The 115,343-nt window shown below is 30.4% G+C and carries 100 protein-coding genes, 9 tRNA genes and 2 rRNA genes (2 of these 111 running past the window's edge); 63 read left to right on the top strand and 48 right to left on the bottom strand.

Annotated elements, in window-relative coordinates:
- From gyrA to HLA87_RS01005, 12 genes are all read left to right on the top strand, one after another.
- A protein-coding gene (gene gyrA / locus HLA87_RS01060; RefSeq protein WP_171111077.1) for a DNA gyrase subunit A crosses the window boundary here: on the top strand, positions 1-672 show its end. It extends 2,106 nt beyond the left edge of the window; 672 of the gene's 2,778 nt are visible here — the last part of the coding sequence; its start codon lies off the left edge, out of view; the stop codon is at positions 670-672.
- An 18-nt stretch (positions 673-690) separates the two neighbouring features.
- The gene (locus tag HLA87_RS01055; protein ID WP_171111074.1) at positions 691-2,244 is read left to right on the top strand and encodes an MAG5620 family putative phospho-sugar mutase; all 1,554 of its coding nucleotides are present in this window, start codon (positions 691-693) and stop codon (positions 2,242-2,244) included.
- A 183-nt stretch (positions 2,245-2,427) separates the two neighbouring features.
- On the top strand, positions 2,428-3,024 hold the full coding sequence (rpsD, locus tag HLA87_RS01050) for a 30S ribosomal protein S4 (protein ID WP_171111072.1): 597 nt from the start codon (positions 2,428-2,430) through the stop codon (positions 3,022-3,024).
- 23 nt (positions 3,025-3,047) lie between these two features.
- Complete coding sequence (gene rpmE / locus HLA87_RS01045) at positions 3,048-3,260, top strand: 50S ribosomal protein L31 (protein WP_171111070.1); 213 nt, start codon at positions 3,048-3,050, stop codon at positions 3,258-3,260.
- Positions 3,261-3,447: 187 nt separating this feature from the next.
- Positions 3,448-4,455, top strand: coding sequence for a heat-inducible transcriptional repressor HrcA (gene hrcA / locus HLA87_RS01040; protein ID WP_171111068.1), 1,008 nt, complete (start codon positions 3,448-3,450; stop codon positions 4,453-4,455).
- A 2-nt stretch (positions 4,456-4,457) separates the two neighbouring features.
- On the top strand, positions 4,458-5,297 hold the full coding sequence (locus HLA87_RS01035; RefSeq protein ID WP_171111066.1) for a nucleotide exchange factor GrpE: 840 nt from the start codon (positions 4,458-4,460) through the stop codon (positions 5,295-5,297).
- 59 nt (positions 5,298-5,356) lie between these two features.
- Complete coding sequence (locus HLA87_RS01030) at positions 5,357-5,788, top strand: large conductance mechanosensitive channel protein MscL (RefSeq protein ID WP_171111064.1); 432 nt, start codon at positions 5,357-5,359, stop codon at positions 5,786-5,788.
- Positions 5,789-5,885: 97 nt separating this feature from the next.
- Complete coding sequence (locus HLA87_RS01025) at positions 5,886-6,134, top strand: hypothetical protein (protein WP_171111062.1); 249 nt, start codon at positions 5,886-5,888, stop codon at positions 6,132-6,134.
- 142 nt (positions 6,135-6,276) lie between these two features.
- Complete coding sequence (gene rplU, locus HLA87_RS01020; protein WP_171111059.1) at positions 6,277-6,576, top strand: 50S ribosomal protein L21; 300 nt, start codon at positions 6,277-6,279, stop codon at positions 6,574-6,576.
- Positions 6,577-6,582: 6 nt separating this feature from the next.
- Positions 6,583-6,858 carry a 50S ribosomal protein L27 gene (gene rpmA, locus HLA87_RS01015; protein WP_171111057.1) on the top strand — a complete coding sequence of 92 codons (276 nt, stop codon included), beginning with the start codon at positions 6,583-6,585 and terminating at the stop codon, positions 6,856-6,858.
- Positions 6,859-6,983: 125 nt separating this feature from the next.
- Entirely contained in the window at positions 6,984-7,715 is a 732-nt protein-coding gene (locus HLA87_RS01010) for a DNA-processing protein DprA (protein WP_171111055.1), read from the top strand.
- Between the two features lie 176 nt (positions 7,716-7,891).
- Positions 7,892-9,082 (top strand): YitT family protein, encoded by a 1,191-nt coding sequence (locus tag HLA87_RS01005; protein ID WP_171111053.1) that lies wholly within the window; start codon positions 7,892-7,894, stop codon positions 9,080-9,082.
- A gap of 58 nt (positions 9,083-9,140) precedes the next feature.
- Here the strand turns inward: HLA87_RS01005 and HLA87_RS01000 are convergent, their stop codons facing one another.
- From HLA87_RS01000 to HLA87_RS00980, 5 genes are read right to left on the bottom strand one after another with little or no spacing between them, the layout of a single operon-like run.
- Positions 9,141-12,116, bottom strand: coding sequence for an AAA family ATPase (locus HLA87_RS01000; protein WP_171111050.1), 2,976 nt, complete (start codon positions 12,114-12,116; stop codon positions 9,141-9,143).
- A gap of 27 nt (positions 12,117-12,143) precedes the next feature.
- Entirely contained in the window at positions 12,144-12,836 is a 693-nt protein-coding gene (rnc, locus tag HLA87_RS00995) for a ribonuclease III (RefSeq protein ID WP_171111048.1), read from the bottom strand.
- Entirely contained in the window at positions 12,829-13,851 is a 1,023-nt protein-coding gene (plsX, locus tag HLA87_RS00990; protein WP_171111047.1) for a phosphate acyltransferase PlsX, read from the bottom strand. The genes rnc and plsX overlap by 8 nt, the downstream gene beginning before the upstream one ends.
- Before the next feature lie 2 nt (positions 13,852-13,853).
- Positions 13,854-15,473, bottom strand: a complete 1,620-nt coding sequence (locus HLA87_RS00985; protein WP_171111045.1) for a DAK2 domain-containing protein — start codon at positions 15,471-15,473, stop codon at positions 13,854-13,856.
- A complete protein-coding gene (locus HLA87_RS00980; protein ID WP_171111043.1) occupies positions 15,466-15,753 on the bottom strand; it encodes a hypothetical protein in 288 nt (95 codons plus the stop codon). The genes HLA87_RS00985 and HLA87_RS00980 overlap by 8 nt, the downstream gene beginning before the upstream one ends.
- 105 nt (positions 15,754-15,858) lie before the next feature.
- Here HLA87_RS00980 and recO point away from each other — a divergent pair, with 105 nt between their 5' ends.
- The 5 genes from recO to msrB all read left to right on the top strand — a co-directional run bounded on the left by recO (position 15,859) and on the right by msrB (position 20,894).
- Entirely contained in the window at positions 15,859-16,551 is a 693-nt protein-coding gene (gene recO / locus HLA87_RS00975; protein ID WP_171111041.1) for a DNA repair protein RecO, read from the top strand.
- 169 nt (positions 16,552-16,720) lie between these two features.
- Positions 16,721-17,689 (top strand): bifunctional oligoribonuclease/PAP phosphatase NrnA, encoded by a 969-nt coding sequence (gene nrnA, locus HLA87_RS00970; RefSeq protein ID WP_171111039.1) that lies wholly within the window; start codon positions 16,721-16,723, stop codon positions 17,687-17,689.
- 5 nt (positions 17,690-17,694) lie between these two features.
- Positions 17,695-18,672: a bifunctional oligoribonuclease/PAP phosphatase NrnA gene (gene nrnA / locus HLA87_RS00965; protein ID WP_171111037.1), complete on the top strand. Its 978-nt coding sequence runs from the start codon at positions 17,695-17,697 to the stop codon at positions 18,670-18,672.
- Between the two features lie 8 nt (positions 18,673-18,680).
- Complete coding sequence (locus HLA87_RS00960) at positions 18,681-19,871, top strand: phosphopentomutase (protein WP_171111035.1); 1,191 nt, start codon at positions 18,681-18,683, stop codon at positions 19,869-19,871.
- Between the two features lie 93 nt (positions 19,872-19,964).
- Positions 19,965-20,894 carry a peptide-methionine (R)-S-oxide reductase MsrB gene (gene msrB / locus HLA87_RS00955; RefSeq protein ID WP_171111033.1) on the top strand — a complete coding sequence of 310 codons (930 nt, stop codon included), beginning with the start codon at positions 19,965-19,967 and terminating at the stop codon, positions 20,892-20,894.
- 18 nt (positions 20,895-20,912) lie between these two features.
- Here msrB and HLA87_RS00950 read toward each other — a convergent pair whose 3' ends face one another.
- The gene (locus HLA87_RS00950; protein WP_171111031.1) at positions 20,913-22,610 is read right to left on the bottom strand and encodes an APC family permease; all 1,698 of its coding nucleotides are present in this window, start codon (positions 22,608-22,610) and stop codon (positions 20,913-20,915) included.
- 193 nt (positions 22,611-22,803) lie between these two features.
- Here HLA87_RS00950 and hisS point away from each other — a divergent pair, with 193 nt between their 5' ends.
- On the top strand, positions 22,804-24,114 hold the full coding sequence (hisS, locus tag HLA87_RS00945; RefSeq protein WP_171111028.1) for a histidine--tRNA ligase: 1,311 nt from the start codon (positions 22,804-22,806) through the stop codon (positions 24,112-24,114).
- Positions 24,115-24,131: 17 nt separating this feature from the next.
- Positions 24,132-28,823, top strand: coding sequence for an AAA domain-containing protein (locus HLA87_RS00940; RefSeq protein ID WP_171111026.1), 4,692 nt, complete (start codon positions 24,132-24,134; stop codon positions 28,821-28,823).
- Between the two features lie 666 nt (positions 28,824-29,489).
- On the opposite strand, the gene obgE is transcribed toward HLA87_RS00940, so the two are convergent.
- Positions 29,490-30,758: a GTPase ObgE gene (gene obgE / locus HLA87_RS00935; RefSeq protein ID WP_171111024.1), complete on the bottom strand. Its 1,269-nt coding sequence runs from the start codon at positions 30,756-30,758 to the stop codon at positions 29,490-29,492.
- Positions 30,759-30,793: 35 nt separating this feature from the next.
- Positions 30,794-31,603, bottom strand: coding sequence for an HAD-IIB family hydrolase (locus HLA87_RS00930; RefSeq protein WP_171111022.1), 810 nt, complete (start codon positions 31,601-31,603; stop codon positions 30,794-30,796).
- A 284-nt stretch (positions 31,604-31,887) separates the two neighbouring features.
- Between HLA87_RS00930 and deoD the strand changes: the two genes are divergently transcribed.
- The 3 genes from deoD to deoC are packed head-to-tail and all read left to right on the top strand — an operon-like array spanning position 31,888 to position 34,575.
- Positions 31,888-32,598, top strand: coding sequence for a purine-nucleoside phosphorylase (deoD, locus tag HLA87_RS00925; protein ID WP_171111020.1), 711 nt, complete (start codon positions 31,888-31,890; stop codon positions 32,596-32,598).
- Position 32,599: 1 nt separating this feature from the next.
- Positions 32,600-33,898 carry a pyrimidine-nucleoside phosphorylase gene (locus HLA87_RS00920; RefSeq protein WP_171111018.1) on the top strand — a complete coding sequence of 433 codons (1,299 nt, stop codon included), beginning with the start codon at positions 32,600-32,602 and terminating at the stop codon, positions 33,896-33,898.
- Between the two features lie 14 nt (positions 33,899-33,912).
- On the top strand, positions 33,913-34,575 hold the full coding sequence (deoC, locus tag HLA87_RS00915; RefSeq protein WP_171111016.1) for a deoxyribose-phosphate aldolase: 663 nt from the start codon (positions 33,913-33,915) through the stop codon (positions 34,573-34,575).
- A 103-nt stretch (positions 34,576-34,678) separates the two neighbouring features.
- Here the strand turns inward: deoC and glyA are convergent, their stop codons facing one another.
- The 6 genes from glyA to HLA87_RS00885 all read right to left on the bottom strand — a co-directional run bounded on the left by glyA (position 34,679) and on the right by HLA87_RS00885 (position 42,709).
- Complete coding sequence (gene glyA, locus HLA87_RS00910) at positions 34,679-35,932, bottom strand: serine hydroxymethyltransferase (RefSeq protein WP_171111014.1); 1,254 nt, start codon at positions 35,930-35,932, stop codon at positions 34,679-34,681.
- Between the two features lie 9 nt (positions 35,933-35,941).
- Positions 35,942-38,119 carry a phenylalanine--tRNA ligase subunit beta gene (locus HLA87_RS00905; RefSeq protein WP_171111012.1) on the bottom strand — a complete coding sequence of 726 codons (2,178 nt, stop codon included), beginning with the start codon at positions 38,117-38,119 and terminating at the stop codon, positions 35,942-35,944.
- The gene (locus HLA87_RS00900) at positions 38,091-38,795 is read right to left on the bottom strand and encodes a uracil-DNA glycosylase (RefSeq protein ID WP_237022749.1); all 705 of its coding nucleotides are present in this window, start codon (positions 38,793-38,795) and stop codon (positions 38,091-38,093) included. Before HLA87_RS00900 ends, HLA87_RS00905 begins: the two co-directional genes overlap by 29 nt.
- The gene (gene pheS / locus HLA87_RS00895; RefSeq protein ID WP_171111010.1) at positions 38,782-39,738 is read right to left on the bottom strand and encodes a phenylalanine--tRNA ligase subunit alpha; all 957 of its coding nucleotides are present in this window, start codon (positions 39,736-39,738) and stop codon (positions 38,782-38,784) included. The genes HLA87_RS00900 and pheS overlap by 14 nt, the downstream gene beginning before the upstream one ends.
- Positions 39,728-40,951, bottom strand: a complete 1,224-nt coding sequence (locus HLA87_RS00890) for a replication-associated recombination protein A (protein ID WP_171111008.1) — start codon at positions 40,949-40,951, stop codon at positions 39,728-39,730. Before HLA87_RS00890 ends, pheS begins: the two co-directional genes overlap by 11 nt.
- 84 nt (positions 40,952-41,035) lie before the next feature.
- Positions 41,036-42,709 carry a glycosyltransferase gene (locus HLA87_RS00885; RefSeq protein WP_171111006.1) on the bottom strand — a complete coding sequence of 558 codons (1,674 nt, stop codon included), beginning with the start codon at positions 42,707-42,709 and terminating at the stop codon, positions 41,036-41,038.
- A gap of 194 nt (positions 42,710-42,903) precedes the next feature.
- Here HLA87_RS00885 and HLA87_RS00880 point away from each other — a divergent pair, with 194 nt between their 5' ends.
- Entirely contained in the window at positions 42,904-44,490 is a 1,587-nt protein-coding gene (locus HLA87_RS00880; protein WP_171111003.1) for a hypothetical protein, read from the top strand.
- A 33-nt stretch (positions 44,491-44,523) separates the two neighbouring features.
- On the opposite strand, the gene dnaK is transcribed toward HLA87_RS00880, so the two are convergent.
- The 5 genes from dnaK to HLA87_RS00860 all read right to left on the bottom strand — a co-directional run bounded on the left by dnaK (position 44,524) and on the right by HLA87_RS00860 (position 49,620).
- Complete coding sequence (dnaK, locus tag HLA87_RS00875; RefSeq protein ID WP_171111001.1) at positions 44,524-46,293, bottom strand: molecular chaperone DnaK; 1,770 nt, start codon at positions 46,291-46,293, stop codon at positions 44,524-44,526.
- 83 nt (positions 46,294-46,376) lie between these two features.
- Positions 46,377-47,759: an MAG0480 family ComEC-like protein gene (locus tag HLA87_RS03665; RefSeq protein WP_373422498.1), complete on the bottom strand. Its 1,383-nt coding sequence runs from the start codon at positions 47,757-47,759 to the stop codon at positions 46,377-46,379.
- On the bottom strand, positions 47,684-48,181 hold the full coding sequence (locus tag HLA87_RS00865) for an MAG0490 family ComEA-like DNA-binding protein (protein WP_171110997.1): 498 nt from the start codon (positions 48,179-48,181) through the stop codon (positions 47,684-47,686). Before HLA87_RS00865 ends, HLA87_RS03665 begins: the two co-directional genes overlap by 76 nt.
- Positions 48,182-48,275: 94 nt before the next feature.
- Positions 48,276-48,407, bottom strand: coding sequence for a hypothetical protein (locus HLA87_RS03635; protein WP_272869875.1), 132 nt, complete (start codon positions 48,405-48,407; stop codon positions 48,276-48,278).
- Positions 48,376-49,620, bottom strand: coding sequence for an endonuclease (locus HLA87_RS00860; protein WP_171110995.1), 1,245 nt, complete (start codon positions 49,618-49,620; stop codon positions 48,376-48,378). The genes HLA87_RS03635 and HLA87_RS00860 overlap by 32 nt, the downstream gene beginning before the upstream one ends.
- Here HLA87_RS00860 and HLA87_RS00855 point away from each other — a divergent pair.
- Positions 49,604-49,888, top strand: a complete 285-nt coding sequence (locus tag HLA87_RS00855) for a hypothetical protein (protein WP_171110993.1) — start codon at positions 49,604-49,606, stop codon at positions 49,886-49,888. The genes HLA87_RS00860 and HLA87_RS00855 overlap by 17 nt on opposite strands.
- Positions 49,889-50,091: 203 nt before the next feature.
- On the opposite strand, the gene HLA87_RS03550 is transcribed toward HLA87_RS00855, so the two are convergent.
- Positions 50,092-50,580 (bottom strand): endonuclease, encoded by a 489-nt coding sequence (locus HLA87_RS03550; RefSeq protein WP_237022758.1) that lies wholly within the window; start codon positions 50,578-50,580, stop codon positions 50,092-50,094.
- Positions 50,577-51,518: an endonuclease gene (locus tag HLA87_RS00845; RefSeq protein WP_171110989.1), complete on the bottom strand. Its 942-nt coding sequence runs from the start codon at positions 51,516-51,518 to the stop codon at positions 50,577-50,579. Before HLA87_RS00845 ends, HLA87_RS03550 begins: the two co-directional genes overlap by 4 nt.
- A gap of 460 nt (positions 51,519-51,978) precedes the next feature.
- Between HLA87_RS00845 and tpx the strand changes: the two genes are divergently transcribed.
- From tpx to HLA87_RS00825, 4 genes are all read left to right on the top strand, one after another.
- Entirely contained in the window at positions 51,979-52,464 is a 486-nt protein-coding gene (gene tpx, locus HLA87_RS00840; protein ID WP_171110986.1) for a thiol peroxidase, read from the top strand.
- 408 nt (positions 52,465-52,872) lie between these two features.
- Positions 52,873-54,385 (top strand): 16S ribosomal RNA (locus tag HLA87_RS00835).
- A 325-nt stretch (positions 54,386-54,710) separates the two neighbouring features.
- Positions 54,711-57,593: ribosomal RNA gene (locus tag HLA87_RS00830) — 23S ribosomal RNA — on the top strand.
- Together the 16S and 23S rRNA genes form the textbook arrangement of a ribosomal RNA operon.
- Positions 57,594-58,126: 533 nt before the next feature.
- Positions 58,127-59,179, top strand: coding sequence for a zinc-dependent alcohol dehydrogenase family protein (locus HLA87_RS00825; RefSeq protein WP_272869874.1), 1,053 nt, complete (start codon positions 58,127-58,129; stop codon positions 59,177-59,179).
- 214 nt (positions 59,180-59,393) lie between these two features.
- Here the strand turns inward: HLA87_RS00825 and HLA87_RS00820 are convergent, their stop codons facing one another.
- On the bottom strand, positions 59,394-59,744 hold the full coding sequence (locus tag HLA87_RS00820) for a MazG nucleotide pyrophosphohydrolase domain-containing protein (protein WP_171110984.1): 351 nt from the start codon (positions 59,742-59,744) through the stop codon (positions 59,394-59,396).
- Positions 59,745-59,855: 111 nt separating this feature from the next.
- On the opposite strand from HLA87_RS00820, the gene HLA87_RS00815 reads away from it, so the two are divergent.
- The 27 genes from HLA87_RS00815 to HLA87_RS00685 all read left to right on the top strand — a co-directional run bounded on the left by HLA87_RS00815 (position 59,856) and on the right by HLA87_RS00685 (position 82,151).
- Positions 59,856-59,929, top strand: a tRNA-Gly gene (locus HLA87_RS00815).
- Positions 59,930-60,001: 72 nt separating this feature from the next.
- Positions 60,002-61,339, top strand: a complete 1,338-nt coding sequence (gene mnmE, locus HLA87_RS00810; protein WP_171110982.1) for a tRNA uridine-5-carboxymethylaminomethyl(34) synthesis GTPase MnmE — start codon at positions 60,002-60,004, stop codon at positions 61,337-61,339.
- An 8-nt stretch (positions 61,340-61,347) separates the two neighbouring features.
- Positions 61,348-62,115 carry a TatD family hydrolase gene (locus HLA87_RS00805; protein WP_171110980.1) on the top strand — a complete coding sequence of 256 codons (768 nt, stop codon included), beginning with the start codon at positions 61,348-61,350 and terminating at the stop codon, positions 62,113-62,115.
- Positions 62,102-62,881, top strand: a complete 780-nt coding sequence (gene rsmA, locus HLA87_RS00800) for a 16S rRNA (adenine(1518)-N(6)/adenine(1519)-N(6))-dimethyltransferase RsmA (protein ID WP_171110979.1) — start codon at positions 62,102-62,104, stop codon at positions 62,879-62,881. The genes HLA87_RS00805 and rsmA overlap by 14 nt, the downstream gene beginning before the upstream one ends.
- The gene (locus tag HLA87_RS00795) at positions 62,882-63,262 is read left to right on the top strand and encodes a hypothetical protein (protein WP_171110977.1); all 381 of its coding nucleotides are present in this window, start codon (positions 62,882-62,884) and stop codon (positions 63,260-63,262) included.
- 41 nt (positions 63,263-63,303) lie between these two features.
- Positions 63,304-64,296: an NAD(P)H-dependent glycerol-3-phosphate dehydrogenase gene (locus tag HLA87_RS00790; protein WP_171110975.1), complete on the top strand. Its 993-nt coding sequence runs from the start codon at positions 63,304-63,306 to the stop codon at positions 64,294-64,296.
- 237 nt (positions 64,297-64,533) lie between these two features.
- The gene (locus HLA87_RS00785; RefSeq protein WP_171110973.1) at positions 64,534-65,427 is read left to right on the top strand and encodes an MAG4940 family membrane protein; all 894 of its coding nucleotides are present in this window, start codon (positions 64,534-64,536) and stop codon (positions 65,425-65,427) included.
- Between the two features lie 8 nt (positions 65,428-65,435).
- Positions 65,436-67,574 carry an MSC_0775 family lipoprotein gene (locus tag HLA87_RS00780; RefSeq protein ID WP_171110971.1) on the top strand — a complete coding sequence of 713 codons (2,139 nt, stop codon included), beginning with the start codon at positions 65,436-65,438 and terminating at the stop codon, positions 67,572-67,574.
- Positions 67,575-67,718: 144 nt separating this feature from the next.
- Positions 67,719-67,793, top strand: a tRNA-Cys gene (locus tag HLA87_RS00775).
- A 6-nt stretch (positions 67,794-67,799) separates the two neighbouring features.
- A tRNA-Arg gene (locus tag HLA87_RS00770) sits at positions 67,800-67,876 on the top strand.
- 149 nt (positions 67,877-68,025) lie between these two features.
- Positions 68,026-68,099 (top strand) — tRNA-Gly (locus HLA87_RS00765).
- 126 nt (positions 68,100-68,225) lie between these two features.
- Positions 68,226-68,300 (top strand) — tRNA-Asn (locus tag HLA87_RS00760).
- A gap of 4 nt (positions 68,301-68,304) precedes the next feature.
- Positions 68,305-68,380: transfer RNA gene (locus tag HLA87_RS00755), tRNA-Glu, on the top strand.
- A gap of 3 nt (positions 68,381-68,383) precedes the next feature.
- Positions 68,384-68,459 (top strand) — tRNA-Val (locus HLA87_RS00750).
- A 94-nt stretch (positions 68,460-68,553) separates the two neighbouring features.
- Positions 68,554-68,994, top strand: coding sequence for a carboxymuconolactone decarboxylase family protein (locus tag HLA87_RS00745; RefSeq protein ID WP_171110969.1), 441 nt, complete (start codon positions 68,554-68,556; stop codon positions 68,992-68,994).
- A gap of 134 nt (positions 68,995-69,128) precedes the next feature.
- Positions 69,129-69,204 (top strand) — tRNA-Thr (locus HLA87_RS00740).
- 4 nt (positions 69,205-69,208) lie between these two features.
- A tRNA-Leu gene (locus HLA87_RS00735) sits at positions 69,209-69,293 on the top strand.
- 339 nt (positions 69,294-69,632) lie between these two features.
- Complete coding sequence (ruvA, locus tag HLA87_RS00730) at positions 69,633-70,244, top strand: Holliday junction branch migration protein RuvA (RefSeq protein WP_171110968.1); 612 nt, start codon at positions 69,633-69,635, stop codon at positions 70,242-70,244.
- The gene (gene ruvB / locus HLA87_RS00725) at positions 70,216-71,172 is read left to right on the top strand and encodes a Holliday junction branch migration DNA helicase RuvB (RefSeq protein ID WP_171110966.1); all 957 of its coding nucleotides are present in this window, start codon (positions 70,216-70,218) and stop codon (positions 71,170-71,172) included. The genes ruvA and ruvB overlap by 29 nt, the downstream gene beginning before the upstream one ends.
- Positions 71,173-71,315: 143 nt before the next feature.
- The gene (gene secDF, locus HLA87_RS00720) at positions 71,316-73,943 is read left to right on the top strand and encodes a protein translocase subunit SecDF (protein ID WP_171110964.1); all 2,628 of its coding nucleotides are present in this window, start codon (positions 71,316-71,318) and stop codon (positions 73,941-73,943) included.
- A gap of 40 nt (positions 73,944-73,983) precedes the next feature.
- Entirely contained in the window at positions 73,984-74,838 is an 855-nt protein-coding gene (gene truB, locus HLA87_RS00715; RefSeq protein ID WP_171110961.1) for a tRNA pseudouridine(55) synthase TruB, read from the top strand.
- 2 nt (positions 74,839-74,840) lie between these two features.
- Complete coding sequence (locus tag HLA87_RS00710; protein ID WP_171110959.1) at positions 74,841-75,683, top strand: YcsE-related riboflavin metabolism phosphatase; 843 nt, start codon at positions 74,841-74,843, stop codon at positions 75,681-75,683.
- Between the two features lie 14 nt (positions 75,684-75,697).
- On the top strand, positions 75,698-76,564 hold the full coding sequence (locus HLA87_RS00705; RefSeq protein WP_171110958.1) for an FAD synthase: 867 nt from the start codon (positions 75,698-75,700) through the stop codon (positions 76,562-76,564).
- A gap of 111 nt (positions 76,565-76,675) precedes the next feature.
- On the top strand, positions 76,676-76,942 hold the full coding sequence (rpsO, locus tag HLA87_RS00700) for a 30S ribosomal protein S15 (protein WP_171110956.1): 267 nt from the start codon (positions 76,676-76,678) through the stop codon (positions 76,940-76,942).
- Positions 76,943-77,010: 68 nt separating this feature from the next.
- Positions 77,011-78,636, top strand: a complete 1,626-nt coding sequence (argS, locus tag HLA87_RS00695; RefSeq protein WP_171110954.1) for an arginine--tRNA ligase — start codon at positions 77,011-77,013, stop codon at positions 78,634-78,636.
- A gap of 484 nt (positions 78,637-79,120) precedes the next feature.
- Positions 79,121-79,270 (top strand): hypothetical protein, encoded by a 150-nt coding sequence (locus tag HLA87_RS00690; RefSeq protein ID WP_171110952.1) that lies wholly within the window; start codon positions 79,121-79,123, stop codon positions 79,268-79,270.
- 1,516 nt (positions 79,271-80,786) lie between these two features.
- Positions 80,787-82,151, top strand: a complete 1,365-nt coding sequence (locus HLA87_RS00685; RefSeq protein WP_171110950.1) for an FAD-dependent oxidoreductase — start codon at positions 80,787-80,789, stop codon at positions 82,149-82,151.
- A gap of 360 nt (positions 82,152-82,511) precedes the next feature.
- Here HLA87_RS00685 and HLA87_RS03660 read toward each other — a convergent pair whose 3' ends face one another.
- From HLA87_RS03660 to HLA87_RS00605, 16 genes are all read right to left on the bottom strand, one after another.
- Positions 82,512-82,676 carry a DpnII family type II restriction endonuclease gene (locus tag HLA87_RS03660; RefSeq protein WP_373422610.1) on the bottom strand — a complete coding sequence of 55 codons (165 nt, stop codon included), beginning with the start codon at positions 82,674-82,676 and terminating at the stop codon, positions 82,512-82,514.
- A gap of 148 nt (positions 82,677-82,824) precedes the next feature.
- A complete protein-coding gene (locus HLA87_RS00675; RefSeq protein ID WP_171110945.1) occupies positions 82,825-83,043 on the bottom strand; it encodes a DpnII family type II restriction endonuclease in 219 nt (72 codons plus the stop codon).
- Positions 83,044-83,251: 208 nt separating this feature from the next.
- Complete coding sequence (locus HLA87_RS03655) at positions 83,252-83,497, bottom strand: DNA adenine methylase (protein WP_171110943.1); 246 nt, start codon at positions 83,495-83,497, stop codon at positions 83,252-83,254.
- Positions 83,475-83,813: a DNA adenine methylase gene (locus tag HLA87_RS03650; RefSeq protein ID WP_419538406.1), complete on the bottom strand. Its 339-nt coding sequence runs from the start codon at positions 83,811-83,813 to the stop codon at positions 83,475-83,477. Before HLA87_RS03650 ends, HLA87_RS03655 begins: the two co-directional genes overlap by 23 nt.
- 335 nt (positions 83,814-84,148) lie before the next feature.
- Positions 84,149-84,685 carry a hypoxanthine phosphoribosyltransferase gene (gene hpt / locus HLA87_RS00660; RefSeq protein ID WP_171110941.1) on the bottom strand — a complete coding sequence of 179 codons (537 nt, stop codon included), beginning with the start codon at positions 84,683-84,685 and terminating at the stop codon, positions 84,149-84,151.
- A gap of 17 nt (positions 84,686-84,702) precedes the next feature.
- The gene (locus tag HLA87_RS00655) at positions 84,703-85,374 is read right to left on the bottom strand and encodes a deoxynucleoside kinase (protein ID WP_171110939.1); all 672 of its coding nucleotides are present in this window, start codon (positions 85,372-85,374) and stop codon (positions 84,703-84,705) included.
- The gene (locus HLA87_RS00650) at positions 85,374-86,045 is read right to left on the bottom strand and encodes a deoxynucleoside kinase (protein WP_171110938.1); all 672 of its coding nucleotides are present in this window, start codon (positions 86,043-86,045) and stop codon (positions 85,374-85,376) included. Before HLA87_RS00650 ends, HLA87_RS00655 begins: the two co-directional genes overlap by 1 nt.
- A 49-nt stretch (positions 86,046-86,094) precedes the next feature.
- Positions 86,095-86,583 (bottom strand): transcription elongation factor GreA, encoded by a 489-nt coding sequence (gene greA / locus HLA87_RS00645; RefSeq protein ID WP_171110936.1) that lies wholly within the window; start codon positions 86,581-86,583, stop codon positions 86,095-86,097.
- Positions 86,584-86,643: 60 nt separating this feature from the next.
- Positions 86,644-87,348 (bottom strand): BC85_0335 family putative methyltransferase, encoded by a 705-nt coding sequence (locus HLA87_RS00640; protein WP_171110934.1) that lies wholly within the window; start codon positions 87,346-87,348, stop codon positions 86,644-86,646.
- A complete protein-coding gene (gene ruvX / locus HLA87_RS00635) occupies positions 87,348-87,776 on the bottom strand; it encodes a Holliday junction resolvase RuvX (RefSeq protein ID WP_171110932.1) in 429 nt (142 codons plus the stop codon). The genes HLA87_RS00640 and ruvX overlap by 1 nt, the downstream gene beginning before the upstream one ends.
- The gene (alaS, locus tag HLA87_RS00630; RefSeq protein ID WP_171110930.1) at positions 87,769-90,387 is read right to left on the bottom strand and encodes an alanine--tRNA ligase; all 2,619 of its coding nucleotides are present in this window, start codon (positions 90,385-90,387) and stop codon (positions 87,769-87,771) included. The genes ruvX and alaS overlap by 8 nt, the downstream gene beginning before the upstream one ends.
- An 8-nt stretch (positions 90,388-90,395) precedes the next feature.
- Positions 90,396-91,517, bottom strand: coding sequence for a tRNA 2-thiouridine(34) synthase MnmA (mnmA, locus tag HLA87_RS00625; protein ID WP_171110928.1), 1,122 nt, complete (start codon positions 91,515-91,517; stop codon positions 90,396-90,398).
- Between the two features lie 46 nt (positions 91,518-91,563).
- On the bottom strand, positions 91,564-91,866 hold the full coding sequence (locus HLA87_RS00620) for an MMB_0454 family protein (RefSeq protein ID WP_171110926.1): 303 nt from the start codon (positions 91,864-91,866) through the stop codon (positions 91,564-91,566).
- Entirely contained in the window at positions 91,866-92,429 is a 564-nt protein-coding gene (gene efp, locus HLA87_RS00615; RefSeq protein ID WP_171110924.1) for an elongation factor P, read from the bottom strand. The genes HLA87_RS00620 and efp overlap by 1 nt, the downstream gene beginning before the upstream one ends.
- 181 nt (positions 92,430-92,610) lie before the next feature.
- Positions 92,611-93,351, bottom strand: a complete 741-nt coding sequence (gene plsY, locus HLA87_RS00610; RefSeq protein ID WP_171110922.1) for a glycerol-3-phosphate 1-O-acyltransferase PlsY — start codon at positions 93,349-93,351, stop codon at positions 92,611-92,613.
- The gene (locus HLA87_RS00605; RefSeq protein ID WP_171110920.1) at positions 93,351-94,367 is read right to left on the bottom strand and encodes a nicotinate phosphoribosyltransferase; all 1,017 of its coding nucleotides are present in this window, start codon (positions 94,365-94,367) and stop codon (positions 93,351-93,353) included. Before HLA87_RS00605 ends, plsY begins: the two co-directional genes overlap by 1 nt.
- A gap of 233 nt (positions 94,368-94,600) precedes the next feature.
- On the opposite strand from HLA87_RS00605, the gene HLA87_RS00600 reads away from it, so the two are divergent.
- Entirely contained in the window at positions 94,601-95,419 is an 819-nt protein-coding gene (locus HLA87_RS00600) for an HAD hydrolase family protein (protein ID WP_171110918.1), read from the top strand.
- A 51-nt stretch (positions 95,420-95,470) separates the two neighbouring features.
- On the opposite strand, the gene HLA87_RS00595 is transcribed toward HLA87_RS00600, so the two are convergent.
- From HLA87_RS00595 to lepA, 3 genes are all read right to left on the bottom strand, one after another.
- Positions 95,471-96,139, bottom strand: a complete 669-nt coding sequence (locus tag HLA87_RS00595) for a LemA family protein (RefSeq protein ID WP_171110915.1) — start codon at positions 96,137-96,139, stop codon at positions 95,471-95,473.
- A 32-nt stretch (positions 96,140-96,171) separates the two neighbouring features.
- Positions 96,172-97,989, bottom strand: a complete 1,818-nt coding sequence (locus HLA87_RS00590; protein ID WP_171110913.1) for an MAG1210 family protein — start codon at positions 97,987-97,989, stop codon at positions 96,172-96,174.
- 87 nt (positions 97,990-98,076) lie between these two features.
- A complete protein-coding gene (gene lepA, locus HLA87_RS00585; protein ID WP_171110912.1) occupies positions 98,077-99,870 on the bottom strand; it encodes a translation elongation factor 4 in 1,794 nt (597 codons plus the stop codon).
- 81 nt (positions 99,871-99,951) lie between these two features.
- Here lepA and HLA87_RS00580 point away from each other — a divergent pair, with 81 nt between their 5' ends.
- Together HLA87_RS00580 and HLA87_RS00575 are read left to right on the top strand one after the other, a co-directional pair.
- Positions 99,952-100,680 (top strand): phosphotransferase, encoded by a 729-nt coding sequence (locus HLA87_RS00580; RefSeq protein WP_171110909.1) that lies wholly within the window; start codon positions 99,952-99,954, stop codon positions 100,678-100,680.
- A gap of 13 nt (positions 100,681-100,693) precedes the next feature.
- A complete protein-coding gene (locus HLA87_RS00575; protein WP_171110907.1) occupies positions 100,694-101,284 on the top strand; it encodes a hypothetical protein in 591 nt (196 codons plus the stop codon).
- Positions 101,285-101,808: 524 nt separating this feature from the next.
- Here HLA87_RS00575 and HLA87_RS00570 read toward each other — a convergent pair.
- From HLA87_RS00570 to HLA87_RS00555, 4 genes are read right to left on the bottom strand one after another with little or no spacing between them, the layout of a single operon-like run.
- Entirely contained in the window at positions 101,809-102,546 is a 738-nt protein-coding gene (locus HLA87_RS00570) for a hypothetical protein (RefSeq protein ID WP_171110905.1), read from the bottom strand.
- Positions 102,509-103,591, bottom strand: a complete 1,083-nt coding sequence (locus HLA87_RS00565) for a hypothetical protein (RefSeq protein ID WP_171110902.1) — start codon at positions 103,589-103,591, stop codon at positions 102,509-102,511. The genes HLA87_RS00570 and HLA87_RS00565 overlap by 38 nt, the downstream gene beginning before the upstream one ends.
- Before the next feature lie 14 nt (positions 103,592-103,605).
- Positions 103,606-104,262 (bottom strand): hypothetical protein, encoded by a 657-nt coding sequence (locus HLA87_RS00560; protein WP_171110901.1) that lies wholly within the window; start codon positions 104,260-104,262, stop codon positions 103,606-103,608.
- Positions 104,263-104,321: 59 nt separating this feature from the next.
- The gene (locus tag HLA87_RS00555; RefSeq protein ID WP_171110900.1) at positions 104,322-104,543 is read right to left on the bottom strand and encodes a hypothetical protein; all 222 of its coding nucleotides are present in this window, start codon (positions 104,541-104,543) and stop codon (positions 104,322-104,324) included.
- 302 nt (positions 104,544-104,845) lie between these two features.
- On the opposite strand from HLA87_RS00555, the gene HLA87_RS00550 reads away from it, so the two are divergent.
- From HLA87_RS00550 to HLA87_RS00540, 3 genes are all read left to right on the top strand, one after another.
- Positions 104,846-108,589 carry a DEAD/DEAH box helicase gene (locus HLA87_RS00550; RefSeq protein ID WP_171110899.1) on the top strand — a complete coding sequence of 1,248 codons (3,744 nt, stop codon included), beginning with the start codon at positions 104,846-104,848 and terminating at the stop codon, positions 108,587-108,589.
- Positions 108,590-108,779: 190 nt separating this feature from the next.
- Positions 108,780-109,418 (top strand): ABC transporter ATP-binding protein, encoded by a 639-nt coding sequence (locus HLA87_RS00545; protein WP_171110898.1) that lies wholly within the window; start codon positions 108,780-108,782, stop codon positions 109,416-109,418.
- A complete protein-coding gene (locus tag HLA87_RS00540) occupies positions 109,411-110,205 on the top strand; it encodes an ABC transporter permease (RefSeq protein WP_171110897.1) in 795 nt (264 codons plus the stop codon). Before HLA87_RS00545 ends, HLA87_RS00540 begins: the two co-directional genes overlap by 8 nt.
- A gap of 18 nt (positions 110,206-110,223) precedes the next feature.
- Here the strand turns inward: HLA87_RS00540 and HLA87_RS00535 are convergent, their stop codons facing one another.
- From HLA87_RS00535 to HLA87_RS00525, 3 genes are read right to left on the bottom strand one after another with little or no spacing between them, the layout of a single operon-like run.
- Entirely contained in the window at positions 110,224-111,510 is a 1,287-nt protein-coding gene (locus HLA87_RS00535; RefSeq protein WP_171110896.1) for a glucose-6-phosphate isomerase, read from the bottom strand.
- An 11-nt stretch (positions 111,511-111,521) separates the two neighbouring features.
- On the bottom strand, positions 111,522-112,763 hold the full coding sequence (locus tag HLA87_RS00530; RefSeq protein ID WP_171110894.1) for a glucose-6-phosphate isomerase: 1,242 nt from the start codon (positions 112,761-112,763) through the stop codon (positions 111,522-111,524).
- A 2-nt stretch (positions 112,764-112,765) separates the two neighbouring features.
- Positions 112,766-113,119, bottom strand: a complete 354-nt coding sequence (locus HLA87_RS00525) for an RNA-binding protein (RefSeq protein ID WP_171110892.1) — start codon at positions 113,117-113,119, stop codon at positions 112,766-112,768.
- A 255-nt stretch (positions 113,120-113,374) separates the two neighbouring features.
- On the opposite strand from HLA87_RS00525, the gene HLA87_RS00520 reads away from it, so the two are divergent.
- On the top strand, positions 113,375-114,220 hold the full coding sequence (locus tag HLA87_RS00520) for a hypothetical protein (RefSeq protein WP_171110890.1): 846 nt from the start codon (positions 113,375-113,377) through the stop codon (positions 114,218-114,220).
- A gap of 70 nt (positions 114,221-114,290) precedes the next feature.
- Positions 114,291-115,343, top strand: the 5' portion of a protein-coding gene (locus HLA87_RS00515) for a glycine--tRNA ligase (protein ID WP_171110888.1). Its footprint extends 306 nt past the window's final position; only the first 1,053 of its 1,359 coding nucleotides appear in the window; the start codon lies at positions 114,291-114,293; the stop codon falls past the right edge of the window.

Genomic DNA, 115,343 nt, shown 5'->3' with positions numbered 1-115,343 from the left:
ACTATTTATGCTAGTGGCAAATATGCATTTAGTTTGCGTGATGGTGATGAATTAGTAAGAGCAATGATAGTTAAAGAAGATTCGTTAATTATGTTAGCTAATAATAACGATAGAATAGTTAAATTTCAATCTAAAGATTTTAGACCATTGTCTAGAACAGCATATGGTGTTAAAGGTATTAATTTAGAAGAAAATCAAGAGGTTGTTTCCGCTTCGAGTGATTTAGAAGGTGAATTAGTATTAACTATTGGGGCTGAAGGGTTTGGTAAATTAACTCACCATGATCAATTCAGACTTGTAAAACGTGGAGGGAAAGGTGTTAAAGGCATCAATTCTAAATTGGCTGGTAATATTGTATTTTCACGTTTTGTAAACCCTCAGGATGAATTGCTAATAATAACGTCAAGTGGCTTAACAATTAGAGTGCCAATTGAACAAATAAACATTAGCGGTCGTGCAAGTAAAGGTGTCAAACTTATTAATCTTAAAAACAAAGAAAATATACAAGCAGTAGAAGTAATTAAGGTTGACGATAAAATTGATGAGCAAGTATCACTTAAAAAGGCTGAATTCATTAAAAAAGTTCTTGAACAAACGCCTGAAAACGGAATAGATGATACTGATGGTTCAGAAATTGATGATGAAAGAGACGACGCTGAAGAAATCGAATAATTTTAAAGGGGGACAAAGATGACTGACAAAAATGTTTTAAAGAAAGACAAATTATTACATATTAATAACAATTATGTTTTTTTGAATAAAACAGAAAAAGATCCAGTACGTCTTTGTTCTTTTTTATTACTTGCTCAAGCCATCCACGAAAACATCAAACCCAAATCTAAGATTTTAATATCTTTAGAAGGTGAAACTAGAAATAAATATCTTACTAAAGTAGCGAAATTTTTACAAAGTCATGGACACATTATTTATGAATATGATAAGCACAGTTCTGCACCTATGATACTTGATGAATATGCAATGAAGGTTAATCCACTTGATTATTTACTAAAATTGACAATTAATACACAATTTAAGTACTTACAGGTAAATATTAAAGATTCAAAATTTAATGATTTAGCTCCTGAAATACAATCAGAAATTTATGAAATGTATGTTAATAATCATGAATTTAATTATGACTGAGACATAAAACCTTTTATAAAATTAAATTTTGACAAATATGTAAGTGAATTGTGCTCGAAGAATGAAATTTTGAAACCTTTCGCTAATGTCAAACAGCGATATAAATCACTAAGTTTATTAACTCATAAAAATTCAACTTCATTGGTCTTAATGAAAAATTTATTGCAAAATTATGCCAATAATTTTAAAACAAAAAAAAGAAGTCATGGACTAAAATGGGTTAAAGTAGTTTCTAAACTATTTAGAAAATCGATGATAAAAAGAAAGATTTCTAATATTTTTCATTTTGGCGATTCTTCCAAAATAAACGTTGGGTTGTTATTAAATAATAGATTCCATTTTGCAGACACTAATACACTTGCGCTAATTTATTTAGACTTTTATTTGGAAGAATATAAACGAGCAAAAAAAGATATTTCAGACTTTAAAGTTATCATTCCTTATAGCTCAACTTATGCAGTGAAAGATCTATTGAAACAATATGGTGTCGGTTGAACATATTTTGACCATTCCAATTATAAAACTGTACTTAATGAAAAAAATTACGTATTTGCGTATACTGAAAATAACTTTATTGCAAATCCAAAATATTCTTCTGAATTTAACAATTATTATTTCTTCATTTGTTTAATTTGAATGCTTAATTCCTATACAAATAGAAACAATCTTTTAAGCTTTAAATATAATAAATTAGTAGAGAGTTTCGGAAGTATTAAAACTATTAAAAAACGTTATAAATTAGAATTTGAAGAAACTAAAAAGATAACTAATTTCATTTCGACTACAATAACCAGTGACAAAAAAAACAAATCTAAACTATCATTCAGTTTTGAAGCGATAGACAAATGAGATCATAATAAATACTTTTTTATTAAATTAATAACATCGAAAAAACACGAAGTAATTTTCTATTATGATTTTGAATCAAAAAAATTGTGTGTTGATATTATTATGTGTATGGTTTACAGATATCAAGACAATTATTCTTTTTTAGAACAATGCTCAATTGCAATGAAAATTAATTCAATATTGCATAAGTTTAAAAAATTTCTTAAAAAATTACGAAAAACTACAAAAAATAATAATGAAAATATCGAGTAATAATTTTGATTATTTAATCTTTTATATATAATAGAAAAGCATATTACAGCTGGCAATCATAACTAAATGTTATAAAGCTTCAGTGGAGTTGAAAGTAGGGATGCTGAAAACCGAAATCATTAAAGTTTTATTAATTAGTTAGAGATTACCCCTTTTGATGTTTTATGCAGAAAGAGGAAAGACATGAGATATACAGGTCCAGTTTTCAAAAAAGCACGTCGTTACGGCTTTTCAATTCTTGAAACAGGAAAAGAGTTCTCAAAAGGTAAAAAGAGAACTTATGCACCAGGTCAACACGGTAACAAACGTGTAAAATTATCAGACTATGGTCTACACCTATACGAAAAACAAAAAGTTAAATTCGTATACGGCATGAGTGAAAAACAATTAAGAAAATTCTTTGAAAGAGCTGCGAAGATTAAAGGTGTTTTAGGTACAAACTTAATTCAACTTCTTGAAGTTCGTTTAGATAACTTAGTTTACCGTGCAGGCTTTGCAAACACAAGAAGACAAGCAAGACAATTAGTCGCACACAACCACTTTACAGTAGATGGCAAAAAAGCAAACATTCCATCAATGACTATTAAAGTAGGACAAGTTATTGCTTTAAAAGAAAAATCACAAAAAAATTCACAAATTGTTGCAAACTTAGCTGAAAAAACAACAGCTGCTTGAATTACTTTAAAAGATTTTGAAGCAACTTTAGATCGTTTGCCTGAAAGAACAGAAGTATTACCTGAAATTAAAGAAAACCTAGTTGTTGAGTTCTACTCAAAATAATTAACTAAGTTAAAGGAAGAATTATGAAAAAAGATATTCACCCACAATACAATGTTGTTAAAACAACATGTTCAACATGTAATACAGAATTTGAATTCGGTACAACAAAAACATCAATTTCAGTAGACGTTTGTTCAGGTTGCCACGTAGTTTATACTGGCGACAGAGCAAAAACAAAAGCAACCGGTATGATTGACAAATTTAATCAACGTCTTGCAAAATCAGCTAAAAAATAATCACTCATCAATAACATCGAGCAATCGATGTTTTTTATTTAATTTTATAAATAGTATTTTGATTAAACAACTGCTTTATTATGATTATTATATTTTTACGTATAATATCGAAAAATCTGTAAATAAGTAATTTTAAATAATTTAGCAGTCGAATGCTAAATTTGCTAAAAAATGTTATAATTTTTATATGAATAATTTAGAACTAACAAACGATAAACAAAAAATTCTTAAATGTGTTGTTGACTTATATATTGAGACAGGGCAACCTGTTGGATCTTCAACATTAGTAACTCGATTTAACTTGTCCTTTTCAAGCGCAAAAGTTAGATATGTTATGAACGATTTAGAAAAAATGGGATATCTTGAAAAAACACATACTTCCTCTGGGCGCATACCATCTATACAAGGCTATAAATACTACGCAAAGCATTTAATTACACAAGATTCAAAATCTTTAAGAGAAAAGATAAAAGACATTTTTGCCAAAAGAAGAACTGGCGTCGATGAAACAGTTAAAGAAGCATGCAAGGTAATTTCAGATACAGTTGGTATAACGTTAGTTACAAGTGAAACCAATGAATCATCTACTCTAAAAAGTATCCAATTGGTACCTTTAACTGAGAATCAAGCTACAATAGTTTTAGTTACTTCTTTTGGTGAAGTTACTCATAGAACTATAACACTTGATTTAAATAGTACGGACATGCACGATTTAAGGATTGCAATCAGAATTTTTAAAGAGCGTTTAATAGATGTCCCTATATTAAAACTTCGTGAAACGGCAGATAGTTTAGCACCAATTTTGGCTAGCCAAATAAAGAACTACGAATCTATTCTAGAAAGTTTAGTTAATAATGTATTTGACTTTGAATTACAAAATAAAAATGTTGTTTATGGAAAAGACAAAATAATTTTAGCTGATGAAATATCTAGACAAGATTTAACTAAAATACTGTATTTAATCGAAAACCAATCTATTTGAGAAACGATAGAAAGAGAAATTGATGATGACGATAAATTAAAAATAGCTGTTAGGGATGACCATTGTTCAATAATAACGAAAAAACTTGAAACAGACGGCAAAATTAAGGAAATTAGTTTAGTTGGTTCTAACCGAATGGACTATCATAGAAGTTTAACAGCAATTAAATTGTTGGAAGATTTGATTATAGATAGTGATAAAGATAAGGAGTAATTATGAGAGATAAAGATTTAAAATCAGGAACAATAATCAAAACAAATATTAAAGTATTTGAAGGTAAAAAATTTATTAAAAAATTATCAAGACGTAATTTTCTAATTAAATTAGGCGAAAATTCAATAAGTTCACAAATAGACGATTTAATTATGAATACTGGGTGAGCACCTCACTATAAAATAATTGTGACTTTTGATGAGAATGCAAAGGCCGATTATGCAAAAAAAACACTTTCTTTTGAAATTGAAAACCTATCATTCGAATCTAGCATTAAATTTAAAAAAGATAAAGAAAGAGAACAAAAAACAAAAGAACTAGAAAATGTTAAAAAGGAATTGGCGGATTCAAAACTAGAATTCAAATTGCTTGCAGATAAGTTTTTTGCGTTAGAAGAAATAAACAATACACTGAAGGACAAAATTAGAGAATTAAATAATAAAATAAACGAAAATAAAAGAATTACAGTACCTGAGGAAGAAATAAAAAGAATCAAGGAATACGCACTTCAAAAATTTTTCGAGGATTTCACTAATCCGTTCGCCACTCTTAAACTTGCTGTTGAGTCAGGATTAAATAGTGCAGATAATAGCGTAAAAACATATGTCAGCGGTTTCAAAATGGTTCTTGGTATGCTCGAATCTGTTTTCAGTTCTCACGGACTTAAAACATTATTGCCAAAAGTAGGAGATATTTTTGACCCAAACACTCAAAAACCTATTGATTTTGTAATTGATCCCGACGCTGAACCTAACACAATTAAAAGAGTTGACTGTGAAGCATATTTATTAAATGACCGTGTTATTAAGTATGCTTTAGTTGTTGTCAGTAAAAAAGAATAATTAAACAAGTAACGCTTGTTTTTTTATTATTTTAAATACACAATGTGTATAATAATAATATGTTCAAAAAAGCAAGCAAAGATGCGTGAGCAGTTGTTAAAAAAAGTAATATGTTCATGCTGGCTATTGGGCTATTGATAGGAGCATCATTTAACGAAGTTGTCAAATCACTTGCTAATGATGTCATTCTTCCCCCTATAGCAAAACTTACTGGAGCTGAAACTCTGGAAAAATGAAAAGTTGGAGACGTTTTAATTGGTAAATTTTTGGCTGCTTTATTTGCTTTTATTATTGTTACATTAGTCATTTACTTATTATTAATGATTGTGTTTTTAATTAAGGCAGCAGTTGATTTCAAAAAAATACTAAAAATAAAAGAACAACCTCAACCAATTCCAGAACCAACTACAGAACAATTAATTTTAGCTGAACTAAAGAAATTGAATGAAAATTTAGATCAAGCAAAAACAAAGAAAGAGGATAAAAAATAGCTCAGGCTATTTTTTGTTATTTTTTAATAAAAATGTCATTTTTTTCCTTGATTTAGTTTTTCGTTTAATTATGAGATATATAAAAACAGGAGGTGAAATGAAGTATCAATTTAAAAAAATTCCCATTGAACAACAAGTAAATATTTATGGGGGCAGTGTATTGGCTGTTGTTACAGCTGTCGCGCCGATAGTATTTGCTGGGATTAGTACAATAGCAAATGTGGTTAAGATGTTTATGACATCATCTGGGGAAACTAAAGTCGGAAATAATTCAATTAAATGAAATGACAATAATCAAAAACCAGAATCAATAACTCAATTTAAAACTATTTATTTAAGTTACTAACTTATCCGGCAAAAAATGCTTTTATTTTAGTGTTTTTGTACTATAATGACATTGTTACTTTTTGTAACCATTCTGAACGGGTTTTCAAGTATATTTATTATCACCCTTAAGATGAGCCACAAAAAACAGGAGATTAATAGACATGTTAGCTATTATTGAAACTGGAGGCAAACAAATTTTAGTCAAAGAAGGACAAACAATTTTCATCGAAAAAATTGAAGGTGAAGAAGGTTCAGTCGTAAAATTTGACAAGGTTTTACTAGTTGGTGAAAAAATTGGTAAACCATATCTTGAAAAAGCATATGTTGAAGGAGTAATCCAAAAACAAGGCAAAAGCAAAAAAATCATCGTATACCGTCACAATGCTAAATCTACACACAAAAGAAAACTAGGACACCGTCAACCATATACACGTGTCGAAGTTAAAAAGATTGTAGGGTAATAGAAAATGGCAAAGACAAAAGCTGGTGGATCTACTAAAAACGGTCGTGATAGTCGCGGCCAAAGATTAGGTATCAAGCTAGGTGATGGTCAATTCTGTACAGCAGGATCAATTATTTTCCGTCAAAGAGGAACAAAAATTTTCCCTGGTACTAATGCAGGTATTGGTAAAGATGACACAATTTATGCTTTAATTACAGGATACGTAAAATTTGAAAAACGTAGAAATCGTACATATGCCTCAGTATATGAAACAAGAGTTGTTACATCTAAAAACAACTAAATATAAAAAAACTGGTTTTCCAGTTTTTTTATATAAATTTAATTGAATTTTTATACAAATTATGATAATTTTTTTCTTTTTTATTCATTTTGTAACTTCACGTTTTATAAAATGTGGAGGTTAAAATGAATGAATTATTAGTTTATCTTTCATATGTAAATAAAGGAAATAATTATGAAATTTTTAAAGACTTAGTCAAAAAGAGAAAAGTAGGCGAGAGCCATATAAAACAAGTCCTTAACATTTTAGAAAAAAACAATATTAAATATATAACCGTTTTTGACGAGGAATATCCGGAAGAATTAAAACTTTTAAAGTACTCACCATATGTACTTTATTACAAAGGTGATTTAAGTTTGCTGAAGCTAAAAAAAATCGCATTAACAGCAGATTTAGATAATGATAGAGTCGAATCTTTTATAAATAATTCTTTGAATAAATTCATGTCCGAGTTTGTGTTAGTCACTAGCGATTTTACTAAAATTGACCGAAAAATAGTGCAGTTATATCAGTCAAGTAATAAAGGAGTTATACACGTATTGGTCAGCGGTCATGATTTTATAGATATTAATGCAGAATTAAATAATTCTTTATATATTTCTCAATATCCGCCTTATGTAAATCCAAAATATATTAGATTTAAAGAAAGAAATATATTGATTGCCTCAATTAGCAAATTTTTGGTAATCTATGGTGCAAAACAAGGTTCTGGGATAATTAATCTGGCAAATAATTTTGTAGATTTCAATAAAGAGGTTTATTGTTATCCGGGTTTGAACATTGATGAAGCAACAAATTTTTTAATAAAAAACGGCGCAAATTTAATAACCCACGTAGCTGATGTGATTGATTATTAAATTAAATTTAAAAATCCTAAAAATTTAAATCTGGTAAAAAATGTGTTTATTGCTGCAACGAAAGCAAGTAAAAACTTCATTTTGACTTAATAATTAACGTTAAAAATCATTTTTTAGTATTTAAAATTTAATTTACAAATAAATATAAAAGTTTTATTTTTAATTATAATATTCATATGAACGATCAAGGAAAAATTACTAAAAAATCTGAACCATTAGCGGTCAGAAAAGTTAATCAAAAAATTAAAGAATATAAAATGGGGGCTCACGCCTATAACCTTGAAAATCCTCACGAAAAAGACGTTAAACAGAAAAGAGTGCAACAATATTTCATTAGAACTTGCTTCATGTTTTTAGCTGCATTCATGTTTAACTTTGGGGCAGTTGTGTTTCTTCAACGTTCTGAAACCATTCCGTCAGGACTATCGGGTGTACCAATGCTGATTTCGTTGATTTTTCATCAAACGAAACCATTTTTCGGTCTGATGTATTTAGCGTGCAATATTCCATTATTTTTCTTTCTGTGAAAAAAGACGAAGTTATCATTTAACTTACACACATTAGAATTTATGATTTTTCAAACATTAATTAACTTTGTGTTAACGGCCGGTACTAAAGATAATACTGTTGCTGATTGGTTCCACAATGTGTTTAATGTGGCACCAGGGTGAGAAAGAACTGTAAAAATTGATGGAGTGCAATACGAAAACCCAGTAACATGACCAATTTTAGCAAACGGGTTAATAGGTTCCTTATTTGTTGGTATCGCGATTTCCTTGGCTTGGAGATCTGGCGGCTCTACTGGCGGAACTGACATTATTGCTTACTTCTTTTCAACCAAGAAACAAAAAAGTGTAGGTGGGATTTTAACAATTGTTTCACTAGCGACATCTATTACATTTTTAATTATATTTGCATTTGCACAACCGCACAATGAGTCAATTGTCATTATTTATAAAAAAATAGGAGACAATCACTACGTTACCTATGTAAGCTCAGGAAAACGCGTAATTGTCGGTATGAGGGAAATTACTTCATTTGCTTATATCGCCGCCGTTAATGGCTTAATCTCTGTACTTTACCCTAAATACAAAAAGGTGAATGTTGAAATATCTTGTGTCAAATCATTTGATAAAGTTATGCAGTATTTTAACGATATTAACTACTGACATTCTTATTCAATTTACACTACAACAAGTGGATATTCGGGCGAAAAGGTGTACAAAATTAATACGACTATGTTGTTGCTGGAAACTAAAAATATTATTCAAGACTTAAGAGTTATTGATCCTAAAATATGAATAAGCATTAAACCGATATTAAAAATCCATGGCAACTTTAATACGCGCTTCGTTGATGATAATTAAAAGGCTAATTAGCCTTTTTTATTTAAAAAAATGCGCTTCAAGCGCATTTTGGTATTTATTATTCACCATCTGGAATATCTAGTTCAATTTGTTCATCATCAACAAGTTTTTTAGCCTCTGCCAACTCTAGGCTGAAGAATGTTGTAATTCCACGGTTTTGCATAGTTGCACCAAATAGAGAGTCAACTCTCGACATTGTTCCGTGACGGTGGGTAATAACTATAAATTGTGTTTTTTCTTTTAACTCTTGTAGATATTCTGCGTATCTTACAACATTGGCTTCATCAAGTGCTGCTTCAACTTCGTCTAATATACACAATGGAAGTGGGCGAGCTTTTAGAATTCCGAATAGCAATGATATTGCAATTAGAGATTTTTCTCCACCAGAAAATAATTTAAGGTTCGCAATATTTTTTCCTGGGGGTTGAGCCTTAATTTCTATACCTGATTCTAATATATCATTAGGGTCAGTTCAATATAACTCGGCACGGCCACCACCAAGCATAGTGGCAAATACTTCATTGAATGGTCCATTAACATCGTTAACAATATTTACTAATCTAGTAGTAATAACTTTATCAATGTCCGCGATAGCGTTTTCAAGAGTTTGTTTAGCTTCTGAAAGTTCTCTTTCTCCTTCAGCTAACTTATTGTATCTTGCTTCTTCTTCAATTAATGTTTCAAGTGATTCGATATTGACTGAACCTAATTTATCAATTTCTTCTCTTAAAGTTCAAACAAAGTCTTCTGCATCTTCTTGATTCATTACTAAATTATATTGTTCTGAAGCGGCTTCAAATGTCATTTTATATTGACTTGCTAGACGCTCTCTTGATTGATCTAATAGCATCTTTGATTTGTCTTTTTGAGTCAGTTTTTGAGCAAATGATTGAATTAATTTATTAAGAGTTGAACTATAGTCATTTTTAACAATATTTAGTTGGTCTAAATCAATGGTTAAACTTCTAATTCTATTTTCTTTTGCATTTAATTCAGAAAGTAATGTCACTTTACGTGTGTTTAAAAGTTCTACATCAGCCTTAGAATTTGCTAATGAAGATTCTTTTTCTTCACTTAATTCAACTATTCGGGCGTTTAAATTTGATAATTTTAGATTTAACTCATCTAAAGTGAATTGTTCATTAATTTTTTTGCTTTTTAAGGTTGAAATTTCATTTTGTAATGATGTCGCTAAATCAAAGGCTTGTTTTCTTTTGTTTTTAACTTCATTTAATTTAGTGATGGCTAGTTGTATTTGAGCATTCAATCCAGGAATAAGTTTTTTTAGTTCTTCAATTTTTTCTTCGAAGCCTAATAAACTTTGTGTTTGAACTTTTGCCCCGCCAACAATAACACCCCCGGCTCTTATTGTATCGCCTTCCAATGTTACTATCATATAACGACGTTCAAGTATGTTTGAAATTTTATTAGCTTGTTCAATGTCAGATGCTACGATTACATTACCAAGTAAGAATTTTTTAAGTATTTCGTACTCAGGAGCAGAATATACCAATTCAGAGGCTACAGCGACGAAACCAGGATGGCCTTGAACAGCAAGTAAATGATCATCTCTAACAGATTTTGGTTGAATTGATGAAAGAGGGATAAAAGTTGCCCGTCCACCATCGTTTTGTTTTAAAAAGTTAACAGCTTTAACTGCAGTTTCTGATTTATCGACAACTAAATGTTGGGCTGCACTACTCAAAATGACATCAATAGCACGCAAGTATTCGTTATCAACTTTAATCAAATCTGCAACAGTACCTTTTAAAGGTTTTCCGAAGTATGCTTTATTTTCCAAAATAGTTTTGGTTCCTTTATAAAGCATCGTATTGCCTTCCCGTTGTTGTTCTAAAACGTGAAGATGAGTTCTTACCTTAACTAAGTCACTGTCTTTTTTATTTTTTTGAATGTTTAATAATCCAACTTCTTCATCAAGTTTTGCAATTTCCACGTTGTTTTCTTGATATCTTAAATTCAACACTTCCATTTGTCTTTCGATATTTTTAATATTTCCAGTGTGTTGAGCTGCTAGTTTTTGAAAAGCTTTAATTCTCTCTTCAACACTTACTTCAATTTCGCCTTGAGCAATTAATCTTTCACGAGCAGTTTCTTTCGCCAAAACTAAATCAATGTTACGAAGTCTTTCTTCAACTTCTTTTAATTCTTTGCTTAATTGATCAGCAATTTTTTGTTCTTCAATTCTAAATCCAGTATTTTGGGAAATTTTGGCTTCGGCTTCCTTGATTCTTTCTTCGAGGTCAATTTTGGTTTCGGAAACACCTTCAAGCTCTTGAGTTAAGCTTTCGTATGTTGACCCATAAGTTTTAATATTATGCACTAATAAACCTACTTCAACTTCTTTTAGCTCTTCGGTTTTAGTGATATAAATTTTTGCTTTCTCAGCTTGTTTTCTCAAGGGTATTAATTTTCTTTCGATTTCGGCAATAACTAATGTTATTTGGTCTAAACCTTCTTGAGTTTTTGCTAGTTTGCTTAAAGCTTCTTTTTTCTTAAATTTGTACTTTGAAACTCCGGCAGCTTCTTCAAAAATTGCTTTACGTTGTTCTGGTGTTGATTGGGCAATATCTGAAACAGTACCTTGAGAAATAATGGCTAAGGAAGATTTTCCTATTCCAGATTCCATAGCTATTTCTAGTATGTCTTTTTGACGGCATTCTTCACCATTTAAATAATATTTATTTGTGCCGTTACCTCTTTCAAGAACACGAGATATTGTAAATATTTCATGTGGGATTGAGTTTTGTCCGTCTTTATTATCAAATGTTAATGTAACTTCCGCACGATCCAGTGGCTTCGCGGTTTGAGAACCTTGGAAGATAACATCATCCATTTTATCTCCCCGTAATTCTTTAGCACTTCTTTCCCCAAGAACTCATCTTATTGCGTCATTAATATTAGATTTACCAGAACCATTAGGTCCAACGATTCCGGCTACTCCTCCATCGAATCTTAAAGATATTGGGTCAGCAAACGATTTAAACCCGTGTGCTTCAACTTTTATTAATTTCATTTTTCCTCCGTTTTGAATAATTCGAGGTTATTCATCAGTGTTAGCAAGTTTTGTTAATGCGTTTTTAGCAGCTTGCTCTTCTGCTTCTAATTTATTTTTCCCCTCACCTTCGCCATAAATGTTGTTATCATGTATAGCTTTTGAGTGAAAAGTGTTTGAATCATTTTGAGTTGTATTGTAAATCACTGAATTTCTCGAAAATGATTGGATGTATTCTTGGAATAATGTTTTTGAGTCTTTAAGATTAGACTCATCTATTTTTGTTTTAAATAATGTTTGCTGTAAAAAACTATTTACTTTTTGCAGACCTTGGTCTAAAAATAAGGCGCCTATAAACGATTCAAAGATATCAGCTCCAACTTTTACTGATTTTAGAATTTCTTCGTGCATTAATCCCGGTCCGGTTAGAAGAAATTGTTTAAGGTTTAATTTTTCGCTTAAATTATTTAGACTTTTAGTTGATACTAATTTAGTTCTCATTAGCGATAAATTTCCAGGGTTACTATTTTCATATTCTCTATACAAATATATTGAAGATAAGAACTGTAGAATAGAATCTCCTAAAAATTCCATACTTTGATAATCTTCGAGTTGTTTGTTTTTAATGGTTTTTGCATAGCTTGGGTGGGTAAAAGCAACAGCATAATATGACATTTTTTTAGGTAAAATTGAATATCTATTCAAAAATGCAAAAAATTCTTCAGTAGCTTTTTTATTCATTTAAATCCTTTACAGATTCTTTCACCTTGCTTAAAATATTGTTTTCTAATGCAATTTTAATTTGGTTTAATGCCCCAGTGTATGCTTTATCATCACTACCACCATGTGATTTTATTGCAACACCATTTACTCCAATAACTCAAGCAGCGCCAACATTTCTGTAGTCTAATGTTTCTGCAACGTCATTAAATGCGTTTTTTGCTAGTAAGTAGCCTAATTTTCTTATTGGTGAAGCCAATATTTTGCTTTTTAATAAAGATTTAAAACTTAAAATTGCTCCCTCAAGACTTTTTAAAACTAAATTACCACCATACCCGTCAATAACTGCGACATCACAAACTGCATTTAGAATTTCACGCGGTTCTCTAAAACCGATGTAATTTATTGCTTTTGATTCTTTTAACATCGAATGTGCTTGACGTATGATTTCTAAACCTTTATTATCCTCGGTACCAATATTTATCAAACTAACACGAGGTGTTTTAATTTGCAACATAATTTTTGCGAAAACGTTTGCAATGTTAGCCCATTCAACTAAATATTCAGGTTTAGTATCTATATTGGCGCCAACATCTAACATTAAGAATTTTCTTCCTGTTATTGTGGGCATTATTGGCATAAACGCCGCTCTTGACACGTTTTCTAATCTTTTTAGCTTAAATGTATTTAGAGCTAGATACAAACCACTATTACCTGAACTTAAAACAGCATCAGCCTTGTTTTCTCTAACTAATTCAATAGCTGTATTCATTGAGGTTTCTTCATGAAGCGAAGCCCTGATATTTTCAGGATTTAAAGCAATTTTGTCGTTGTTAATTATTGAGATATTTCGGGGTTTTTCTTTGATATCAGGGACGTGAATGCTTAAAATTTCGTTTTCAGGCCCAACTAAAATAATTTCAAAATTTGGGTTTTGTAAAGCAAATTGATAAGATGCGACAACTGCGGCTTTTATTCCATTATCATTGCCGTTTATATCAAATGCTATTGTATATTTTTTACTTTTATCAGCCATATTTATTCAAATCCTATGATGAAGTGGTAATTTGGTTGTGCTCCATTTACAACTTCAACCTCTACATCGTAACGACTTTCGATAAAGTTTTGAATTTCGTTTGCATCCATTTCTGAGATATCATTCCCGTAATAAATAGTTATTAATTCATGATCTGGTTTAATTGTTTTCTTTAGTAAATCTTTAGTTGCCTCAATGTATGAAGGCTGACATGTAACAATTTTATGGTCTGTTAAACCGATAAAATGGCCTTCTTTAATCTTCACATTGTTAAGTTTTGTTGTTCTTGTGGCTTGTGTTATTTCGCCCGTTTGAACTGTTTTAATAGCTTCCGATAATAAATCTAAGTTTTCTTCTGCGCTTGACTCGTGATTGAAGTTCAGCATAGCACTTATTCCTTGAAGTTGACTCTTTGATTGAATAATATAAACGTTTTTATTATTAATAATTTTTCCGGCTTGTTCAGCAGCTAGAAAGATATTTGAGTTGTTAGGTAAAACGAAAACGTTTTTAGCATTAACTGAATTAATTGCGTCAACAATATCTTGTGCTGATGGGTTTTGTGTTTGACCGCTTTCAACAATTGCATCACAACCCAATTCTTTCATTCTCGAAATAATGCCGTTACCCAGGTTACATGAAATAATCGCGCATTCTTTTTCGTCTTCGTCGTTTGAACTAATAATTACATTTTTGTTTCTTGCTTGTTCAGCTTGTAAACTCATATTTTCTGATTTGATTTTGATGAATTCTCCATATTTTTGACCAAAATTCAATAATTCGCCTGGTTTTAATGTGTGTCCATGAACCTTTACAATTTCGTTGTCTTGTACAACAACTAAACTTGTAGCAATTTTACCAACAGATTTTTCGAATTGAGATTTTTTGAATTCGCTTACTTCATTTAATTCAATAATAAACTCTGTGCAATAACCGAATTCTCCTTCATATACTTCACCACTTTGAATAAATGAATCTGTTGATGAATTATTTTCTACTATTTGGATTGGTTGACCTTTTAAGAAAGAGTTCATCCCTACGATTATTGAGTAAAACCCTTCCCCGCCAGAGTCAGTTACGCCGACCTCGCGCAGAATTTTTAATTTATTTGGTGTGTTATCACAAGATTTTCTTGCAAATTTTTCAGCTAATTCAAAAAATACCTCGAATGTTGTTTTCTTGTCTACAATTTTTTCTAGTTCTTCAGTTGTTTCTCTTATTACGGTTAGGATTGTACCTTCAATTGGTTTTAACACTGAACCATATGCTTTTTCGGTAGCTTTTTTAAATCCATTTAGTAGCCCTTCAATGTCAACGCTTGTTTTTCCTTCAAACGCGATTGAGAAACCTTTGAAAATTTGACTTAAAATAACTCCCGAGTTTCCACGAGCACCAAATAGCATACTTTTACTGAATTTTTGAGAGACCAATCCCAAATCACTTGAATCTCGATTAATACCGTCAATTGCTGACTTAACTGTCGATGACATATTTGTTCCTGTGTCGCCATCTGGGACTGGGAAGACATTCAAAGCATCGATTTTATTTTTATTATTTATCAAGTTATTTGCACCTGATAAACACAGATCATAGAAAATTTTACCGTCTAATTTATTAATCATTATTTAGACCTCCTATAAAAATATTAAGTTTTCCTAATTTTTGGTTATTCTTTCTAAGAGCAAATCTTAGCAAAGAATTTATTGATGACACAATATTTTTGCAATTACTATTTTTAATTAATGTTATAGTTGCGGTAAAATCCCATGTCGTATCATATTGATTTATTATGACGCATTCAGGACATTGATTCGTCTCATCTTGCTTACATTGAATACTATAGACACCTGGTGTGGATTCCAAAATATCTATAAAAATCTTGCTGACTTCTGATTTATTCACATCGCCTCCGTTTTATTAAATTAATATCTTAGTTTTAGATTTGAGCCTTAATTTTAAAACTAAGTTTTTATATTATATAATTAATTTAAAGAATTGGAGAAAATTATGGCCGAAACAATCGAAAAAGTAATTGTAATTAATATTTCGGATTCTCCAACAGGTTCATCGGATGGGCTTGTTGATTTTTTCGGACCCAGTGGCCCCATCAGACTATTGGCAAAAGGGATTAATAAACCCGAATCAAAAAATAGAGCTAATTTATTATTGGGCTCGTGTGTAGAAATTGAATATTTTAAAGCGAGACAAAAAGGATCAATCGGAAGGTTAAAGAAATCGACAACATTATACTCGTTGGATTACTCAAACAATTTAAACCTAGTTTTTTTAACTAGATGTTTAAAAATCTTTAAATCACTAAAGTCAAAATCTTTACCAGTTTATAATGCATATTTTCAAATTATCCATCGATTAGGTGAAGGGTTAAATAAAAGGCTATTGCTATTTATTCTTGCACAATCGCTGAGTTATTTTGGTATTGCTCCAATAACATCTAAGTGTTGTGCATGCTCAGGTTCTTATGATTTATGTGATTTTAGCTATTATGAAGGTGGTTTTTTATGTTCGAAACACAGCACGAGTCAAAGATGAAACAAAGAATTAAAATCAATTTATTATTTATTTAGCGACTTGGATAAATTTTTATCTATGTCAAACGATGCGATAACAAATTATCTATATGCAGAATTATTAGATCATTTGGAACATAATGGTATTAACATTGAGTTTTTAAGAAATTAATTTTAACCAATACACACATTTTTCAGTTAAAAAAGGAAATCATAAACCTTAATTACTGAATTTATTTTGTGTTAATGTTTCCTTATTTAATATTTTATCTATTATCTAATAATTGATTAAAAGGTATAATGTAAAATACTTAATAAATACAAAAATAGAGGAGATATTTATGAAAATAGGATCAAGTTTGGTTGCTATTGAAGCAATCAAAAAATACAAGAATATTGTCATTTTTCATCATGTTCGTCCCGATGGAGACTGTTTAGGTTCTCAACACGGATTAGCACAAATGATTAAAGATAATTTTCCTGAAAAAAATGTTTTTACACCCGGTGATAATAACGATACTTACAATTTTATGAATTATCAATTTGACACTGTGGAAAACATCGATTTCAATGATTCGTTAGCAATTGTTGTTGATGCATCAAGTTCAGATCGTATTCAAAACGGTGATTTATTATTAACTGATAAATTTACTGCCAAATTAAGAATTGATCATCACCCAAACGGTAGTGATGTTGAATACGATTATCTTTTCGTTGATGAGCACTATGTTGCTGCGGCGGAACAAGTTGCACAAATTGCTTTTGACGCAGGTTGAAAAGTTAGCGAAAAAGCTGCTAAACACACATTTTTAGGAATAGTTACCGATTCTGGAAGATTCATGTATGCAGACACATCACCTAGAACATATAGATTGGCCGCATTCCTACAAGAACAAGGCGGAATTGACCCTTCTCAATTGCACAGAGAATTAGGAAAAAGAACAGTAAAGGATATTAAATATTCTGGTTACATTCTTTCTAATTTTAAAAAGCAAGGAAGAGTACTTTATTTTCTAGCAACTAAAGCCGTTCAAGAAGAATTTGGTTTTAATGACCTTAAAGCGGCAGTTTCAGTAAATGAATTAGCAAATATAGAAGATAACGCATGTTGAGCATTTTTTGTCGAACAAGCAGACGGTTCAGTTCGTTGTAGATTGCGGTCAAATGGACCGTTAGTTAATGAGGTTGCTAATAAATATGAAGGTGGCGGACACGCCAATGCTGCTGGATGTACAATAAAATCATTTGACGAAGTTGACCAAGTGGTTCGTGAATTAAATGATGCAATTACAAGATGGGAGGCTAAATAGTGAAAATGGAAAATACAGGCACATGACAAGATGCCGCTAAAAAATTAGAACAATATGACTCAATCGTAATTTTTCACCACATTCGTCCTGACGGAGACTGTTTAGGAAGTCAATTTGGTCTTAGAGAATTATTAAGGGAAAATTACCCAAATAAAAAAGTTTATGCTATCGGAAATTCAAGCGGTTTATTTAGTAACTTTTTAGATTTAGATTTCGACGAAATACCATCAGATGAAATTTTGAAAAAATCGCTTGGTGTCGTTGTTGACGCAAACCAAAAAGAAAGAATTTTTAATCGTGAAGTTTTAGATAAAAATTTATTTGCTGAAACATTAAGAATTGACCATCATCCAAATGAAGATGATTTAGATAAAGTTACTGTTTGATTAGAAGAAAACAGAATTGCAGCTGCTGAAATGATTGCTGAATTAGCATTTCAAATGAAATGAAAAATTACAGAAAAAGCCGCAAATTTTGTGTTTCTTGGAATAGTTACTGATTCTGGTAGATTCCAGTTCTCAGATACTTCTGCAAGAACTCACGAATTAGTTGCGCACTTATATAAAAATAATTTAAACGCAGAAAAAATATTCCTTGGACTTGCACAAACAAGTTTAGAAGACTTAAAAGTTCAATCAACTTTAATGTCATCACTAAAAACAAAAGGTCAAGTTGCATATATTCAGGTTGATTACAAAACGACAGCAAATCTAGGTAAAAAACCTAACGATATGGCTCGTCCAAATATGATTGGTAATATTAAGGGATACCCAATTTGAGTTTCGTTTAACGAAGAAGAAAACGGTATGATTCGTTGTGAATACCGTTCGAACGGACCAATCGTTAGAAACGTTGCTTTAAAATGAGGCGGCGGAGGACACGACCGCGCTTCAGGTTCGATGATTTCAACTTTTGATGACGTTGAAAAAGTTATCGATGACTGTAATGAAGAAGTATTACGTTGACAAAAAGAAAATAAATAGGAGTTATCATGGCAAAATTTAATCGTATTTTTATGATCGTTACAGACGGTTTGGGAATTGGCCCTGACCGCGATCAAACAGCATTTGGTGATAAAGGCGCTAACACCATTTTATCTGCTTCAAAAAGCGCAATGTTTTTCATAGATAATTGAAAAAAACTTGGTATCGGTAATGTAACCACATTAGAAGGAAATTACCATGTACGTAAACCATTGGCATACATGTCAAGAATTCAAGAAGTTTCAAATGCTAAAGACACTTTGGCAGGTCACTGAGAAATGATGGGTATCAAAACATTAGTTCCATTCCCAACATTTACCGAAAATGGTTTCCCAGAAGACTTAGTTGCTGAATTATCAAAAGCATTTGACGGACGTAAAATTATTTGCAACAGAAGCGGTTCCGGTACAGAAATCATCGACGAATTTGCTCAAGAACAAAAAGAAACTGGAGCAATTATTATTTATACTTCAATGGACTCAGTTCTACAAATTGCTGCTCATGAAGAATGAATCGGATTAGACAATTTATACCGTTATGGAAAAGCAGCTAGAGAAATTTGTTCATCTAGACCAGAATGAAATGTTGGTAGAATTATTGTTAGACCTTTCATTACAGATGAAAATGGAAAATACAAGAGAACATTTAATCGTCACGATTACGCAAACCAACCTCGTGAATTGATTCTAAACGATTTACAAAGAGCTGGTGTTGAAGTCGTTGCTGTTGGTAAAATTAATGATATCTTTGTTGGTCAAGGTGTTTCAAGAGCTATCCATTCAGATGGGGATGCTCACGCAATGGATATCACAATTGAAGAAGCAATGAAAGACACAGTTGACAAATTTATTTTCACAAACTTAGTTCAATTTGACTCACACTATGGACACCGTAGAGATGTGGACGGTTATGCTTCAAACATTGCTTTATTAGACTCAAAAATCGGGGCTTTAATTAATGCAATGAAAGAAGATGATTTATTGATCATGACATCAGACCATGGTAATGACCCATTATATCCTGGTTTCAACCACACAAGAGAAATGCTGCCTTTAACTATATTCTCTAAATCATTTAAATCTCCAAAAGTATTAAAAGATGTTGAGGGATTAGGAACAACTGGTAACATAGTTGCAAGAAACTGAAATTGTCCTATTGTTACTGAAACCGGTGATGACATTTTCGATCAATTAGTTTAATTTAAATTTTCTTTAAACACGTATAAAAACGTGTTTTTTTGTTTATTATGCAGAATGGTTTTCATGATAAAATACTCCCGAACAAGGAGGAATATGAATAAAACTATTTATTTAGCTGGGGGTTGTTTCTGAGGAATTGAAGCCTATTTTTCAAGAGTGTCAGGAGTAATAGATGCAGTTTCTGGGTATGCAAATGGATTAGATGAAAATGCAACATATAAAAATTTAAAAAATACCCTGCATGCCGAAACCGTGAAGGTTGTATACGACTCAAATTCAGTATCGTTGGGAGAATTATTGCTTCATTTCTTTAGATTAATAGATCCCGAATCTTTGAATAAACAAGGAAATGACATCGGTACACAATATAGAACCGGAGTTTATTACACCAAAGATGAAGATAAAATATTTATTGAAAAAATATTTGACACAAAAAAGAAAATTTTTAAGAATTTTTGTGTTGAACTGCAACCATTAAAACATTTCGTTGTGGCAGAAGATTATCACCAAGATTATTTAGATAAAAATCCTAGTGGTTATTGCCACGTGGACTTAAATACTGATTATAATCTTGATGAAAACGAAAATAAAATTTTGAAACAAATAAACAATGAGCTTAATTTATCATCATTAAGTTTTGATGTGTTAAAAAATAATGCTACAGAAAGACCGTATACATCTGGATTGAACAAAGAATATAGACGAGGTATTTATGTTGAGCAAATTAGTGGTGAAGCATTATTCTCATCGAGCGATAAATTCGATGCCGGCTGTGGATGACCAAGTTTTTCTAAACCTATTTCGAAAGACAGTGTTGAATATTTAGAAGATAATTCACACAACATGGTACGTACAGAGGTGAGATCTGGTGTGGGAAATAATCATCTTGGTCACGTGTTTAACGATGGCCCCGAAGACAAGGGTGGATTAAGATATTGCATTAATGGCGCAGCATTAAAGTTTGTTCCATATGAAGAAATGGATGAAGCGGGATATTCAGAATATAAAAAATATTGTGAATAAAAACAAAAAACCGGAGTGTTATTCCTGGTTTTTTAAATTCAACAGATCGTCCCTATAATTCCTGTAATTATCAAGAGTTCCGAATTTTTTAATATGAATTTTGTCCTCAATCACTGTAGTTAAAAATATAAGTGCGTTAAAAATTAATAACATAATAACCAACATGGTTCGACCAACTATCAATGAAATATAGTAATTGTGTGCTTCGGCTATTGTTATATTTTTTGCTAAAGAATAAGATATTTCATCAAAACCAAACACCATTAAGAAGTCAGCAATAGGTACGATTGTTTGGGCTAACATTGCAAGTCCAACAAAAATTACAGTTACGTAGGCAAAGAAATTGAAAAAACGTTGTTTGTGTTTAATTTTTACTTTATTTGTTTTTTTATTTTTTATTGCTCCGAGTATTGCAAAAGCAATAAAAACAAAAGTGAACACAGTTATTCAGTTAGCTATTAAATCTGTAAAAGCATATAATCTAGACATTGCTTTAAATGGATCGCTACTATAAATTAAGTATGATTCATTAACCGGGAGATATAGCAGAGCACCAATAATAGTAAATACAATATTTGAACCCAATCCAATTATTAATGAGTATATTATGCCAAAAACAGGTTTGTTTGGATTGAGTTTTCCGATAGATTTTTTTCAAAACGGTAATTCACCCTCAGCTAGTAGCGATTCAATAAATCTTGGCATTCACATTGCAAAGCCATTTATTATTCCCATAACGCCGATAGCGATTGCAATATTTATTAAACCAAAAAATATTCGTCCGGGATTTAAACCCATTAAGTTTTCGATATAACCTCTCATGTTTGTAAATGACCCGCCGTTAATTGACATTGAAATAGCAATTGCTACATAAATAATTGTTACAATAATCAATCCCAAAGATAAAGCTAATGAAGTTTTTTCAGGACGCTTCATTTCACTTTGCATCCCCGCAGCAATATAAAAACCATCATAAGCAAAAAATATTGCGCCAACTGATAGAAATACTCCAATAAATCCACCTAGACCACCATACTGAATAAATGTGCTACCAGTTTTAATATTAAATTCATGTTGTTTAATGCCCAAACTTATTTCGTTTACACCACCTTTACCAGTAAAAGCAAGCGTAAAACCAATTATAGTAATAAAAACCAGTGGTAAAAACTTAATGCATAAAACAACAATATTGTGTGCGCTACCAATTTTCGAATTTAACACAGGGAGCAATAAGAAATATAATCCCATCAATGTTGTAATTGAAAGTCATATAAGCCAGTCATAATTTGTACCAAATGTTAATGCATGTTTATTTGCTAATGCCCCAGCGCCATCTTGAATTGCCATTATTACATACACAGGCATATAAAAAAAAGTTAGTGGTAAAGTTAGATAAACCATGAAATTTTTGCTTGCTTTATGAACCCATCTTGAATTAAAGATTCTATTTCATCCAATTATTGATAAATTATCGTTTTTAATTCCTGCTATTTCCGTAAGTGCTAAAGCCATTGAAATAACCGCAAATGAAGCAATGATTCAACACACAATCGCCAAAATTAATGAACCTCTTGAATTTTGTAAAACTTCTTCTGATTTGAAGAAAATTCCAGCTCCAATTGAACTGCCCATAACAATCATCATCGAACCAAAAAAACTAATTTTTTTCTTAGTAGATATTTTGGTGTTTGTTTGTTTATTATTTATTTTGTTCATTGGGTGCCTCACATATTAGTTTGAATTATACCAAAAACGCTTTTTTTGGAGCTAGGTTATTTTTAAACTATATTTTTTATTTTTATCAGTATAAATTCAATATTTTAGGTCAAAAAAGAATAATTTATTCCCTATATTTATATTTGGTATTTATATTAGAGTATAATAATTAAATATATATAGGAAGGGTAATATGATTAAAAAGATTAAAGGCACAAGAGATTTATCTCCAGCGGAAATGAATATTCATGAATTTATAAGAGCAACATTTATTAAGGCTGTTAGAAATTACAATTTCAACTTAATTGATACACCAATTATTGAGCAAGCTCAATTATATAAACGTTCGGTAGCAGGTAGCGACATTGTTAAGAAAGAAATGTACGAATTTAAAGACAAAGGTGAAAGAGAAATTGCGTTAAGACCAGAAGGGACAGCTGGTTTCGTAAGAGCTTTAATTGAAAACAAGTGATATGCCACTTTAAAAACCACTAAGTTTGCATATTTTGGTCAGATGTTTAGATATGAGCAACCACAAAAAGGACGTCAAAGACAATTTTATCAAGCTGGCGTTGAATCAATTGGGGAAGCTAATGTTTACGCGGACGCCGAATTAATTATTTTAGCGCACTCAATATTGCAAATTTTAGGATTGAGTTTCATACTGAAAATTAATACAATCGGTGACTTAGAATCAAGAAATAATTATCAAAAGGAATTAAAAAAATATTTGGAACAATATAAAGACCAATTAACGGAAGATTCTAAAGCTCGTTTAGAAGGCAATGTTTTAAGAATTCTGGATGACAAGGTTGATGGAAATAAAGACTTTGTTAAAAAAGCACCTAAAATTAACAAATTTTTATCTGAATCTAGTAAAAATCAATTTGAAAAGTTGGTTCAAATTTTAGATGAAGCAGGAATTAACTATCAAATTGATTACTCATTAGTAAGGGGCCTTGACTATTATGATGAAACTGTTTACGAATTCGTTTCTACCGCTCAAAATACTGGGAGTCAATCAACATTGATTGGCGGAGGTAGATATTCTAATTTAATCAAAGAATTAGATGGACCAGATTTATGCGCTAGCGGTTGAGGGTTTGGTGTTGATAGAACTGCTGAAATTTTAACTGAGCAAAATTTAGAAATCAATAATGATGATGTTGAAGTTGTAGATATTTTGATTGCTTCAACACAGGAAAAATACTTAACCCCTTTATTTTGTTTATCAAACGAATTAAGATCCTATGGCATCAAAATTGAATACTTAAAAGATGTTTCAAAAAGTAAAAAGATTTTTGATAAAGCCAAAAAATTAGGCGCAAAATATGTTATTTTTGACGATTTGTTCGATAATAATGAACTAATTGTTGTAAAACACATTGAGACAAATGACAGGATTTACTTTTCATTAACAGAAGAAGGATTTGTGGATTTACTAGATTTCCTAGCCGAATCTGGATTGCAAAGTGTACAAGACTTAGAATTATTTCTTGAATAAATACATAGGAGAAACAAATGAGTAATAAAGCAAGCCAAAATATAGAAACATGAAAAAACGATTTACTTGACTTAACATACAGAAATAAAGCGTTGAATTATTCACTAAAGACATCAAAAACGCAATCGAAATTAGAAGTTATTTGTCCAGACTTAAAAACAATATTAGATTACGTTGGTTCTGAGAAGATAGAAATCGCTAATTTAAGTTTTGATTCTGAGTTTAATGAACAGCAAAAAAACTTAAAAATAGTTAAATTAGATGATGTGATAGACAAAATTGGCGCTTGCAAACCCAATACTCTTTATTCAAACGTTGACTACGAAGACCAAGCAATAATATTGAAAAAGATTAACAAAAAATATCTAGATTTTATTGATCAATATTCAATTAATACATTGTTTTTAAGTTTTGGTATTTTAAAGTGAAGCGAAGCAGAAAATAATACTTCTATTTCCGGGTTTGTTTATTCACCCTTAATGTTTCTTCAAGCAAATTTGAAATCAAAGAATTTAAAAAATCAAACACAGTATCATGTGCTTTTTGATGATGAATTTACTTTAACTCCAAATTTAGCACTAATCAGAAAACTTTCAGTTATTTATGGTATTAATATAGATATTAATGCTATTGATAACTGTGAAAATAATTACGCTAAGTACAATAATTTTGTTGAACAACTAACAACTAATTTTAGAAGTAATGATTGGCAAATAGATAACCGCATATTTTTAGATACTTTCAGTTTTTCAAAAATCAATATGTATGTCGATTTAGATGAAAATGAAGATAAAATAGTTGAAAATGAATTTATTAAGGCACTTTCAAATGAAGAAAATGATGGCATCAATGATTTTGATATTATCAATGAAGACAATGTTGAAACTAAAATCAATATTAATGAATACTATCATGTTCTTGATTCTGACTCATCACAGGAAGTTGCAATTCAATCTGCAATTCAAGGAGAAAGTTTCATTTTGCAGGGTCCTCCAGGAACTGGGAAGTCACACACAATTACAAATATCATTACTGAATTATTAGCCAGAAACAAAAAAGTTCTATTTGTGTCAGAGAAAAAAGCGGCTTTGGATGTTGTTTATAATAACTTGAAAAAAATACAATTAAACGATTATGTTATTCCTATTCATAGTTTAGATTTAGATAAAAAAGCAATTTTGAAGGATTTGGATGACACTCTTGAAAAAGGTAAACTGAATTATCAAGTTGCAAGTGATCCAATATCTAAATTTACTAATGATTATCTAGCCATAGTAGAGAGACTTAAAAAATATGGCTGAGAACTTTTAAAATTAAGAGCGCCTTTAAATAAAAGCTTATATAAAATGATTGGAAATTTTTATAAATTCGATAAGGTTTCAAATCTACAATTCAATATCAATAATTTTCTAAATATTGATTCTGAAAAGCTAGATGAATTAAAAATTAATATTAAAGAATTACAAGATTACATCAATCATTTTGATAAAAACCCAATTTTGAATGTCTGATGAGGGCTAAAATTAACTAGGTTAAGCGAAATCGAAAAAGAAAACTTCTTTTCACTAATTGAAATTATTGGTCGAAACATTGATGTTGTATATTCTGACTTGACAAATAATCATAAATTTATTACGTTTAATGATGTCTCTTATATTAAGAATATCAAATTTCTTTTTGAATTATTCACTCATTTAATGTGTATACAAGGAAAAATTGATACATCTGTATTTCAAATAAACAATTATGACAATGAAATAGCTCAATATTCAAATATGACTTTAAATCTAGAACAAAAAATTAAATTATTAGAGAAAAACAAGAATATTTTTAGAGAATCAATTATTTCGGAAAATATACTTGAATTTGAAACAATTTTTAACAAGTATCATAACAAGTCATACAGATTCTTAGTTTCTAAGTGGCATAAAGCTAAGAAAATTATCAAAAAACATTTCTTGACCAAAGATAAATCAGTCATTGAAAATGTTCTACCCGATTTAATTGAATTAAAAAGATGTGAAAATAATTTTTGGAGTTCTTATAATAATTCTAATTTCAAACCCAAAAACAAAAATTTACAATATTTACAATCTATATATAAAATGATTGTCTTTGCTTCAAAAACTAAACTTTTTTCTGCAATTTCTGATTTTTCAATAGATATACAAAAAATGGTTTATATTTTTAATGAAGACATACGCTATAGAAATGAATTATTGAACAGTTTAAACAAATTGAAAAAGTTTCAAGATGATTTCAAGAGAATTTCAGATGTTTTTGACGAAAATATTGCTAATTTCGATTCATTAAGTAAAAATGATTTAAAAATAAAATTATCTCAATTTGCTGTTTATAAAGACGATTTTACTTCAATGTTATCCCTTGTATCTTCAATCAATAATATCAAGAAATATTCGTTAGATGATTTTGTTGAAAAAGTGTTAAATGGCAATTACAGAAAAAATCTTTTTGAAATATTTATGAAAAGATTTTACAAAATATTAATAGATCATTTTATTAATGAGTGCTTTGTTGATTTTAATGGTTCTAAACTTGAAACCTTAAGAGATAATTTTATAAATGTTGAAGCGAATGTTCAACAATTAGCAAGAGCGAAAATTATTGCAAATTTAAACAACAATATTCCAAATGCTTCAGGTTTGGGTTCCAAAAATCTTGAGGTTAAAATATTGAAGTCTGAAGTAAATAAATCAAGAAATAGAATGTCCTTTAAAAAATTGTTTGAAAAAATACCAAATTTAATGTTGCAATTAAAACCTTGTTTAATGATGTCTCCCTTATCTGTTAGTGCTTATTTAAAAGATAGTGATATTTTGTTTGATACAGTAGTTTTTGATGAGGCATCACAAGTCAGACCGGAAACCGCTATTGGTGCAATTAGCCGCGCAAAACAAGTTATTATTGTGGGCGATTCAGAACAATTGCCGCCAACTAATTTCTTTAACACAATAGATCAAAACGATTATATTGATGTTGATGATGAAAATGATATCTCGGTTAAAGGTTTTGATTCAATCCTTGATATGTCTAATATTGTTTTAAAAACCATTAAATTAAGATGACACTATCGCTCACTTTATGAAAATTTAATTTATCCTTCAAACAAGGAAATATATCACGATTTAATAACATTCCCTTCATTAACCGAACCAGGTAAATACGAATCAATTAATAAAATCAAAGTTGAAGGCGTGTTAGTCGACCGTAAAAATGAAGTGGAAGCTGATAAAACTGTTGAAATTATCAAAGATATCATTGATACATACGGTTCTAATGTTACACTAGGTGTTGTGACCTTTAATACCGAACAACAGTTATTGTTAGAACGAAAAATCGAGAAATTTAAGCAATCTAATCCAATGTATAGTAGCTTTTTTGATCGGGATAAAGAAGACCCATTTTTTGTTAAAAATATTGAAACTGTTCAAGGCGATGAAAGAGAATTCGTTATCATAAATTCAGTTTACGGTCCTGATGAAAATGACAAGATTTCTATGAGATTTGGTCCTATTAATCACGATAATGGCTATAAGCGTTTAAATGTTGCTTTTACACGTGCAAAAAGAGGCATAGTTATTATTACTTCATTGGACGCTAGTGATATCGATTTAAATAGAACCGACTCAAGAGGCGTTAAATTTCTTAAAAAATATTTAGAAATCGCAGAATATGGTATCGACAAAACTGTTGATTACGTAAATGATTTTAATTCTTTTGATTCGCCTTTTGAAGAAGAGGTTTATAGAGAATTAACTAATGCCGGATATAAATTAAAAACTCAGGTCGGGTGTTCAGGATTTAGAATTGACTTAGCTGTTGTTGACCCAACAAACCCAAATAGATTTATCCTTGGTATTGAATGCGACGGAGCAACATATCACTCTTCTAAAACGTCTCGTGATAGAGATAGATTAAGACAACAAGTTCTTAATGGTCGCGGTTGACACATTCATAGAATTTGATCTACCAGTTGATTTACAAATAAAAAAGCAGAACTCAATGCTATATTAAAAAAATTGAGTGACATTAAGAATGGTAAAGATTATACATATAATATTCTGTCTAAAAACTCGGAAATTGCCTCGAATTCATATTTAAACGTGACCGAGAAACAAAACCTAGAATTAAATTTTGATGTACTTCCTGAGTTCAATAACGAGCAAATAGCCGGAATAGTTAGAAATTATCACATATCAAACTTTGCATCTTCAATAGATCTTTCCCATACACTAATAAGAATTGTTGAAGATTTATTGGTTAAATATCAAGTTATACACTCGTCTATAGTCAAGAGAATATTGACTTTCTTGTGCAATCGTCAATCATTTACTTCATTTGTCAAAAGATTTTATGATTCATTCCTTAGATACTCAAGTGATATAGCACATTTGAATGGAGAATTCTTCATACATTCCAACCTAAACTATGAAAACATCACCTTCAAAAAAGGCGAGACTCAAAGATCACGCGAGACCGTTTACTATTATGAATATGTTCATTTGGTAAAAACTATATTGCAAATGGTTAATTCTATTGAAAAAGATTCATTAATTAGAATTATAAATGAGCAATTAGGTTACAAATCTCTAAATTTAAAAAACAAAGAATATTTTAATAAAATCTTAGAAGATTTAGTTGATAACAATATTATTACCAATCAAGACGATGTTTATCAACTTAATTAATAAAAAAATCACTCCGGATGACGCACATATGTCTCGGAGTGATTTTTTATGCGGCATAAAGCAAGAAAACCGCATAGGTTTATGTGTTTTACTATTCAGGATTGTTGTACCATTTCGTGCACAATCGGATATCTTCACGTTTCCAATCGCGTTTAAAATTTATTTAAATTTAATTTTTACTAATAAAATTTGAACGAACCCGACCAAGTTAAATTATTAGGGTGATATATTATGCGCTTTGCTTTAGAAAGGCATTAGAAAATTGCGACGATTTATAAACAAATATACTATTAATAAAATATAAAATAAATTGTAGTAAAGAGAGTGTTTTATATATGAATGAAATTAAAAAATAAATATAAATAAATTGTGTTTTTTGAATCCTGTTGGCATAAACACGACTCTATTTTATAACCCTGACAAATTTGCGATAATCATTTTTTCATTTATTTTGTTTTAAAATCACAAAATCATAATTAAATTATGGTTGTTTTTTATTAAAATTATCTAAAAATAAAGAATCAACAGCTTTTAACTCTAAAAATCCATTTTTTTGTTTTTTTATAATTTGTTTCATTTCATAATGGTAATATTTCCAATTTTGCAAAAATGTGGATGTTTTGCATATTTTTAGGAGTTAAACAAAAAAATGCACCTAAATGCATTTTAATTATAATCGCCATCTCATTCGAATTCATATTCAAATATTCTAACGGTATCCCCTTGTTGGATACCTTTTTTAATAAGATCATCTCAAACACCTATTTTCTTTAAAATGTTATTAAATCTAAGTAGGTTGTCATAACTTACTAATGGGATTTTATCGTATAGCTTCTGGATTCTTGGTCCAGAAATTTCGAAATATCCTGCGTAAGGGTTGATAATTTTATATTCTTCTTCAAGCGAGATTTCGACGACTTCGTCCTCTTGAACTTCTTCGATTGGTTTTAATTTGTTTGCTTCAATTAAGTTTCATAATTCTTTTTTAACTTCGTTTAAATTATTCATGTCTAAAGCTGAAATTTGAACTATTTTAACATTTGGGTATTTTGCAACAAATTTTTCGTAATGTTCTTTAAATTGCGGTAGATCGTTTTTATTCGCAATTACCAATTGATCTTTGTTTTCTAAATGTAAACTATAGCTTTTTAGTTCTTCATTAATTGTTTCAAAATCTTCAATCGGATCTTTATATTCACTACCAAAATCAATGATGTGAGCAATAACACGACATCTTTCGATGTGTTTTAGGAATTGAATTCCTAATCCACGACCTTGAGATGCGCCTTCAATTAATCCAGGTAAATCTGCAACAACAAATGAATTATCGAAGTATTTAACCATACCTAATTGCGGAACTAACGTTGTAAATTCATAGTCGGCAATTTTCGCTTTTGCATTCGAAATTGCTGAAAGTAATGTGCTTTTTCCAGCGGATGGTTTACCAACAACCCCGACATCCGACATTATTTTCAAAATGATATGTGCGTCGTATTTTTCGCCACGTGTACCATTTTCGCAAATTCTGGGAGCGGTATTACGTGGTGATTTAAATTTCATATTACCGCGACCACCTTGACCGCCTCTAGCGACTAAATATTCTTTAGGCTCGATAATATCCGCAACTACTTTACCATTATTATAAACGACTGTACCGATTGGAACGGGAACGTATTTATCTTTTCCCGCAGCTCCATATAAATTTTTTGGACCTCCGTTGACTCCGTCATCGGCAGTTATTTTTTTGTTTCCATAAAGAGATAAAAGTGTATTTTTTCCAAGGTCACCAACGAAATAAATATTTCCGCCACGACCACCATCGCCGCCGTCTGGTCCTCCCTTGTCAACATGCGCTTCTCTTCTGAATGAAATCATTCCATCGCCGCCTTTTCCGGCAACTAATTGGATTTTAATTTCATCAATAAATCTAGCCATTTATTACCTCCTTACTTTACTATATTAATTATATTTTATTCTTTTGATGAGTTAAATTTAGATAAATAATCTAATATTGCAATTCCTAAACCGTGTTCTTGAACTGATCTGGTTACATATTTTGCTTTTTCTTTAACTATATCTTTCGAGTTATCCATTGCGTATGAATAATTGAAACGTTTAAACATTGAGAAATCGTTTTCTGAGTCCCCGATAACCATAACGTCATTGTTTGAGTGATTTTTGAATATGTTTTCTAACATTCATAAAATCGCTCTACCTTTCGATGCCCCATAAGGTAAGATTTCAAGGTTCATATGTGTTTTTATTAATTTAACATCTAAACCTTTTAATAATTTGATTAATTCATCAACATTTTCGGTTGTTTCAAAATAAACTTCGATTTTCGAAACATTTTTAATGTCTTGACCTTCATATAATTCGAATTGGTCAAAAGTTTCATATCTGAAGTAGATTCTGTTTAAAAACTCTTTATCTTCGTCTTTAAAAATATAAAAGGCGTCTGAACTTCAGCCGGCTGCTGAAACTTTATGTTCTCTAAAAATATCAAAGATTTTTTTAACAACTTTTGGGTTAATGAATTCTTCTCTTACGAATTTGTAACGTTTAAAATCATAAATTTGAACGCCACTTGAACCGATTATGTAATCAGCATTAACAAGTTTTGCAAGTTTGAACATCTTAGGACAAATAGGGTTTCCAGTTGCAATATTGAAACTTAACTCGTTGTTTTTGATTATGTTTAAATTGTAGTTTGAGACGTAACCGTTGCTTGTGTAGATAGTTCCGTCAACATCACTAAATACTATTGGTTTCTTTTTCATAAAAGCCCCTTTCTGCTAAATGCTAATAAATAATACATTATTTTTAAAATTTAGATAATTTTTCAGTTTAATAACTGATAATTAAATTAAAAATAGAAACATTTCCGGTTTTTACCGTATTATTTTGGTTTTATTTACTAACGGAAATGATTATTTTTTTATAAAGTGGTAAAATTAGTACATAAGTTTTACTTATATTATTAATAAGAAAGACGTGTACTATATAAATCACACTTTATCAGGTTTAACATCGCTTTCAAATCATAAAATTAGAAGGAGAATATATGACACCACACATTAACGCCAAAAAAGGCGAAATCGCCAAAACAGTTTTAATGCCTGGAGATCCATTAAGAGCAAAATTTATTGCTGAAACTTTTTTGGAACCAGGTTACAAATTAGTTAACACTGTTAGAAATATGTTTATTTACACAGGAAAATACAACGGTAAAGAAGTTTCTATTGCCGGATCAGGTATGGGTTGCCCATCTATTGGTATTTATAGCTACGAATTATTTGCATTTTACGATGTAGAAGAAATTATTAGAATTGGTTCAGCAGGTGCTTACGTTGCTGACTTGCCTCTATATCAAACATTTTTAGCTACTGAAGCTTACGCTGATAGTGACCACTTCAGAAGATTAGTTTTAGGAGATAAATTTGCATCTAATTTAGCATTACCATCTGCTGAACTAAATGATGAATTAAGAGCTTCAGCAAAAGCTCAAGGTATTGATTTAGCTGAAGGACGTGTTCACTCATCAGACGTTTTCTACTCAACTTTAACTGTTGAAGACAGAATTAATCAAACAAAATCAGCATGTGTTGAAATGGAATCACTTGCACTGTTTACTAATGCTGAAAAATTAGGTAAAAAGGCCGCTTGCTTATTAACTATTTCAGACAACTTAGTTACACACGAAGAAACATCACCTGCTGAAAGACAAACAGCATTTACAAACATGATGAAAGTAGCTTTAGGAGTGGCTAAATAATATGCGTATAGTTGATTTAATCGAGAAAAAAAGACTAAATAAAAGTCTTACAAAAGAAGAAATAAACTTTTTAATTTCATCATATGTTTCTGGTGAAACACCAGACTATCAAATGGCAGCATTCATTATGGCTGTTATGTTTAACGGAATGGCTAAAGAAGAAATTGCTGAATTCACACGTGTTATGATGCTTTCTGGAGATGTTATTGACTTGAGTTCAATTCCAGGAATCAAAGTTGACAAACACTCAACTGGTGGAGTTGGAGATAAAACAACTTTAGCTGTAGCTCCAATTGTTGCTGCTTGCGGCGCACCAGTTGCTAAAATGTCAGGCAGAGGTTTAGGCCATACTGGTGGTACCCTAGATAAATTAGAATCAATCCCTGGATTCAGATTCGAATTAACCGAAGCAGAATTTATTGAACAAGTTAAAAAACACGGTATTGCAGTTATCGGACAAACTGGTCAATTAGTACCAGCTGACAAAAAACTTTATGCATTAAGAGATGTTGTCAACTGCGTACAATCAATTCCATTAATTGCTTCATCAATTATGTCTAAAAAATTAGCTACTGGCTCTGATGCTATATTACTAGATGTTAAATGTGGTAATGGCGCATTCATGAAAAATGAAGAAGAAGCAATTGATTTAGCTAAAACAATGATCTCAATTGGTAAAGAACTTAATGTTGATGTTAGAGCTGAAATAACTAACATGAACAGACCAATTGGTAGAGAAATTGGAAATAAAAATGAAGTTCTTGAAGCTATCTGAACATTACAAGGTAAAGGACCTCAAGATTTCAATGAATTAGTTAAATCTTCTTGTGCAACAATTCTTTTACAATCTAAAATTTGTACAGATTACGAAGAAGCTAAAGCAAGAGTTCAAGAAGTTATTGACAATGGTAAAGCATTGGAAAAATTCTATGAATTTGTGACTATTCAAGGAGGAAATGCTGAAATCTTAAAAGATGCCTCAGCTTTCTGAAAACCTAAATACAAACATGAAGTTATTGCACAAAATGAAGGTTATCTAGAAATTTTTGATTCATTAACTTTTGGTGTTGTTGCAATGAAATTAGGAGCTGGTCGTGCTAGAAAAGAAGATTCAATCGACTTTGAAGCAGGGATCACATTGAATAAAAAAACAAATGAAGTTGTTAAAAAAGGTGATGTTTTATTCACTCTATACTCTTCAAACCCAATTGACTTAAAACTTGTTGAAGAATTATCTTCAGCATACAAATTCAATGATAAACAAGTTGAAAACAAAATTATATTAGCAAAATTAAGCTAATTCAGGAGATTAAAATGAACTACAATCAAATGATAGATCATACATATTTAAAAGCGGATGCCACACAAAAAGACATTGACAATCTAATTGCAGACGCAATTAAATACAATTTTAAAACTATCTGCGTTAACTCATCATGAGTACCTTACGCTAAATCAAAATTAGCTAACACCGGCGTTGGCATTACATCAGTAATTGGTTTCCCTTTAGGTGCTTGTTTAACTAATGTTAAAGCATTTGAAGCACAAGAAGCAATCAAAGCTGGTGCTGATGAAATTGACATGGTTATTCACATTGGAAAAATGAAAGAAGGCCAATACGAATATGTTCTAAACGACATTAAAGAAGTTAAAAAAGCCTGTGGTAAAAACACATTAAAAGTTATTGTTGAAACAGCTTTATTAACTAAAGAAGAAATTGAAGAAGTTACAAGAATTGTTATGAATTCAGGAGCTGAATTCATTAAAACTTCAACAGGATTTTCAACACGTGGAGCTTCATTAGAAGATGTAAAAATTATGAAATCTATCTGTGGAGATACTTTATTAATCAAAGCAGCTGGTGGAATCAGTAACAAAGCCGATATGATTGCAATGGTTGAAGCTGGAGCAAATAGATTTGGCACAAGTCGTTCAATTGCTATTGTTGAAGGCAAGGATTCAAACGAAGGTTACTAATTACTTTTTAATAGGGCACAATACCCTATTTTTTTATGCACTTTTTAACTAATTTACAGATATTTCTGTACTTCAGGTAATAAAAAATAAGGCAGTGCCTTATTTAGTATTCTGTAATTATTGGGAATTCATGAGTTAATTTTTTAACTTCATTAATAATATTTTTCGTTTTAATTTTGTCCGATAAAATTGTGTCGTGTTCAGTCAAGATTGTATCAATAATTGAAGCTAATTTAGATCATTTTGTAAATTGTCTTGAAGTCATTGCGGCAACACCAATTCTTATACCCGATGAGACCATTGGACTTAATTCATCATTTGGTATAGTATTTTTATTGACTGTGATATTAAATTTACCAAGTAAGATTTCTGCATCTTTGCCAGTAATTTTATAGCTTTTATAAACATTGATGGTAAACAAATGATTCTCAGTTTTTCCTGATACTATTTCTATATTTTTATTTATAAATCACTCACTGAATTCTTTGGCGTTTTTGATAATTTGACGTCCGTATTCCTTGAACTCCGGTTTCAATGCCTCGCCAAAAGCAACAGCTTTTCCGGCAATAGCATGGAATAGAGGACCACCTTGATAACCGGGAAAGACTCATCTATCAATCTTTTTCGCTATTTCTTCATCATTAGTCATGATAATTGCACCACGGGCTCCTCTTAATGTTTTGTGGGTGGTTGATGTAATTATATCTGCATAACCAACAGGAGAAGGGTGGACACCAGCAATTATCAATCCCGAAATATGGGCAATATCTGCCATTAGTTTTGCTCCGCAGGCGTCAGCTATTTCTTTAAATTTTTTGAAATCAACGATTCTTGGATATGCAGAATAACCACATATAATTACTGCCGGTTTTTCTTTGATTGCTAGTTCTTTAATTTTATCGTAATCTAAAACGCCGTTATTGTCAACTTCGTAAGGTATTGATTCATAGAAAATACCACTAAAACTAATTTTATATCCGTGCGTAAGGTGCCCTCCTGAATTTAACGATAGTCCCATTATCTTATCGCCTGGTTTTGCAACCGATGCCAATGCTGCTGCATTTGCAACTGAACCTGAATAAGGCTGAACATTTGCAAATTTAACGCCGAATAATTTTTTTAGTCGCTCAATTGCTAACGATTCAACTACATCAACATTTTCACACCCACCATAATATCTTCTTCCGGGATATCCTTCGCCATATTTGTTTGTTAAAACACTTCCAACAGCTTTTAAAACATCATTGGAAACGTAGTTTTCAGAAGCTATTAACTCAATATGTTCATTTTGTCGTTTAACTTCATTGTTGATTGCTTTTTGTATGATTTTGTCGTTTAATACTATTTTTTTGTACATGCATACCTCTTAATTATATTGATTATTAATTTGGTCAATGATATTGCTTTCTGCAGTTATTCTTATTGTGATTTTATTGCATACATCAGTAACAAATTTGTCAATTTGTTCAATCGCAAAAACATTGTATTTTGAATTGATTTCGTCAATTTTATTTCCTATATTTTCTTTCTTACCTAATTCAAATGTAATATCTAATGATTTTAATGGACTTGAATCGTATTCATTGAAAACTAATTGATTATTCAATTTAATATCTTTGAATTCAGCAACTCATAAATCGTCTTTTGCATAACGAGGGTGAATCTTCCCAATTCAGCCAATCATTTCATTGTTGAACATTATTTTTGCTGATACATTTGGGTGAATATACTCATTATCAACAAATGGAACAAAAACGAGATTTGATATTTTTAAATAATTAACAATATCTTGTTTTAACTCTGCAAAACCTTTAATATTTGTTACTAAACCTATTACATATTTATTGTTATTAATCATTCCTTTTTCAAAAATGTTAATTTTATCAATTTTACGTTTTGTGTTGTAGTTAGCAACTTGTAGCATTGAAGTGATTATTGAGTTTCTGATAACTTCTCTTTCTTTTGAAACAAATGTTTGCAATTTAATAGTATTTTCAAAACCAAATGGATTTAAGTAATTATTTAAAATACTATCTAATGTGAAGGTTCTAACTTCTTTATAACCCATTGCTTGAAGTAATGATTTTGAAATATCTCTTTTATCAACTTTAAATGGAATCAAAAGAGTTGCAAGTGGTTTGAAATTAGCGTAGCCGTAAAATCTGAAATATTCTTCAATAACATCTTCAAATGTTTGAATGTCTTTACGATAGTTAGGTGCAACAATTCTGTTTTTATCCATTCTAAAACCAATTAGTTTTAGTTTTTTCTCTGTATCTTCAAATACTTTTAGTCCGCCCAAATCTGTGTTGGCATAAAGCGCTAGTTTTTTACGATTTTGTAAAACACTATTGCCCAATCTTGATTTAGGTAATCCAATAACATTGCTAAATGGGTGTTTATCTACAAAAGCTTTATATTGAAGATATTTCATTCCAAAACGCAAGATATGAGCATTAACGCCACGACCACCTTGAATAGATGAAGCAGAATCGATTTTTACTTCTTTTGCTCCATGACGAACCTTTTTCGAATCAAAAACCCCAATTTCAAATGCGATGTGAGTTGTGTCATTTTTTACAGCTGTTTCAGAACATCCCATTACGCATGCCAATGAAATTAAATTGTTTTCGTCAAAAATAGCCAATGTGTCATTGACTTCTATTTCCTTATCGCCGAGTATTTTAACCTTACCAGTATAATTTCGACAAGTAAGTTTATTACCGATTTTGTCTTTGTCATATGCATGTGTAGGTGCCCCAGTGTAAAGCAATGTTAAATTAGAAATATCTACAGCCCAAATATTTTTTGCTTCAACACCGTGTTTTGCCAAAAATAGCATATCTAATAAGTTTGTATTGGTTTTATATGTTTTACATTCCATAAAAGCTAAATAATCTGCTTGATGTTTAGAAGGGGAAATCTTAGTTTTATACTTATTAATTATTTTTTTATTATCTCAATCAAATCATTTAAATTCGGTATCGTAATACGCTGCTAATTCGCGAGCTAATACATAATATGAATTAGCGTCAGAACGATTAGCGGGTGTTGTAATATCGATAATGTAGTCGTCTAGTCCGAAGTATTCTACAGGATCTATGTCTAATGGCAATGGTTGTTCAAGCATCATTAAATCTTCTTCTTTAAAAGGCAATTTCGATATATCGAAACCTAACTCATTAAAGTTTGAGAGCATGCCTTGTGATTCTATTCCAGCCATTTTTTTGCTGCCAAAAATAATATCCCCTTTAGAAGATCCTTCAACAAATGCGGTAGTGTAACAACCTATTTTCGCATTTTTTGCGTTTGTTTGTATTGTGATTTGTTTATTGTTCGCAAGCTCTAATTCTACAACGGTTAAATTTTTAGAATTTGGGTTTTGATATACGTTTATAACTTTGGCAAATTTAACTCCCTTAACATCGCTAAGTGGTGTGATTGATTCAACCTCATATCCCAGATTATTAATGTCTTTTTCTACTGTTAAATCTAGTTTTTTATTTGGTAGAAATTTATTTAATTCTTTTAATGTTACTATCATGATTTTCCTTTCGCAAACTAAAATCAATTGGTTTGGTTAATTTTTGATTTACTTTTTTATAGAAACTAAAATCTTTAAAACTATTTATTGTACGTGAATATGATAAAGGTGACGGGTGAGAGCAAGCAATAATTTGGTCTTGGTTAATCAATTTTAAATCAATGAATTCCTTAACAAAATTAAGTGCTTGTTTCCCTCATAAACCAAATATTACCTTCGGATTGAATTTAATAATAAATTTAATTAAATTCTTAACAAATATGTCTCATCCCAAAGCAGAATGTGAGTTCGGAGTTTTACTTCTGACACTCAAAGCTGTGTTTATTAGTAAAATTCCTTGATTAGCTCACGATTCTAGTGAATAGGTTTCAATAATTGAATTTGGATAATCTTTAATTAGTTCCTTAATCATATTATTTAAACTACGAGGGCATTTGTTTTGTCTTGTACTAAATGCGAGACCATCGGCTTGCCCAGGCAGATAGTATGGGTCTTGACCTAAAATTATCAATTTGGTATCTTCAGGTTCAAAGAATTTTAATGCTCTAAATCTGTCTTTTTCAGCCGGAAAGATTTCGTAATTTATTTCTTCTTGTTTAAGTTTGGATTGAAGTTCTACAAAGTAGTTTTTCTTTTTCTCGATATTAAGAAAAGTATCGAATTTATTTTTCAGCATTAAATTGGTTTAGTGTTCTTAAATCGTTTGTATAGAACTCACGAATATCTTTAATTCCATACTTAACCATTGCTATTCTTTCGATCCCAACACCAGCTGCAAACCCATTATATTTTTTGTTGTCATAGCCGGCTGATTTCATTACATTTGGATGCAACATTCCAGCACCTAAAACCTCGATTCAACGGTTTTTGTAAAAAATATCAACTTCAACACTTGGTTCTGTAAATGGAAAAAAACTAGGTCTTAATCTTAATTCTAGTTCTTCTTCAAAAACATAGCTCAATAGGGATTTTAGAGTTCAAATAAGATTAGGGAAGCTAACATTGCCGACGCTCACAAAATCAAGTTGAGTGAATTGATGCGAGTGAGTTGCGTCGTCTTCATCATTACGGTAAACTTTCCCTATTGCAAAGTTATTTAGTGGTTTATTTGCATTTTTTTCTAATTCCGCAGCACTAATTCCAGTATTGTGCGTTCTCAGTAATGTTGTTGGGTTTAAGTACAGTGAGTCATGCATTGCTCTTGCAGGGTGGTCAGAAGGCATATTTAATTTTTCAAAGTTGTAGTAATCAGAACAAATTTCACCTGCCGTGGATTCAAAATATCCATTTTGGATGAATCAATCACGCATTCTATTTTCGATGATTGTGATAGGGTGCAATGATCCCGTGGTTGTAACTGGTTGAGTAACGTCAATAAATGTATTATTAACTAAGTCATCAATTCTTTTGTCTTCTAATTTTTTTTCAGCTTGTTGAAATAATTGTTCATAATCTGATTTGATTCTGTTAATTTGTTGCCCAATTTCTCTCTTTTTATCATTTTGGGCTGTTTTTAATGCAATTTGTAGCTGGGCTAACTCTCCTTCTTTTCCATAGATTTTATTTTTGGCTATTTTTAGCTCCTCAAATGTATTGATTTCTTCAATATTAATTTTCATCTTTTTTGTCCTTTCAATTTGCTATTAGATTATAGTAGTCGGTAGTTTTTTTATTATCATTTTTACTTGGAGTAAAAAACTTCATATTTTCAATTTTTTTAGGTAAATAAGTTTGATTGACTCATGAATTTGGGTAATCATGAGGATATTTGTAATTAATTCCGTAGCCGAGTTTAGATGCAGAAGTAAAATGGGAATCTTTCAAGTGTTTAGGAACTTCAAAAATATTTCCTGCATCTATAAAATCAAGCATTTTATTCATTGCTTTGTATGTTGAGGAACTTTTCGGGGAAAGTGCTAATTGGGTAATTAAATAGAAAATTGGTATGTTGGCTTCTGGGAAGCCTAAACGCTCAACCGCATTTAAAACAGCTTCAACACGCAATGAAGCATTAGGGTCTGCAAGACCAATGTCTTCGTACGCCACAGCAGTTAAACGCCTAAATAGACCTTGATAATCGCCGCTTTTTAAAATTATTGCTCCTCAATATAATGCTGCATCAACATCAGAACCACGCAGAGACTTATGAAATGCTGATAAATGATCGTAGTGTGCATTTGAGTCTTTATCAACATAAAAATTTATATTTGGTATTAACGTCTTAATAATATCTTCGCTAATTTCTTGACCGTTGCTTAATGTAGCAATCATTTGTAAATTATTTAAACAAAACCGATAATCTCCGGTTGAATTCCTAATCAAACATAAAATATTATCGTCGCTTATGTTTAATTCTGGGTAGTTTTGTTTAATAACTACTTTTAGTGCTTCCAAAACGTCATGTTCATCTAATTTATTGAACTGCAGAATCTGCATGCGGCTTCTTAATGCTGGGTTTACTCTAAAATAAGGATTTTCAGTTGTTGTTGCGTAAATTATAACTTTATCAAATTCAAGATAAGAAAGTAAGATATCTTGCAAGTTTTTTGTTAGCCTGTGGATTTCATCTATGATAACTATGTCATTATTATTTATCATTGTAATTAATTCATTTTTGTTATCTACACTGGCATTAAATAAACCGTATTTTAATCCTAAATCATTAGCTAAAGCAATAGCTGTCGAAGTTTTCCCAACTCCTGACTCGCCAAAAAAAATGTAACTAGTATGAATGTTACTTTCAACTACTTTTTTAAGTAAATTAACGATATTTTTTTGACCTATTATATCGTTTAGAGTTTTAGGTCTGAGTTCATTAGCTAAATTATTCATAATAATATTTTAAGTTATAAAAAAATAAAAAATAATAAAAATTAAAAATTCCTAAAACATAATTAAAAATAAGCCTCCTTAGGCTTATTTTGTTTTCATCTCTATATTTGAAAGTAATGAGAATAAAATACGAAAAATTATTGGTATTACAAAGCTTATAGTTAAATAAACTATGAAATAAATACTAATTATATGTACAAATACGAAATTAACAATTACTAATGACGCAATAATTAATAATGCAGAAATTGGGATTAAGTTAGTCAAAAGTTTTTTACCGAATGAAATTTTTTCATTAGTTTTCGGCGTTGTAATGAATTTTGCTTTTATACCAAAAATGGTAATAAATGCTTTAATTCAACAGTCGACTAAAAGTGATGTGTACATGATAAATGTTATGACTGGGTAAAAAATAATTTGGAATGGCACCAACCATTTTCTTTTAGATACTATTGCAATATGAATAAATACTGGTATTAGTGTCGCGATGAAAGATCCGATGATAAGTAAAATGATACAAATGTTATACTCGAAGCCAAAATATAAGTTTAGGTCTATATTTGAAACAACACTAAAGACGTTACTAACAATTTGAAATATTAAGATTAGTAGGTTAAAAACTAAAAACAATATGTTTGAAAGAGAAATGTTTGAAAGAATTTGAAACATACTAAATATATTGTTGTGACGACCAATTTTTCTAATTAATACCCTGAATCACAAGTCGTGATCTCCACCTACAAATTTTAGTTGTCTTACGTAAAATGCATTGAAACTAATTGGGAATTCCTCTGTGTTTACTAACTCAGAAGCAAAAATAGTTTGATATTTATTACTTTTTGCGACAATCGAGGTTGCTATGTCCTCGATTACAATTTCCGGTATTTTGAAATCCATGGCTGATAAGGCATCATTGGAAATCATAGCGCCGTGCCCATATAAAAATGAGTGACCAATAAAATTATAATATTCATTTATTATTGGGAGTTTTCAAGGTATACAACGCGACAATAAATTTTGAAATTGTGTTTGTGGAGAATCTGATTTATGATTTCCTTGTACTATACCTAAGTTAGAATAGTAATAAAAGTATTGTAGACATCGTTCAACAAAATCAAAACATAATTTTTCGTCAGAATCCAATCAAACGTAATAGTCAAATTCATTTTTGTATGACAATAAAAAATTATTTATATTTCCGGCCTTAAACCCTTTTTTAATTTTACGTCTTATAACTGTGATGTTGAGGTGCTGATTTTGTTGAATGAACGAATCTATCATTGAAATATATTTTGGTTTTTTTGAGTCATCTAATATAAAAAAATGGATGTTTTTGTAAGATTGATTTATCGATTCTAATACTGCTTCTGGTGAAAAATCATCTTTAGTTGGATAAAGCAATGCTATCTTGGCATCTGCCATAGAGGCGACATCAATTTTTCTTATTTTATTTTTTGTTTTTCTGAAGGATAGGGAGAAAGCAAGGCCTAAGAAAAATTTCATAAGAAACGTTGCAAACAAGTCAATGGTAAAAATATTCAACAACATTACAAACACGAATAGTACAATCAATCTTCAATCTGAGGGTAAATCAGCAATCAATGTATTATAATTTGATAGTTTGTATACAATTAATCAGCCAAGTGATAGAGAACCCGCAAACACAAGTATTCTCAAAATGATAGATAAAATAAAATATTTTTTTCTATCTAATATGTGGGACTTATATTTAATGTTGTTTTCATCTGTTAATTTCATAGAATAATTTTACACTATTTGATTTTTATATAAACGAAGATAAAGACAAAAATACAATTCTTTTCGCTATTTTTTTAATCGTTCGAATTTAAATAATTTCACTGAATTTCATATTTTATTAATGATAGAGATATTTTTATGAAAATTCCAATTTTTACGTTTGTAGTATATAATAATGCAGATTAGGAGACAATATGAAAAAAATAAAATTTTTGTCAGTTTTGACGATAACGCCAGTAATGTTTTCAGGTTTCGTCGCATCCTCATGCAAAAATAACGAAAACGAAAAAATAGATAACGAAAAATCTACAACTAGTGTAGAAGTTCAGACTGATATTAGTAACAAAAATATGAATGAATTTAATTTGGATGAAAATATTGTTAATGTTAATTATAGTTTTAATGTATCAAATGAATATAACATTGCTTTTTTAACCGGTACGATGCCAGTGCTGATTTTTCAAACAAGCCATATTTTAAATGACCCAAATTTTAAATACATGCATCATGTTAAACAAAACCAAGGGAATGACGAAATACCATCATATATTTGAGTTGATAGGAATCAAAGTTTAAATTATGATTATTTGCCAAAGAATGAGCATTTAAACCCGTTTATTTCTAAAGAGGATCATATTGAATATGATACTTCAAAACACATAATCAGTAAATACGATAATGGAATTGAAAAAACTCTATTACTCACAAGAAGTATTTTAGAGAAAAACCCGGAAGCAAAGATAAATTTCTACATCAATGATTATAATTCGTATCTATATTTCTTATTTATAACATTAAGTAAGGTTAAAAATTATCATTTTTACCTTCTCACCGATGGTAGTTTTACGGAAGTTAATACACTGAAGATATTTAATAATCATGAACCAGATAATACATTATCGGAATATAAAGAATATATAAAGAGCCTTGCTAAGCGAGCTTTGAAAAATAAATCAATAAATTATTGAACTTGAAAGGATCTTAATCTAAAATTTCAAGGTCAAATAAGTCCGTTAGGTTTAAAAATGTATGATTCCGAAAATGTATCAATGATTGCAAACAAATATACCTTCTCTAAATTAATTGATAATAACAATATAACAGACGAGTTTAAATTGTTTACTAATAATGTTATTTTGCCAAATATAACAGATAATAATTTAGGAAAAACTTTTAGTGAAATTTCTAAATCTGATGAAAAATTAACCTTAATGAAAAAGAATTACAATTTATCAAACTCATTGTATGGAGAGAATTTTAATCCTGAAAATACTTTAATTATTTTAGGAACACACAACAGATTTGAGAAAGGTTTATTTTTATACTCGGAAGTACTAAAAATATTATTCCCACAATATAAAATTTACTACAAAGGACACCCCGCAACCCCAAGTGTTCATTACCCGACAAAAATTAACGAATTCAAAAATATGGAAATAAATGATATTAATTCATCAATTCCTGCTGAATTACTGTTTAGTTTTAACAATGAATTAAATGTAGCGGGTTGAACAAGCACTACTTTTGATAGTGATGATGTTAAACATATTAAAGCCGTCTTCAATTTAGATCCGGATAATAAATTGAATAACGATAAAAGAGTTGATTATTCTTTACTTTATATTAATAAGAAAGAAATCAATCATAATAGAAAATATGATGATAAATTTGATAGTGATGAAGCTATCATCGTATTGCCAATAAATAAAACAGATAAAGATTTTGATTATGCTGTTTATGATTCCGTTAAGAAACAACTAGTTAAATATAATTTTGAATAAAAAATGTTCACTTAACAAAAAGTGAACATTTTTTTATTTTGCATCTTCTTCTTTAAAACCTTGATCTTGTTGTTTTTGCATTTCAGCATTTATCATTTCAAATGCTTTGTCAATTTCATCTAGTTTTTGTTTTAATGTTTCGTAATCTTTAGATTCTAACAATTTTTCTAATTCTGAAATTTTTTCTTCCGACATTTTTCTTTGATCTTCGTTTATTTTATCTTTATTTTCTTCTAAAGATTGTTTCATTTTAGAAACCAAAGATTCAGCACGGACAACTGTTTCAATTTCTTGGGCACGTTTTTCGTCAGCTTCTCTGTTAGCTTCGGCATCTTTTACCATTTTATCTACTTCTTCATCGCTTAATTTCGATGAATTTTTAATTACTTTACTTTCTTGTTTACCTGATTTTAGGTCTTTAGCAGAAACAGTGGTAATACCGTTAGCATCAATTGTAAATGATACCTCAATTTGGGCTGTTCCACGCGGTGCTGGTTCAATACCCTCTAAATTAAACATACCTAATGATTTACAGTCATTTGCTAATTTTCTTTCACCTTGAACTACATGAATTGTAACTGCGGTTTGATTATCAGCGGCTGTAGTAAAGGTTTTAGTTTTAGTAATAGGAATTCTCGTATTACGTTCGATTAATGAAGCAACGATACCGTGTTCTGTTTCAATTCCAAGAGTTAAAGGTGTAACATCAACTAATAAGATATCACTTATATCTCCGGCTAAAACTGCACCTTGAATTGCGGCTCCCATCGCAACAACTTCATCAGGGTTTACAGATTTATTTGGTTTTTTACCTAGTTTTGTTTCAACTAGTGTTTGAACGGCAGGCATTCTTGTTGATCCACCGACAAGCAGAACATCATTAATTTCAGATAATGATATTTTAGCATCGCTAAGTGCTCTATCAATAGGTGCTTTACATCTTTCTAATAACGATGCGGTCATTTGTTCAAATTCACTACGTTTTAATTCAGCTTCAACGTTAATTGGGGCTTGTCCTTCAATGAAAATTAAGAAAGGTAGTGAAATATGAGCAATCATTGATGAAGATAAATCAATTTTTGCTTTTTCAGCGGCTTGTTTTAAACGAGCCATTGCCATTTTATTTTCGGTAACATTGTAATTGTGTTCTTTTTTGATTTTATCAACCAATCAATTTACGATAGCGTGATCTCAATCATCTCCACCTAATTCATTATCTCCTGCAGTTGATAATACTTCGAATGTTCCATCGGCTAATTCTAGAATAGAAACGTCAAATGTACCTCCACCAAGGTCGAAAACAAGAACCTTCTTTTCTTCCTCGGTCTTATCTAGACCGAAACTTAATGCAGCAGCAGTAGGTTCATTAATTATTCTTAATACTTCTAGACCAGCAATTTTACCTGCTAATTTTGTTGATTCACGTTGTGCGTTATTGAAGTATGCCGGAACAGTTATAACTGCTTTTTCTACTTTATGTCCAATTTTTTCTTCTGCGTATTTTTTTAGATTAGATAGGATCATTGCTGAAATTTCTTCAGGTTTGTATTCTTTTCCGTTTGCTTTAACGATTTGTTTTGTACCCATTAATCTCTTAATTGATGCTATTGTGTCAGGGTTAGTTTCAATTTGATTCTTTGCATTTTCACCAACTATTGTTTCTCCATCTTTAAACGAAACAACTGAAGGTGTTGTTCTTTTACCATTTAGATTTTCTAAAACTACTGGTGTTCCATTATCTACAATAGAAACAACAGAGTTAGTAGTACCTAAGTCGATACCAATAATTACTTCTTTTGCCATAATTAAAATTCCTTTCAATTTATTTTGTCGAATATATTTACGTAATTATTTTACCACAAATTAGCAGTCTTATATTTTAAGTGCTAATTTTTTTGCTTTTTACAAAAATATCTATATTTAAGGAGAATTAGTAAAAAAATTACTCAAGATGCGTATCATATTAATAAAGAAACTTCACTAATTTCTATGTTTAAGATTAAAATTGGAGAAAGTTTTACGGCTAAATTTATACCTAATTCCAAAGATTCATATATAAACGATAAAAATTGCGGGCTAAACCAAAAAAGCAAAGAACACAAGTACGAAAATTCAATCAAAGGAGTAAATAAAATTATTCATATCATTCCCAAAAGATTAATTGATTTATTGAATTTTATATTAAACGGTAGTGTAAAAACGAAAATCAAAAATGAAACTAAAAAATATTTGAAAAAAACATTTTTTCGGTCGCTAAATATCTTTAAATTATTAATTAACATAATTATGGATGTAACTGAGTATGTCAAAATAAATGAATAACTATATATAAGATAAAAATTTATATAAAAAGTTATTAATGAAGAGGTAGCTAAAGCAATTCATTTATTCTTTTTAAAAAGTTTAAATATATACATTATGAACGCTCTTAGTGGTGGTACAAAATTAGGAATTAAACACAAATAATAAAACGAAATGATTAATGATAACACCTTGACCAATAAGCTAATTTTTTTGTTTTTAATTTTATTGATAAATATTGTAAACGTTTTATAAATTAAATCGAAGTGAATTCCGGATATAACTAGCAAGTGGATTATGTTTAATTTAATTGCGTTCTGTTTTATTTCATTCCCGTTGTCGTTTAAACCAAAAATTATTAATTTTCAATATTTTTGAAACAGTATCGGTTGATTCATACAATAATTATTTATTAAATTTTGAATAGATAATTTTGGTTTTTTAACTTCTAAAACAATTGGCTTTTCCAATAAAAAATCTATATTTTGTTTATTGAAAAAATCATTAAATTTATCTTCATTTATTCTTGGGATGCCTTTTATTTCTATAGTGTTTCCAACATATAAGTTTTCAGCTGTGTTGAATTTATTTTGAAAAAACAGTAAATTAACATTTTTGTGGTTTATTATTGTATATTTTTCGGAATTTTTAACGATACGAGCATTGAATGTTATTGATTCATTTATAGTTATATTTTTATTATTATTTCATTGAATAAAATTGAATAAATAAATTATTACTAGTAGAACAGCTAATAAAAATGACATTTTGCTAAAGATTAGTAGAAAAATAGAACATGAAATTAAAATTACCAACCATAAATATCATAAAGAGAGCGAGGTAATTGATAAATGTAAAAAAATAGGAATAAGAAAACTAATAATTCATGCTGTTATATGATTATGATAGTCTTTAATTTTTTGATGCTTGCGGGCCCAATACCCTTTATCGATGCAATTTTTTCTCAAGTTGGATTACCTATCTTGGTTTTATTGTTTATGATAATTAACGCGATTTTTCTTTTTACCCCTCTTTCAATCAGTTGTTCTACTGTATTTAATCTATCCCAGTAAATTTTATTCGGAGCGGTTTTTTTATATGGTATTTCAATCGTTAAAGATTTGTCAACCAGACTACTAATTGGTACTTTTGACAAATCACTATCATTGGTGATGCCAGCTGTTTTTAAAATATCAATAAATTTAGTTCCGACATCTATTTCGTATTCCCCAGGATTATTTACTGCACCTTTTACATTAACAATAACTGTTTTTTTCTTTGTATCGCTTATTTTAATTGTCCTTTGATCGTTTGCAAAAGATATTGTTATAGCTCCAAAAAATAATAAAATAACCCCAAATAAATATTTCGTAATTCTTTTTTTTCTCATACTTTTAATTAGTCAAAAATTAAAGAAGTTATTGAAAAAGGAAAAAATTATCATTTTTTGAGTAAAAAATAAAAAAATAAGCTCGCGCTTATTTCTAGAATGCTAACTCTTTAGCAACACCTTTATCGTGAAACACATATTCTGTATCATTTCTAAATACTACATCAACTAATTCAGGATAATCAATAAATGGGTTACGGTTTTTTTTGGTGTTTGTAAATTCCATTATTTCTATCTAAATCAAACTGAGTGATTGAATCTCTGTAGTGTCATTCCAATAATTCATTTAAAAAGTTAACTTTAATCTTATTATCATTTGAACTATCAATTATTCTACTTGCAACACCTTTTTTGGTTAAATTTTTATCATTATATGTTAGGTAGAAATATAGAATGGCACGTGATACATCGCCTTTGAATTCATTAATTACTTCAGTTACATCTCCACCATCAACACCAGTTCCAACTTTTGTCCCATTAATTGATGTTCAACCGCTTTTTACATTCCCATATGGCAAATTACTGTGTTTACCATTTACGTGAATATCGGTCGGTCAAACGTGGTGAGCGTCATTTCTCATTGGAGAATCTTTACCAAATCAAGATTGAGGAATAATATGTTCACGGTTTCATCCGACACCTTCCGAGCCAGCAGAAGATCCATTGTCGTTAAATGAATAAGAATAGTTATCTTTCCCGTTCGGAATTTCTTCATACATGTCAAGTAAAGAACCATCTTTTTCATAATATTTATCAACAAACGCATCGCGATATGTTCTATACAAATCTCCATATCCACCTGTCGAACTGCGGTGTTGACGTTGTAGTTGCATTAAAGCGTCAATTAGTTCTTGGCCACTTTTGCCCTCTAAAGAGCTATAAAATTTGTTATTTGAATCATATTTAATTGCTGTTGCTTTAGTGATTGATGGAGCAACCAAATCAGGATATTGATCACTGAATTTACCAACAACTTTAATATCAGTTAATTTTTCATTTAAAGAACTATTATTTGATTCTCCGTTTTTAGAAATATTAACATTAGTTTGAGGTGTGTTGTTATCCTGTAAAGCCCCGTCTTTTATTTTGAATTTTGTTTCATAACTATTTTCAGAAATAAGACTCGGTGCGTTTTTGCCTTTATAATATCTTGCTTTATATTTTAAAGTCAATACGTTTCCGTCAATATTAAATGCGATTTCATCGCTGGGGTTTTCTTCGGTGCTATTAATGCTACAAAATTGAAAACTTGAATTTGAAGGATTTTGTTTTAAAACAAAAAGTTTTTTGGCTTGATTTCATTCTGAACCACCTTTTGGTCGCTCGGGTGAAACAATTATTGCTTTAGATGAGTATGAATAAAATAATTTTGACCCTTGTATTTCCTTAAGTATATCTATATCTAATGATTCTAATTTAAAGATGTTATCGGCGTTCATTGCTCAATTAGCAAATTCGGAATCAAGTTTACTTAACTTAACTTCATATTTATTTGTTTCGGCATCAGTATCTGTTTTTGAGTTTGTATTAACTGAAGTACCGGTTTGAGAATCGGTTTTAGTATTTGACTCTGTATTTACTGAAGCATTTTTTGAACTTTCATTTTCGATAACAGGTATTTCATTATTTTTTTATTTTGTTTTTGGCAAGCTGCAGATACAACTGTTAGAGCAGTCGACGAAAAACCTATTAGTGGTAATAGTATAAATTTGTTTAAATTTTTCATATAATAATTTCCTTTATGCATTCGCATCAAAAAAATAAGGGGACTCAAACGAGATTTTATAAATATTTTGATATATTTTGCTCTTAAATTATACATTTATAGATTCACAAGATAGTATTTTTTAAGTATTCGGTTGATATTTTAGGAAATTTCCATATTTTTTCCATATTTTTACTTAATCGTGTTAAAAGACTAGTTTTTTGGCAAAACCTAGATTTTTAAAAACAAACTTTGTATCATTTTTAAAAACAACGTCAATTAGTTTTGGATAATCAATAAAAGGGTTGCGATTGTGTTGATGTTTATATATCCCATTATTTCGGTCTAAATCAAATTGGGTAATTGGGTCTGAATCACTTCATTCAAGATATTGTTTTAGGTAGTTAGGATTAATTGATTTATTTGTTCAAACTCTTCTAGAATCCTTAGTTTTGGTAATTTGTTTTTTTGGATAATTCTTATAAGTAATCCAAAAATACAAAATTGCTCTAGCAACATCGCCTTTAAATTCGTTAATTACTTCCATAACTCTCTCGTTATCTAAACCAACACCGATTTTAGTTCCATTTTTTGATTGTCTAAATATTTGTTTGACCTCACCAAAAGGATATGCAGCATGTAAACTATTGATTTTGGAGTCTGTTGGTCAAACGTGGTGAGCATCATTTTTTAATGGTTTGGCTTCGCTAAATCAAGATTGAGGAACAATATGTTCGCGGTTTCACCCAGACCCTTCCTGTTTATGATTACTTTTTTTCGTTCAAAGGAGTAAATAACATTGTCTTTTCCACTAGGTATTTCAGTATAAATATCTAATAATGAATTGTCTTTTTCGTAGTATTTGTCTACGAAGGCGTTTTTATAGGTTGTAAATAAAGCGTTATATCCTCCCGTACTTTCGGCATTTTGTTGTTGTAATTTTATTAAGGCATTAATTAATGATGTGCCACTTTTTCCATCCAGAGTTTGGTAGTAATTGTCGTACTCATAAATGATTTCTTTAGAATTGATAACTGATGGAGCTACTAGATTAGAATAAACACCATTGGTCTTTGAACTGCTTTCGTTAACTACTGTTATTGTTCCGATTTTTTTATCGCCTTCATTTTTATTAGTTTGATTATCTTTTTTATTGTTAACTTCGTTTGTTGTTTTATTATTTTTGTTGTCTTTTATGCCAAGCAGCGAATTATCAATTTTAAAACTTGTATGATAGGTTTGTTTAGAGATTAAACTATTTTTATGTTTGTAATATTGAGATTTGTAAAAGATAGTTAATTCTTTGTTGTTATATTCATAAGTTAATTCAATTGAAATATTTTTACTATTTGAATGTTGGTTGCATAAATTGTAATATTTCGGAGCTGGAGTTTTAAATGAAAACAATTTTGGTGATTTTTTTCAATCATTTTCACTTGAGGGTTTGGTTTGCGCAACGACAATTGATTGTGTTTTTCAAGAATAAAACAGCTTATTATTTGTCAAAACGTCAATAATATTATTATTTTGTAAACTAGGATCTATATCTAGCTTTAATGCATCATTAAGGTTTATTGTTCAATTGGCAAATTCTTTATTTTCACTAGCTAAATCCGGCTCATCATGAGACACATTTATTATATTTTCTTGGTTATCTTCATTGTCGATTTTGTTTGTGGACGCAGCATTTTCTTCATTAATTTTGTTTTCGTTTTTATTTGATATTAACTCTGTTTTGTCATTTTTAGTTGATGTTCCCAGTTTGCTTTGAGCAGTTTCATCGTTTTTTAATTTGACATTATTATTTTGATTTTTTTGAGATATATTGATATTTTTTGTTTCGGAACACGAAAAACTAATTAACGACGTAACACTAATTGAGGCGATAGAGATTAATATTTATACATATTTTCCTTTTGTTGTTTCGCAACAAAGCATAAAAATTATATTTATTTAAGGTTTTTTATTTAATTTATAACCACATTTAGCTATTAAATTGGCTTATATAACTCTCTAAAACCGGAAATAATGCTTATTTATTTATAATCTCAGTTTTTGCTGTGTGTATAATAAGGAGAGAAATGGAGATAAAATGAAAGTAAATTTTAAATCAAAACTTGTTGAACTATTAGGCAAACAAATTAATGTGGGAGATAAATTTCCAACTTTTAAAGCTGTTAATTTAGATTTAAGCGACTTTAATTTTGAAGATTTACCAAAATCAAAAAAATTAGTTATTTCAATTCCTTCGATTGATACTGGTGTTTGTGAAATGGAAACTACAAAGTTCATGAATTATTTTAAAAATTTAGAATACCCTGTGTTGGCAATTTCTTGCGACTTACCTTTTGCTTTTGATCGTTGATGTGTTGCTCATGATAATAAAAAAGTTATTCCCCTTAGCGAATTTAGATATAACGATTTCGGCCTTAAAACTGGAACAAAATTAGACGAAGTTGGTTTATTGACCAGAGCCGTATTTGTTTTAGATGAAAATAACAAAGTGTTACATGTTGAGTATGTTAAAGAAGTAAGTACTGAACCCAATTACGAAAAAGTTTATGAATTTTTTAAATAGTTTAACGCTTAATTTTTAATCAGCGCTTTTGCGCTTTTTTTATACGAATAATTAATTATTAACTTGGTGATAATTGAAATTATAAATTGGTCAAGCTTTTTAGATAACAAACACTAAATTATAATAAGGTACAATATCAAAATTAATATTAATATATATAAGATACAGACTCAAAGATCAAATTCGACTAAGTTTTATAAAAAAACATAAAAAAAATTTTGTAAAAATCTAAACTATATTAAAATAATAATCACTAGCATATGTTAGTGAAATTACCTAGCGAAAATAACCGAAAAAAAATTAAAAAAATATTTGGTTTTTATTCGAAAGCGTGATATTATTATTAAGCGTTTTATAAACAACGCATTGTTCTTTGAAAACTAGATATATAAACATGACGAAGTCAATTTTTTCGAGAGTTTGATCCTGGCTCAGGATGAACGCTGGCTGTGTGCCTAATACATGCATGTCGAGCGAAGTACTTCTGTACTTAGCGGCGAATGGGTGAGTAACACGTACTCAACGTACCCTTCAGATTGGGATAGCGGTTGGAAACAACCGATAATACCAAATACTTGTAATTATCGCATGATGATTACATAAAAGGCGCGTTTGCGCCACTGGAGGAGCGGGGTGCGTAACATTAGCTTGTTGGTGAGGTAACGGCCCACCAAGGCGATGATGTTTAGCGGGGTTGAGAGACTGAACCGCCACACTGGGACTGAGATACGGCCCAGACTCCTACGGGAGGCAGCAGTAGGGAATATTCCACAATGGACGAAAGTCTGATGGAGCGACACAGCGTGCAGGATGAAGGCCCCATGGGTTGTAAACTGCTGTGGTAAGGGAATAAAAAATAGCATAGGAAATGATGCTACATTGAATGTACCTTATTAGAAAGCAACGGCTAACTATGTGCCAGCAGCCGCGGTAATACATAGGTTGCAAGCGTTATCCGGAATTATTGGGCGTAAAGCGTCTGTAGGTTGTTTATTAAGTCTGGCGTTAAATTTTGGGGCTCAACCCCAAACCGCGTTGGATACTGGTAAACTAGAGTTATGTAGAGGTTAGCGGAATTCCTTGTGAAGCGGTGAAATGCGTAGATATAAGGAAGAACACCAACATGGCGAAGGCAGCTAACTGGACATACACTGACACTGAGAGACGAAAGCGTGGGGAGCAAACAGGATTAGATACCCTGGTAGTCCACGCCCTAAACGATGATCATTAGCTGATGGGGAACTCATCGGCGCAGCTAACGCATTAAATGATCCGCCTGAGTAGTACGTTCGCAAGAATAAAACTTAAAGGAATTGACGGGGACCCGCACAAGCGGTGGAGCATGTGGTTTAATTTGAAGATACGCGTAGAACCTTACCCACTCTTGACATCTTCCGCAAAGCTATAGAGATATAGTGGAGGTTAACGGAATGACAGATGGTGCATGGTTGTCGTCAGCTCGTGTCGTGAGATGTTCGGTTAAGTCCTGCAACGAGCGCAACCCCTATCCTTAGTTACTAACATTTAGTTGAGCACTCTAAGGAGACTGCCCGAGTAATCGGGAGGAAGGTGGGGACGACGTCAAATCATCATGCCTCTTACGAGTGGGGCAACACACGTGCTACAATGGCCGATACAAAGTGAAGCAACCCAGCGATGGTGAGCAAACCACAAAAAATCGGTCTCAGTTCGGATTGGAGTCTGCAACTCGACTCCATGAAGTCGGAATCGCTAGTAATCGTAGATCAGCTACGCTACGGTGAATACGTTCTCGGGTCTTGTACACACCGCCCGTCAAACCATGGGAGCTGGTAATGCCCGAAGTCGGTTTATTAACAAACTGCCTAAGGCAGGACTGGTGACTGGGGTTAAGTCGTAACAAGGTATCCCTACGAGAACGTGGGGATGGATCACCTCCTTTCTACGGAGTACAATGTCAAAAATACTTTTTTGACGAACTAACCTTAATCAGACCTATTTACACAAACATTTTTGTCATGGCTTGTTAGGTCGCAAGCATATATCTAGTTTTGAGAGGACAATCTCTCAAAATTGTTCTTTGAAAACTGAATAGTAAATATTTTAAAATATTACAACGACATCAAAAATATAAATTATATCAATTTTGGTTAATTTGTTTTGATTCATCGAGTAGTCATAAATATATTATGACTCATTGAAATGTCTTAAAATACACATCAATAACAACAATAGGAAATCCTAATTTTAATTAATTAGGGACATACTTTTAAATAAGTAAGAGTTTGTGGTGGATGCCTTGGGTCTGGAAGTCGATGAAGGACGTGATTACCTGCGATAAGCCTCGTGGAGCTGGATATGAGCTACGATACGGGGATTTCCGAATGGGGGAACCTAACTAGAGTAATGTCTAGTTGCCTTCTTCTGAATACATAGGAAGTCGAGCGAGACACCATGTGAACTGAAACATCTTAGTAGCATGAGGAACAGAAAATAAATAATGATTTCTTCAGTAGCGGCGAGCGAACGAGAAAGAGCCCAAACCACTTTATAGTGGGGTTGTAGGACGATCTACATAGAGTTACAAAACTTAATGATAGCAGAAGCACTTGGGAAGGTGCGGCATAGAGGGTGATACCCCCGTAAGCGAAATCGTTAAGTCTCTTGGTCGTATCCTGAGTAGGGCGGGGCACGTGAAACCCTGTCTGAATCTGCCGGGACCACCCGGTAAGGCTAAATACTAACCAGACACCGATAGTGAACTAGTACCGTGAGGGAAAGGTGAAAAGAACCCCGAGAGGGGAGTGAAATAGATTCTGAAACCACTTACTTACAATTAGTCAGAGCCCATTTAAGGGTGATGGCGTACATCTTGCAGTATGGACCGGCGAGTTATGTTATCATGCGAGGTTAAGCGGAAAAAAGCGGAGCCGTAGAGAAATCGAGTCTTAATAGGGCGAATTAGTATGATGGCATACACCCGAAACCAGGTGATCTATTCATGAGCAGGCTGAAGCTTGGGTAACACCAAGTGGAGGGCCGAACCGTAGTACGCTGAAAAGTGCCCGGATGACTTGTGAATAGCGGAGAAATTCCAATCGAACTTGGAGATAGCTGGTTCTCCTCGAAATAGCTTTAGGGCTAGCGTGTGATGTTAAATGATGGTGGTAAAGCACTGAATGTGGAATGGCCGCGCCTAGCGGTACTGACTATAATCAAACTCTGAATACCATCATGTATTATCATGCAGTCGGAACCGGGGTGCTAACGTCCCGGCTCGCGAGGGAAACAACCCAGATCGTCGGCTAAGGTCCCAAATTCATGTTAAGTGAGAAAGGTTGTGAGGTTTCATAAACAACTAGGAAGTTGGCTCAGAAGCAGCCATCTTTTAAAGAGTGCGTAATAGCTCACTAGTCAAGAGACCTTGCGCCAATAATTTAACGGGACTAAAACATGAAACCGAAGCCACGGGTACATTTATGTACGTTAGAGGAGCGTTCTTAGGGCGGTGAAGCTAGACCGTGAGGACTAGTGGAGCGCTAAGAAGTGAGAATGCCGGTATGAGTAACGATTCGCAGTGAGAATCTGCGACGCCTATTGGGGAAGGTTTCCTGGGCAAGGTTCGTCCACCCAGGGTAAGTCAGGGCCTAAGGCGAGGCGGAAACGCGTAGTCGATGGACAACAGGTTAATATTCCTGTACTTTCTATGGTAGTGATGGAGTGACGGAGAAGGATAAACTTACCTCTTACTGGATTGAGGGGCAAGTAGTAACTGGGAATTGTAGGCAAATCCGCAATTTATTAACCGGGAGCTGCGACGCATAGGCAATAGCCGAATTAGTTGATTTCATGCTTCCAAGAAAAGCTTCTAAACTTAATATCATGGAAACCTGTACCGAGAACGGACACACGTCCCCAAGATGAGTATTCTAAGGCGAGCGAGAAAACTAGTGTTAAGGAACTCTGCAAAATGACCCCGTAAGTTCGCAAGAAGGGGTGCTCACGAAAGTGAGCCACAGAAAATTATGAGGGGCAACTGTTTATCAAAAACACAGCTCTCTGCTAAACCGCAAGGTGATGTATAGGGGGTGAAGCCTGCCCAGTGCCCGAAGGTTAAGTGGATGCGTTAGCTTATGCGAAGCGTTGAAATGAAGCCCGGGTGAACGGCGGCCGTAACTATAACGGTCCTAAGGTAGCGAAATTCCTTGTCGGCTAAATACTGACCTGCACGAAAGGCGCAATGATCTCTCAACTGTCTCAACACTAGACTCGGTGAAATTATGGTCCCAGTGAAAACGCTGGGTACCCGCATCAAGACGAAAAGACCCCATGGAGCTTTACTACAACTTCGTATTGAAATTTGGTCTAACATGTGTAGGATAGGTGGGAGACGTTGAAGCTAGAACGCCAGTTCTAGTGGAGTCAACCTTGAAATACCACCCTTGTTATATTGAGTTTCTAACTTGCCATCATAATCGGGTGGGAGGACAGTGCGTGGCGGGTAGTTTGACTGGGGCGGTCGCCTCCTAAAGAGTAACGGAGGCGTTCAAAGGTACACTCAATACGGTCAGAAACCGTATGCAGAGCGCAAAGGTAGAAGTGTGCTTGACTGTGAGACTTACAAGTCGAGCAGGTGCGAAAGCAGGACTTAGTGATCCGGCTGTACATTGTGGAATGGCAGTCGCTCAACGGATAAAAGTTACCCTGGGGATAACAGGCTTATCTTGCCCAAGAGATCACATCGACGGCAAGGTTTGGCACCTCGATGTCGGCTCATCGCATCCTGGAGCTGGAGTCGGTTCCAAGGGTTGGGCTGTTCGCCCATTAAAGCGGTACGCGAGCTGGGTTCAGAACGTCGTGAGACAGTTCGGTCCCTATCTGATGTGGGCGTTGGAATATTGATGAGAGCCGTTTTTAGTACGAGAGGACCGAAACGGACGTACCACTGGTGTTCCAGTTGTTCCGCCAGGAGCATAGCTGGGTAGCTAAGTACGGAAAGGATAACCGCTGAAAGCATCTAAGTGGGAAGCCTCCTCAGAGATTAGTATTCCCTTGAGATTCCTTGTAGACTACGAGGTTGATAGGCTGGATGTGTAAGCATAGCGATATGTTGAGCTGACCAGTACTAATAAATCAATAGGTTTAAAAGTAATGTGTATTTTATACATTTCAATGAGTTTTAAATTACTATTCAGTTTTCAGAGAATAATGCTCCGGATGGAGTTTTTTTATTGCTTTTTTTGTAAAAAACGATCAAAGAAACAATAAAAATAACCTATTAAATTTGATTATTTAAATTTAACAAAAAATGAGTATTTATGGGATAATGTGGAAAATTTGGAAATGATTTCATAATCTCTAATTCAATATTTCTAAACAATATGTATGATGATTCATAAATAATTAAAAATATAAATAGTCTTAAAAACGATTAAAAATGCTGTTTTTTTAGCCCAAAATGTACGCTTTTAATAAAAATATACGTGTAGACTACACTATATATTTTTAAATGTTTGTTCCCAAAATATCTATATATAGTGGTTTTCGGTGTTCTAACTACAAGTACTAAAAACAAAAAATTTAAAAAAATATTTAATAGAGAATATAAATTTGATATATTAATATTAATATTGTGCCAAAAACGCAATATTATAAAAAATCACTTTATAGGAGAACAAAATTTATGAAAATGAAAGCATTAGTTTATCACGGAGATCACAAAATTTCTCTAGATCTAGTTGATAAACCAGTTATTCAAAAACCTACAGATGCAATTGTTAAAGTCACAAAAACAACAATCTGTGGTACTGACTTAGGTATTTACAAAGGTAAAAACCCTGAAGTAGCTTCAGGAAGAATTCTAGGACACGAAGGAATTGGTGTTGTAGAACAAGTTGGTGAAGGTGTTACAAACGTTAAAGTTGGAGATAAAGTTCTTATCTCTTGTGTTACACCTTGTGGCAAATGTGACAACTGTAGAAGACAACTTTACTCGCACTGTCGCGAAGATGAAGGTGGATGAAAATTTGGATACATGATTAACGGTACCCAAGCAGAATATGTACGTGTTCCATTTGCGGATAACAGTTTATACAAATACCCAGAAACAATTTCTGATAATGTAGCTGTTATGTTATCGGATGCACTTCCTACAGGACACGAAATTGGTGTTAAATATGGTAATGTTAAACCTGGAGATTCTATTGCCATTGTAGGTGCTGGTCCAGTTGGTATGGGTGTATTATTAACATCACAACTATACTCACCTGCTAACATCATTGTTATTGACCTAGATCCAAACAGATTGGAAATGGCTAAAAAATTAGGTGCAACCCACACAATAGTTCCATCAGCAAACCTTTTAGCAGATGTTCAAAAAATTGTAGGTGCAGACGGTGTTGATGTTGCTATCGAAGCTGTTGGTGTTCCACAAACATGACAAACATGTCAAGAAATTGTTAAAGCCGGAGGACACATTGCTATCGTTGGTGTTCACGGTAAAAAAGTTGATTTTGATGTTCAAAATCTATGAATTAAAAACTTGACAATTACAACCGGTTTAGTTAATACAAATACGACTCCATTATTAATTAATGGTGTGTCAACAGGTAAATTACCAGTCGAAAAACTAATTACTCACGAATTCAATTTAAGTGATATGATGAAAGCATACGAAACTTTCTTAAATGCTGCTGATACTAAAGCAATGAAATTGTTAATTGATGCAACTAAATAACAATCTTAAACAAGGGTATTATCCTTGTTTTATTTTTGCAAATCGACTGCAAAATAAGGTCATTTAAAGCACAATCAAAAAGTTTTAATAAAAAACCTTCTCTAATGTCGACTTAATGCGTTTAGACGTTTAAAATTATCTTTACAAGGGATAAAGATTTATTTTAGCAGGTAAGGAGTAAAAAAATAAAATCACCGCGTTAAATTTGGCGATTTTATTTATTTAATTCAATGTATTCTTTTAAGTTTGTTGTGTGATTATATTTTTTTGCCGCCTCAACATCTTTGTTTATAACTGATTTTGCCAAATCAATATTAGTATATGCAGCAATTGCAAAAATATAGTGTAGCATGTCCCCTAATTCAACAATTAATGATTCATCGCTCCCATCATTTTTTTTAGTGGCTTTTTTGTAATTGTTCTTGATATTAATAACTTCGGCGACTTCGCCGATTTCTTCGGTTAATTTAATAAACATCCTAAAAAGAAAATTAGGATCTTTGAATTTATCTTGATAATGTTGTTTTAAATAGTTTTGTAAATCTTTAAAATCTAAGTTTTCCATCTTACCTCGCTTTTAATTATTATATTCATTTAATATTTATTCCACCAAATGAAAAAAATATTTTTTTGTTTATTTCATTTTATTTTTCTATTATAATAAATAAGCAATTATGCGGATGTAGTTCAATGGTAGAACTCCAGCCTTCCAAGCTGATTATGCGGGTTCGATTCCCGTCATCCGCTCCATTTGTTTAAATAACACCGAAAGCAGTTATCTGCTTTTTTTATATAAACTAATAATAAGGTAAAATAGATAATATGATAAATGACACAATAGCAGCAATTTCTTCAGGCGGAAAAATAAATCAAGCCATCTCAATAATTAGAGTTAGCGGTAGTGAAAGTACTAAAATAGTCTCTAAAATTTTCACTGGAAAAATTGGGAAAAACCACACCATAACTTATGGAAATATTATTGATAACTTAAACGGTAACAAAATAGTAGATGAAGTATTAGTTATGTGGTTTATAGGAAAAAAAACGTTCACCGGTGAGGATACGGTTGAAATAAATTGTCACGGTGGTGTTGTAATAACTAACCGTATTTTGGAATTACTTTTAGCTAATGGGGCTCGATTAGCTACACCTGGTGAATTTAGTCGCAGAAGTTTTTTGAATGGCAAAATGGATTTAATCAAAGCAGAAGCAATAAATGATTTAATACATGCTCAATCCATGATTCAAACTGAATTAGCTGTTCAAAAATTTGATGGTCGTACAAGCAAATTAATTGAAGATTTGAGATCAAAATTAATGTATTTAATTGGAAAAATTGAAGTTAATATTGACTATCCTGAATATGATGATGTTGAGAAAATTCTTGATAACGGATTACTTAAAGAGTTATCAGATTTAAACATTAAAATGAATAATTTAGTTATTCAAAGTGAAAATTCTAGATTGCTTTTTGAAGGAATTAAGGTAGCAATAATCGGAAAACCTAATGTTGGAAAAAGTTCTTTATTAAATTGTTTGCTTGGTGAGGAAAAAGCTATTGTTACTGATGAAGCTGGTACTACTAGGGATTTGGTCGAAGCTTCTTGACAATATAAAGGTATGCTATTCAAACTTATTGATACCGCCGGAATCAGACGAGCAAGTGCTAAAGCTGAACAAATAGGAATAGAAAAGTCTTTTGAGCAAATAAAAAACGCAGATGTTGTTATTCATGTCTGTGATACACAACAACAAAATGACGAATTCGACACGAAAGTAATTGAGTTAAGTAAAAAATATAACAAAGAATTAATTACAGTTTGAAATAAAAAAGACTTAGCTGATGCGCCCAAAGGATTCATTTCTATAAGCGCTCAAAACAATGATCTTGATAGCCTATTAGAAACATTGGTCAATAAATTCAAAACAATGAATATTAATGATATTGATTTTGTAACAAATGCTCGCCAACTTGCTTTAATTAAAAAAGCTAACAGCAATATCGAATCTGCTATTAATTCATTAAATATGGGTCTATATTCTGACTTGGTTATTATAGATATTACAGAGGCTTGAAAAAATTTAACGGATATTACTGGTAGAGCAGATAATGAGGAATTATTAGATGATATGTTTAAAAACTTTTGTCTAGGGAAGTAGAGGTAAACATGGCTATAAAATTTGTTGATGCACATACGCATCCGCTGAAAGAATATTATAAAAATACTGACGAGACAATTATGAACGCTTTTAATGAGGGTGTTGAAATTATGATGGTCACTGGTTGCAGTCTTGATGAAAATAACGAGGTAATCGCCACCTGTAAAAAATATGATTTCACTTATCCTGTAATCGGTATTCATCCGAATCATGCCACTGGTGATATTGATGGGTTAAACCTTGAAAAACAAATAACTAGTGATGTTAAAGCTATTGGAGAAATTGGTTTGGATTTCTTCTGGGATTTAGTCCCCAAAGAAATTCAAATTTCATCTTTGCACTCACAAATAAAAGTTGCTCAAAAATATAACTTACCCGTTGTTATTCATATGCGTGATTCATATGAAGAATTGTATGAAATATTGAAACAGTATCAAGAAGTTAAATTTATGATACACACGTTTAGCGGAGATATTTACTGAGCTAAAAAATTTTCCGAATTTAATACATATTTCAGTATAAGCGGTGTTTCCACTTATAAAAACGCTCAAAAAACTATTGAAGTTGTTGATTGGCTTCCACTCGATAGAATATTAACCGAAACCGATGCTCCGTATCTTTCTCCTGCGAATAAGAGAGGGACTGACAATGTTTCCGAAAATGTAATCTATACAACTATGTTTTTAGCCGGAATTAAAAAAATGGCTCCCGAAAAATTTTCTAAACAAGTTGTTAAAAATGCAAAGGAGTTTTTTAATTTAAATGTCAAAAGGTAAAAGTATAGTAGCAAAAAAGAAATTTGGACAGAATTTTTTGAATGATATAAACATAATTAAAAAAATTATTGAAGTAATAAAACCGCAGGGCAAAAAAATTATCGAAATTGGTCCGGGTTTAGGAGCATTAACCGGAGAACTAAATAAGAAGGCAGATAAATTAATTGCATTCGAAATTGATGAAGATATGATTAATCACTTGCTTAAAAATTCTATTTTGTCTGAAAATCAAATTATTAAAGGGGATTTTCTTGATGCGGACTTAAGTCTTTATAATGGTTTCGAAATTGTTGGTAATATTCCTTATTACATTACTAGTGAAATAATTTTTAAAATAATTGAAAACCGAAGTAACTTCAAAAGAGCAACTTTAATGGTTCAAAATGAAGTTGCAGACAGGTTAGTGGCGAAAATGAATACAGCAGATTATTCAAAATTAACAATAACTGTTCAGTATGTTGCTGATGTAAAAAAAGAATTATTCGTTAAAAAAACATTATTTACACCAAGCCCCAAGGTTGATTCAGCAATTGTTACTTTAGAATTTAAGGACAAAAATAATTTAAAATTCGGTAAGCTTAAGGATTTCTTTAAATTATGTTTTCTTTCAAGAAGAAAAAAATTGTCATGAAGCCTGAAAACAAAATACAGCGATAAAAAAATAAAAGAGGCATACAAAAATCTTAATTTAGGTGAATTTACTAGAATTCAAGAATTAGACTTATTTGAAATTGAAAAATTATATGATGAATTGGAGAGTGAATAAATGAGCATATGTGAATTTGATTATAAAAATGATTTAGAAACATTTCAAACTAACCCTGAAATTATCGAATCTAGAGTTAAAAGTTACTCTAAAATGACCGAATTTTTATTTTTAATATCAATAGTAATACATATTGGTACTGCTGTGTTATTCTTCTTTTTAGGGTGAACTGAAACATGACATAAAGTTTTACTAAGTTTTTCAGTTATTATCACCGCAGCCTTATACATTTTCAGTTTTATTAAACTTATAGGACTATTCAGTTTCAAAAAAACATTCAAGATTGCAGCACAAGGTTCAGAGACTAAAAAAGCTTACAAGAACTATAAAATATATAAATTTTGTAAATTTGATTGAACTTGCTATAAGAAAATCAATTAAATTTGTTAAAATTTATAATTACAGAAAGACATGGTGATATTATGCAAAAAATAACATTTATAGGTTCTGGGGCCTGAGCCTCTGGTTTAGCCACAGTTCTATCAAAAAACAATAAAAAAGTAACATTATGAGGTATTGATCAGCAAGAAATTAGTGATATAAATAATGGGATGAATACAAGATATTTTGGAGAAACAAAATTTAATAATCCCCAAAATGTTAGAGCGACAGCGGATTTGGTCGAGGCTCTCGAAGATTTTGATTTATTAGTTCTTGCCGTTCCTACAACCGTTATCGTTTCGGTTTTAAACAATATTAAAAAAATAATCGGAGATAAAAAAATTAATGTTATAAATGTTGCCAAAGGTATCGATGGTGTGTCAAAACAATTTTTTTCTAAGGTAATTTCTGATGTATTAGGTAAGAATTTATTAAACATTTGTTCATTAATCGGACCTTCATTTGCAACAGAAGTATTTCAAAACAATTTGACTATTATTAACGCCGTAGGAAAGAATGAAACGTTTTTATCAGAAATAGCAGATTTGTTTAATAACGACACTTTTAAAATAGTCATAAATTTAGATGAAAAAGGTAGTGAAGTGTATTCAGCTTTAAAAAATGTATTAGCCATCGGTATTGGCATTTCATCAGGTTTGTATTCAGCTAAAAATTTAGCCCCTGCATTAATATCTATTGGTTTAAAAGAGGTATCGGTTATCGCTAAAAAACTATATCCCAATTCGAACCCGTTATCAGGCTATGAATTAGCAGCGATTGGAGATATAGTTCTAACATGTTTGAACACGACGAGCCGTAATTTTAGTTTTGGAATTGAGATTGCCAAAAACGGTTTGCTTTCAGCTTTAAATAGTAATACAAAAACAGTTGAAGGTTATAACACTGCTAAAATTTTAAATCAGATTTTAGATGAAAATAATGATATACATGTCCCTTTTATTCAAAGTATTGTTGATGTTTTAACAGGTAAACAAGACCACCACAACTTACTGGATTTTATTGATAAATTATAATTTTTATTAAAAAATGCCGTATTTCAAGGCCTATTTTTTTATAAATATGAAATTATTTTCATTTTTATAAAATAATTACGAATTTACTCATTTTATAATTGCTTACGTAAAAAAACGCTTTTAAAATTTTATTTAAAAAACGTAATTTTATGTGCAATTTTTTTATTTCACTTTTTAGGGTATTTTTTGCGACCTTTTCCACTATATAATAAGTGAATAATTAAAGAAAGGAAACTTATGACCCCCAAACAACTTTTATCAACTAACTGAAGTTCCACAGGATTCTTATATGAATTTCTAGCTACATTCACTTTAGTGTTTTTCACTTTGATTTGAATGTTTATTGCGAAATTAACTAAAAAAGATAAAAATAAAGTTTATATGTCTTTTGGACTAACGTTTGTCACATTTTTAATGTTTGTTATTCCTTGATCATGAAGTCATTTCTTGTCTTCTAAATCATCAATGCCTTTAGCAAACCCATTAATAGTTGTATTGCAAGCAATGCTGCAAGGAATCGATATTAAAAACCATAGCATTTCCCCGATATTTTCAGGGGTATCCTATTTGATAGGAGCTCAAATTATAGGAGGTGTTTGCGCATTTGTTCTATTTACTCCGCTGCACTTCTTGATGAAGAATTATTTTATAAAGCATCATAGTGAATATGATGCAAAGAATATTTTGTTGCTAAGAATATTTCAAAACAACGAAGATTGTAATTCTAACGTTTTTAAATTTACAATAAAAGAATTTATCTTCATTTCGTTATTCGTTACTACTGTTCCATTATTAGGTTATATAAGTCAAGTTAATTTTGGAACAAATGGTTATGACAGAATGATTATAACTATATTAGTAATTTGATTTACACTGTATTTATCAGCGTTTTTTGGATTTTATGGATTTCATTTATATTTTTCATTTATGAATTTAATTACGTCCGTAATTTTAACTATTATAGTAGTACTAAAAAATCGTAATGACCAAAAAAGAGAATCGATGTTTTTATTAAAACGAAGTTCAATCAATTTCTCTATTATATTAATTTTTACATTCGCTATACCGATTATTTTTTCCTTAATTATTTTTGGTATAACAAATATATCTAGTTCAACATTGAATTTTTAAAGGAAAATATGAAAAAAAATAAAATACTCAAATTATTGCCAGTGCTTTCGGCATCGGTTTTAATGACTGCATCTTGCACATTGCAAAATTCAAATAACAAAAATAAAAACAGTATTACCGCAGATAATGAGCTTAATACTATAAAAATTAATAATTATCTGAGGTATAACGATATTTCACATAGAGTCTTTAAGTTTAAAAACCATAAGACAAAGTTATCTGATATAGAATTCTCTGATATTTCTAGAAACAACTACATTCCAAATAAATTGTATTTTGATTTCGACGAATTCAAACAAATTCTTATTGACGAAGTAAAATTGGATAAGTCTTTTACAGACAGTCTTAAATGAAAATATGATTTCCATAACATTCAACCTGATCCGGCAAATATTAATGATTTATTAATGCCAATAAAACTAATTACACCGATTGATAAATCAGTAGCATTTCAAGGTTTATTTGTTGAAAACACATTAAATTTGAAACTTAAAGGGTTGAAGTTAAAATCTAGTGATAAAAAATCAGTAGAACTAATTAATTCTATTATTGAAAAACTACAGGCCAAAAATGACCTTTTCACAGTTGAAATTAACAGTTCGAATTTAACTAAAAAAACACAATTATTAAATAAGTGGGAAATATCAAATTTTTCTACTAAACAACTAAATGATATATTTAATGTTAAGCTTTCTAAAGAGATAGATTTTGTAGATAACACTCATAAATTAGATTATTTTGTTAAAAATATAGATTTTACCCACTTTGAAGATTTAGATAAAATTAATGTAACCATTAGAGTTGTTGTAAGCGAATTAAACAAATCAAAACCAAACAATATAGGCTTTGACATAGAAAAGGGTCTAGACCTAAATCAAAGTGTTAATGACAAAAAAATACAAGATGTGTTGATTAACCAATCGCTTTTAGCAAATTTACATTATTCAATTTTTGATTCTAATATTTATAATTCAGATTTTAATAATCTTAACAAAGATGATTTTGTCATCTCATCGTTGAACGATAATATTAGATACGAAATTATTGATTACAAGCCAGTTAACTTCAGAAACGGTTCATTGCATTTAAAAGCAAAAATTTCCGAACATGAATACGAACTAACCAAAAAAGTTGGTGTTGGTGAATTTACTAATCCATTCAAAAATGAGTTTGTTAAGGAAAATGTGAATGCATTTAACTTCATTATTGATAATTTAACTAAAGAAGACTTACCAAAGGTTAATTCTTCAATTTATAATATTTATTCAACAAAATTATTGTCGGGTGGATACGATTCGACAAGATCGGTGTACGCTTCAAGAATAGATACCCCTATATTCTTACATGTTGGGGAAGACTATTTAGCTCCAGAATATACGCCAATTATTGCTCCTTTTGACGCAGAAATTGTAGGGGTTTTTGCCAGATCGTTAAAAGATGGTCAAAAAGAAATTGCGAATGCTTCGGGAACAACATTGATGCTAAGAGTTGAAAAAAATAAATTATGCAATTATTCACCTAGAGAACTAGAAATTAATTTTGGTATCAATGATGAATCCGAATTAGAAAATGGATATATTTACATTGGATTTATACATTTGGATGCGGGCTTGACTATGAATAATTCAGATTTGGGTTGAACAAGTTCCAAAGTCTCTCTAACAAAAGATGGTAAAAATGATTTTGATATTGTTGAAGGGGTCTACCCTGACACGCCAAAAAAAGTTTCTAAAGGCGAAATTATAGGTTTTTTAGGAACGCCAGATACTAACGGTGGTTGAATGCCTCACGTACACATCACTGTTTACAATGATCAAGATAAATATTACAATGAAAATGGAATTGCATACAATATGATGCAAAGAAGCAATCGTGTGAATAGATATAAACCTAATTCGAATCCATTTTCATCAATAAGGGTGGATGGCGTTACGGCTAAACCGGCCGGAGCTGTTTACGAAACAGATGATTTAACTGCAAAACAAGATAAAACAAAAAAACTTGATGAAACACCTATTTGAATTTCCAATCCTATGCAACAGCAAGAACACCGTAACGGATTCGTTAATCCAAATGTGTTATTTAAAATAAGAGGTAATGAAAGTTTTTCATTTGATTTAGAAGATTATTTTAAATTGAATAAATAGCAACAGAAATGTTGCTTTTTATTATTTTAAATAGTTCAAAATACTATTAAAAAGGTTAAGAATATTTATTTTTAATTTTTTTCTAAATATGTATAATATTTTCAGCACTAATTAATAAGTTTGTTGTATAATGTTTTCGCATATGGCACCATAGCCAAATGGCCAAGGCATGAGTCTGCAAAACTTTGATTACCGGTTCGAATCCGGTTGGTGCCTCCATATTATGCGCCCGTAGCTCAACTGGACAGAGTGCTTGGTTACGGCCCAAGAGGTTGTGGGTTCAACTCCTGCCGGGCGCGCCATTTGTCATTAGACACCTCATCCGCGACGCGGATTTTTTTATAAAATTGCAGTTTTAGTCGCATATATAATAAGTAAAGGGATCGAAAATAATTTTTTTTAATTTTTTATTTTGTTTTTTGTATAAATATATTATTATTTTAATGCAATTGCAAACGTAATTTAATGGCAAAATTCTAGCTTGCCATGCTAGTAATGGGGGTTCGATTCCCCTCGTTTGCTCCATTTGCGAAAGCACCTAAGAAATAAAATTAATAATTTATTTCGATAAAGTCGAAAATATGTGAAAAAAAATAAAAAAATATTTTGCAAAAATTATTTTTAGTTATAATAATTAAGCATATTTTCAGTGCCGATTTAGCTCAGCGGTAGAGCAGCTGGCTGTTAACCAGTTGGTCGCAGGTTCGATCCCCGCAATCGGCGCCATTATGGTCTGTTGGTGAAGCGGTTAACACACATGGTTTTCATCCATGCATACACGGGTTCGATCCCCGTACAGACTGCCATTTGGAGAATTAGCTCAGTTGGGAGAGCGGCGCCCTTACAAGGCGTAGGTCATGGGTTCGAGCCCCTTATTCTCTACCATTTGTTTAAATACACCAAACTAGCCTTGCTAGTTTTTATTTTTTTATTTGCAATTTAAAGTTCTTGTGTAAAAATTGTTTATAGGAGAAAAAATATGACAAAAAGAGTAATTATCGCAAAAAATGACCCGAAATTATTAGAAGGTCTAAATGATGTTTCTGAATATTTAAAAACTAAAGGATTAGACTTAATTTTAGTTGAATTAATTAAAATTAGAACATCACAAATCAACAAATGTGCTTACTGTATTGAAGTACATACAAAAGTAGCTCTAGACGCAGGCGAAACGCCAAGAAGATTATATGCGCTTCCAGCGTGACAAGAATCGCCACTATTTAGTGATAAGGAAAAAGCGATTTTATCAATGACTGAAGAAATCGCGTATATTTCAAATCAAGGTCTTACAGATGTAACATATTCAAAACTATGAGAATATTTTACAGAAGATGAAATCGCTAGATTAATTATGGTTGCAATTTCTATGAATGCTTGAAATAGAGTTGCATTAAGTGCAAAATTAGAACATAAAAAATAATATTTTTGTCAACAATCATGTTGACTTTTTTATACAATTATTTAAAATAATAAAATACATTTAGCGTAATTAAAATAAATATTTTTTTTATTTGCAAAAACAAAAAAATGTATATAATGTATTTGCAAATATGCGCCGGCTTAGCTCAGTTGGTAGAGCAACTGACTTGTAATCAGTAGGTCGTAGGTTCGAGTCCTATAGCCGGCACCATTTTGCGCGAGTGGTGAAATTGGCAGACACGCTAGATTTAGGCTCTAGTGCTTCACGGCGTGAGGGTTCAAGTCCCTCCTCGCGCACCATATGTATTAGCACCAAATATCGCATCCGCGATATTTTTTTATTATCTATTTTAAAATATCCACCTAATTTTATAGTTATACCGCCATTCCTTAACTTCCTAATTTTATGTTGAATATGTCAATTGTGCAGTAATTTATCCACATAATATAAATGGAAAAAGTTGATAAAAATTAGTTATTAAAGCATTGTAATATGTAATTGTAAGAAAAAAGAAAGGAAAAAAATGGATAAAAAAATGGAATCTTTTTTGTTACAGTTAAGAATTTATGTCTTAACAAAATGATTTACTTATTATAAAAAAGATAAGTGAATCAATACCTAATTAAATAAGGAGATAAATGATTTTATATAGAATTGGGGAAGTAATCTATAAAAATAACTCAAACATTATTTTTGAATCTGGGGGAGTTGGTTACAGTTTGATAATGCCTCAACACGAAAGAATTGAACCAAAACAAAAAATTAAATTATATTTGTTTGAAATTAAAAATGATTACTATAATGCAACATACGCCTTTAAAGAATTTAAAGAAAGGTTATTATTTATTGATTTAATTTCGCTCAGTGGGGTGGGACCAAGAGTAGCTTTTAATATGTTGAATGTTGGATGAGAAAAAATTGCAAGTATGCTTGTGCTTGGCGACCTTGATGGATTAGTAAAAACTCCTTACCTAAATCCAAAGGTTGCCAGATTGGCTGTTGCAGAATTGAGTGATAAGTGATCTAAAATGATTAACAATAAAAAAGCTCAAGAAATTTCTAAAACTTCTAACGTGCTAGATGAAGCAAAAACAACATTAAAAACACTCGGATTTCAGCCAAAACAAATTGATCAAGCGCTTAATAATGTGCCTTTATCTAATGATGTTGAAGTTATTATTCAACAAGCAATGTATGAATTAACGGGAAAACAACTTGAAAATGAAGCCCCAACATTTACGACCCAGTAATTTTGTCGAATTCATAGGACAAACAAAATTAATTACCACCTTGAAAACTATGATTCAAGGTTCAAAACACAGAAATGAGCCTCTAGACCATATTCTTTTTTATGGTCCGCCGGGAACTGGTAAAACTACCTTGGCGACGATTATAGGTAATGAATTAAATGCTAAGGTTCATTACCTTCAAGGTTCATTATTAGAAAAAAAATCTGATATATTAAGCATTTTTGCCCATGTTAATTCTGGAGATATAGTTTTCATTGATGAAATTCACAGTATCAATAAAAATGTTGAAGAATTATTATATTCCGCTATGGAAGATTTTAAAATAGATATAATTATCGGACCAGAAGGTGATTCAAAAGTTATGCGCATGAACTTAAAACCGTTCACTTTGATTGGAGCGACGACAAAAATTAATTTATTGAGTCAACCCCTAAAAGACAGATTCGGATTTAAGGGTAGACTTAACCCATATAAAGATGAAGATATTTTACGAATACTACTGAATATCAGTAATAATTTTGATATTCAAACCGATGAAAAGTTATTACTGATTATTGCTCAACATTCAAAAGCAACACCAAGAGTTGCACTAAATTTATTGAAAAGAATTTATGATTTTGCAATAAAAAATAAGGAAAAAATTTTAACTACCAAAACCGTACGACAGACTTTCAAATATTTAGAATTATTTGAATTTGGTTTAGGGAGAGAGCATTTGGAATATCTGAGAGTTTTAAATGACGTATTTCCAGATTCATCCGCATCGCTTGATTCATTAGTTGGGATACTTAATTTTCAAAAGGAAAATATACTTTATGAGATTGAACCTTTATTGTTGTATTTTAAATTAATTGAAAAAAGTCCTAGGGGTAGAAAAATAACTCAAAAGGGTACACTATACGTTTTAAAAAATTATAGACAAGATTAATAGAGTAATAGTTACTCTATTTTTTTTCTTTATTTATTTATCGCAAAATTAAATAAATCATTATCAATAATTAATCCTGAAAATTATAAAAAAAGTTAAATATTAAGATTTAAATTAATACTTATTATATAATATAAAAACTTATGAAAAAAATAGTTGAATTCTTTAAAGGTATATTTAAATCCTCTGCGTGAAAGAAATTTTTCACCTTATCGGGCTGAAAAAGATGATTTCTTTCGTTTTTTATCGTTACAGCTGCTGTTACAACAGTAGTAACTGGATCAGTTTTATATACATCCAAAAATGTAAATAAATCAATTGAATATGGGGGAGGTCAAGAATTTTTGGTTCAAATCGAAAACAATGATTCTAAGACACCAACAAAATCAATTGCAAAATCTCTGCAAAATAGAATTGGCGGTGGCGTTGAATTTGGAGCTGCTGTAACCGAAGAGGGAAGGGACAAAATCAAATTATCAAAAAATGGTGATTTGAGTGCTAATGATCGCAAGACATTAGAAAATGTAATTACAACTAAATCAACTATGATTTTCACCGACATTGATGGTCAACCTTTATTCAGAAATAACGTTTTTGTGAAACCGAATGAAAATAATAAAATCGATTGAAATAAAGAATTTGATAATGCCGATTTATTAAAAACTTTTGTACCTCCTATTAAATCTGCAAAATCAACTTTTACAGGACAAAACAATTATTTCGGCGTTGAAGTACAACTAGCTTCCAAAGCCGCTGAAATAGAATGGACTAAGGCCACTGAGTATTTAGCTAAAAAAGGTCAAGGTAAAAATTACTTATTAACTTGATTAAACCTTGGCGACTTAATAAGAAAAGCGAAAAAAGATTATTCGGCAGAATGAGATAAAGCTATGAATAATCCTTACAATTTTGTTTATGTTGGTGAAAATCCTGAAGGTAGCATACTAAAATCAAATTCAATCAATGCAGAAAGTTATCTAATAAATAAAATTGGAGTTAACAGATCGCTTAATGGAGATAGTTTTGTAATACCTTCTAATGCGTCAGGACAACCATTACAACAATCATCAGCTCAAAAATTAGCTGAAGAAATAAACTTCGGTACAGCTAAATACGAATTGAAAGTAATTTCGAGCAACTATATTAATTTAGATAGCGGTTCTGATCACAACATTTTTAACTCAGGTTATGAAATATCTTTAATTGCAATTGGTCTATGTTTCACCTTAATTGCAATCATATTAATGATTAATTATGGACTTTTAGGTGCTTTAAGTACTATATCAATGGCGTTGTATATTTTTATCACAATGTCTCTATTTTCAGTACTTCGCGGAGAATATTCTCCTGTCGCACTTGGTTCAATAATCGTCGGAATGGGAATATGTTTCGACATGAGTGTCATAACGTATTCAAGATTAAAACAAGAAATTTATAAAGGTGAAAAAATGAGAAAAGCTGTCGGAACCACCAGACGGGCAACTCTTCAACCTATTTCCGATTCATTAATATTAACTTTATTGATTTCATTTATGGCGTTTTATTTCGGTTCTCAAACCGTAAGAACCTTTGGTATTTCATTGGTGTTTTCAATAATTGGAGTATTAATTGCAACTTTATTAATTACTAGACTAGCTGCTTTATTATTAGTAAATTCAAAAGTGTTTATTAATAAACCTCAACTTTTAGGTGTTAGACCCAATAAGATGTCAATTAAAAAGGAAAATAAGTTAGCTAATTTTAATTACTTAAAAAACGCCAAGTGATTTATTATTGCTGCTTTCGCCTTTATCTTTATTTCTATGGTTGTATACGCAACTTTTGCTGGAATAAACAAAGATGTTGCCGCTGGATTTTCTAGATCATTTGATTTCCATGGTGGTACTAACATCACTATTCAAGCTGCTCCTGATTCTTCAATCAATAAAGCAATCGCTGACCAAATTTCATCTCATTTACAAACAAACGCCTCTCAGTTTGGCATCGAAAACATTAATAATGTATTGAAAATTAATTCACTAAATTCTGATAATACATCATTTAAATTGGTTATTCAAACAACTCAGTTTTTTGACAATATTCAATTAAAAAACATCTCAGATAGTTTACATAAGACTTTTACCGGTATCGATGTAATGAGCTACGGTGTCAACGCAAATCAGTCTCTATCATTAATATCGACTACTTCATATGCATTACTTGCGGCCTGAATTATTATTTCAGTTTATGTTCTAATTAGATACAAATGAACTTATGCAATTGCTATTTCGGCCTCAATTATATTTGAGATTCTGCTAACTCTATCTTTTGTTGCATTAGCACGAATCCAGTTAAATGTATTAGCAATCACTGCTTTTATTGCGATTATGGTTATTAGCGTTAAAGACAAATTGCTATTAGCTGCTAAAGCAAAAGAATTACACGGGTTAAATTATCATACAGATTTCATTGAAAAAGAGGATGTTGAAAGCATCGCTAAGGAAGCGATAAACGCAAATATGAAACGTAGTATGTACAGCATGTTTACGATAATGGCAATATGTATTATTATGTTAATTTTCTTTAATTCAATTAATCCATCATTTACCTTGATTTTATTGTTTGGTTCTGTCGCATCAATATATACTTCAATATTTATTACAATGAAAATATGAAGCAAATTGGAAATCAAACGTCAAACAGGAATCAAAAAACGTTACAAAAATAAATATTGAGTTCTACCTGGACACGATGAACAAATCTTCCCTGGTATTAACGATTTTATAGCATAACAATATCGCCACAGGCGATATTTCTTTTAAGGAGTCAAATATGTTTTATTTAGTTTATAAGCCAAAAGGTATTTCATCATTTAGTTGCATAAGAGATTTTGCTCGTCAACACAAGATAAAAAAAATAGGACATACCGGCACATTAGACCCGCTAGCTAGTGGTTTATTATTGGTTGCTACCGATGAAGAAACAAAACTAATTTCATATGTAGCTAACAAAAACAAAACATATATAACCACAATTCAATTTGGTAAAGCCACTTCAACCTATGATTCAGAAGGTGATATCACTGATGTTTCAGCAGTGAAAATTAAATCAAGTCAAGTTCAGGATTTATTAAGTTGATTAAGTAATCAAACAACACAAATCCCTCCCATATTTAGCGCTAAAAAAGTAGATGGTGTCAGAAGCTATGATTTGGCCCGCAAAAATAAAGCCGTTCAATTAAAATCTCAAAAAATATCAGTAAACAACGTAAAACTGATTGAATTTGACAAACAAAAACAACAATTGACAGTTGAGTTATCAGTTAGCAATGGTACTTATATTCGTTCACTTGCAAATGATATTGGACGAGCGTTTGGGACAGTGTCTTTTATGTTAGAGCTGGAACGAATTGAGATTTCAGGATTACATAAAAATCTACTTTCGAAAAATAATTATATTGCTATAATAAATGTCCTACCCCTTGTGGAGTTGGGAAATATTATAGTAAATAACGCCCAATTAGAACTTCTGTCAAAAGGACAAATAATAGATATAAATGCAGATGACGGAACTTATTTACTCACTTCCCAAAACACACAAGATATGGTATTAGGGATTATAGTAATCAACCAAAATAAAGCTAAAGTAAAAAAAATATTTGGCAACCGGTTGTTTAAAAAGGAGTAAATATGACAAAATCAGCACTTAGAGAAAATATTAAATTAGCAGCATTTGACATTGATGGTACTTTATTGCCGTATGAACAGCCAGAATTTAGTGACACTGTTTCTTTAATGTTTACTAAATTAAAAGAAAGCAACATTTATTCTACGTTGGCCACTGCTAGAGAATTTGTTACTATTGGAAGCTTAATGGATAAAGCTGAAGATTTAGACTTTTTTATTGGTGCTAATGGTATGTTTGTTTATGACCTTAAATCTAAGAAAATAATCTTTGAAAAAACAATAGCGTTTAAAGATTTAAAAACTTTATATGAGGAATTATCTTCAATTCCCGAATATAAAGGTCTAACAGTTACGGATTTAAACTATTGTTACCATACTCCAGGAATGAATTTAGACACATGATTTTTAAGACCTCATAACAAAAAAATGAAACCAATGAACTGAAACATCATGGATAAAAATCACCTTCACATCATCACTATTCAAACAGAAAATCAAGAGGGAACTGATGCGGTAATTGAAGCTATTAATGAAATTATCGAAAAACATGATATGCCGCTTGAAATTAATTCTTCATGACACAAAGGTGTATTTGTTTGCCCTAAAGGTGTCACAAAATCTCATACAATTCAATGATTAGCTAATTATTTAGATCTAAATAACCACAATAATGTAATAGCTTTCGGCGATAGCTCAAACGATTATGAAATGCTAAAAGATGCAGCTTATGGTGTAGCAATGGAGGATGCCGATGAATATCTAAAACTTGTTGCGAGAGATGTTGCTAAAAGTGTTAATGTTGATGGTGCATATTGAAAATTAAAAGAGTTAAATTTAATAAAATAACATATAATAAAATCATGTCATTACATGTATATAATTTAAACAATTTACCTACTTTGAATAAGCCAATCTTTATGATTGGCTCTTTTGAATCCTTTCACGCAGGACACAATATGCTTTTTGAAAAAGCAAAAGAATTGAGTAAAGGGCAAAGAGATATTGTAATCGTTTATTTCGACGATGTTGAAAACTTGCCTAAAAATAATACAGGTGTTTTTACTGACCATTTATTTAGACTGCAAGCTTTTGCCGGAATTGGCTTCAATATCGCTCTTCAATTAAAATACATTGAAATTCGACAATTATCGCCCAAAGAATTTATTGACAAAATTGTAAAAAACCAAACTGATTACGACATTGTAACTGGTACTGATTTTAGATTTGGGCTTAATGCTAGCGGCAATATTAAAACTTTAGATAGCTTACTCAATAATAACTTTCATGCAGTTGAATTAATGAAGTTGAATGGTGAGCATAAAATTTCAACATCTTTTATAAAAGAATGTGTTTTATCCGGAGACTTAGACTTAGTTAATTTTCTCAATCTTTTTAAATTCGGATTCAATTCGAAAATTACTAAAATTAATAACGAGTTATTACTAGAATTTGATTCTAAACTCGTTAAAATGAGACCTGGTGTTTATTGCGCAAATATCGAAGTGGATGACTTGTATTATTATTGTTTACTTTTGGTTAAGAATAATGGTTCAAGAACCATTGAGATGATTGATTTTGACTGAAAATCATTATCTACATTTAATTGCAAAATAACCGTGAATATGCTACTGAGACCTTTTTTACCTAATTCTCTTGAAGAATCAATTACTGAAGATTTTGAGCGCAGTAAAGAATATTTTATATTCCAATCACAAAATTATAAATAATTTAAAAATTTAAATATTGTGGTAAGATATTACAGTAAAAATTAAATAAATTTTGTTCTAGGTAAAATCATGGAATTTTCACTTGGACAAAACATAATAAAGGAGATTATTATGATTACAAAAAACCAAAAAGCAGAATTAGTTGCTAAATACGGTAAAAATGCTAAAGATACAGGTAGTTCATTTGTACAAATCGCTATCTTAACAGCTGAAATCGAAGATTTAAAACAACACTTTGCAAACAACCCTAAAGACAACCACTCGCGTCGTGGTTTCTTAGCTAAAATTTCAAAACGTCGTGTTTTATTAGCAAAACTTAAAAAAGATGACTTTGATTTATACAGCAAAGCATTAACAGAACTAAACCTAAGAAAATAGTTCAAAAAAACACTCGCTTCCGCGAGTTTTTTATTAAAATTTATAAATATAGAAAGTATAATGAAACTATGACTAAAACACAAATTAAAGATTTATTACTAACTGAATTGAATAAAATAGCAAATGAATTAAAGATTAGCCGTGAGGTGGTTTTAATCGAACCTAAAGATCATGGCGATTTGACAACTAACATGGCGATGGGTAACAAAGGAATTAAGCCTTTAGATTTAGCGCAAAAAATAGTTGAAAAAATTAATGTATGTAAAGATGAACTTAGTATATCAAATATTGAAATAGCAGGACCAGGATTTATTAATTTTTTCATTAAAAAATCAAGTTTCGTTGCGGGAGTAAATCAAATTCTAGAACTTGGTGAAAATTATGGTAGAGGAATTAGAACTGGCAATATTAATATTGAGTGAGTGTCGGCGAACCCAACTGGTTTTATGCATGTTGGACATGCCAGAAATGCTGCAATAGGTTCAACTATTGCAAACATTTGTGAATTCAGTGGTTTAAATGTAACTAGAGAATATTATATTAATGATGCAGGTAATCAAATTAATTTATTAGCACAAAGTGTTTTTTCTCGTTACCAACAAATATTTAACCCTGAATTTGCAATGCCTGAAGATGCTTACCGCGGAGAAGATATTATCTGAGCAGCTAATGAATTTAAAAAACAATTTGGTGATAAATACAGGGATTCCAAATTAGAAAACGAAGTATTAGAAATTTTCAAACAAGAGAGCGTTGCTTTATTTTTAGGTCAAATTAAACATGATTTATCGAGATTTAATGTTCATTTCGACAAATATTTCAGCGAAAAGTCACTTTATAAAAATAATAGCGAATTAATCAAAAACACATTGAGTAAATTGCAAAACACTTACACTGAGGATGGTGCTTTATGGTTAAAAACAACCTTGGATGGTGATGATAAAGATAGGGTTTTGATTAAAAGTGACGGTTCATATACATACTTTTTACCTGATATCGCTTATCACAATATTAAATTTAATTCAAATGGTAAAGATCCAGTTATATTAAATGTTTGAGGGGCAGATCACTCTGGCTACGTTAAAAGAATGGAATCAGCCATGAAAAATTTAGGTCATGATTCTGAAAAATTAATAGTTTTATGTATGCAACTCGTACGTTTAATAAAAAACGGTGAAGAATTTAAGATGTCAAAACGTAAAGGAACTAGTTTCTGATTACGAGAATTCATAGATTTAGTTGGTAGTGACTCCGCAAGGTTTATTTTGTTAGACCGTACAACAAATACTAAACTAGATTTTGATATAGATTTAGCAACAGCTAAAACTAATGATAACCCTTCATTTTTAGTGCAATATTCAAATGCTAGGGCATTTGCTTTGTTAGAAAAAGCCAATGCTAGTGAGTTTAATTTAATTGCCCAAAAATATGAAGAGGAAGCAGATATTAAATTAATTTCAACATTGTTAGAATTCCCTGAAATCATAGAAAAATCTGCTGATAAATTAGTAACTAACTTACTTACCCAATATGCAATTAGATTAGCAAAAGAATTTAATTCATGATATTCAAATACTGAAAAAATTATAGATAAAAAAGACCAAATCAGTTCTTTGGCTCTAGTCAAATCAGTAAACATTGTTTTGGAAAATTCAATGAAACTATTAGGAATTTCAATTCCTCATAAAATTTAATAATTTGAAAAACAACATCTCATAATTAGTGATGTTGTTTTTTGTAATCTAAAAAACAAATAAACTAAGTTGTCGGTTTCCGTCTTTTAATATGATTCTAACAATTCGGTTTTATTGATTTTTTATTTCAATTATTGATTTAACCTAATTGTAAGTGTGATTTTTGTTTAAATTAATAACCAATAGATTTATCTTATCATACACAAATCTGAGTGCATCAGTAAAAATCCATAGTAAGATTGCACCTATTGAAATACCTAGCCAAATTCAAAGTGGATTTAGTAACCATGGATTTGAATTCCAATTAAATAATTGGTTCATAATTTCAATACCAAATAGTGGCGGTTCAAAAGGAGAAGAAACAAACATGTTTCATGTATGTTGAATTAGGTTTTTTTGTTCAAGTATATGTTGAAACATATTTAGATAAGTACCCAATATAATCCAACCTAGTCATACGCCACAAGCAATTAAAATGTTTTTAATGTTTAATTTAACTGCTCTACGCAAAATTAGTCACGAACCAATAATTCCCATTAGCGAATGGTACACAATACTGTGTCAAAAAGTAAAAACATTGATTGTCATAATTGAGTCAATACTGATTATCATTGACCACCCAAAAAGCGAATAAAATGGAGCAATAAATTTGACAATAAAATTATGAAATTCTTTAGTTCAAATGGCAGTATAAATAATTCCTAGAAATAATAATATTGAACAGATATAAAAAGGGAAGTAATTTAAATATGAGTGCCACTTTAATACTCCATTTTGAACATATCCTTGTTTACAAATTCATTTAAATGTTTCTGTAATAATAAATAGTCAAGACACAGTCGTGATTACTATTCTTTGATTTTTAAGATTCGCTTCGACAAATAATGCAAAAACTATTGCAACAGTAAAAGCAGCAATTATAATTATTATGTGTATTAGCGATCATGGAGTTATTGTATTTTTAAAATTCGCATTTAAAAGATAAATTATTATATTATTCACACTACAATTATAAAATAATTTATTTTTGTGTATATTGAGTTGTTTAATTTTGAAGATTAATGTCTTATTTTAGCGCTATTTATGAATTATCTTAAGTCGTACTGACTGATATTTCTTAATTATTTGATAATTCTCCCATTAAAAATTAATTATAATTTTTACTATATTGAAAAGAATTTATTTTTATTTTGTTGTAGTCCAAAAGCAAAAAAATAAAATAATTCTATGTAATCTAACATACCATTTTTATAAAAATTCTTATGTGTTTTCAAGAATTTCTTTTCTGTAATGTGTTTTTTAATATTTTTATACACAGGTAATTGCAATATAAAATCTTCGTTTAAAATAATATTTTTAAATTAAACTAATTTTTTGGGTTTAGTTAATTCTGCGTTATGATGACCTAAGTCTCTATTCTGTTTGTATCAAAGTTTTATTAATTTTTTGGAGCGGTTATTTTTCAAATGCATTATCGTTAATGATTTTATTGGTCAATTTGATATTAAAAGTGGGAATATAATTAACAAAACTACTATTGGACTAATTTCGTTTTATATTTAAAATAAATTAGTGTTGAGCTGATTGTAAGGCTTATAGTCATAAATGAAAATACAATTATCAGGATAACTAAAAAAGTAAACATTTTTCTAGTTGATTTATTGAATTTATCAAAAACTTCAACAGGTACTTTAAGAATTGGGTATATATGAATGCGATTGTAATTTATGTTTTTCCATATGTCCGAGTTATATTTACAACTTTGGTTGATTATAGAAACTAAATATACGCAACAGTGTTATATTAAAAAAATAATACCAGCATAATATGTCTAAAAAAGCTTCCATTCCCCATCGCCGTTTTACTGTAACTACAGAATATTCAAAAAACATATTAATCTAGCAAATACATATGATTCTATTTTTTGCAAAACCCAACATTACAAGTTGGCAAAACTTTCTAATTTAATTAAATTATAAACTTTTATAAAATTAAATCCTTATTTAATAGTATTTAAACGGGTTTCATAATTTTCCGGATATAAAGATAAATGTCTTTAATGCACTTATTTTTTTGTTTTTTTCTATTTTCAATTTCTATCGTTTTATATAATTTAAGTATAAATATTTATATTTATGAAAGGACAAATTATGAAAATTATTATTGTTGGAGCTAACCATGCCGGAACATCATTTATTAGAACTTTAAAAACAGTTAATAAAGATGCCGAAATAACTGCTTATGACAGAAATACAAACACATCATTCCTAGGATGTGGGATTGCAGTATGAGTAGCTGGTGAATTTAATGAACCTGGTGGTTTATTCTATTCATCACCTGAAATTTTGAAAAACGATTACGGTGTTAATCTAAAAACTAACCACGAAGTTATCGGAATTGACAAAGAAAATAAAACCGTTACTGTAGTTAATTTAGCAGATGGAAAGACATTTACAGATAAATACGACAAATTAGTATTTGCTGGTGGTACATGACCTATCGAACCGAAAATTAAAGGTATTGATTACAATAACATTGTTTTATCAAAACTTTACCAACACGCACAAAAACTTATTGAATATGCAAACGATCCAAAAGTTAAAGATGTAATAGTTGTTGGAGCTGGATACATTGGTGTTGAATTAGTTGAAGCATTCCACATCAAAGGTAAAAAAGTTACATTAATTGATATTAATTCAAGAGTTGCAAGCAATTACTTCGGCGAAGAATTTACATCAGTTATGGAACAAAACATGGCTAAAGATGGTGTTAAACTAGCTTTAGGCGAAAGAGTTGTAGAATTTAAATCTAAAAACGGTAAAGATGTTTCATCTGTAGTTACAGATAAAGGTGAATACAAAGCCGATCTAGTTGTAATGTGCATCGGATTTAAACCTAGAACAGATGTATTGGATGTTGAAAAAATTGCCAACGGCGCTATTGTTGTTGATGAATTCCAAAGATCAGTTTCAGATGAAAACATTTATGCATTGGGTGATTCATGTGCTCTAAAACACGTTGTAACAGGTGATAACAGACACGTTGCACTAGCAACAAATGCTGTTAAATCAGGTCTAGTAGCTGCTCTACACATTGCAGGAGTCAACGTTCCATTCCCAGGTGTTGCTGGTACTAATGCAATCAATGTATTTGGTTGCCACTATGCCGGAACTGGATTTACCGAAGAAATGGCGAAAGCAAACGGGTTTGAAAATGCTGCTTCGGTTCACTGATCAGACATGGACAAACCTGAATTTATGCATGATGCCGAAAAAGTAGCATGTACCATTGTTTACGATAAAGAAACAATGAAACTATTAGGTGTACAATTAGGTTCGTGAGGAAACACAGTACACGCAGAAACTGTTTACATGTTTGCGTTAGCAATTCAAAAAGGATTAACATTGCCTGAAATTGCTTTAACAGACGTTTTCTTCTTACCACACTTTAACAAACCATTCAACTTCTTCTTAATGCCTATGTTGCAAGCTTTAGGATTGAATTACAAAAAATAAAAATAAATAAAATAAAATTCAGGCAGGCCTGGATTTTATTTTTTTAACAATTGTTTATTTTTAAAATAAGCAACAAGTAATTTTTGCTTGATATCTTCGATATTAAATACTTAATCTGAGGCTTCATAAGATTCTTTCAATGCGTTTTTCGCTGTTTTTCAACCAACTCCATCAGCAATTCAAACGAATCTGAATTTTTTTCATTTGCGGTTTCAATAGCTATATTTTTATAACTTCTTGCTGTTTAATTTAATTTTGAGCCACCTGAGCTGTAAAAATTACACTCTATGCATAGTAAATTCTATCGACGAAAACAATAAAATCAATTTTTCTTATTTTGTATACTTTTGATATTAATTTCTACACCGAGATTTGACAAAGTTGTTTATTTAAATAATTTTCATTAATAGCATAACCAAAATTTATTAATGAGCTTTCAACAAGCTCTTTCATTAAATTTCCAACTCGATTTTTTCGAGCGTTACTGTCCAAACCCGCTTCAAGACCAAAAATATAATCTTTAATATTTGTGATTTACTTACGTTCTAAAATTTTAAAAAAACCTGTTTTGTTCATCAAATCAACATAATTTTGAAGATTTTCACTTTCAAATTTGTTAAAATATTTTTTCCATTTGCCACTTCTATGCATTCATTATTTTTTATTCTTTTTGCTAATAATATTGGTAAATTTCAACTAATTTTGCGTTATTCAGAATTATTTTCCTAAAATCTTCCTTGATGTTTTTAGAACCTATTAAGGAATTAATTTTACTTAATTCATTATTTATCTTATTTACATTGCTGCGAACTTTAGCAAAATCAACAAAATAGTCATATGAGAACAATATAGATTTAAATGTTTTTAGTCAATCTTCAAATTTAAGCTTCATTTTGCTCCTTATTGTTTGTTTCAAAATTATTAAGTGAATTTAATATATAAGCGTGAAAAAAACTTTTTTATCAAAAATTAATAGTTAGTTATTAAAACTTCTTCTACATCTCTGGGAGTATTAACGTTTGAACTTATTAATCTCTTCACGTAAATGGTTTCTATATTGTAAACTTGAATAATTCCTTAATAAAATCAGACAATGGTTACTAATCATGACTTTTACATCTTTTTTGTCAAGGAATCAACAATGTTTTTCAGTCTAATTTGTTCCTAAATATAAAAGTTGTCTTTAGTATATGAAGTAAAAGATTTCGTTCATTTGAATCTGTATATGGTGGGTCTAAATAGACAAAATCTCCTGTTTGAGCTAGTTTCAGCGCTTTCTCAAAATCAGTGTTATAAATATATTTATTTTTTCCGTTTAGCAATCTATATTGAATCGAAATTTTCATTGTCAAAAAGCTTAACAATATTTTTTTTGCCTGAAGGCACATTAAAAAAACCTTTTTTATTTACACGATATAAACCATTAAAACAAGATTTATTAAGGTAGATGAGTCTGGCTGCTCTTTCTGGTCGTGTGAGTAATGAAAAATTAGAATCTCTATCGAGATATCTTATTTCGTAGAAATATTCATCATTATGGTTTAGTGCGTGATTTTCTAAAATTTTAATAAGTCCATTGTAATTTCTTTTATTTGTGAAGCATTTGTATGTATTAATTAATTCGCTATTTATGTCATTTATAATAAAGTCTTTCGGCTGAATATGAAAAAAAGAGCTCCGCCTCCGATGAAAGGTTCTATATATCTAGTTGGCATATGGACTTTATTTTAGATATTAATTTAGTCTTGCCCCCGCTCATTTAACAAATGGTTTCGTATTCACCTCTTTTTAATAATTACATTATATAAAAAAACAAAATATTTCAATTTATACATATAGCGAATTAAAATTTTATTATTAAATAAATTTGACGAAATTCACTGATAATAAACTCATACTAGTAAATTTTGTTGTTATAACTAACAATGCTTTCTGGCTATATATTTGTTCGATTTAAAAATAAAACAGCATCATAAAGACGATGCTATTTCTAGAAATTATTTTTTATTTGGGTCAAAAACCCCAACAAAAGGTGCTCCTCTGAATTTCTCTTCGTAATCAAGTCCATATCCTACCAAAAACTCGTCGGGAACAACAAATGCCGCCTTATCTGGTTTTAAATCAACTTTACGATTATGGGGTTTGTCTAATAAAGTGATTATACGGTAACTCTTAGGGTGTCTATTTTTTAACATTGAACTTATTTTTTGTAGTGTAATACCGGAATCTATAATATCTTCAACGATTAATACATCTCTACCTTCAATGTCAGTTTCTAAATCCATTACGATTTTAACATTACCGGTTGAAGCGCTTCCTCCTTCATAACTAGATGCTATCATAAAAGCAACTTCATTCTCTACGTTTATATCTTTAATTAATTGTGCTAAAAAAGGTACCGCCCCTTTCAATAAACCAACAAGAATTAAATTGGTTGAATCTTTATAAGTTTCATTGACTCAATTAGCCATTTCTTTGATTTTAGATTCAATTTCATCTCTAGTTAGTAGTATTTTAGTAAATCTTTGATCCATTTTTCCTCGCTATCTTATTAGTAATTATAACGTTTAGATTTACTAAAATCGAATTTTTCAATGATTTCAATTGCTTCGCCTAATATTTGTATGTCGTTTTTCCCGTTGGAATCTATTACAGCGAAGGGAATATTAAATGACTTCATCAAGTTTACGAATAAATCCTTGTATAAGGCATGTAATTCTTTAAAATATTCTTCATTCTGTTCATAGTTATCAATTTCTGATTTACGGCCTCTTTTTGTTATTCTTTCTTTAAAAGTGTCAAAATTGATATCGATATAAATCGCTAAATCAGGATTTTCATTTGGATCGATTAAGTTTCTAAACATTGCGTCGAAACCTTTTAAATATTTAGGTTTTTTTGACTTTAGAGTCATAACTGCAAAAATATAATGCTCTAAATTAAATCTATCTAAAAATATATGATCAGTTTTTCAGTTTAATTTATTTTCATTGAATTTATTGACACATTTTTGAAATGAATCAGACAAACTTTCAATAATGAAAGATTGAAAACCTATATCAATATTTTGTTTTTGTTCATAAAATCATCTTAGAAATGTGTTGAAAACAGGATCGTTTTCCTCAAATTCCTCCAATAATATTGAATTTTTGTAGTGGTTGTTTAATCCTTTTGCTAAAGTACTTTTTCCACTACCTATCATTCCACTAATACCTATAACCATTATTTATTAAAACGTTCCTTCTTGCTGAAATCAAATTCTTCTATGATTTTAATAGCTGCTTCAAAAACTTCTTGTTCTGACATATTATTAGTATCAAGAATTATGAAATCCATATTAAATTTTTTAGCTTGATGTTCAAAAGTTTCGCGATATACGCTATGTAATTCTCTAAAATATGCTTCGTTTGCTGCGTAATTATCTGTTTCGACGTTTCTGCCACGCGAGAATAAGCGTTTTTTGAATGTTTCAAAGGTCATATCTAAATAAATAGCCAAATCAGGTGTTTCATCTTTGGTAATTAAATGTGTAAATAATGAATCATAGCCCTTCATGTATTTAGGTCCTTTTGATGAAAGATTAACACTAGCAAATATATAGTGTTCAATACTGAAACGATCTAAAAATATATGATCTTTGTTATGTTTTTTGCCTAATTTATTGAATTCATCAAACAAATCGGCTAATTTAGATGTGTGGTTTTCAACAACATAAGATTGAAAACCTATTGTTAGGTTTGGTGTTTTATTGTACAATCATTCTAAAAATTGATTGAATACTTCATCATCCTCTTCAAATTCTTTTAATAACATTGATGATTTGTAGTGAGTCATTAATTTTTTTGTTAGGACACTTTTACCGCTCCCAATCATTCCGCTTATTCCTATTAGCATATTTTCTCCCTATTTTTTTCTAAAATTTAATGAAAAAAAGTAACCTAAATTACTTATATTCCACATCTATTATTTTTATATTGTATTTAGTTATTGCGTCAACTTCAACTATTTGACCAACCTTACCATCGGCCAACGCCAATGCTAGTGCTGATTCATTTGAAATTTTTCCATTTAAAGGGTCACTATCGTGAATACCCATAATTGTTACTGTTTTTATTTCTTTGGTGTCTACTTTTTCGTATGTAACAGTTGCACCAACTCCAATTTTTGAAGAACTTCTGCTTTCGTCATTGGTAATAACAACAGCTCTTTCAATAATTGCTTCTAATTCACGGATTCTTGCCTCAACAATACCCTGCATTTCTCTAGCTGCATCGTATTCGGCATTTTCTGAAAGGTCACCTTGTGCACGAGCTTCTTTAAGAGCTGCCTGTACTTCTGGTCTTTTAACGTTTACAAGTTCGTGATACTCCGATTTATATTTATCAAGCGTTTCCTGAGCTAAATAAATCTCTTCTTCTTTTTTATTTGTCATATTTTTGCTCCTTTAAATTAGTTATTTTATTTTATCAAGTTGTTTAACTATTTGTTCAATTTAATTATTTTTTTTAACTATATAGATGAATTTCGAATTTACAGTCGTTAGTTCAAAAGGTATTAATGATTGTTTTAAATTCTTCAAAAGACTTTTAAAACTTTTATCTTTTTTATTGTCAAGTCTAATAATTAACATCCCATTTTTATCTAACATATTGAAATATGTATTGAATAGGTCAAATGACTCTATTAAACTATTATTTGCTAAAACTAAATTCACCGAAATGCAGCGAAGTTCAGCTTCTGTTTTAATTTTGCATTTCCGGTTAAAATATTGTGGAAAATTTAAGACTGCTTTATTCCATAAATTAATATTAATATTATTTTGAATTTCAAATATATTAGCCTTTGTTTTCAACATTAATACAGCTAATTCGTATTCTGTGTTTTTATTTACTATCAGCACATTTTTGTAATCATTTAAAAAAATGGTGTTAATTCAGCTTTCTAAATCTCAATCTTGCACACGTGAACCAAAAAAATCTTTTAAATCGTATGGTAAGGTTCCAAGATCGTCGCCACGTTTTTGCAAAATCTCTAATTTACGTTGTTTTTCTTCCTCGTTAGATTGTTGGGCTTGAATTTTTTTGACTTTTCATCTTGACCAAAATCACGTTCCTACACCGGCTATAGCAACAATAATCATTGAAGAAAATAGTAATCAAGTTGCTCAATCAGGCAACATTATTTTCTTTCCTGGCATTACAACCTCTTTCCTCCGTAATCCAAAAATTCCTGCAATATAATTACTGCTGATAATGAATCTTTGATTTCTTTTCGTTTTTTAATGCTTATTTTTGCAGATTTCAATGTTTTTTCAGCCTTGATTGTTGTTCCGTATTCGTTTACTAAAAAGATATTTTGGTTAAAAATAGATTTTATTGATAGGGCGAATTCTTCAACCATAATTGTTCGCTCACTTTTAGCGCCATTACTTCTTAATGGATAACCAACAATTATAGAATCAGTATCTTCGTATTTTAAGAGAAATTCCTTTATTTTCTCAATGACGATATTGAAATTATTTTCGTCAAACCTAATAGTCTCTAAACTGGTTGCGATAATTGCTGAAGAGTCAGTTATGGCAAATCCGCAAGTTTTAGTACCTAGGTCTAAAGCGATTTTACGCATTAAATTCCTCTAAAATTATGTCTTTTAATTTATTTGAATTATTAATTTTACCCATGGCTAAAATTGCCGATCCACCACCCCGACCATTAAGTCTATTTGCTACATTTTTAAATATTTTATTTGAATCTTTTGTTTTTGATGCGATAGCTAATAATGTTTGTTCGGGTCCAATAGAGGCAAGAATTATGTGGTTTTGCGGATATTTTTCACGCAATGTTGACGCAATTATTTTAATTTGGCTAGAATCTATATTTTCATTGAAGTAAATATTTGAACCATTAACGTTTTCAAATTCAATTGAGTCAAAATCGAATTCGATATTAGATTTCGATTTTGAAATTTGTTTATAGTCTTCTCTTGCTTGTTCGATACATATTTTTAGTTGTTTTAGATTATCATCAAGATTATTTGAGTTTGGTATCGATAATTCATATGTTGGGTCAAGATTTTTAATTTTAGCAACAATATTGTTTAATTCTTCGGTTGTTGCTGAGATTTGGTCATTTAATCATTCGTTAACCAATTTATTGGAGGTAACTACTCTAAAACGATAAACTCCGGCTTGTTTTTTGTCACAATTTGTAATCTTAAAGTTTTCTAATATAGAAGAATGTGACAAGTGAGTCCCACCACATAAGTCGCTTGTGACGTCTCCTCATTTAACAATTCTGACACACTTAGGATCCATGTATTGATCCTCTTCGATGGTCATAACTGCATGTAAATTTTTAGCTTGTTCAATTGTTGAAATAATATATTCTCTTTTAATGTCTTCGTCAATGATTGTCTTCATTTGATTTTCAATTTCCGAGATTTGTTCGTCGGTTGGTTTATTATCACCCGGGAAGTCAAATGTAAATCTTTGTTCAGTAATATCAGAACCTAATTGTTTAATTTGAGGCCCCAATACTTTTCTCAATACTGAAAACATTAGGTGCGTTGCCGAGTGATTGCGGGCACAGTTTAATCTTACGTATTCATCTACGAAACACTCTAGTGGTTGAGCAATATTTATTTTCCCTTCAACAACGTGGATGTGGTTACCAAATTTATCTTTGAATACATCAATAATTTTAATTTTATTACCATCTTGTAGCATGTATCCTTCATCGTGCTTTTGTCCACCACTAGTAGCATAAAATGGTGTTTTATCTAAAACAACATATGAAACACCATCGGCTGCTGATATGCGATTTTCAGAATCTAATAATTCGACAATAGTAGACTTGTATTGAGTAAAATCATAACCTACGAATTCAGATATTTTTTGCTTGATTAGAGAAAGAGAATTTATAGCTTTTTCCATACCGCTTAATTTATTTCCACGACTCGCCTCAGAGTGTTTTTCTTTTGCTTTAGCAAAAGCATCCATATCAACGGTTATCCCTTTATTCGCCAGTATTTCCACGGTTAATTCAATTGGGAAACCATATGTTTCTAATAAATTAAAAGCGATGGCGCCATCGAATATTTTTATTCCTTTTTCTATGTAATTTTCCAACAATAACTTACCATTTTCAATGGTTTTAGCAAAAATTTCTTCTTCATCTTTAATCGCTTTCATTACTGGATTTACATCATAAAGAAAAGGTAATGATTCTCGTACAACAGGAACCAATTTATTTAAAAATATTCCCTTGATACCTAATTGCATTCCCTTATATATAGATCTTCTGATTAATCTTCTGATAATATAACCTCTTCCAACGTTAGAAACACTTTCTCCATCAGCTAATGCGTTTGCAACTGTTCTAATGTGGTCTGCAATTATTTTGAAACAAGTATTAATTTCGCGTTGTTCTGGTTCTTTTGTGAAATAGTTGTTTATATCATAACGGTATTCTGTATATTTTTCTATTTCGTGAATGATATTTAAAAATAAATCAGAATCATAGTTTGTAGGGGCATCTTGCATAATTGAAACTATACGCTCAAAACCGGCACCAGTATCAATATTTTTCTGTGCTAATTCAGTATATTTATTGTCGCCTTCGTTATTGAATTGACTAAAAACAACATTTCAAATTTCTATATATCTGTCATTTTCAATGTCTTGTTGAAGCAATTCAATACCTCTTTGGTCATATTTTGGTCCGCGGTCATAGAAAATTTCGGTACAAGGCCCACAAGGCCCAGATCCAACATCTCAAAAGTTAGTATCTCTTGTCCCTTTGATTAGGTGTGACGGTTTAATACCAAGAGAAAGCCATTTATCTCTAGTTTCTAAATCTTCTTCGAAATATGTGAAATATAGATTTTCTAAAGATAATTTAAGTTCTTTTGTTAAAAATTCATAAGCGAATTCAATTGCTTCTTTTTTGAAATAATCTCCAATACTGAAGTTACCTAACATTTCAAAAAATGTATGATGTCTAGATGTTACGCCAACATTCTCGATGTCATTTGTTCTGATTGCTTTTTGAGAGTTTGTTAAACGTTTTTTTGGTGGTATTTTTTTACCACTGAAATAATCTTTAAGTGTAGCTACTCCTGAGTTAATTCATAAAAGCGAAGGGTCATTGACAGGTATTAAACTTTTACTTTCAACAATTAAATGATCCTTTGATTCAAAGAATTTTAATCATTTTTGTCTTATTTCTTTTGAGTTCATATTTTCTCCTATACGTAGTTTTTTTCAATATTATTTAAGTAAATTTTTTCAATTGTTGCTCCACCTAAACATTTATCGCCATCATAAATAACGACTTGTTGGCCCGGAGTAACAGCTTGAGATTTGGAAGGGTAAAAAACTTTTATTTCTTTATTAGGTAATAATTCAATAGTTACGGGAATATCTTGTTGTCTATATCTGAATTTAGCAGTTAAATTTAACGGATTGTATTCTTCGTTGTTAAGTGTAAGTCCGCTTGCTAAAAGTGAATCTGATTCTAAATATGAAATGTCACTGGCTGGAGCCACATACAAAATATTTTCTTTAACATTATGACCGCATACGTAGTGCGGTTCGGTCATTCCACCAAGATTTAGACCCTTACGTTGGCCTAGCGTGTAGTAATAACAACCATCGTGTTTGCCAACTATTTTATTAGTTTTAATTTCAACTATATTTCCAGGTTGCGCTGGTATATAGTTTTGAAGGAACTTAGTGAAATTCCGTTCCCCAATAAAACATATCCCTGTCGAATCTTTTTTGTCGGCAGTTGCTAAACCGAGTTTAGCTGCTATTTCGCGAATTTGCGATTTTTCAAAATCGGCTAGTGGCATTAACACTTTTGATAGTTGATGATTTGTAAGTTGAGCTAAAAAATATGTTTGGTCCTTATTTTTGTCTTTGGCTCTAAATAAATGTCCGTTTTCAACTTTTGCATAATGTCCCATCGCAATAAAATTAGCATTAAGTACATTGAATGCATAGTCTGCAAAAGCTTTAAATTTAATAAATTTGTTACATAATATATCCGGGTTAGGCGTACGTCCTTTTTTATATTCTTCAATAAAATTTTCAAACACATTATCCCAATATTCACGAACAAAATCGACTCTATGCAGTTTTATGCCAAGCTTATTGGCAACTTTTAATGCATCCTGAAAATCTTGTTCTTGTGGGCATATATCTTTTGAAATATTTTCATTTCCCAAAAAATCATTATTTACAAATGAATCTCAATTCCTCATAAATAAACCTTCAACTGCATAACCTTTATCGAGTAATAATTTTGCTGCAACCGAAGAATCTACACCACCAGACATCCCCAATACAACTTTGTTTCTTTTTTTCATAATCCCCCTAAAAATAAAGCCAACCACATAGAGCGGTTGGTTGTAATTAGTAATTACCTGTAAAACACACTCTTAGATTTTGTGGTTTTATATCTATTAAACTTTCAAAACGAGTTTGAAATTCTTTTGAAAATTGTTCAATAATTTCGCCTAAATTTTTGTTTCTTTTAATTTTAATGTCGATAATAAAAGAAGCATTAGAGAAATCTTTATTGAATACAATTCTTGGAGTTCCATCTAATTTCAAAAAATTTACATCGTTAGCACATTGTTGAATTAGTTGTTGCAATGTGTCTTCTGACACAGAGTAACTCTGACCTAAACCTAAAGAAACAGTTATAAAATTCATTATTTATTTCCTTTACCTAAGTATTTACCGGTTTCTGTTGAGATAGAAATAAAATCACCTTGTTTAATAAACATTGGAGTGTCTAATTCAAAACCTGTTTCGACTTTAACTCTTTTTTGTGGGTTTGTAGTTGTATTTCCTTTTACAGCGTCAGGCGCCTCAATTACTTCTAAAGTAACTGACGATTCTAGTTCAATGTCAAGAATTTCTTCTTCAAATTTTCTAATTTTTACAGAAGATCCTTCTTTTAAAAAGTTAATTTCTCATTCAACGTGACTCAATGGAATTTCCACTTGTTCATATGTTTCATTATCCATTAATATTAAGTTTTCGCCGTCTGAATATAGGTAATTCATTGGACGTTTGTCAATATGGGCCTTTTTAATCATTGTTCCACCAGTATAAGATTTAATGGTGATTGCTCCAGTTCTTAAGTTTTTGACTTTTGCTTTAACGTTTGCTTGGCCACGTCCTTGTTTTGAGTGTTGAGCCTCTATAACGACAAAGATTTCTCCTTCATCTTCAAATGTAATTCCGCCTTTAAATGTATTTACGTTAATCATTGTTATCTCCTAATTAAATATTATTATTAAATATATGTATCTATTTTAATATAAAAATAGTTTTTGCTTATAAAAATAAAAAAAGTTATCACTTTGGGATAATAAATAATAATTTTTTCACAAGACAACTTTTTTATCTAAATTAAATAAAAATCAACACTAACAAGCGTTTAAGTGTTGATTATTTTTTCAATTTAAGTTGAGATTCAGTACCGCTGATAAGTCTTTTTATATTGCTTCTGTGAAGGCAAATAATTAAAATAGAAGCAATTAGGAAATATACAGCAGACACAAATCAATAAGGTTGTAAACATTGAGGAGAAATGCAGTTCGATAAATTAATAAAATTAAATCAATAACCTGTTATTCCTTGACTAAATCACGGAATAAAAACTAATGGAGCAATAATACCAGCGGTTAATAACGAACCTAATGAAACTTTTTTGGAAATAATAACCGTTGCAAAAAACACGACAAAGGCGATTAATCATAAAACCGGATTAATGCTTAAGATGAATGCAGAAGAGCATGCAACACCTTTACCTCCCTTGAATTTAAAGAAAATCGGGAAACAGTGACCAAGAATTACTCCTAAACCAATTGACTGAGGACTCATTCAATATGCAGCTGAAAAATCGCAAAAAAGATGGTTTTGAAGTGTTGCAAAAATTAAGGTAGGTATTAAAACTTTCATAAAGTCAATGATAAAAACGATTAATGCAAATTTTTTGCCATAAGTTCTTAATGAATTAGTGGCACCGGCATTTTGTGAAAAGTGATTTCTAACATCGTCGTTTTTTAATTTTTTGCTTAAAATAATCGCTGTATTAAATGAACCGATAATGTAACCAAATACTAATAAAGCAAAATTTAAGGCGATTATACTAAGTCAAACAATTGGTGTTTTGGGATAATTAATCATTAATTTTGTCCTTTGAATTCAATCAATTTATCATTATTTCTATATACACGACCTTCTTTGGCCTCTCTATGGTCGTTTAGCATAGTTGCATCAGCTGAAAATGAAGCATATGGTTTAAAAATGCTTTGACCAACACCGTAAGCATCTACTGGTGCATTTTCTGCTTCGAACTTAGTGATTTTTTCAGGGTTGAAACCACTTGATACGACAATCTTAACGTGTTTAGCGCCAGCTTGGTCTAGGGCAACTCTTAATCTCTTGATTTGTTCTGGGTTAACTCCATAAAATTCCTGATTGTCAGGTTCGTTGTCAAACATATGGTCCTTCATGTTTTTTGAAGTATCTATTCTTACGCCTCACAAGTGTTTTCCTATAGTCTTATATGAATCAAGTGCTTCACGTATAACATTATTATGATAATCAACCAAAGAAATAATTTTATCTTCAGGAAACATTTCAGAATATGCTTTCATAGCAGCACTGGTATCGCCAGCAAAATTTTGAATTAAGCAATGAGGAACCGAACCGAATACACTTTGTGAGCCTGTAATGTTTTGAGCATCTGTTGACATAGAAGCGCAGCCGGCTAGAAGCGCAGCCTTGCCATCAATTTCTTGCATCATTCAGTGGTCTGCACGATCACCCATAAATATTACATCTTTACCTTTTGCGGCTAATACGCAATTTCGCATGTTTGTTGCAATTGTTGAAGAGCGGGCTAAAATTCCATCTATCATACCTTCATATTTACCGAAAAGTTGATAATTCCCGACAAGTTCAAGTACAATTTCAAGATTATTTACTATAGACCCTTCAGGGAGATATTTAATTGTGTATTTTGACGTATCCGTGTTATTTTTCAGTAGTTCTAGTACTTCATCCATACCACCCAAAAGAACATTATCTTTACGTTGGAAAAATTGCATACGAATAATGTTATTCGGATTGTATTTTTCGATTATTTTTTCTGTTTTATGAAAATAACTTGAAATATATTTATCATATTTATTGCTCATATTATTCTCCTATCTATGTTAATATTAAGTTGCTAAATTTTACCACGACAAATTATAAAGTTTCGTTTTTAATTAAAATAGTTAGAAATTCATAATTTAAAGTTTCGCACTTTGTTTTGTTATAGAATTATATTTTTTTTCATAAATACACATATTACAGTATTTTAGGAAAAATAAGAACACTCATTAAACTAGTTATAAATCATTATTAAAATATGGTTTATAATAATTAAATGAAAATATACAAAGATATTAATCCAAGCGCTTATTTTTTAGACTTAGACGGCACTTTTTTTGACCAGCCAGATGCAAATTATCCGGCCTCAGATTTTAATATCGCTGTCGCCAAAAAAATAAATAGTTATAAACCTGTTATTGTTTCAACCGGCAGAAAAAATAATAAGTTTCTGAGAGAACTAATGGCTAAAATTAATGCTCCTTTTACTATATGTTCAGTCGGAGCTCAAATTATTGACAATAAGGGTAAAACGATTTGAAAAGCTACAATTAGCCCTGATGACAAACAAAAAATAATGAGTGAATTTCAAAAACTAGGCTTATTTATTTTTGTTAATGATACTGAATATTTATATTGTTCGAGTAATAACAACCCATTATTCATTCGTTCATGAGCATCACAAATCCCTAGATTAAATTATGACAAAATTCCATACGAAGATGAGGTATTTAAGTATTTAGTATTTGGGCTTGAAAAGGATGAAATGGTTTTACAACTCGAAAAATGAAGAAGTGAATATCCATCATTAAGTTTTCATCTCGTTTCAAAAGGTTATTCTATTGAGATTACTCACAAATTAGCAACCAAAGGGAAGGCAGCACAGTACATTTGTGAATTATTAGGGCTAGATATTAAAACTGCCATGCACATCGGGGATTCAGGAAATGATGTAACAGCCAAACCCGAAATTGGGTATTTAATGGCTGTTGCTAATTCGATGGATGAAATTAAAAGCATTGCTGATTTTGTTTCGGATCACGATTATAAAAATGGTGGGGTTGGCAAAATAATGTCTGAAATAGAGCATTTGTAAAATAAAATAAAAAATGAGCAAAATTTAATTGCTCATTTTTCTTTGAATGAATTAAGCGAAGAAATCTTTTCTAGCATCGGCTTTAGTTTGAGCACTAGCGATGAAAGGAATTCTCGTTGTATAGTTATTTCTTGATGCAACAATCATTTTTGCAGGTCATTCATTTACTGCTCTGTTTCATTGATATACTGAGTCATTGTAGATTTCTCTAGCGGCAGTAATTTCTTTTTGTAAGTATGAGTTTTGTTGCAATGCATCTCTTAAAGCACCGTGTGCTTGTAATTCAGGATAATTTTCAAGTTGAACGTTAATTGCGCCGATTGTTTGGTCAATTGAACTTGCAAAATTTGATCTATTTTCTTCAGTTGGTTTCATACCCGAACGGTATAAAGCCACTGATTTCATAACATCTTTATCTAGATCGATTGATTTTGAAACAATCGAAGCGATGTTGGTCATAATGATAACTCTTTGTTCTAAAAAGTTATCGATTTGTGAAGCATTGTGTTGAATTTTTTGTTCAACTTGTGCTAAATAGTTTTTGGCTTTAATTTTGATAAACAAGAATATAAGCCCTGGGATGATTGCTAACACTCATAACATAATTTCGAATATTATTGAACCGGCACCTGTTTTGATAGGTAATCTCTTGTTAATTACATTAACATCGTGACCTTCTTCAAGAAAAGGTCCTTCCATTTCGTCTAGTTGATTTGACATATGTCCTCCTTTTTGGTGATTAAATTATATATTTAATTTAATATTTTGATAATAGAACCGTACGATAGAAATAAATCTTTATCATCTATATTAGTATCGATACCCATTGAACCGCTAGATAACGAATCAGAAATTTCTTTTTTGTAATCATCAATATCAATCGGATAGTTTTGAATTTTTTTAATTAGAATATCTGTTTCTTTAGAAATTGGTATGTATTCATCTCAAGGCACTGGCACCATGTGATGGTGGCCATCACCCCCTCTGACAGATACATAATCGACTCTTTGCTTGATTTTAAAACTACTTGATTTCACTCTCACCTGTTCTGTGTCTTCTCCATTATTTGAAATAAAACTAGTCTTTAAAATTGATTGGGTCTGAGTATCATGGTGATCAAAAACCATTCTTGGTAAATAAGAAATTTGATGCTCATATTCATATTCATTAAGATCATATTCTTTTTTATCATTATATATGTATTCGATTGCTTTTGTTTGTTGGAAAATTGGGATTGAAAAATACGGAGCAAAAGCAAAATACAGTGTTTTAAAGTATTCATGGTTGACTTTATAAAACAACTCTTTAATTTTGTCATAGTCAAACATGCGAAATATAGATACATTTTCATCTAAAACTTCGCCGGTTAAATGGTCAAATTGGAATAGGTTTAACTTTCCATATTTTCCATAAAACATATCATCGCCATAACCATATTTTTTATCAGTTAACAACTTGACAATATTTTGCTGAGCAAGAGGAGTAAATAACAATCTAAATTGTTGTTCGTGATTTCTATCAGTGGCGCCAAAGCACGCTTCAAATTCAGTATTGGCCAACGCAGTAAACTGAGGATTATCTTTCATCATTTTTTTCAGTATCTTATCGTATTTTTTTACGTATTTATCTATTTGTGAATCTGATTCGTTATTTATATTATTTGAGTTTCTTGTGAAATATAAGTCTGGAGCGGCTTGCGACCCGATATAAATATAAGTCTTATGTCAATACTCTGGGAAAGGTTTTACTACTCTTGCAACTAATGTCTCACTACATGCTACAGCTACACGTTTACCATTTGAATCATAAGAATATTCAGTTCAAGTAATAAATAGAGTTCCAGTGTACGTTTTGGTACCCATTTCATGTAATAATCTTGACGAAATAATAAAAGGGTTGCCATAAATTGTTCCTGATTGTATTCGTTCGTGCATTTGATTATGATTTGTATCACCTTTAAAATCATAATTTTGTGCCAAGGAGCGTAATCTCCCAATATTCAAATGACGATCCATTTCTAAAATTGGCATAGTGTTTTTGAATATTTTAATTTTATAACCTGGTCTGATGATGTTTAATAACGGATTTAGTTGTCTGTATGCTTCGTCAACAAGTTCTTCTCTTTCAGTCTCAAATTTATTTTTTATTTTTTCGGCTGATTTGATTCGTTTATTTATTACTAATGCCTGTATTACGCTTAAGCCAACAATAGCTAAAATTGATAATACAAATAATGCTGTGGAAATTAATATTGTTTGGGTCGAAATTTCAATATTTTCCGTACCTTTGTGTACTAAGTAAATTATTGTTCACACTGGCAAAGAACAGGCCAAAACGATGAATAATATATTAAATGCTGTTCCTACTCTTAATTTGCTTAGTTTATTTTTTCATTTGTTTATTAATTCATCTTTTTTGTAAATTTTGTCTGATGTTGAACGATTAGCGTTCACATCTATGTTTGATTTTTCAGTTAATTCTTTAAAGAAATTTTCGACATTTTCTTTGTGTTTATTTTCGTATGATTTGTATTCATCGAGAGGTTGGTCTATTGTTTGCGTTGGTATCATGTTTAACTCCTTAATTAGTAAATTAAATTATATCTTAATTATTATTGGGAAATTAGAAGGCTAATAAAAAATGGAGTGTTTAGTCCATTAATTATCGATATTTGTTTTCAATATTTTAAGAAATGCTTCTTGAGGGACTTCAACAGAACCAAGCATTTTCATACGTTTTTTACCTTCTTTTTGTTTTTTTAGTAGTTTTTGACGACGAGTAACGTCTCCACCATAAAGTTTAGCGGTGACATCTTTACGATATGCTTTTATAGTCTCTCTCGCAATAATTTTTCCGCCAATAGCTGCTTGGACCGGGACTTCAAAGTTTTGTCTAGGAATAGCTTCTTTAAGTTTTTGACAAAGATCTCTAGCTCTTGAATATGCGTTATCCCGGTGCGTGATGACTGTAAAGGCGTCAATTTTATCGCCGTTTAATAAAATATCAACTTTTACTAAATCGGTTTCTTTATAACCAAATAAATCATATTCAAATGAGGCATAACCTTTTGTTGAACTTTTTAAACGGTCAAAAAAGTCAACAACAATTTCAGCTAACGGCATTTCATAAGTTATTTTACTTCTGTTACCATCTAGTGATTCCATATCGCGATAGATCCCTCTTTTACCTTGACATAGCTCCATAACGTTACCGATATAGTTATCAGGAACGATAATTGTTGAATAAATATATGGTTCTTCAATTCTGTCTATGAAGGTTCGATCAGGGAGAAAGGCTGGGTTAGAGACCATTTCTAATGTTCCATCAGTTCGGTAAACTTTATATTCAACAGATGGAGATGTAGCGATAACGCCAATATGGTATTCACGATTCAGGCGTTCTTGAAGTATTTCCATATGCAACATACCAAGAAAACCCACTCTGAATCCAAAACCTAATGCACGTGAAGTTTCTTGTTCTCAAGAAATAGAACTATCGCTCAACGCAATTTTCTCTAAACTTTCTTTTAACTCCATGTAATCACGTGTGTCAACTGGGTAAAATCCAGTAAAAACTACTGGTTGTTTCTTTTTGTAACCTGGTAACGGTTTTTCTGCTGGATTTTCTTCTAGAGTTATAGTATCTCCAACGCGGACATCTCTTGCATCTCTAATTGTGGCTGCAACTCACCCAACTTCACCAGCTTCTAAATATTCCTTTTTAACTTCACGAGGTGATTTTACCCCTAATTCAGAAACTTGATTGATACGACCAGAGGACATAAATTTAATTTTGTCATTACGTCTTAATTTACCTTGCACAATTCTGACTAACATTACAACTCCGCGATATTCATCAAAATATGAGTCAAAAATTAGTGCTTTTAGAGGTTTTGAATCGTCGGCTTCAGCGGGCGCAGGTATGTATTTTTCAATAGCTTCAAGTACTTGCTCACAGTTCAATCCGGTTTTAGCAGATATACAAACTGCATTATCAGTGGGTAGTCCGATTACTCTTTCTATCTCTGCTTTTGTTCTTTCAATGTCTGCAGAAGGTAAGTCAATTTTGTTTATTATTGGAATAATTGTTAGGTTGTTTTCAAGAGCTAAATAGACATTTGCTAATGTTTGAGCTTCGATACCTTGTGTTGCATCAACAATTAATAGCGCACCTTCAGTAGCAGCTAAAGAACGTGAGACTTCATAGGTAAAATCGACATGGCCTGGCGTGTCGATAAGATGAAAAATGTAATCTTTATACTTTATTTGTACTGCATTTAACTTAATTGTAATTCCTCTTTCTCTTTCTAAGTCCATTGTGTCTAAAATTTGTTCTTCTAATTCACGTTGACTTACAGTTTGAGTGAGTTCAAGAATTCTATCAGCTAAAGTGCTTTTGCCATGGTCGATGTGGGCAATAATTGAAAAATTTCTAATTTTTGTTTTGTCCATTATTTGCTCTCCTTATAATATATGTATTAAATTTTATATTAAAATGTAAAAAATACAATAAATTCCATTTTAAGGAGAATTATGAAAACAGAAATTACAACTGGTCACACTAACATTTCATATCGAATTGGCGATGAATTTGTTCAAGAAAAACAATTTAATGGATTTAACCATAAAATTGATTACCACATATTAAGTAAATTTAATTTTGTTCCCAGACTTATTCAAAATAAGAGTGATATCATCAAATGAGAATTCATTGAAGGACAACAACCAATACTTGATTTCTCAAACATTGAGCTTATTGCACGGCAAGTAAAGCAAATTCATGATTCTAAATTAAAATTTCCCAAATCTAACCATGCTGCAAGAGTAAAAGAGTATCGCAAAATTTTAAAAGAAAAAAACAGAAGCGTTCCTGTTTTGGAAGAATATTATCGTTGTGTTAATTTAACATTATCTAAAATGGATAAAACAACTCCGTTGCATAATGATTTATGACCTTTTAATATGATTCAAATTGAAGACAAAATATTCTTTGTTGATTGAGAATACTCGACCTTGGGAGATAAACATTTTGAATTGGCATATATTATTGAAGCAAGTAATTTAACGGGTGATTTGGAAGCGAAATTTCTAAATGCTTATGGCGATTACAATTATATTCATCTATTGCGTCATAAGATTTTAGTAAATTATTTGGTTGTTTTGTGAGTGCAAACTCAAACAAAACCTCCATTTAATACTGAAGAATATGAAAAAAGAATTTATAATTATGGTAAAGAATTAAAGAAATTAACAAATTCTTAAACACGGAGGTAGTGTGAAAAACTTAAAATTAAGTAAAATAATTTACTTTTCAGTTGTTATGTTACTGCTAATGGTTTTCTTATTTATTATGCAGTTAAAAGAAATTGTTGACATTAATAAAGGTAATTATTTTAACTGAACAAATTCAGAGAATGTTAACTTGTATTTTGTATCTATTAAATGGTTTATGGCTGGTTTTATCTCTAATATTAAAAGATTATACGATTGATTACAGGAACCAATGAATAGCGGTATGGATTCAAGCAAAGTTATGATTTACTATTTTGGAGTAGCTTGTGGTGCGATTTTATCTGTATTGCTTATTGTATGAACTATAACAGTATTCATTATGGCTTTATTTTCAATATTTCAAAAGAGTTTCATTTTAGCTCCAATTGTATTGCTATTTATTGTCGTGGCAGGGGGCATCATCGTAAGTATTTTCTTGAATGGATTATTTAGCAAGTATATAAATAACGATGAAGTAAATAGATATTTGAATATACCATTTGTTGTATTGCCGATTATAGATGTTGTTATAATAGTTCTAAGTTCTATTGCTTCTATACATCATAAAAGAAAAAATAAAAATAATCTAGATTAAAAAAATAGTAACCGCTGAATGGTTGCTATTTTTATACTCATTTTACAATTGAATTAGCAAATCGAAAAATGATTAATCACTATAGGTTTAATTTGTTAAATTTATTAATAATATCGTCAATCTTTTCACTAAATGTTTTTTGAAAGATTCAAATTCATTAGTTAGTTCATCTGGTTTTTTATCTATATTAATATTTTTAATAAATGTTAAATATTCTTCAAGCAATGAGGAAATGAGATCATAATTATGTCCAAGATAAGTATAAAACATAAATTCTAACAAACAATAATTTGTATCGTTGTGATTATTAGGATTAATTTCACGGATGAATGCTTGAATTTTATCGTGAAAACTAGGCTCCGAAGTTAGTATTATTTTTTCAAAGAATTCTCGGTAGAAACTTTTTTGAGTAGAAATTAATGATTGTATGCTCTTACAATATTGTTTGTTTTCTATTTTTAAGGTATCAAATTTCGATATCTTATCTATATGGAAAATATTATTAATTTGATATGGATGGAGATTTAAATTAAATTCGTGCTTATATATCTCTCTACATAAATTTGATTTAATTTTGATAAAAATGATTGAGCTTTATCGTTTAAATCGGGACCCATAGATATGACGGTTTTCCCACGGTTTTCATGTATTGTTATATTTCTATCAATTTTTTTCAAGAGATTTAACTTATTATCAGTATCATCATCGAGTATTAATTTATATCCTGAGACATTGTTATTAAAATTAATTCTCAATCGGCCCTTACCTCAATCAATGAAAGTGCAAAGATTAGTGTTAATGTTATTTTTTAAATTAGAATGTAGTTCGATAAAATTACGTATATTTCTAGCTTGCAATTCTAATGAGAGTGCTTCAATCACTATTCTTCCTTTTTCATTTAGTATTTTAAAAAATTCTTCATCGCTTATATTATCAAGTGCTTTCAACCTTAATGAAAACTCTAGTGAATATTTAGAATCAAGAGAACTTCTTAATTCTTTAAATATCGCATCTTTTTTTATTCTTAATTTATCTGCAACATTTCTAAAGTAGGTTTCTTCATCTAAAAATTCTAAAATATTATTAATTTCCTTTTCAAAACTGTCAATATAAGAATTATCAGAATCTATCGGCATTCCGATAATTTTCCCAAGGAAAGAAGAGGTTATGCGAGATAAATCTAAGTCTTCTATACTTTCACGTTTAGCTATATTTCCTAATGAGCTAAAGTGATTTATGTTTTCTAGAATTATTTTGAACACTTGTTATGCTATTTCGAATTAAATCATTAGCGTTATTAATAGATCTTTCTTTCATCTTGAAAAATTTGTATGAAAACCGTGTTGAGTTTAGTGACAACAATAAATCATTCGAGATAAATCTAATCAGATTTTCTAAATCATAGATATTTAATTTAGTTTCTTCTTTCGAAGATCATGTTTGATGATACTTATCTAAAATATCGAAAGAACTTGGATTCGCTTCAATTTCATTTATTAATTTACGTAATTCGTTTTTATCAGTATATATGTTGTTTACAGATTTGGATTCACACTCATTTAGTAACGCGTTTAACTCATTTAAGATTATTTGTATTTTACTATGGTAAGGTTTATAGGGTTCATCATCATCATCCTTCGTAAATAGAGAATATTTTGCAATAAAATCAAAAATTTTATTATTTTTTATATTTGATATCAGTTGGTCATAATTTATTTCATTCAACATTGCAGCTGACATCATGTTTCAAAAATCAGCTAAAAATTTTATTAGATTTTCGCGCGTCAAGTTTAAGTTTTTGGCGAAGGGATATTTTTCAATATTTTTAATAAGATTGATCAATTCTCTTTTACTGACAACTTCCATGGCTCCCATATCGGGCCCAAATGAAAAAACCATACCTAAAAAATTTGTTAATAACATGTCAGCTTCTGTGTAAGATCTTACTATTAGTTCCTGTATTGATTCTTGATGGAAATCAATATAGATTTTTTGTACGTTCTTAAATCATGATGTAAGTTTACTTAAATCAAAACCTTTATCATTTAATTGGTTACGAATTTTTGTTATTTCATTGTTGTCTATAGTTTTTTGATTTTTTCTAATTTTAATACTGATTAAATTATTTGTGTCTTTTTCACTTAAAATGGTTCTGATAGTATTAAAAATAATTTCTTCTTCTGGTGAAGATTCATCTATATATTGATTTTCAATTAGATATGTTAATATTGCCTCGACTGCTAAGTTCAAATTATTTATTTGTTCGGCGGAAATTATTTTGCTTAAATAAGGATTATAGTGAAACATGTAATTTTAACGGTTTAATTTATTTTATTTGTCCCCAATACAGATTCAATATTATTATAAAAAACTGATGCGTATTTTCGAGGGTGTCAACTGAATTTCTTCGGATTATTTTCCTTAAAATCCATAACTCTTAAGAATTTCAAAATTTCAGAAATGCTCTTAATATAATTGAATTGATTTGTGTTCTCACTATCTTTAACTTGATCGACGATAAATTTAAATTCATCATTTCTTTTTCAAATTGCATTTTCATTTGTAATTTGTTCATTGAGGTACCCTGATTTTGAATATAACTCATTTAGTAATCGAGAAGAAAATGCTGAAATATAAATGTATTGACCATAAAATTCTTTCTGTTTGGGAGTGATGTTTTGCGGGTTAGTGTTTAGATACTTAAATAATTCATATTTAATAATCATTTCCGCTTTTGCTTTAATTAAAAACTCACGAGTTTTTTTATCTCAATCTTTGCTGGGATCAGGAATATAAAAAGCAAAATTTTCGGAGCCTCTTCCTACAACAGGCATTCAGTTTGCTAACATATTAATTGGCATTACTCGGTGTTCATTCGAAGAATTTTTTTTCTTTGCTTCTAACACAACTTTATCTATTTGGGATTGGTTTTTGAGATCGATAGTCAACTGAGATATGTAATTATTCTTGTCAACCATATTTATGTTTTTTAAATTAGTAATTTCTTCTTCTGCTTTTTTTAATGAATTTTGCTTATTTATATGTTAATTTGTAAAAAATAGCGGTATTTTTCGCTACGCAAATCGTTGGTTTTAAGTTTGTTTATTTCTTTTTGCGCATATTCCTTATTTTCAAGAAAATTTAAATTCTTAATATCAAATCTATTTAAAATGGTTGTAGATGCTAGAATTGCCGAAAATGCTGTTACTGTCGTTGTGGCCAATATTAACCCAATTCCGAATGCATGTTTTTTTGACATATTAATTAGCTTTCATAAATTTACTGTTATTTTTTTGTTTATTAAAATTATTTATTTTCGAACTTACTTATATAAATATAAATAATTATTTATTTTAAATTATACGGGATAGTGATATGATTGCAGTTTTCCACCGCCTAAACTATTAAAAATATGAAAACTTCCATATTTTTCGGACGATAATTAGTTTTTTACTTATAAAAAGACAAATATTTTTATTATGGTTTTCCAAGTTTTATTATATTTAATAATTAAACTTATATTTATATATATAATTAAATAACTAATGTAAAGGGGTCTGTATGTTTAGTGAAAACGAAAAAAGATATAAAACAATTTTGAGTAATTTATTGGATGTTAGTCCTAATGATAAGGCGGTTTTTACAAAGGTTGATAATAACTACTTTTTTGATTTACATAAATTATTTAGTGAAGAAACTTATCGTAAAATTTGAAACAAAAAAGAATTTAAAATCGAAATCATAGAGGAAAAATTAAAATTTGCATCTCAACAGTTGAGCCAAGCGCAAAATTATGAAGAAGCATTAAATCTAATTGAAGATTTTGATTTATCAATCTCTGATTTTAAATTGAGATTATTAAAAAAAGATTTTGAAATTGGTATTAAAAAAATAACTGAAGAATTGCAAATGCAATTTCAAAAACAATCAATAAAATGAAAAATGTTTTTGAATAGAGCCAAGGAAATTAACGAACAAACTAATATTTGACCAATTCATTTGGGTTTCATGTATATAAAAGTAAATATTGATGGAAAATCAATTTACGGGCCATTATTTTTGAAGGAAGCTTATGTAATAATTGAAAATGCTCGTCCAAAACTTTATTCTAATTCAGATATTAAACCAAATGAAAAACTGCTATTCTTATTGAATAATGATAACTTTGATTTAGACACCAGTATGAATATTTCTGACTTAACAATCAAGGATCTTATTGATTTTGTTAAATCCGAATGAGAAAACATTTACCCTAACATACCGGATATTTTTGGTGAATTTGAAAAATTAAGTCCAGAAAATGTCTTGAACGAATCTCTTGAATTTTGCCCTGGTGTTGTCTTGGGTCTATTTCAACCCGCCGGCGGTTATATAAGAAATCGGATGATGGAAATAATCAAAAATGATGATGTTGGAAAAATTATTAAAATAGAATTCAAAAAATCTAATTACACTAAAGCGGTTGATAATTTAATTTTCAATCCTCGTAGCAGTATTTTTAAAATTACACCAACTAACTTTAGTCAAGATAAAGCTATAGCATCCTCATTGCAACAAAACACTGTAATTTGAGGTCCTCCGGGAACTGGTAAGTCGCAAACAATTGTTAACTTGCTAACTAACATTCTGGTTTATGGTAAAACTGCAGTAGTTTGTTCGCAAAAGAAAGCTGCTCTTGAAGTAATCCGTAATCGTATGGGAATGTTAAAACCATTTTGTTTATTTATGCTTAATTCAGCCGAAATGAGCAAAAAATCCTTTTTCAAACCCCTGAAAGAATATATTGATTATATTGAACAATTTGATTCAGTAAGTAATCTAAAAGCATTGAGAGTTCTAAGTAAAAAGGAACTTAGATATATCGAAAACATCGCAAATTTTTCTCAAGATATAAGATTTGGTGAAGTGGCAAAAATATTGCCAACTTTGAATAAATATATGGGTGATTTAAATATCAAACGATGAGAGGTTCTCTTGAATCTTCCAGACACTTCATTTTTTAAATATCCAAATGAATGTAAGTTTGATAGTGTTAAACAAATTGAAAAATGAATGCTTAAGAACAATAAACTTTGTTGAAAATTCTGATCGCGCAAAAGAAAAGATGCAATAAAAAAAGCAGAGAAGATTTTTGAAGAATTTAATAATACAAATATTAACATTAACGAATTAAAAGATATCAGCAAAGATATGGATTTAGATCATTTCAATTTCATAACATCGTTACTTGCAATTTTACCACCTAAAGACAAGCCTGAGGTTAGTGATCAAAACGAGCTAAAAAAATATATTGCTAAATTGATTATTGATCGTGTTGAAAATTTGAGTGATGAAGAAAAAGAAGATTATGGTGAATTTGCACTAACTATAAGATTAGGGAAAACGGAACCATATAAATTTGTTAATAGATTTTCTAACTTGATTAAAAAATTATTCCCTGTAATTATTGTCACTCCTGAAGCCGACTTATCTGCATGAAATAAAGAAGAATTTGACTATGCAGTGTTAGACGAGTCAAGCCAAATTTTTATTGAAAAAGGACTTCCGGTATTATATCTGGCGAAAACTAAGGTTTTAGCTGGCGATGACCAACAAATGAAACCATCAAATTGATTTGGCATCAGAGTCACCGATGAAGATTCTGTTTACGGTATAACTGAATCATTGTTAGACTATGCTTTAGGTTTGGGTATTCATAGTATTTTATTAAACAAAAACTACCGTTCAAATCATGCTGCCCTAATGACTTTTAGTTCTAAACATTTCTATAAATCGAGCCTTGATGTTATTGATTCTGCGCACGTTAATTCTTCATCTAAACCAATAGAAGTAATTGAGGCTGGTGGTGAATGAATAGATAATCAAAATGCAGTTGAAGCAAAGATTGCTCTTGATTTGATTTCTAAGAGCTTAAAAGAATACAAAAAAATAATTTTATTGTGTTTTAACGCCAAACAGCAAGAGGCGATAACTAAAACAATTTTTGAGAATCATCCCGAAATTGAAAATGCATTGAAATCTAATCAATTATTATTAAGAAATATTGAAAACATACAAGGCGATGAGGCTGATTTAGTAATTGCTTCTCTTGGTTATGATTCAAACGCTAAGATACATTCAACATATGTTGGTCGCCCAGGAGGCAAGAACTCATTGAATGTTGCAATATCAAGAGCAAAGGAAAAAATGATTGTTATCAAATCGCTTCATTCAAGTGACATTAATGTTACTTTCGATAATGATGATGTATATACATTCAAGAAATGATTGGAATTCTTGGAATTGTCTGATGCTGAACGCAAAGAATTTTTATCAATTGATTTAGAGGAAACTAGAACTAATACAATAGACTTATCACAACACAGTAATTTATTTAATGAAATCCATGATTATTTATTAAAATGCATTGAGAATAAGCCTTGAATTCAATTATTTGTAAATAACACACTTGGTACTTTAAACGTAGATTTCTCAATAAAATCTAATGACCAAAATATATTTTCAATTGTAGTTGATGACTATAACTATGCCAACAATCCTGCAAAATATTTAGAATTTCAGGATTTATGTAAATTTATTGAAGCAAAAAATTATAAATTGTTCAAATTAGATAGATTAAATTGAGAATACATTAAGCAAGAAATTACCGATTTAATAAATAACATAGTTCTTAATGAGCAAAAATTAGATGATACTTTAGATAATATTGAATATATATATCCTTTAGTATTAACAACTACAGATAGTAAAGAAACATTGGTTGAAAATGGTGACGCAATTAATGAAACCAATGATAATAGTGATATTGACCAAAATGGCGATTTTTATCCATCTGTCGAAAACAAAGAAATAGCAACAATTACAAGTGACTATCAAGAAAAAACTATTGAAAATTCTGTTAACAATGAAGAATTAGAACAAATTTCTAATACAGATGACGTTAATGAATCTAGTGAATTAAGAATTAATGATAATAAAAATCTTAATTTCTATAAGAAACTATTGCTTACATCTTCGATACCAACACTTAATTCGTTAACAGTTCAGGATTTAAATAAACCAATAAATGATGTTTTTGCCGATCAGAACGATTTGAATGTGATTTTGGATAAAAACGAAAAGAAAAATGAAAATGAAATCAATAAAGATTTAAATCAGTCTTCAAATGATGACTCCGATAACATTGATATCACAGTTGATAAAGAAATTAATGAAGACGGATATTGAGATATTGATGCTGAATTAATGGATGTTGAATCTGATGATGATTTCGATGAATTATTCAACGAAGAAATTTCTGATTAGATAATTATTACTCTATCTCTAAATAAAGCCGAGTCTATGAATTTGTCATACACGGTTTTATTTTTTTATTAAATTAATAATTTAATATTTATTTTGCCAATGAATACATTACACAGTGTTATAAGTAAAAAAATATATTTCAATGAGTGCTTAAAACATTGTTTATAATTTTTAAATATTAGGAGATGAAATGTTTGAATTAAATGATATAAAATACGAAAATATATTAGACATAAAGCACCTTAAGTTTGAGAAAGGTAAAATCAATGTAATTACAGGACCCAGCGGTGGAGGCAAGTCAACACTATTAAAGATGCTGAATAAAATGATTTCACCAACATCAGGTAGTATTATTTATAATGGACGTAATCTAGATTTGGTCCCTTCGCTGGATTTGAGAAGAGAAGTGAGCATGTTATCCCAAACACCAATTATTTTAGGCGAAACAATCGAAGATAATCTAAAAATAGCTTTTCAGTTCCAATCTAGAACAATACCAACCAAAGAAGAAATGACCAAAATATTAACAGATGTGAAATTAAATAAAAAACTCGAAGACGAAGCTAGAAGTCTTTCAGGTGGAGAAAAACAAAGATTGTCACTCGCAAGAATTTTATTACTTAGTCCAGAAGTTTTTCTTCTGGATGAACCTTCATCTATGCTTGATAAAGACACTGAAGATTTCATTTTAAATTTTTTGTCGAAATTTGCCGAAAACACACATAAAACAATAATAATGGTAACCCACTCTCCTGAGGTTGCTGCTAAATATGCTCAAACATTAACGCATATCTCTGAAGGTAAAATTAAGGAGTTAGATAATGAATAATGTCCACAATATAAGTTACACAAGATTACTGTTTGCATATCTTTATCTTGTAGCTGTTATTACTATTGTTCTAATAATTAAATTAAAAAGAACTAAGGATATTTTAATTGCGGCTTTAAGAATGAGCGTTCAACTATTTATCATGGGGTATGCTCTAGGATACATTATTGATAACCCAAATCCATTTATTACAATTGCTGTTTTATTAGTTATGGAATTTTTTGCAATATTTACTATTTTCAGACGTTTTAAAGGCAAAATGTCAAAAAAACTTAAATTAATTATAGCTATTGCTATGATGTCTGGCAGTCTTACCGCAATATTCTATTTTGTATTAGTTGTTGTTGGTATCCCAGTTTGATTTGACCCTCAGTATGTAATTCCATTAGCGGGTATGCTGGTTGGTAATTCAATGACTGGTATTTCGCTTGGAATTAAAGTGTTAGTTGAGCAAATGAATGAAAGAAGAGAAGAAATTGAAGAAAAACTAATACTTGGAGCCACCCCTAAAACCGCTATTAAAGAAATACTCTTAAAGGCTTTTGATTCAGCTATTATGCCAACAATCAACTCAATGCTAGGAATGGGAATAATTTTCTTACCTGGTATGATGACTGGTCAAATTCTTTCAGGCACCAATCCATCAAACGCAATTATGTATCAAATAGCAATTATGCTGGGAATATTAGCTTCTGTATCAATTTGCGTTATGATTACATTGGAATTTGGTTATCGTACATATTTCAATAAAAACATACAATTTATTCAACAAAAAAGCGGCAAATAAAAAAGCGGTGCCGCTTTTTTAAATTTCTGATAAGGTTTTGATCATGTTTGTTTTGTAAACTTCGACGCCAGGTTGGTTAAATGGATTCACGCCTAATAAATAAGCTGACATTGTTAAAGCAATCATAAAGAATTGGAATAAATAACCTAGCGTGAATTCATCAGTTTTATCATATTCAATAATAATATTAGGTATTTTTGCAGTTTGATGGTGAGCACCTAATGTCGCTTCAAAGATTGCTCAATTTACTTTGTGCACTTCCTTGCCATCTAGATATGAGATTTTATCCAAGTTTTCTGAATCCTTTGAAATTTTGAAGTTGGTATTTGGATTTTTTAAAAACAGAGAAGTTTCAAATAAAACTTTATTTCCGTCTTGAATAAATTGCCCAATTGAGTGTAAATCTGTTGAAAATTGCGAACTGGCAGGGAACAGACCTCTACCATTTTTGCCTTCGCTTTCAGCAAATAGTTGTTTTCATCACTCTTGAAAGAATTGCAATTTTGGCTCATAACTAACAAGTAGTTCTAATGAATAGTTTTTTGATAAAAAGTGTCTAGTAACAGCGTATTTGTAAGCATCGTTTTTGTCAATTTCTTCACTGGAATTATTTTTTAGAGCCTGTTGAGCACCTAACAGTAAAGCCTCTGTGTTTAGTCCTGCACAAATGAATGGGAATAATCCAACAGGACTTAAAACACTGAAACGCCCACCAACATCATCAGGAATAATTAATTTATCATAGCCTTTTGATGTTGCTAAATCATAAAGAATACCCTTTGATTTATCGGTGGTAGCAACAATTAAATCCTTTGCTTTGATTGAGCCCACCTTAAGTTCCAATAATTTTCTAAATTCTCTGAAAGCTATTGATGTTTCAAGGGTTTTACCGCTTTTTGAGATTACATTAATAGCAAAACGTTTATTTTCAACATACTGCAATTGGGAAACTAAACTTTCAGCGCTTACACAATTACCGGTAAAAAGAATCTCCATTTTAGGTTTTTTATTTGAATAAGCCCCATAAATAAATTCATATCCTGCTTTAGCACCTAAGTACGACCCACCAATTCCAATAACAACTACAACTTCAATATTAGAATTAATTCAACGTTGAGCAATGTTTTGCATTTTTTTATATTCTTCATCTTTAAATTTTTTAGGTAGGTCAATTCAACCTAATCAATCTTTTTCTATAACCGTTTTAGTTTTAATTGCATTGTGAATTTTAGATACTCTTTCTTGGTATTCATTAAATTCTTTTGAATCGATAGCTTTCGATACGTTCAATTCTATAGTTTTCATATATACTCCTTTTACACCGCAAATGGGTTAGATTTATTTAAATATGATTCATAAATTTGCGACCAGTAGATGAAACACACATATGCTCCTAAGACACCTTCTGAATTATTGTTAAGTATTATTTGACACAAAGGGATATTGGCAATGTGAGACAATGTTGTCAATACTCCATCAGTTATTAATTTGTTCGCCTCGCTTAACCTATTTTGTTTAAATGCTGGAATTCCATCATTCTCGTTTAGCTCTGGCGTAATTCTAAAATCGGTTTTTTCTTGGTGAAAAGTAATATATGAAGCGAAAAACCTATGATTCATACCGATTGTATACGGCGCATATGTATAAATATCTTCTGGAAAGCACATTGTATTTGTAAGGTTGTTGTGTTTTTGTATGTTTTCGTTACTCAATTTAGCTTGAATTAATAATAATTTATTCAGGCTTTGGTTGCCACCAATTAAGATATTCTGCTTTTTTTCATATTTGAGAACACTGTTTATATATCCATATTGGAACGCCAAATTATTTTTTATGTCTTCACTAGTGAAATCAATTGATGCGGACGTATAACCTTCTAAAACATTATTAATGTTTATGCCATTGATATGCATTAAAAGCAAGTTTATTTCACTAAAAAAAGAAAATCTTTCATCCAAGATATTTGGGCTTATAAGTCTATTATCTTCAACTGTTTCAATGAAATTCAATTGGTCTTCAAGGCATTGTTTTCCTATTATAAAACAACGTTCAAGTGTCCTATAATAACCATTTTTTAATTGCATATAATTTAAAAACACTTTGATAAATTCTACGAATGAATCAGTAAAAGTATTGAGTTTGGTAAAAACGAAACTTGTGTTTTCAAAGCAGTAAGTTTTTTTAAAAAATTCATATTTATCAAATCAATTAGTATAGCTTTCATCGCAATTTATAATTTCGTATTTTATTTTATTGGCACCTAGAAGGTCATAAAAATAAACAAAATCCATTGCGGCATTGATATTGTCTCTCGTTCTTGAATCGGTAAATATGATTATATTTTTCGTATTTTGTTTTATTATTCTTTCTGCAAAATCGGTAATTTCATTTAAATTAAATTGACCAAAGTTTAATGCGAGTTCATGAAAACCAAAATTTTCAAAGCCGACTATAGTCTTTAATTTAATCCCCCGAATTATTCCTGTTGCTTTTTCAATAAGACTTTCATTATTGAAATCAGGATGGTAATTAAAAGCTTTTAGTGTTAATTTAGACATGGTTAACTCCGGTTATTTTGCATATCCCAAACAATAACTTCGGTATCAATAGATTTTTTTAAATTTTTAAAACCGTGTTTTGTTTCCTTTAATTCTTCAACGAATGGAGAGCGAGCAAAATAACTGTGGTTTGCCTTGAAATTTCCAATTCCTGTTTTGTTTTCGTTGTCTATTTCTTCTACGATAAAGTTAACATTATCTCTTAATTTAAACTCATTGAACAGGTTTTTTCAGGCTCAATCAGTTACATTTTTTTTAGGAATTTCGAATACATATTTTTTGTTTGTTAAGACCGTTAACCCGTCAATGCAAATATGTATTATTTTCCCAAATAATATATCACCTTTTTTATTCATATTACAATTATAAATTAATAATCGAAATTAATGAAAAATAATAAATTAAACATGTTTTTTTTAAAAAAATAAGAGCTGATTATATTTTTTTTCGAAAAGCCCTTAAATTCAATATATTTCGTGCTATAACAAAGATTATCGATATTTATATATTTAGTATATAATTCAATTATCAATTATTATATGGGTTTTTGGTTGTAAAAATGCGAATTGCACACCCGTTATAGTTGAATTAAAATCAGTAAAGGAAATATTATGAATCAAGCAAATAAAAAAATTATTGACTTAGAATACTTTGTCAATTTAGACCAAGATGAACTAATTAATTCATTGAAAAAATATGTTGAAAAGGTAAAAATCATCAACGCAACAATAACTCATCAACAAGTAAGTCAAACTGACTACTTCCGTGTAAAACATAACTTTGATGACGTGGATGATTTGTTACAAGATTTAGTAACAATTAAGGCTTACATACATGTTAAAGAAACAATTAAATTACATGAAGAACTAAACGCAGAGTTTAAACAACTTTTATCAAAACTATGCATCGACTATACTGCAAAGGATACTCCTGATAATCAAGCGTTTTACAAACCTGAAAATTCTAGCGAAAATGTTTCTATAGCTTGAGAAACATCAAATGTATTATTAGATGATAAATTTATTATTTTTGTACCAAAAAATGCATATAAATATGCGGTTATAACTTCAAATACAACTGCTCATGATTTGGTTGTTGCGCCTCAAAAAGAAATTATTGAACCAACACAAGAGCAAGAATCTATTGTTGAAACCGAAAAAGCTGAAACTGAAACCCAAAATGTTGAAGTTGTAGATACAAACGGCGAAACCGAAAAAATGTCAAATGACGATGTAGTAGTTGAGCAAGAAAACTTAGAATCAAAAGTTGACATTTACGAAACAGAAGAATTGCTAATTCCTTATGAACAAGAAATTAAAGCAACTAAATACAATGCGCCATCGAAAAATAAATTTGCAACAATATTGCTAATAATTGCAATAATTATTCTTTTAGCATTCGTTGTAGTAATCGGATTAAGATTATTCGAAATCATTACAAAGACAGCATTATTTTAAAGAATTGTCAAATTTTAATTCATCGGTTCCTGTAATCAACGAATAAATTTTATGAAATGAGGAAATAAATATGTTAAACAAAGACAAAAACATAACTACTCTAATTAACCACCTTAAAGCCTCTGGTTTCGTTTTTCAAGGGAGCGAAATTTATGGCGGATTAGCTAATACATGAGACTATGGACCGTTGGGAGCCACTTTAAAAGATAATATTGAAGCTGTATGAAAACGTTGTTTTATCCAAAGCGAAAAAAATAATTACTTATTAGATTCAAAAATTTTGATGAATCCACAGGTTTGAGTAACTTCAGGTCATGTTGTCAATTTTAATGATCCATTAATTGAAAATAAAGTAAATGGTAAAAGATATAGAGCTGATAAATTGATTGAAGAATTCAATCCGAATATAGTTGCTGAAACATTAAGTTTCGACGAAATGAAAGAATTCTTAGTAAAAAACGTCACAAAATATGAAGGCGATAAATGTGAATGAAGCGACGTAAGAAAATTTAATTTGATGTTTGAAACGAAACAAGGTGTTACAGAAGAAACGAAAAGCAAGATTTATCTTCGTCCCGAAACAACTCAAGGTATTATGGTTAATTTCAAAAACGTCCAACGTTCAATGAGGGCAAAAATGCCGATGGGCATTGGCCAAGTTGGTAAAAGTTTCAGAAACGAGGTTACACCAGGTAATTTCATTTTCCGTACTAGAGAATTTGAACAAATGGAATTAGAAGTGTTTTGTCACCCATCGCAAGCTGACGAGATTTTCGATTATTACATTGATAAATCGATTAAATTTGTTAGAAAATTAGGATTAAGCGAGCAAAATACAAGATTAAGAGCTCACGACCCTAAAGAATTGTCACATTATTCGTCAGCAACTAGCGATATTGAATATTTATTTCCGTTCGGATGAGGCGAGTTATTAGGCATTGCTAACCGTACGAATTATGACTTAACCGCGCACCAAAATGCTACTAGTGAAAGTTTGGAATATTTAGAACCAACCACTAATGAAAAATACATTCCTTACGTAATTGAACCATCTATGGGTCTAGATAGACTTATGTTTGCAATTTTAATTGAAGCATATGACGAAGAAGTTTTAGAAAACGAA

The sequence above is a fragment of the Mycoplasma miroungigenitalium genome, from assembly GCF_013008635.1.
Classification (GTDB): Bacteria; Bacillota_I; Bacilli_A; order Mycoplasmatales; family Metamycoplasmataceae; genus Mycoplasmopsis; species Mycoplasmopsis miroungigenitalium.
Note: the sequence above shows the minus strand (reverse complement) of the source record. Positions and strands in the feature narration are given on the sequence as shown.